The organism is Maritimibacter sp. UBA3975 (assembly GCF_002384975.1).
Lineage (GTDB): Bacteria > Pseudomonadota > Alphaproteobacteria > Rhodobacterales > Rhodobacteraceae > Maritimibacter.
The window spans coordinates 578-83840 of the sequence record NZ_DGCP01000018.1; the positions used below are offsets into that span (position 1 = coordinate 578).

Genomic DNA, 83263 nt, shown 5'->3' on the forward strand with positions numbered 1-83263 from the left:
TCTTCGGTCAGTTGGAAGTCCATTCGGCCGTCTCCTCCGCTCTGAATACAAAAACAGGTCTTTTCATATACACAAAAATCTGAGATGAATATATCCAATCGCTGAAAAAGCGCAAAAATTGACACTGACGGGTGCCACGGGAGGATACAATGCAGCAAAGTCCGGACCAGATTCGGCAGGCCTATCGGCAGATGCGGTTGATCCGCGAGTTCGAGGAACGCCTGCATGTGGAGAACCCGAAAGGCGAGATCGCGGGCTTTACGCACCTCTATTCGGGGCAGGAGGCCATCGCGGTCGGTGTCTGCGAAAACCTGCGCGACAGTGACTTCATCATCTCGACGCACCGGGGGCACGGGCATTGCCTTGCCCGTGGTTGCGACCCCAAGGGGATGATGCACGAGATTTACGGGCGCGCCGATGGTCTTGGCAAAGGGCGCGGCGGGTCAATGCACATTGCCGACCTCGACAAGGGGATGCTGGGCGCGAACGGGATCGTCGGCGGCGGGCAACCGATTGCCGTGGGCGCCGCCGTGGCGTGCAAGGCGCGGGGCGACGGGTCGGTCTCGGTGAGTTTCACCGGCGACGGCGCGTCGAACCAGGGCACGGTGTTCGAGGCGATGAACATGGCGGTGGTGCTGAAGCTGCCCAAGGTCTTCGTGCTGGAGAACAACGGATATTCCGAGCACACCGGCGCGAGCTATGGCATCGGCGGCGATCTGAAGACCCGGACCGAGGCCTTTGGCATGCCGGTCTGGGAGGCGGACGGGTTCGACTATTTCTCTGTATACGAAGCGGCGGGCAAAGCCATCGAACATGCCCGCGCGGGCAACGGGCCGAGCGCGATCCTTGCGACCGCGACGCGGTATTTCGGCCACTTCGAGGGCGATCCGCAGAACTACCGCGCCAAGGACGAGGTCAAGAATTTCCGTGAGACCAAGGACGCGCTGATGACGATCCGCGACAAGGTCACGGGCGCGGGCATCTTTACCGCCGAGGAGCTGGACGCCATCGACGACGAGGTGCTCAAGCTGATCGACGCGAGCGTCGATAGCGCCCGCAATGGCCCGACGCCGGGTCGGGACATCATGATGTCCGATGTCTACATCGATTACTGAGGGAGGCGCGAGATGGCCGTATTGACGATGCGCGACGCGCTGAACCAGGCGCTGCACGAGGAAATGGAACGCGATCCGAGCGTGATCGTGATGGGCGAGGACGTGGCCGGCGGGTCCGGCGGCACCTCGGGCAATATCGAGGCGGCCGGGGGGATCTTTGGCGTCACCAAGGGGCTCAAGACCAAGTACGGCGCGGACCGGGTGATCGACACGCCGATCTCGGAAAGCGCGATTGTCGGGCTTGCCAACGGTTCGGCACTCGCCGGGATGCGGCCCGTGGCGGAGCTTATGTTTGCGGATTTCGTGGGTGTCTCGCTCGACCAGATTTTCAACCAGATGGCCAAGTTCCGCTACATGTTCGGGGGCAAGGCGAAAACGCCCGTGGTCCTGCGCATGAGCATGGGGGCGGGGATGAACGCCGCCGCCCAGCACAGCCAGACGATCTATCCGATGCTCACGGCCGTGCCGGGGCTGAAGGTCGTGGTGCCGTCGAACCCGGCGGATGCCAAGGGGCTGATGAAGCAGGCGATCCGCGACGATGATCCGGTCGTGTTTTTCGAGCACAAGGCGCTTTACTCCAAGAAGGGCGAGGTGCCGGACGGCGAATACCTGATCCCGTTCGGCGAGGCCGATCTGGTGCGCGAAGGGTCCGACGTGACCGTCGTGGCGCTGGCCCGGATGGTGCCGTTCGCGATGAAGGCGGTCGACAAGCTGGCCGAAGAGGGGATCACCTGTGACCTCATCGACCTGCGCACGACGTCGCCTCTGGACGAAGAGACGGTGCTGGAAAGCCTGTCGATGACCGGGCGGCTGGTGGTCGTGGACGAGTCGAACCCGATGTGTTCCATCGCCTCGGAAATCGCCGGGATCGCCGCGTCTAAGGGGTTTGCGAGCCTGCGCGCGCCGGTCGAGAAAGTGACCGCGCCGCATACCCCGGTGCCCTTCGCGCGCGAGTTGGAACGCATGTATGTGCCGAGCCCCGGCGATATCGAAGCCGCGATCCGTCGCGTGATGGAAGGAGCGTGAGATGACCGAGATTACGCCAATCACACTCCCGAAATGGGGTCTGGAAATGTCCGAAGGCACGGTGACCGGGTGGCACCTTGCCGAAGGTGACGCGGCCGAAAAGGGCGCCGAGCTGGTCGATGTCGAGACCGACAAGATCGTCAATGTGGTCGAGCTGGATCAGGGCGGCACGTTGCGCCGGATTCTGGTGGCCGAGGGCGACACGGTGCCGGTCGGCACGCTGATCGCCGTCATGGCGGATGCGTCGGTGGACGATGCCGCGATCGACGCGTTCATAGCCGACTTCAAGCCGGTCGATGCCTCGTTCGATCCGTCGGAAGAGGGCGGGGAGGAGGCGCCCAAGCCCGCGCCAGCCGCGGAGTCTGCGAAAGACGTCAAGGCCACGCCGCTGGCGAAACGCGCGGCCCAGTCGGGCGGTGTCGATCTGGGCAGCGTCGAGGGCACGGGCCGGGGCGGCAAGGTGACGAAGGATGACGTGGCGCGGGCCTCGGGCGGCGCGCCCAAGCGCAGCGCAGAGGAAATCCGGGCCGAGAACGCGGGTGTTCTGGCGAGCCCCGTCGCGCGCAAGTTCGCCAACGAGGTTGGCATTGCGCTCAAGGGTCTGACCGGCACGGGCCGCAAGGGCCGGGTGTCGCTGGAGGACGCGCAGGAGGCCGCGCTGGCCGCTGGGCTGTGGACCCGTCCGGCGCCGGTGGCGCGCGGTGGTGCGGTCGCGGCGGCTTCGGGGCCGGCGAATGCGGGCGCGGAGCAGCCGTTCACGGGGATGCGCAAATCCATCGTCAAGGCGCTGACCACGTCGAAACAGACGGTGCCGCATTTCTATACGACCGTCGATATCGAGATCGACGCGCTCATGGACCTGCGCCGGGGGATGAACGGATCGGCTGACGAAGGCGATCCCAAGGTGTCGGTCAACGATCTGCTCATCAAGGCCTGTGGTCTGGCGCTGGCAAAGCACCCGGACGTGAACGTGCATGTGACCGAGACCGGGATCACGCCTTACGATCAGGCCGATATCGCGATGGCGGTGGCCATCGATGCCGGGCTGATTACCCCCGTGGTGCGCAATGTCGCGGGGCGGGGCCTGCGTGACATCGCGGCGGATGCGAAAGACCTCGCCACCCGCGCGCGCGACCGCAGCCTGACGGCCGAGGATCTGAGCGGCGGGACCTTTACCCTGTCCAACCTCGGCATGTTCGGGGTGCGCAATTTCGACGCGATCATCAATCCGCCGCAGGCCGCGATCCTCGCCGTGGGCGGGCCGCGCCGGGAAGCGCGCGAGATCGACGGGGGCGTCGGGTTCGTGACCGTCATGTCGGCCACGCTGTCGTCGGATCACCGGGCCGTGGACGGGGCGCTGTCCGCCAGGTTCCTGTCGACGCTCAAGGGATTGGTCGAAGCGCCCCTGAAACTCGTTTCCTGAGGCAGCCGCGATCAAGAAAAGCCGCCGGGTCTCCTCCCCCGGCGGCTTTTCCATGTTCGGGGGCCGTTCAGCCCGCGGATTTCAGCTTGCTGACTTCCCGGTCGCCGAGCGCGATGTATTCGGCCAGCACGTCGCCCTGCACGTTGGTGTGCTTGCGGAACAGGTCGGCGGCCTTTTCGTAATCGCCGGCACAGATCGCCTCCATGATATGTTCATGGTCGCGCAGGTTGTTTTCCGAGCGGCCCGGATAGGACAGCTGGAAGCGGCGGTAAGGGACGAGCTTGATGCCCAGACGGTTCGTCGTCTCGATCAGTTCGTGGTTGTGCGTGCCCTCGATCACCATCAGGTGAAACTTGCGGCTGAGGTGGTAATACTCGTCGTCCTTGTTGGCCTTGTAGGCGGCCTCGGACGCTTCGTGCAGCTTGCGCAGCGCGGTGCGTTCCTGCGGCGTCATGCGCCGGGCCGCGAATTTCGCGCAGATGCCTTCGAGTTCCGACATCACCTCGAACAGGCGGATCATGTCGGACAGGTCGATCTGGGCGACGATGGCGCCCTGACGCGGGCGCTTTTCGACGAGGCCGGACTGGATGAGCTGCAACATCGCCTCGCGCACGGGGGTGCGGGAGACCGAGAACCGTCGGGCCAGAGCCTCCTCATCGAGCGAGGCACCGGGGGCCAGACGCCCAGCGAAAATGTCGTCTTCCAGTGCAAGTCGAACCGTTTGCGCGTGAGTCATGCCCGAAGTTTTGGCCATTGGCGATCCGCCCTTTCCGCAGTCGTCTGCAATCTATTTCGTGTTTTTTACTATAACATTCCGAATACGCGTTGATCCAGAACAATGCTGTGCTTTCGACAGGTTTCGCGCGGGAACGCACCATTTTTCACACGTTGTGATCGAATGGGGGGTGGATACCCTTGATGGTTCCGGGTTTCGTGTATGCGAAAACTGCTGTATTGGTATACGAAAGAGAGGTGGGGCCATCATGAGCATCTTTGGCGAGATCCGGCAGATCGCATATGTGAGCGATGACCTCGACCGTGCGCTCGGGTTTCTCACCGACAGCCTGGGGGTCGGCCCGTGGTTCGTGAAGCGCGACTATGCGGTGCCCAACAGCCGGGTGGACGGGGTGGAGACGCCCGTCGTCGTGGATGCGGCGCTGACCCACGGGGCCGGACTTCAGCTTGAGGTAATCGTGCAGAAAAGTGCCGCGCCGACGCTTTATTCCCGGTTTCTGGACCGGTTCGGTGATGGTCTGGTGCCGCACAGCACATCGTCTTGGGTGACGGATGTCGATGCGGTGGCGCGGGCCGCGCGCGACCGGGGCTACCGGCAGGTGTTCGACGCCCATACCGGGCTGGGCCGGATCGCCTATTTCGAGCATCCGAAGCGCCCGCATTTCGCCTGGGAGGTGACGGAATACACCCCCGCCCGCCAATCCATTTTCCGCCAGGTCCGGGAGGCCGCGGCCGACTGGGACGGCGCTGCGCCGATCCGCGAGGACTGGCCGACCCCCGATGTCTGAGGAGGACACGATGACCGGAAGACTACAGGACAAACGCGCGATCATTCTGGGCGCGGCGGCCGAGGGCAACCTTGGCCAGGTCACCGCCCGCCAGTTCGCGGCCGAGGGCGCGAAGGTGCTGGTGGCCGGGCGGCACGAGGGGCCGCTCAAGGCATTGGCGGATGAGATCGGCGGGGCCTGGGCGCTGTGCGACATCACCGACGAGGCGCAGCTTGCGGCGATGGTCGGGGCTTGTGTCGATGCGTTCGGCGGCATCGATCTGGCGGTCAATTGCACCGGTTGGGGTCTGTTGACCCCGTTCCTCGACAACACCCGCGAGGAGCTGGAGAAGATGTGCGCCCTGCAATTCGTCGGGCCGTTTCAGTTCTTTCAGGCCGCGCTGCGCGAGATGGCGGATGGCGGGTCGATCGTTCAGGTCTCGTCCGCGACGGCCAAGATCATGATGGACGACCATTCGGCCTATATGGGCACCAAGGCGGGGATCGATCAGGTCATCCGCACCATCGCCAACGAGTTCGGGCATCGCGGCATCCGGGCCAACAGCGTGGCCCCCGGTTTCACCGCCTCGCCGATGACCGAGCGGGCGGCGCGAAACCCCGCCGTGGTCGGCGCGTTCGAGAAGGAATATCCGCTGGGTCGCGTCGGCACGCTGGAGGACACCGCCGAGGCGATCACCTGGCTTTGTACGGACGGCTGCTTCATCACCGGCGAGGTGATGCAGGTGAACGGCGGTGTCACCCTGCGCCGCAACCCGACCAACGCCGAGATCGTGGCGGCGGCCAAGGCAGCGAAGGCGGCGCGGGAGGCGGGTTGACGGGGTTGGGGCGGGCCTCATATACTACTGAGTAGCATCAGGAGCCGGCCATGAGCGTGAAAGCCTCGATCTCACTGACAGAAACGCAAGATGCCTTTGCGCGCGAGCTTGTCGCGCAAGGGCGGTTTCCCAGCATGAGCGCGGTGCTTCAGCATGGACTGGAGTTGATGCGCGATCAATCCACCACGACCGAGGCGTTGCGCGTTCTGCTGGATGAGCGGCGCCGGGGTGATTTCGTGTCGCTCGACGCGGGGCGGGCCGACACTGAGGCGATGCTGGCACGCAAGCGGGCGGACCTTGGCCTATAAGGTTGTTCGCGCCACGGCGGTGGCGCGTGACCTGAGCCTGATCTTCGACTTTCTCTATCAGGCGGCACAGGATTTCGGCGACGAACCGGACGTGGCGTTCGACCGCGCGGCCACCCGCATCCGCGAGATCGAAACGGCGATGGAGGGACTGGGTGCCGTGCCGTTTCAGGGCACGCTGCGGCCCGAGCTTGGACCGGGCCTGCGCAGCGTGACCAAGGGGCGGGCGGTGTTCTATTTCGACGCGGACGAAAAAACCGAAACCGTGCGCCTGCTCGCCGTGTTCTATGGCGGGCAGGATCACCGGGCGCGGATGCTTGTCCGGCTGTTGCGCTAGGACGCGCGGGCGCGGGATTTGGGGTCGATCTTTTCCTCGCGCGAAAAGTCGCGGGAGAGTTTGAACTTCTGGATCTTGGTGGTCGACATCGGCCAGGCGTCCACGATGCGGACGTAGCGCGGGATCTTGTAGCTGGCGATCTGGTCGATGCAGTGGTCCACCACCTCTTCGGGGGTGAGGGTGGAGCCGGGGATGAGCTCGACATAGGCCGCGGCGACTTCGAACAGGTGATCGTCCTCGACCCCTATCACCTGCGCGATCTGGATGTCGGGGTGGGAGCACAGGAACGTCTCGATCTCGAGCGCGGCGACGTTTTCGCCGCCGATCTTGAGCATGTCCTTCAGCCGCCCGTCGTAGGTGATGTGGCCGTCGGTCGAGACATAGCCCATGTCGCCGGTGCGTAGCCATTTGCCGTCGTCGACCAGCGTCTCGGCGGTCTTGTCGGTGTCCTTGTAATAGCCGTCGAACAGGCAGAACCCGCCGATCCAGATTTCGCCGCGTTCACCGGGGCCGACATCCTTGCCGGTGGTCGGATCGACCGCCTTGGCCAGCACGCCGTCGAACACGCGGCCCGACACCTGCGTGGCCTCGGCAGGCGGATCGCGGGGGTCGGTGAAGCAACACACGCCGGTCGCCTCGGTCAGGCCGTAGGCGTTGATGTATTGCGCGGCGGGGAAGGCGCGGGTGTATTTCTCCATCAGGTCGGCGGGGCCGACGGTGTGCAGGAACCGCAGGGACGACAGGTCGCGGGTTTTGAAGTCGGGGTGCTGGATCACCTGATTGACCAGCGTCGGGAAGGACAGGTAGCCAAAGCTGACCTTCTCTGCCTCCATCTGTTCCAGCGTGCGCCCCGGTTCGAAATGCGCGGTGCAGATCTGCGTGGCGCCCGAGGCGCGGCAGGCGGCCATCGGAAGCATCGTGGACATGTGGAAGAAGGGCAGGGGGTTCATCACGCTGTCGGCGGGCGAAAGCTCAAACCGTTCCGCGAAACTCTGGCCGATCATCGACAGGGTCCGGTGCGTGATCATGCAGGCCTTGGGATGCGCCGTGGTGCCGGAGGAATACATCATCAGCGCGTGGTCGTCGGGCGCGGTGCTGGCGATCAGCGCGTCGATGCGGGCGTCGGGCACGCTGTCGGCCCCGGCGAGAAAGGTCTCGCGCGTCGGCCATGTCGTCTCGCGCGGGTCGGCGAGGTTGTAGACGGCGCGCAGGCGCGGGGCCTCTTCGAGGTCGAGGGGGCCGCCGTTCCAGATGTCGAGATCCGGGTAGATGCGGGTGAGCATCGCGTGGAAATCCATGTGGGGGAGCGCGTGGCCGCCGATGAACAAGAGGTCCATGTCGGAATGGTGGACGGCATAGGCGAGGTCATCGTCCTTGAACCGCGCGTTGATGGTCAGGGTCACGGCCCCGATCATCCCGGTGGCATAGAACAGGCGGACGTAATCCATGCAGTTGGGCATGAGCACGCCGACATGGGCGCCCGGAGCCACCCCGGCACCGCGGAGCGCCCGCGCCCATTGCCGGGCCTCGGCGTAAAGCTCGGCCCATGTCAGGCGCGCGTCATCGACGATGATCGCGGTGGTGTCGGGCCAGTCCCGCGCGGCGCGGGCCAGCATCGTTGCGGCGGTTTCTTCCCCGGCGGCGGAGACGGTTTCGCTTGGCTCGGTCATTGCCTGCGTGCCCAGTCGGCCGCCGCGTCGCTCGTCACCCAGTCGATTGCGTTGCGCAAGAGCCTGCGGAAATTCTCGTCGCCATAGGTGGTGGCGTCGTTGCCGCACAGGATCGTCACGGTGGGGGCGTTGCCCGCCGCGCGGGCCCAGGCGATGAGGTTCGTGCCGGGGCCGTGGGACCAGCCGTCGCGGGTCCACATCCGGGCGTTGAGCGCGTTGGCGGCGGAATAGAAATTGTCCTGCTCAAAGTCGAAGTCGGCGCGCAGGAGCGGCACGATGTCATCCTCGAGCATGTCCATGAGGTAAAGCTCGTCGGTCAGCTTGAACGGTTCCAGCCCCTCGGTCACCGGATGGTCGCCCTCGGGCGTGAGGGTGAATTCGACCGGGAACAGGTATCCACTGTCGGGATAGTCGCGGCCTTTGTATTGGCCCGGCTGGTAGAAAAAGCGCGTCCCGATGGCTTCGGCATACTCGTCCCACAGCGGCCAGCCGGCGACGGCGTGGTGGAGGAAGATCATCGGTTTGCCCGCGTCGAGCAGATCCCGGAACCCCGTCTTGAACGCATCAGTTGGTTCGATCAGGTTCGGAGCTTTCGGCGTTTTGAACTGAAGCCCCGGTACGTCGTAGAACAAGAGCGCGTCGAAATCCGACGCGCTCTCAGGTGACATCAGCGCCGCCGTGGCGGGCTGTTCCGCATGGGTCCATGTCATGCCGCGCATGTCGTCGAACATGCCGAAGAAGGCCGGCTTGTCGAACGGATGCCCCTTGGTCGAAACCAGAAGGTTCAGGGGCGCATCATAGCGGATGACCATGAGGGATCAGAACTGCACGCGCTTGGTAAAGCCGCCGTCCACGATCAGGTTGGTGCCCGTGACCCAGCTCGCCGCGTCGGAGGCGAGGAAGGCGATGCACTTGGCCACTTCGTCGGCCTCGCCCATACGTCCGTCGGGCTGCTGTGCGAGGATCGAGTTGAAGAACGGCTCATCCGAATCCCGGATCTGCGCCCAGGAACCGCCCTCGATGAGGATCGGGCCGGGGGAGACGACGTTGAAGCGGATGCCGCGCTTGCCGTGGAACTGGCTCATCTGCTTGGCATAGGTGATGAGCGAGGCCTTGATCGAGTTGTAGGGCATCGGCGCGATGAAGGTTTCGACCGCCGCAGTGGTCGAGATGAACACGACCGAGGCATTGCCCGAGGCCTTCATGTAGGGAAACAGCGCGTCGAAGCCGCGCACGACGCCCATGAGGTCGATCTCGAAGGCTTTATACCAGCTCTTCTCGCCGTCCATGCCGCCGCCGGCGGAGACGCCGGGAACGAAGATATCGCAGCCGCCTAGCTCTTCGGCGGCATCCTTGAGCCACTGTTGGTAGCCCTCGACCTCTTTCACGTTGGCGACGCCGCCGATCACCTTGACGCCCTTGCCGTCAAGCTCGGCCGCCGTGGCTTTCACGTCATCTTCCGAGCGCGCGCAGAAGGCGATGTCGCAGCCTTCCTCGACCAGAATGTCGAGCAGGGCGCGACAGATGCCCTTGGTGCCGCCGGTGACGATTGCTTTCTTACCTTTCAGGCCAAGATCCATGCCTGTTCCTCCCGTTTGATTCCGGCCCGGTTCGGCCCTTTGACGTTCGTATACAGAAAAACCCGTTTCCTGTCCATTGGCAAGGAAAGATCGCGGGGCGGCTTGCGGTGCGTTTGCGCGGAGACTGGCATAAATAACTGAAAACCGAAGATTTGCGGGGGCCGCGCCGTGAATACGGGAAATGCTTTCTTTACACACAAGACGGAAATTCCGTATACGAAGGGGGGAGGACTTTGCCACATGACCGATCTTGTGAAGGTGACCAAAGCGGGCGCGGTGGCCGAACTGCGGTTCAACCGGCCCGAGGCGCTCAACGCGCTGGACCTGCCGCTGGCGCGGGCCTTTGCGGCGGCGGTGGCGGATGTGACGGGCGACCCCGCTATCCGCGCCATCGTGCTGTCGGGCGAGGGGCGCGCGTTCGTTGCGGGCGGTGACGTGTCGGCAATGGCCGCCGATCCCGCGCGCGGGCATGAGGTGGTCGATGCGCTGCTCGAGGTGCTGAACCCCGCGATCCTTGCGCTGCGCGAAAACGACGCGCCGGTCGTGGCCGCCGTGCGGGGCGTGGCGGCGGGGGCCGGGCTGTCGCTCGTGGCCAATGCCGACGTGGTGGTGGCCGATGAGGGCGCGAAATTCGTCATGGCCTATGACCAGGTGGCGGGCGTGCCCGATTGTGGCGGTTCGTGGTTCCTGACCCACCGGCTGGGCCGCGCCCGCGTCATGGACATGATGCTGACCGGTGCGCCGCTGTCGGCCACGGACGCGCAGGCGGCGGGGCTGGTGTCGCGGCTGTGCCCGGCGGATGAGGTGGACGAGGTCGCGCGGGCGCTTGCCGCCCAGATCGCCAAAGGGCCGACCGCCAGTTTCGGGCGCTTTCGCCGGTTGGTGGACGCGGCCCCGCGCACCACGCTGGCCGACCAGCTTGCCGCCGAGCGTGACCAGTTCGTTGCAGCAGCGCAAAGCGAGGATTTCCGCGAAGGCGTCGCGGCGTTCATCGCGCGGCGCAAACCAGAGTTCAAGGGACGATAACCATGGCAGACTACGACATCATCGTGATCGGCGGCGGCCCCGGCGGCTACACCGCGGCGATCCGGGCCGCGCAACTGGGGCTCAAGGCCGCGGTTGTCGAGCGCGAGCATCTGGGCGGCATCTGTTCCAACTGGGGCTGCATCCCGACCAAGGCGATGCTGCGGTCCGCCGAGATGCTGACGCATATGCAGCACGCGGACGCGTTCGGGATCGACCTGTCGGGCAAGGCCAAGCCGAATATCGCGGCCATCGTCAAACGCTCGCGCGGGATTGCCGAGCGGATGAATGGCGGGGTCGGGATGCTGTTGAAGAAGAACAAGGTGGACGTGATCTGGGGGCAGGCGAAACTGACCGCCCCGGGCACGGTCGAGGTCGGCGCGCCGGACAAGCCGGCCTGTGAGCCGCAGGCGCCCGCGCCCAAAGGGGTCAAATCGCACGGCACATATTCAGCCGATCACGTCATCATCGCCACCGGGGCGCGCCCGCGTGTCTTGCCGGGGCTGGAGCCGGTCGGCGACCGCATCTGGACCTATTTCGAAGCGCTCAAGCCCGAGGCCGCGCCCAAGAGCCTTGCCATTGTCGGGTCGGGGGCCATCGGCGTCGAATTCGCGAGCTTTTATGCCGCGATGGGGACCGAGGTGACGGTGGTCGAGATGGTCGACCGCATCCTGCCCGCTGAGGATGCCGAGGTGTCGGCCTTCATGCAAAAGGCGCTGGAAAAGCGCGGCATCGCGTTCCGGACGGGAACCAAGATCGAGGGCGCGGAACTGTCGAAGAAGGGTGTGACCCTGTCGCTGGCGCGGGGTGATACGCTCGACGTCGAGCGGGTCATTTCCGCCGCCGGGGTCGTGGCCAATACCGAGGGTCTGGGGCTGGAGGCGCTTGGTATCGCGCTGGAACAGGGTCTGATTCCGACGACGGGGGCCGGGGCCACCACCGTCAAAGGGGTCTATGCCATCGGGGACATCACCGGCGCGCCGATGCTGGCCCACAAGGCCGAGCATGAGGCCGCGCTGTGCGTCGAGGCCATCGCGGGCGAGGCGGTGCATCCGATGAACAAGGACCGCATCCCCGGCTGCACCTATTGCGATCCGCAGGTCGCTTCCATCGGTCTGACCGAAGCGCAGGCCAAGGAGGCCGGGCGGACGATCAAGGTCGGCAAGTTCCCGTTCCTCGCCAACGGCAAGGCCATCGCGCTTGGCGACGATCAGGGCATGGCCAAGGTGATTTTCGACGCGGAGACCGGAGAATTGATCGGCGCGCACCTGGCCGGGCCGGAGGTCACGGAGTTGATCCACGGGTTCGCGACGGCGATGGAGCTGGAGAGCACCGAAGCCGAGATAATCGACACGATCTATCCGCATCCCACCATTTCCGAGGTCATGAAGGAGGCCGTGATGGCCGCCTATGGCCGCGCCGTGAACATCTGAGGAGCGCGTCATGGACTATCGCAATCTGGGGCGTTCGGGGTTGAAGGTTTCGACCGTCGGGCTGGGCTGCAACAACTTCGGCTGGACCATCGACCTTGAGCAAAGCCGCGCGGTGATCGACGCGGCCATCGACGCCGGGATCACGTTTTTCGACACCGCCAATGTCTATGGCAATGGCGGCGGGTCGGAAGAAATCATGGGTCAGGTTCTGGGCGAGCGGCGCAAGGACATCGTGCTGGCGACCAAGGCCGGGCTGAAGATGCCGGACGGGTCGAAGGGCGGGAGCCGCGCCAATATCGTGCGCGCCTTTGATGAGAGCCTGATCCGGCTGAAAACCGACTACATCGACTTTTACCAGTTTCACTGGTCCGACCCCGAGACGCCCATCGACGAGACGCTGCGCGCGATGGACGATCTGATGCGGGCCGGCAAGGTGCGCTATATCGGCTGCTGCAATCTTGCGGCGTGGGAGATGGTCGAGGCGGAATATATCGCGCGCGAACTGGGGACCAATCGGTTCATCGGGACGCAGGCGGAGCTGAGCCTGCTGCGGCGCGACAACGAGACCGCGCTGATCCCGGCGCTGGAGGCCTATGGCATCGGGTTCCTGCCGTATTTCCCGCTGGCGAGCGGGCTGCTCACCGGGAAATACAAGCGCGACGCGATCCCCGAGGGGAGCCGGTTCGACAAGCTCGAAGGGATGGCCGGGCGCTATCTGACGGAAGAAAACTGGGACAAGACCGAAAAGCTCATGGCGTTTTGCGAGGCGCGCGGGCGCACGCTCGTGGAGCTTGCGTTCTCATGGCTGCTCACGCGGCCAATGGTGGCGAGCGTCATGGCGGGCGCGACCAAGCCCAGCCAGATCGAGGCCAACGTGGCGGCGACCGGATGGGCGCTGAGCGAGGATGAATTGGCAGAGATAGACACCATCACGGGCGTGGTGTGACCCCCTTTGACTATATCGTCGTCGGGGGCGGCTCTGGCGGCGCGGTGATGGCGACACGGCTGTCGGAAATTCCCGAAGCGCGTGTCCTGCTGCTCGAAGCCGGGCCGGAAGATAAAGCGTTCTGGATCACGCCGCCGATGGGCTATCCGATGCTGTTCACCAATCCAAAGGTGAACTGGATGTTCGAGACCGAGCCGGAGCCGGAGTTGAACGACCGGCGGATGTATCAGCCGCGCGGCAAGGTTCTGGGTGGCTCGTCCGCGATCAACGGCATGCTCTATATCCGCGGTCATCCCGAGGATTACGACGGCTGGCGGCAGATGGGGAACACCGGCTGGGGCTGGGACGATGTGCTGCCCTATTTCAAGAAGGCCGAGGACAATACGCGCGGGGGCGATGACCTGCACGGCACCGGCGGGCCGCTGCGGGTGTCGGATCAGGCGGGCGGGAACGAGGTGGCGGATGCCATCGTGGCCGCCGCCTGTGAGGCCGGACTGCCGCGCAACCGCGATTTCAACGGGGCGACCCAGGAGGGTGCGGGTCATTTCCAGACCACGACCAAGGACCGGCGGCGTCATTCGACGGCGCGCGCCTATCTCAACCCGGTGCGGGGGCGCGCGAACCTGACCGTCATCACCGGGGCGCAGACGACGCGGGTGCTGACCGAGGGGCGGCGCGCCATCGGCGTGGAGTACAAACGGCGAGAAGGGCTGGAGACCGCGATGCTGTCCGAGCGGGGCGAGGTGGTGCTGTCGGCGGGGTCGTTCGGCTCGCCACAGATCCTGCTGCAATCGGGGATCGGTCCGGCGGGCCACCTGAGCGACCGGGGCGTGCCGGTGGTGCATGATCTGGCGGGGGTGGGCGAGAACCTGCGCGACCATTTCTATTGCTCGCTGATGTTTCGCTGCAAAAAGCCGGTGACGATCAACGAGCTGGCCAACAGCCCGCTGCGCAAGGTGATCGCCGGGGCGCAATACGTTCTGGCCAGGCGCGGGCCGTTGGCGTCGAGCGGGATATTCGCGGGGGTCTTTGCCCGCTCGACCCCTGACAAGCACCGGCCGGACATCCAGATCAACACGAACATGTGGTCGGTGGCGGGGCGCACCAAGGCGGGGATGACGGCGCATCCGTTCCCCGGTTTCACGATGAGCCCCGTGCATCTCGACCCGCGCTCGACTGGGACGATCCGGCTGAATTCGACCGACCCGACCGCGCCGCCCGAGATCAGGATGAACTTCTTTCGCGACGCCGTGGACCGGGCGACGATGGTACGGGCGGTCAAGCTGGTGCGCCATATCGCGGCGCAACCGGCGCTCTCGGGTTACGTCGAGGGCGAGATTGCGCCGGGAACCGAGCATACCACCGATGACGAGATCGAGGATTGGCTGCGCGGCGCGGCGATTGCGAACCTGCACCCTGTCGGCACCTGCCAGATGGGGCCGGACCCGGCGCGCGGCGCAGTGGTCGACCCGCGCCTGCGGGTGCATGGGATCGCCGGCCTGCGGGTCGTGGACGGGGCGGTGATGCCGCGCCTGCCGCATGGAAACACCAACGCGCCGATCATCATGATCGCCGAGAAAGCAGCGGACATGATGAAGGCGGACCGGGAGGAGCGTGTGAATGTCTGACACCGATTACGACGTCATCATCGTGGGGGCCGGGGGCGCGGGGCTGGCCGCGGCCATCGAGGCCACCGATGCCGGTGCGCGCGTGCTGTTGATCGAGGCCGGGGCCAGGGCGGGCGGATCGACCGCGCTGTCGGGTGGGGTCTATTGGGCCGCCGGAACCTCGCTCCAGCGGCAGGCCGGGATCGAGGACGACGCGGAGAGCCAGTTTCACTACTACATGACCGTGAACCAATACAAAGTGGACCCCGCGCTGGTGCGCCGCTACTGCGACCTGTCCGCGCCGACCTTCGAATGGATGGTCGGGCTGGGCGTGAATTTCCCACTTGAGAACCTTTATGTCTCGGGCGTGGACAAGATCCGGCGCGGGCATCGGGCCGAGGGGCACGGGGCCGAGATTGCCGAGGTGCTGGAGGGCGCGCTGTCGGGCCGGTCCGTGGACCTTGCCACCCACACGCGGGCCGAAGGGCTGGTGGTTGAGGGGGGCCGGGTCACGGGCGTCTATGTTGACGGCGACCCGATCCGGGCGGGCGCGGTCATCATCGCCTCGGGCGGGTTCGGGGCCAACCGGCGGCTCTGGGCCGAGCTTTATCCGTCGGCGGCGAAACAGGGCGAACTCGCGTGGTATATCGGCGCGGATGAGTGCCGGGGCGACGGGCTGGAAATGGCGCGGCGTGCCGGGGCCGAGCTTGTGGGCCATGACCGGGGGCTGCTGTTGATGACGCCGGGGTTTGCCCATGACGTCGAAAGCTATCTGCCGCCCTGGGTCGTGCATGTGAACCACGAGGGGCGGCGGTTCATCGACGAATCCACCGAGTATTCCGTGCTGTCCGAAGTGCTGTCGACCCAGACGGCGGGCGAGTGTTTCGCAGTGTTCGATGAGGCCGCGCGGGCCGAGGCCAAGGCGCATCCCGCGCCGAACTGGGCCGCCGACCGGCTGGCCGAATTCGCCGAGAAAGGCCCGGTGGTCAGGGCCGACACGCTCACCGACCTGGCCGAGCGGATCGGGGTGCGCCCGGCCGCGCTGGTCACGACCGCCGAGCGGTACTCGGAAGATGCCCGCGCGGGCCATGACAGTGCCTATTTCAAGGACGAGGGCCATCTGCGCCCGATCGAAACGCCGCCGTTCTATGGCGTGCGCATCCGGCCCGCGATCGTGTGCTGGACCGGGACGGGGCTGCGCATCGACGCCGAAACGCGGGTGCGCGATCAGGCGGATCGTGCGATGCCGGGCCTGTTCGCGGCGGGCGAGACGACCGGCGGGTTCGCCGGCCCGTGCTATGCCGGTGGCGGGGCCTCGGTGGGCAATGCGGTGATCTTTGGCCGCGTGGCCGGGGCCAACGCGGCCAAGCTGGCGCTGAGCTAGCCCGCCCTGATCTGATCCGCGGCATGACGCGCGGCCCGGTAGGCGAAGGTCATGCCGGGGCCGAGCGTGCCCCCGCCGCCGGGATAGGCACCCCCGAACACATTGGCCATGTCGTTGCCCACGGCATAAAGGCCCGGGATCGGGCGGTCGGCGGTGTCGAGCACCTGTGCATGTTCGTCCGTCGCCAGCCCTTTGAAATTGCCGATCTCGCCCGCGAACGCCTTGACCGCGTAGAACGGGCCGCGCTCCAACGGTCGCAGGCTTGGGTTCGGCGTCTGGGTTTCGTCGCCGTGATAGCGGTCATAGGGCGCGCGTCCCCGGTGGAACGCGGGGTCCTCGCCGGTGCGGGCGTGGGTGTTGAATCGCTCGATCTCGTCCACCAGCGCGCCAGCGTCGATCCCGGCTTTCCGGGCAAGTGCATCGAGGCTGTCAGCCACCAGCAGATACCCCGATTGCACCAGCTTGCCCTTGGGCATCGGCCAGGGTTTCACATGCCCGATTCCCCATTGGCGCACCGCGGGACCATCACCGATGATCCAGGCGTGTTCGGCGCCGCGCGCCGCCATCGCCGCGATCATCTCACGCCCCAGATCATGATAGCTCGCGGATTCGTTGGCGAACCGGCGGCCGTCCGGCAGGACCATGACGAAGCCGGGTTTGTAGCGGTCGACCAGATGCGGCCAGACCCCCGTGAAATCATCGACGCCCGGCAGTTTCGACACCGGCATCCAGGCCGAGGCATTCGCGGCGTTCGACTGGAACCGCGCGCCGATGGCCTCGGCCATGTTCGCCGCGTCGCCGGTGTTGCCCGTGGGCAGGGGGGCGACCACCGGCTGATCGTTGACCGGTTTCGGGTGCTCGGCCGCGCGGCGGGCGGGGTCGCGGGCATAGCCGCCGGCGGCGAGGATCACCGCCTTCGCCTCGATCCTGAGCGGGCCGTCTGGGGTGCCCAGAACCGCGCCCGTCACCGCGTCGCCCTCGCGGATCAGGTCGGTCGCGGGGGAGGAGAGCAGGATGTCGATCCCCGCCTCGTCGGCGCTTTTCGCCAGCCTTGCGATCAGGGCGCGGCCCGTGGTCAGTTGTTGCGACTGACCGTAGCGCAGCATCTGGACGGCATGACCCGTCATCCGCTTCGCAACGTGTTTGAAGGCCGCCCACGACCGGGTCGCGGTGAAAAACATCTTCACCTCTGCACCCGAGCGCATGGTCATGCCCATGAACGAGGTCTGGGGCAGCTCGCGTTTGAGCTTGTCCGCGAGGGGGCCGAGATGTCGCAGGTCGTAGGGCTGGGTAAAGATCGAGCGGACGCAGGACGCGCCCTCCTGCTCCGAATGGTAATCGGGGAAGGGCATGGCCATGAAACGCACATGCGTCTTGTCCTCGAGAAAGTCGATCATGCGCGGGCCGTCATCGAGGAAGGCGTCGATCTTGACCGGGTCGAGGTGCTGACCGCTTTCGATCTCAAGATACCGGCGCGCCTTGTCCCGGTCGTCGGTTTCGCCCGCCTGTTCTTCGATGGACTTGGAATGGCGCGTGCCGGGCACCCAGAGGCCGCCGCCCGAGGTCGCGGTGGTGCCGCCGAAGTAAGGTGCCTTTTCCGCCATCACGACGTCGAGCCCCTGATCGCGGGCGGCGAGGGCCGCGGTGAAGGCGGCACCCCCGGTGCCGACGATCAGAACGTCGCAGGAACGGGTCGCGGCGCTCATGCGGCCGACTCCGCCTGTGCCGCCGGGGCGATGCCGGGCAGCGCGTGGCCTGCGCTCTCCGCGATGTGCTTGGCGGCGATCCAGCCGAAGACCATGCCCGGCCCGATGGTGCCACCCGCGCCGGGATAGCCGCCGCCGAACACGTTGGCCTGATCGTTGCCCACGGCATACAGCCCCGCGATGGGCTGATCGTCATGGCCGAGCACGCGGGCATGAACGTCGGTGGCGAGGCCTTTGTAGGACGTGATCTCGCCGGGATAGATGCGCACGGCGTAGAACGGTCCGGTTTCCAACGCGCCGAGGGCGGGGTTGGGGTGGTTCTCGTCGTCGCCGTGATGGCGGTCGTAATCCGACGCGCCGCGCCCGAAGTCCTCATCCACCCCCGCCTTGGCGAACCCGTTGAAGCGGTGGACGGTGGCGCGCAGCTCGGTCGCGTCGATGCCGCAGGTCGCGGCGAGGTCGTCAAGCGTCTGGCCGCGCTTGAGGTATCCGCTGCGCACATAATGCCCGTGCGGAATGGGGAAGGGGCGCACGAAGCCGATGCCCCAGCGCTTGATCGCGCGGTGATCGGCGATAAGCCATGCGGCGTCGGTGCCGCGGTCCTCGAACGCGGCGATCATGTGGATGCCGAGGTCGCGGTAGTTCTGCGATTCGTTCGCGAACCGGCGCCCGTCCGGCGTGACCATCAGGAACCCGGGCTTGGTCCGGTCCACGAGGTGTGGCCAGACCCCGGTTTCGTCGGTGGCGCCGGGCAGTTGCGAGGTCGGCATCCATGCGGCGGCGGAGGACAGGTGGCCGTTGAACCGCGCGCCAATCCCCTCGGCCATACGCGCGCCGTCGCCGGTATTGCCCATCGGGACGGGCAGGACCGGGTCCATCGTCGCGGTGACGCCGGGGTGGTGGTCACGGCGGCGGTCGCGGTCGCGGGGATAGCCGCCCCCGGCGAGCACGACGCCGTGCCGCGCGCGCACCTCGACCAGCCCGTCGGGGGTGGCGAGCCGTGCGCCGGTGATGCGCCCGTTTTCCTCGATCAGTTCGCGGGCGGGGCTTTCCAGCCAGAACGGCACGCCGTCGTCGGCGAGGGTGCGGGCGAGGCGGGCGATCAGGGCGCGGCCCCGCACGATGCTTTGGGTCGAGCCGTGCAGCGCGAGGTCGCGGAAGTGGCGCACCATGCGTTTCATCACGAAGCCCATCGCCTTGGCCGAGCGCCCGGCCTTCATGAAGGTCTTCATTTCGAGCGATGAGCCAAGCGCGAGACCGAGAAACAGCGTCTGAGGCAGCTCGCCCTTCAGCGTTTTCATCAGCGGCCCCATCTTGCGCGCGTCGTATTCGAGCGTGCCGAGCGAGCGGATCTTGGACGCGCCCGGTTCCTCGGGGTGGTAGTCGGGGAACTCCATCGCGTGAAAGCGCACCTCGGTCTGGTCCTCGATGAAATCGACCATGAGGGGGCCGTATTTCAGGTAAGCCTCGACGCGGGGTTCGTCGACATATTGCCCGGCCTCGATATGGACATAGGTGCGGGCGTCTTCGGGCGTGTCGTGAACCCCGATTTCTTTCCCCAGCGCCTTGGCGTGGCGGTTGTTCGGGATCCAGATGACACCGCCGGAGGTGGCGGTGGTGCCGCCGAAGACCGGCTCTTTCTCGGCGACGAGAACATCGAGCCCGGCCTTGCGCGCGGTCGCGGCGGCGGTGAGCCCCGCGCCGCCGGAGCCGATCACCAGCACGTCCACCGTACGATCCGTTTTCTTGTCCATGTGGTCCTCCCTTTGATACATTGTATCATGGGAGTCTGACGTGCGTATACAAAACAATCGCAGAAACGCGTGATTGCCGGTCCGAACGGGCCTACCAGCCGCTCAGAAGCGCGTCTTCTTCGGCTTTCGGCAGGACAAGCCGCCCCTCGCTGTCGAGATGGCCGAGGAGGCCGGTCCGGAAGAAACGGTCGGTGAACCCTGCGCCCGCCCGTCCGGCGTAGCCGAGGAAGACCCCCGTGCCGCGCAACCACACTTCGCCGGTCTGGTAGAGTATGACGTCCATCCCGGTGCGGGGATCGACGATCATGACCTCGACCCCGCCAAGGGGGCGGCCGTTGGTCGTGGCGATTGTCCCCGCCGGGTCGCGCGGGTCGCTGGACAGGACAGGGCCAATGGTCTCTGGCAGTGACAGGCCGTTCACGATCCGGGTGCCCGGCTGGGCTGCCGCGACCTCCGCCAAACGCTCCCGCCCGGCGCGCAGATGCAGGCGTTTCAGGTGCGGCTGCGGGGTGTAGGCCGTGACCGCGTCGGGATCGATAAGCCAGCCAGTCGTGGCCTGCGCCATGTCCCCCGACAGGTCGAGAGTGGCGCCCGAGGCCAAGGAAACAGCCAGAATCGACCAGAACCCGGGATTCGACACCGCTGCGGCCAGCGCGATCCGGTCGTCCGGCGTGACCTGTTCGCGCAGGGCGAGCGCGGTTCCGATATGCGCCGCGTCGGCCGACGAATGGCAGACCGCATCGACGGTGCCATCGGCGCGCGTGGCGGCAAACACCATGTCCGTGCGCGGTGGCACATCCGCCGGCACGTCGATGAAACGGACCACCTCGCCCCGGCCGAGATCGGCGAGTGCCGCGAGCGCCTGCGCCACCGGTCCATCGCCCGCGTTTGAGCCCGCGTCCAGCGCATCGCGGGCTTCGGCCCAGGTCAGCGAGGTCGTCGTGTCGATCAGGGCGGGCCGGTCCGCAAACCGTTCGGCCGCGCGGTCGAGCAGGGTTGAGAGCGTCCGGTGTTCGCCCACCGTTTGCATCCGGTTCGTTGCCGTTGCCATCGCGCTTCCCCCCGTCAGGAGTTTGTGTTTCAATGAGTAGTCTAATGTATACGGGAGGAAACGTCCAATGCCATTGGCACTGATCACGGGAGGGGCCACCGGACTGGGCGCCGCGATTGCGCGGGAGGCGCATGACAGGGGGTACGAGGTTGCCGTTCTGGACCTGGCCGAAGCCAGGGACGTGCCGTGGCGCAGCCTTGTCGGGGACGTGACCGACGAGGCGAGCCTGATTGCCGCGCTGGACGCGCTCGGGGCGGTGCCCGACCTTTTGGTAAACAACGCAGGCGTGGTGCAGTTCGCCCCGCTCCTGGACATGACGACCGAAGAGTTCGCCAGGATCACCGCGATCAACCTGACCGGCGCGTTCAGCATGGCGCGGCTGGTGGCCAGGGGCATGGTCGAGCGCGGGTCCGGTCACATCGTCAACGTCACCTCGATTGCGGGCATCGCGACCTCGCCCGGCGTGAATGCCTATGTCTCGTCCAAGCGGGGCCTTGCGGCCTTGACCGAGCTGATGGCGCAGGAATGGGGGCCGTCCGGGGTGCGGGCGAATGCCGTCGCGCCGGGGATGATCGACGGCGGCATGTCCACCGGCATCTATCAGAACGAAGCGGCCCGGGCCCGCCGGTCGGGCGCGGTGCCGTCGCGCAGGCTGGGCACCGAGGACGATATAGCGCAGGCGGTGATGTGGCTCGACAGCGAAGGCGCGAGTTACATCAACGGTCACGAACTGGTCGTGGACGGCGGGGTGACCAAGGCGGTCATGTCCCTGATCCCGCGCGATTGAGACGCGGCGGGCGCTGATCCCCGATCGGGTCAGCGCCGCGCCACCTCAGTATTTCTGGAATTGCTCGGGCACGCCGGCGGGCCAGACCGTGCCCCACATCCGCATCCCGCCGTCGATGGTCAGCACTTCGCCCGTGATGAAATCGCCGGACGGGCCGGAGAGATAGACGACGCCCTCGGCCACGTCCCAGCTGTCGCCCATGCGAAATAACGGGTTCACGTTGTTGAAGCGCTTCGTCGCCTCGGGCGGATAGTTGGACAGGCCCTCGGTCGCGATGGCGCCGGGGGCGACGCAGTTCACCCGGATGCCGAGCGGGCCCCATTCGGTCGCCACGGTGCGCGTCAGATAGATGACGCCCGCGCGCGCGGCACAGGTGTGGGCGGCCTGCGGCATCCCGCGTTCGACATGGGCGACGTTGGACACGACATGCCCCGGCTCGCCCCGGTCGCGCCAGCGTTGGGCCGCGCCCTGCATCATCCACCATGTGCCGTTGAGGTTCAGGTCGATGACCGATTTCCAGCCCTTGCGGGTGAAGTCGATGGCGTTCTGCGGATACTGGCCGCCCGCGTTGTTCACGAGCGTATCCAGACCGCCGAATTCCTCGAACGTCTCGTCGAGCAGCGCGTCCACCTGATCCTCGTCCCGGATCGACATGGGGCGATAATGGATGTCGGCGCCGATCAGGTCTTTCGCCTGTTGCTGCGTCTCTTGCAGCAATTCCTCGCGCCGCCCGCAGATCATCACCTTGGCGCCGAGGCGGGCGCAGAGAAAGGCCATCGCCTTGCCCATGCCCATCGACCCGCCGGTGATGAGGAACCGCTGACCTTCAAGCAGGTCGGGGGCGAAGATCGTCTTGTGCGTCGCCAGTTCCTCGGGCGTGAGGCCCCAGTTCGGTTTCTCGGCTGCCTGGTCGTTCATGTCGTTCTCCGAAAGTCGGCATCGCGTTTCTCGGCATAGGCCGCGATACCCTCGCGGCTGTCCTCGGATCGCATAAGCCGGTCTGCATTTGCGTGCCCCCGGTTGATCGCGGCGGGGAGCGGTTCGTTCTGGGCGTCGTTGAAAAGCGCCTTGCCAAAGCGGATGGCTTTCCACGAATTGGCGAGCATGGTGTCGGCGAAGGCGAGCGCCTCGTCCATCAGCCGCTCACGCGGGACGGTGCGGTTCACGACCCCAAGCGCCTCCAGCCGTTCGGCGGGGAGGAGCGTGCCGCAGGTGATGATCTCCATCCCGATCTGGCGGGGGAGTTGCTGGGCAAGCCGTTGAACGCCGCCGGTAAAGGCGACCATGCCGCGTTTGACTTCGGGCAGGCCGAACAGCGCGCCTTCGGCGGCGATGAGGCAGTCGCAGGCCAGCGCGATTTCAAAGCCGCCCGCGACGGCCGCGCCGTTGATCGCGCCGATCACCGGTTTCTCGATCACCCGTTCGGTCACGCCGCAGAACCCCGCGCCCGGCACCAGCCCGTGGCCCGCACCGCGCTCGGCGGCTTCTTTCAGGTCCATCCCTGCGCAGAACGCCTTGTCCCCGGCCGCCGTCAGGATGATCGCGCCGATTTCAGGGTCCGCCTCGGCCTCGCGCACATAGCGGTCGACGAGATATGACCCCTCGGCATCCATCGCGTTCGAGACGTGCGGCCGGTTCAGCGTGATGACGCAAACCGACCCGTGCCGCGCGGCGAGGACCGGCGGCTCGGGGGAGGTGGCGCTCATGTCGGGTCAGCTCTCGGCCGGTTCGGCGGCCTTGGTCGCCTCGGCCGGGTCGAAATCGGTGACCCACTCGCCCAGCTTGTCGGGAACGCGCAGTTCCTCGGGCACGTCCTCGGCCCCGATCCGTTTGTCGAGTTCGGCATGCCAGTGATAGATGCGCCGCTCCTGATAATTCAGGGGGAAGCCGCGCAGGCCCGCGCTTTCGACCGATTTCTGGATCTTATCGGCGAATTGCAGATCCTCATCCAGAATGTCGAGGAAGTTCTTGAGCCGCATGTCCCACCGCTCGGGCCGCTCGCCGTCACCCCACGAGGGGGCGAACCAGTGGACCTCGATCGTCATCGTGTCGATCGTGTCGGGCCAGAAGCACAGGACCGGGATACCGGCGGGCGCGATGGGCGAGACGAAGTTGGGATAGGCGAAGAGCGAGTAGTTGGTGCTCTCGAAATACGGGTCCACGCCCTCGACTTCCGGCAGGCCCTTGACGCCCGGGTCTTTCCAGCCCTCGCGCTTGTAGGGCGTGACCATGCGGCTGTGGCCCTTGTCCCAGAGCGTGATCGCGGTGCCGCGATGGTCGAGAAAGCGGTCGACGGTGTTCTGGTGGATCGACTTGAGGTGATAGGTCTCCATGAACGCGTCGAGCAGGATCTTGACGTTGCAGTTGACCTTGATCGCCGTCTTGTCGACGAGGATGAGCGTCTCGGGCTTCACCTCGTCCAGATCGCGCGCTGCCGGTCCAAGGAAGTCGCGCAGCGGCTCGGCCTCGGAGTCGAGGTTGACGAAATAGAGGTTGCCGATGTTCTCGCACCGGACCTCGATCAGGCCGCGGCAGGACATGTCGAGATCGACGAAATCGCGGCGGTCGCGCAGATTGATCAGCTCGCCGCGCGTGTTGTAGGTCCAGCCGTGGTATTTGCAGGTCACGCCGCGCGACTTGCCCGACTCTTCGGTGACGACGGGCGCGCCGCGGTGGCGGCAGGTGTTGTAGAAACAGCGGACCGTTTCGTCCTCGCCCCGGATGAAGAACAGCGGCTCGCCAAGGCGGGTCCACTGGACGTAGGAGCCGACCTCGGGCACCTCGTCGGCATGGATCGCATAGACCCAAGTCTTGTGCCACATCCGTTCGGTTTCGAGCTTGTTGAACTCGGGGTCGACATAGCGGCCACCGGGAATGTCGGGAAGCTGGGGGAAGCCCTCGGGCGGGCCGCCGCGCTTGGATTCGTAGGCTTGCTGGTCCTTGATGGACTGGACTTCGCTCGGATTCATGGGTCTTCCTCCTCGCCTCGCGGCAGTGGTGGCGCGCAAGATCTGAATTTCTTGTATTTTATCAGCCGCTCTCGTATATGCAAACCCTAAGTTCTGTATTTTTAAGGAGGCCGCGATGGGCAGACGTTTCGGCAGGATCATGCAGATGGGCTATGTCGTCGATGACCTCGACGCGGCGGTCGATCACTGGGTCGATGTCATGGGTGTGGGGCCGTTTTTCGTCACGGGAACAGTGCCTTATGCCTCGGTCACGTTCCGGGGCAAGCCCTGCGATGCCGAGACCCGCGTGGCGATTGCGAGCCATGACGGGATGCAGATCGAGATCATTCAGCAGACTGGGGGCGGGGAGTCGATCTTTACCGAGTTTCTTGCCGAGACGGGCGGCGGGCTGCACCACGTCTGCGCGCTTTCCGAAGACCTCGACGCTGACCTTGCCGCATGGGCCGAGCGGGGAATCGGGGTGCTTCAGGGGGGCATCACCAAGGCAAAGATACCTTTTGCTTACCTGGATACGGACCCGGACAACGCCGGGCGCATCCTCGAGCTTGTCCAGCCCAGCCCCGGACTGCTCAAGTTTTTCGACAAGATCGACGAGACCTGCGCGGCCTGGGACGGCACCTCACCACGCATCAACTTGTAGTTTGTATGCGTTGACCGCGTCATTTGGATACAATATTGTCATCCGAAACACGGAGGACCCCATGCCCAAGATCAACGCCGTCGACCGCGACGGGTCGGAAAAAGTCATCGACGCCGAGAACGGCCTGTCCTTGATGCTCAACCTGCGCGACAACGGCGGGCTCGACATCGCGTCGATCTGCGGCGGGATGTGTTCCTGCGCCACCTGTCATGTCTATGTCGACAAGGACTGGCTGGGCAAGACCGGAGAGCAATCGCCGGACGAGTTCGAGCTGGTGGAATTTTCCGAACACTACCAGGAGAACTCGCGCCTGTCGTGCCAGATCGAGATGTCGGATGACCTCGACGGGATCAAGGTGACGCTGGCGCCCGAGGATTAAATCGGGCGCAACGTGTACCGGCTGATCTTGCCGTCCTCGATTTCGAACCACACGAAGAAGGGCTTGGTTTCCCCGCCCGGCCCCTCGACCAACCCGAGAAACGCGCCTTTGCCGTCCTCGTAGACGAGGGTGTCGATCCGGTGCCGGATTTTGGCCTCGGCCAGTTGATCGACACGGGCCGACAGGAAATCTTCGACCTCGGCCCGGCTCGTGAACCCCGACGGTTCCGCGCGGGCAAAGCCGTGATGCGCCCAGACCTGGGCATGGGACCAGTCCACATCCTCGGCCAGGGCGGACGCGGCGCGCGCCATGTCGCCCGCGTCGATGCCGTTGTAATAGGTTTCCTGGATCAGGCGGATCGCCTCTTCGCGCGTGGCACTCATTGCTCCAGCATCTCCTTCAGTTTGAACTTCTGGATCTTGGACGACGACATCGGCCATTCGGTGATGAACCGGACCTCGCGCGGGATCTTGAAGCTGGAAATCTTGCCTTTGCAGAAGGCGATGATCTCGTCCGGCTCGACTTTGCTGCCGGGGATGAGTTCGACAAAGGCGACGGGCACTTCTTGCAGGCGGGGGTCGGGCTTGCCGACGACCTGACAGAGTTTGACGGCCTCGTGGCCCGTCACCATCGCCTCGATCTCCTGCGCCGCGACGTTTTCGCCGCCGACCTTGAGCATGTCTTTCAGCCGCCCGTGGAACATGAGCGTGCCGCCCGCATCGAAAGCGCCAAGGTCGCCGGTGTGGAACCAGCCGTCACGCTTGGCTTCGGCGGTCTTTTCCGGGTCCTTGTAGTATTCGGTGAAGATCGAGAAGCCGCGCACGCAGATCTCGCCGATCTCGTCGGTGCCGCAGGGGCCGGTTTCGGGATGCACGATCTTGACCTCCAGCCCGTCGAAGGGCTTGCCGAGGCGGCGGGTGCGTTCCTCGTAGCTGTCGGTCGGAAAGCTGGTGGTCACGGTGCCCGAGGTTTCGGTCATCCCGAAGGTGCCGACCTGGATCGCGTTCGGGATCTTTTCCTGAATGGCCTTGGCGAAACTCGCCGGCTGCATCGCCATGTTGGAGTTCATGATGCGGATCGACGACAGGTCGCGCTTCTCGAAATCGTCGTGATAGATCATGTCGCCGATGAAGGTGCCGAAGCTCGGATAGGTGACGGTGGCCTTTTCCGTCTGGATCATTTCCAGCGCGACGCCTGCGTCGAAATACTGCATCGAAAGATAGGTGGAGCCGACCGAATAGGCGGCGCAGAGCGGGAACATCGCCCCGATGTGATACATCGGCAGCGGCGACCAGAACACGTCGGCCTCGGTCATGTCATAGCGTTTCGCCATCGCCTGCCCGGTGCGGATCAGGCTTTCATGCGCGATCATGCAGCCCTTGGGGTGCGAGGTGGTGCCGGAGGTATAAAGCATAAGCGCGGTGTCGCTGACGCGGACCCGGTTGCGGATGACGTGGATGTCTTCGTCGGTGACGTCGCCCACGGCCGCGCGGAAGGCCGCGTCGGAGGTGAAGCCGGGGGCCGTATCATTGCCGGTGAGGATCACGCGCTTGAGCAGCGGGGCCTCGGCAAGGTCGAGGGCCGCGTCGGCGGGCTGGCCGGCCAATGAGGGGAACGCCTCGTTCAGCCGCGCGATGAAGTCGAGCCCTTCGGCCACCTTGCCCTGCGTGACGATGGCGGTCAGGTCGGCGTTCTCGACGACGAAGCCAAGCTCGGCGCTGCGGTAGCGGGCGTTGATCGGGACCGACACCGCGCCGATCAGCGCGATGGCGAAGAAGGTCTCGACCGCTTCGATGCAGGAGGGCAGGAGCATCCCCACATGGTCGCCCGGCTCCACACCCAGCGCGCGCAGGCCGCGGGCGCGGTCCATCGCGTTGCGCTCAAGCTCGGCAAAGGTCAATCTGCGGTCAGGGAAAACGATCCCGTCCTTGTCCGGATAGACAGAGGCGGTGCGCAGCAGCAGATCCCCGATCGTCGTGATGGCCGTGAATGCCTTGAAATCGAGCATGCGTGTTCCTCCCGTCGTCGCCATTTTGGCCTCCCTCAGAGTATTGAGTATGGAAAACACTCGCTCCGTATACAAGGGGAAATTGCGCAGAACCCCTTTGAAACAGCGTCGTGTCGGCTTGTTTTCCCTCTGATCCTCTTGGTTTGTCCTGTCTGCACGGCCCCGATTGCCCGGCTTAGGATCAGAATTTCATTGATTGTCTTGTATATTTATGAACAAGTCCACCATACAAATTACGCAACGGGGTGAGGCCACAGACCCGATCCGGACAGAAAACGGATGCAAAGCCCGGCCACTCAATGGGAGGAAACTATGAAAACGCAATCACTTATGCTCACGGCAACCAGTGCTGCCGCCATGATGCTCGCAGGCGCTTCTGCGCATGCAGAAGACTACAAGGCCGTGATTCTTCAGTCGCTCACGGGCGGCGCGGCCTTTATCGGCAAGAACGTGGCCGACGGGGCCGTTCTGGCCGCCGAAGAGCTGAACGAACAGGGGTTCTTCGGCGAGGGCAACAAGCTGGTCTTCTCCGTCGAGGATGACGCGACCGACCGCACCCAGACGCTGTCGCTGATCACGCGCCTCGCCGCCGATCCGGCGACGCTGATGGTGATGGGCCCGACCTCGGGTTCGGTCGCGCTTGCGGGGGCTAACGTGGCGAACGAGCGGGAATTCCCGGTCATGACCACGACGAACTCGATGGAAGTGCTGGAAAACGGCCCGTGGTCGTTCATCATGACCCAGCCCGCCAGCATCACGATGCCCTTCATCGCGGATTACACCGCCGAAACGCTGGGCGTCGAAACCTGCGCCGTCATCGGCGTGAAGGACAACGAAGCCTATGTCGCGCTTCAACGGATGTATGAAGACCTCATCACCGAAGCGGGTGTCGAGATCGTGTCGAACGACGGTGTGGCGCTGGCCGACAGCGACTTCTCGGCGCTGGCCACCAAGGTCGCCTCGTCGGATCAGGACTGCGTCTTCGTCGGCACGCCGGCCGCGCAGGGGGCCAACATCATCCTCCAACTCAAACAGGCCGGGCTCGACCCCGATACCGCCATCCTCGGTCACAACGCGTTCGCGTCGCCGACCTTCATCGAGAAGGGCGGAGCGGCTGTCGAAGGCGTCTACCTGATCGGTGCCTGGGTGCCGGGTGGCGACAACGAATTCTCGTCGGCCTTCGCGGAAAACTTCGAAGAGAAGATGGGCTTCCCGGCCGATGAATGGAACGCGATGGGCTATTCCGGGATGCAGGTCGTGGCACATGCGATCCGTGACGCCGCCGAAGCCGGCAATGCCACCCGCGAAGGTGTGCGTGATGCGCTTGGCGAGCAGAAGGACGTTCCGGTCGTCGTCGGAACGCATACCTACACCCTGGACGAAGAGCGCGTGCCCTTCTTCGGCATGAAGGTTCTTCAGGTCAAAGACGGTGAATTCACCGTCGCGCCTGAGTAAACCCTGTCCCAAAGGGGTGGCGGTCCGCCGCCGCCCCTTATTCGTCTATCGGGGACAGGCTCCCCACAACAGGTGGATGGCATGCTAACACAGCAAATCCTGAACGGGCTGGTCTCCGGGTCGGTCTACGCGCTCTTCTCACTGGGTTTCACCCTGATCTTCGGGGTTCAGAAACTCCTCAACTTCGCGCATGGCGCGACGTTCATGGCGGGCGCGTTCATCGCGTACTACTGCACGATCAGCGGGCTGCCCTTCGTCATGGCCATCGGCTTTTCGATGCTGGCCACGGGCCTGATCGCGATCCTGATCGACCTCATCGCCTTCCGTACCCTGCGCAAGCGCGGCAATGCCGAGTTTCCGGCGCTCGTGTCGTCCATCGGCGTCGACCTGATCCTCGTGTCCATCGCGCAGCAGGTGTCGAACACGCAGGTTCTCAACTTTCCGTTCGGGACGTTCCCGATCCAGTTCTACGACATCTTCGGCCTGCGCATCTCGCTGTTGCAGATCGTGATCCTCGCGACCGTCGCGGTGCTGGTGGCGGCCCTGATCTTCTACCTGAAAAAGACCACTTTCGGGCGGCAGGTGCGCGCCGTCGCAACGAACGAGCGCGCGGCGGCCCTGTTGGGTGTGAACGCGCAGAGCGTTTACCTTCAGACCTTCTTCATCGCCGGGGCGCTGGCCGGGCTGGCGGGCGTTCTCATCGGGCTTTTGTTCAACTCGATCCAGTTCCTGATGGGCGAGCCATATATGCTGCGCGCCTTCGTGGTCGTCGTGATCGGCGGTCTGGGCAGCGTGCAAGGCGCGATCATCGCGTCGCTCATGCTGGGCGTGGCGCAATCGCTAACCGTCGCCTATCTGCCCTCGGGTCTGACGGACGCCATCATCTTCGGATTGCTGTTCCTCGTGCTTCTGGTGCGACCGAACGGGTTGTTCGGTGACATCAATGCCGTCGCAGGGGGTACCCGCCAATGATGCAGTTCTACCTTGCCTACCAGCCCATCATCGACTTCTTCCTGTTGTCGGTCGGGTTCGGCTACAGCCAGCAGATCGCGCTGCGGGCCGGGGTCTTCTCGATCGCGACGGCAGGCTTTGCGGCCCTCGGGTCTTACTGTGTGGCGATCCTTGCCACCAAGACCGGCATCCCGATCTTCCTGACCGTGATCCTGGGCACCGCGCTGGCCGCTGCCGTCGGGGGCGTTCTGGCCCTGCCGCTGGCCCGTCTGCGCGGCGCGTTCCAGGCAATCGCGACACTGGCCTTCGTGCAGATCATCCTGTCGCTTCTGCTTTATGGCGAGGGGTTCACCGGCGGTGCGCTTGGCATCGTGGGCATCCCGCGAGAGGTGAATACATGGATCCTTCTCGCCGTCGTGGCGGTCACCATGTACGTCCTGTGGAACATCGGCCGTTCCGGCATGGGGCGCGTGTTCAACGCGCTCCGGCAAGAGGAAAGCGTGGCCTCGTCGCTGGGTGTGAACATCGGCAAGTACCACATCATCGCGTTCATCCTGTCGGGTGCGCTCGGTGGTCTGTTCGGCGGGCTTCAGAGCCTCTACACCTTCCAGATCGAGCCGCATAACTATGGCTTCGCCTTTATCGTCAACATCCTGACGGTCGTGATCCTTGGCGGGCGCACCACGCTGCTTGGCCCGATCATGGGGGCGCTCATCATGGCGCTGCTGCCCGAGATCGCCCGGCCTCTGGCCGAGAACCGGCAGGCCGTGAACGGGGTCATCCTGATCCTCGTCATCACCTTCCTGCCCAACGGCGTGGGCGACGAGATCGTGTTCTGGTTCCGCCGCCGCAAACAGGCGCGGCAACAGCAGAAGCGCGCCAGCGAAAAGGAGGCCCGCGATGCCGTCTCTACATCTTGATAACGTGGCCAAGCACTTCGGCGGTCTGAAGGCGGTCGACGAGGTGACGATGGAGGTGCGTCCGGGTGAGATCACGGGGCTGATCGGACCCAACGGCGCGGGCAAGTCGACGGTGGTCAACATGATCTCCGGCGTGCTGGCCCTGACCGAGGGCGACATCACGGTGGATGGCGTGAGCCTTGCCACCGACCGGGCCGACGTGGTGGCGCGCAAGGGCGTGGCGCGCACGTTCCAGAACATCCGGCTTCTGCCCGAGGCCACGGTTCTGGAAAACGTGCTGATCGGGTTTCACCGGCGCGAAGAAGCGTCGATCCTGAGCCAGCTTCTGGGCCTTCCCTCCGCACGCCGCGACACCCAGCGGTTCGAGGAGAAGGCGTGGGATCTGCTGCGGCGTTTCCGCATGGAGGATTACGCGGAATACGAGGCGGGCAACCTTGCCTATGGCCACCAGCGCCGGGTCGAGATGATGCGCGCCATCGCCGCCGAGCCGGACATCGTCCTGCTTGACGAGCCGGTGGCGGGCATGAACGATGTCGAGAGCGACGAGCTTGCAACCATCTTCCGCGAGCTTGCCGAAAGTGGCATGGCTCTGTTGCTGATCGAACATAACGTCGGCTTCGTCACCCGCCTGTGCAAACAGGTCTATGTGCTCGACAGCGGTCGCATGATCGCCTCGGGCAGCCCGGAGACCGTCACCAGCGACCCACAGGTCATTGCGGCCTATATCGGAACATCGGGGCACTGACATGACCACACTCACGATCAACGATCTGCATGTTTCCTATGGCGGCGTAAAGGCGCTGCGCGGTGTGTCGCTGCGTGTCGAAGAGGGCGAGATGGTCGCGCTCATCGGTTCCAACGGCGCGGGGAAATCGACGCTGCTCAATGCGCTGTCCAACGTGGTCAAGCGCAAGTCGGGCGAGGTCATTTTCGAGGGCACCGACACCAGGGGCATGTCGCCCTACGCGGTGTCGCGGTCGGGGCTGTTGCATGTGCCCGAGGGGCGGCAGGTTCTGTCGGACATGAGCGTTTACGAGAACCTCCAGGTCGGCCTCATCGCGCGCGGCAAACGCAAGACGATCTATTCGCTCGACCATGTGTATGAGCTGTTTCCGGTGCTCGAAGAGCGCCGCGACCAGATCTCGGGCACCCTGTCGGGCGGTCAGCAGCAGATGCTCGCCATCGGGCGCGCGCTGATGGGCGGGCCGCACCTGTTGTTGCTCGACGAGCCGTCGCTGGGCCTGTCGCCGCTCATCACCGATCAGGTGTTCGACGCGCTGAAAAAGCTGAACGCCGAGGGGCTGACCGTGCTTCTCGTCGAACAGAACGCGCACCGGGCGCTTGAGGCGACGAGCCGGGCCTATGTGCTCGACCGGGGTCAGATTTCGTTCGAGGGCGCGAGTTCCGAGCTGGCCGGCAACAAGGCCGTCATCGACAGCTACCTGGGCGCATGATGACCCGTCTCGCCCTGCATCAACTGAGCCTGCGCGACGTGAAGCCGGTCGATCTTCCGGCCGTGGCGCGGGCGGTCGGCGTGGATACCGTGTCAGTGTTCGTCACCCCGCCGTCGCCCGATCTCGACATCTTTCCGCGTGTGACCCGCGAAGACGTCGCCGCGTTCCGCACCGCGTGCAGCGACTCGGGCGTTGGTGTCCACAATGTCGAGGTGTTTTCGATCGGGCCGGAGACGAAGGTTGTGGATTTCTCAGCAGCGCTCGACCTCGGGGCCGAGATCGGGGCGACGCGCCTCACCGCCCTGGTGCAGGACAGTGACCGGGGCCGGGCCTCGGATGGTCTTGGCGCGCTGGCCGATGCCGCCGCCGCGCGGGGCATCGCCGTAAGCATCGAGTTCATGAAGTTCTCCGAATGTCGTTCCATCGGGGCGGGCGAGGGGCTGTTGCTGGACATCGGCCATGACAACCTGAGCCTGCTGGTCGATCCGCTCCACCTGTTTCGCACCGGGGGCACGGTCGCCGACCTTGTCGCCACCGACCCCGGCCTGATCGGGGCCGCGCAGATTTGCGACGGGCCGATGGAGGCCCCTAAAAGCCCGTTCGGCGAGGCGGTCGAGGATCGCGGGATACCGGGCGAGGGGGCGTTTCCGCTTGCCGATTTCCTTGCGGCCCTTCCGCCGAACACGCCCATCGACATGGAAGTGCCGATGAAGCGGCTGGCGAAAGCGGGCGTGGGGCCGGTCGAGCGCGCGCAACGGCTTGTCGATGCGAGCCGCGCGCTTGTCGAACCCGGCTGAGCGACCGCGCCGCTACACCAGTTTCTCGACCTCTTCGCGCAGGATCTTGCCGCTGACGGACCGCGGCAGGTCGTCCATCCCCACGAACAGCACGCCCTTGGGCCGTTTGTATCCGGCAAGCTGGGCGCGGCAGAGCGTGGTCACGTCCTCCTCGCTCATGTCGGAGGCGCGCACGATCACGGCCACCGGCACCTCACCCCATTTGTCGTCTGCCTTGCGCACGACGATGGCGTCGGCCACGCGCGGGTCCGAGAGCAGGACGCGCTCGATCTCGGCGGGGTAAATGTTCTCACCCCCCGACTTGATCAGATACTTGGAGCGGCCGACGAAGATGTAGCCCTCGGGATCGCGCCGGAACATGTCGCCCATGTGGAACCAGCCGTCGGCGAAATCCTTGGCGTTCACCTCGGCGTTGTTCCAGTAGCCAGAGAACACCGTCGGCCCGCGCACCCAGGCTTCGCCGGGTTCACCGTCGGGCACGTCGCGGCCCGTGGCGTCGCACAGGCGCAGTTCGGTCAGCATGGTCAGACGCTTGGGGAATGTCGTGGGTCGCGTGCCAGCGGGGATCAGGTTGCCCGACAGTGGCCCCATCCCCGTCTCGGTCGCCCCGAAGGAATCGAGGTAGGGGGCATCCACCAGCGCCGTGATCTCGGCAATCTCGTCGGACGGGACGAGGTCGGCCATGCAGCCCACGGCGCGCACGCCCTTGATCGCAGGCTTGCGGGTCTTGAGCCGGTCGATCAGCGGCTCGATCGTGGCGGGCACCAGCATGAGCCAGCCGACCGGGAACCGCTCCAGCGCGTCGATGATCCGGTCCGCGTCGAACCCGTCCACGACATAGCCCGGCGCACCGGACAACAGCGCGGTCACAAGGTGCTCGGTCCCCCCGATGTGATACATCGGCGCCCATGAGATATAGCCGTCACCGGGCAGGATGCCGAGGTCTAGGCGCATCGCGCTCATCCGGGCAAGCTGGGCGCGGTGGCTGATGACGGCGGCCTTGGGCCGGCCCGTGGTGCCGGAGGTGTAGATGATGAACAGCCCGTCCTCGGGCTGGGCGGCGCAGGTCGTCTCGCCCTCCGCCGACAGGGTGTCGAACCCGGTGACAGGCACGCCCCCGGCAATCTCGCGCGCCGTGTCGATATAGCGGGGCGAGGCGACGATGAGCGAAGGCTCCACCAGCCCGGCGCAATAGGCCAGTTCCGGGGTCGCGAGCCGGGTGTTCTGGCAGGCGGTCATCAGGCCCAGTTTCGCGCCCGCGAGTTCGAGCAGCGTGTATTCGATCCGGTTTTCCGAGATCACGACGACCCGGTCACCGCGTGTCAGACCCTGCGCGGCCAGCGCGGCGGCGCAACGGTCCACCCGGTCGAGCATTTCGCGAAACGTCAGGTCGGTGGTGCCATCGGTAAGCGCCAGCGCATCGGGCGTGGTGCGCGCGCGCATGGAGATCAGGGGATAGACGGTGGTGGCCGCAGCCTGTGCGATGGGGTCACTCATGTGTCGTCTCCGAAGCGGAAGGTGGCGGTGAGGACCGGCGTAGCCTCGCCCGCGCGGGTGAGCGTGGCGGTGTCGCCGTCGCTCCGGGCCGTGAGGTCGTCGTCCTCCAGCACGTTACCCAGAAACCGCGCTTCGATCCGGGTGACGTTGGCCTCCGGGTCCGCCTCCATCGCGGCACTCAGCAGATAGGCGAGGTTGGCGGGGCCGGGGTTCACGCGGTTGGGGCCGAAGCCTGCGGCCTCCGCGGCCTCACGCGACAGGTGGATCTGGTTGTCGTCGGACAGAAGCGCGCACCACGCGGCCATGTCGTCGCCGGAGATGGGGCCGAAGGGCGTGTCGGGAAACTTGGTCATGGGGCCTCCGCTGCCGGAAAGATGATGTGAAGCCGTATCTCGGTGAACGGCGCACCATCGCCAAGCGCGATGGCGAGGTGCAGGTGATCGGCGTGACCGAAGCGGCGGCTCGGCTTGCGCGTGATCCCCTCGACGCGGCCCGCCACCGTGTAGCGCCGCCCGACCTCGAGCGGGCGGGTCAGGTCGATGACGCAACCCGCCAGCACCGGCCCCTGATCGAAGGCAAGGCCGAGGGACTCGCTCAGCGCCTTGATCGGCATGGGCAGGCCGCCGAGCGCTCCGACGAAAGCGAAGATCGGATGCGCTCGGGCGCCCAGGCGGGCGGGTGCGCCGGACATCTGGCGTACGCGGTCGTCACGTTCGGGCGTCAGGTGGAACTCGCCGGGGGGCAAAGGCTCGGTCGTCATGGGGTCAGGCTGAGGTCGATGGGCAGGCGCTTCGCCTCGGCATGGACGAGGTGGGCGACCGCGCTGACGCCAAGGCCCTGAAGCTGGTCGAGGTCGGCGGTGAGCTGATCCGCGATGTCCCCGGCGACGGGCAGTTCGACGAACAGGAACCAGCCGGGCGGGTCGGTGAGCGCATCTGGCGACTCCCCGATGCACTCCTCGACGTGGCAGGGCAGGTGCGTGTCGATCCGCGCGGCCAGTTCGGCGACCTGATGGCCGACCGCCTCGGCCCTGTCGGGGTCCGGTCGCCCGATCTGCACCACGATCCGCCGTTGCGCGGGCATGACGGCCGTGCCGCGCGCGCGGGTCCAGCAGCCGTAGCGGGTGGACAGGAACCGGCCCTCGTCCTCGCGCAGCTCCCCGACCCGCTCCCACTTGTCGATCCGGTCGAAAATGTCACGCGGGTCGCGAAAGGCGATCTCGGCGATACCCAGATGGGTCGGCACATGGCCCGCGGGCCAGAGCACGGATTGAACGTGGTTCTGGATGTACCAGACGAGGCCGGGCAGGTCGCGCGCGATCTCGGCATGGGGGCCGGACCAGTGTGCGTGGAACGCCTTGTCCGACATGTCGCTGCGCTTTTCGATCAGGGTGACGCGCTTGTTGGGTTTCGCCTCGCTCATGTCGTCGCCCCCTGCGCGCTGTCGTCAAAGGCGCGGGCCATGAGGGCGCGGGCGCCGGTGAGGGCGCGCTGGCACAGCTCTTCGTCCGAGGCACCGGGATGGGCCAGCGTCGGCGCCTCGATGTCGATGATCACGTCGCGGGGCAGGGCGCGCAGGAAGGTGACGAGGTCGAAGTCGCCTTCACCGGGCAGGCGGCGATCCGTCACCGCCTCCTCCAGCCATTCGTCGCGCGGCCGGGTGAGCGGCCCGTCGCAGATCTGGGCGTGACCGATGGGGCCGGTGTCGCCGGAGAGGAGCGAATCCAGCCCAACCTCGTTGCGGTAGAAATGCAGCGCGTCGGCGCTGATCGTCGCGTCCGTCGGGGCCAGGGCGAGGAAATCGCGCACATCCGCCAGCGTATTCAGCGTGCCGAAGGCGTGAAATTCGACATGCACGGCAAGGTCACGCTCGCCCGCCATGCCGCAGAACGTGTCGAGAGCGGCGCGGGCGCGGGCAAGGTCCGGGTCGCCCACCGTCACCGTCACCCGTTCGCCGCCAAGCGCCGCGCCCCGGTCAAGCGCATGGGCAAAGCTGTCGGGCAGGCCGTCGGGGCCGATGGAGAAAACGTCGAGGCTGCAAATGCGGATGCCAAGCGCCTCGGCCTGCCGTTTGAGGTCACGCGCCTCGGCCAGCGTTTCGACATGGGGGCAGGCGCTGCGCCCGGCATGGACGAAGAACGACACGGTCGGGCAGGCGAGCCGCCCGGCGATGTCCAGGAACTCGGACGTGGTCGAGCGGAGCGCGGTCAGCGGGTGGAGGGACAGGCGATCCATGCGGGATGGTCCTTTTTCGGGGCGGGTTCACGGGTATACTCGCCAGGGGTTTCTCGCATACGGTCGCCCGCGACATGCGCACAGGAAAGGTCACGACATGGACGACACGACAGCCAAGCTCGCCATTCTCGAACGCATCGCGGCCTATGGCGACGCGGTGAACCGGCGCGACGGGGCGGCGTGGATCGACTGCTGGACGCAGGATGCGCTCTGGTCGATCCGGGACCGCGAGATTGCAGGCGCGCCCGCGATCCTGTCGGCATGGGAAACGGCGATGGCGGGCTATGCCGCCGTGCATTTCTTTTCCCACCTCGGGCGGGTCGAGGTGTCGGGCGATGCGGCGACGGCGCGGGTCTATACCGTCGAGTATCTGACGACGACCGGGGGCGAGGCGCGCACCCAGTTCGGGGAATATGACGACCTGTTTCGCTACGAGGGCGGCACATGGCGCTTTGCGCACCGCGCGTTCCGGGTGCGCGAGGCCCGATGAGCGCAAGGCCGGACAGGGCACCCGCGCCGCGCATCAGGCGGTTTCGGGCAAGACCTGCCGCGCGGCCCAGTCCTCGAGCGAAGTGAGTTCGACCGGAAGCTCGGCCAGCACCGGACCCATGTCGACATAAAAGGGCCGATCCTCGGGGTCGTTATACCATGTGTATTTCAGCGTCATCTCGCGCGCCAATGTGGCGCTGTCGAGCGAGGCGGTGCTCTTGAACACTGAGGCCATCACCTCACCACAGGTCGCCACCGGCATCGTCTGAAACCGCAGGGGCCGGTTCCACACCGCGCCCAGCCTGCGGGCAAGGTCGGGGCCGCGGATCGCCTCGGGCCCGCCGACGGCGAAGACCCGGCCCGCAAGGTGCGGGCGCTCGGCGGCGGCGACCATCAGCTTGGCGAGGTCGGCGTGACAGATCCAGCAGACGTCGAGCGTTTCCTCATGCGGGTAGTGGATCAGGTTTTCGCGGTCGATCTCGGGCCAGGCCCAGGCCTTGAGCAGGTTGTCGATATAGACGACCGGCTGAATGACCACGACCGGCGCGCCGGAGGCCAGCAGAATCTCCCGCATCTCAAGCCGCGCGTCCTGTGCCGCGATGCCCATGCGTTCGTCGGGCACCGGCATACTGGTGTTGAACACCAGTGTCCTGAGCGTGGGCGAGGCGGCGGCAGCTTTCGCGATCACCCGCACCGCCTCGATCTGCGGCTCGGCCGCCTGGAACGAGGTGGAAGGCAGGTTCAGAAGCACGGCCTCGGCCCCGTCCATCGCCGCGCGCAGACTGTCGTGATCGCCGTAATCGGCGGCCAGCGGCGTCACCCCGTCACGCAGGTCCGCGCGCGTCGGATTGCGCGAGATTGCCGTGACGTCGTGCCCCTGCGCCGCCGCTTCGCGCACCTGCGCGATGCCCTGATCCCCGGTCGCTGAAAACACGGCGATTTTCATGTCGGTCTCCTTTCGCGCCCGCAGGCGCGGCTCAGTTCAAGAGGTTCGGAAGGAAGAGGACGATCCCCGGCACCAGCACCAGCAGGAAGAGAACGACCATGTCCGCCCCGATGAACCGGGCCGTGCCCCGGAAGATCTCGCCTAATGACACCTTCCCCACGACCCCGTTCAACACGAACACGTTCAACCCGATCGGTGGTGTGATCATGCCCACCTCCAGGAGCTTGGCGAGGAAAATGCCGAACCAGAGTTCATCGACCCCGAGCGTCGCCGCAACCGGAAGAACGATGGGCAGGGTGATGATCATCGCGCCCGTGGGCTCAAGGAACATCCCCAGGATCAGATAGATGACCACGACACCCGCAAGGAACAGGTAGGTCGAGGTGCTGACCGACGCGATCACGTCCGAGATGTAGCCGTCCACACCGGACAGCGCCACGAACCGCGCCAACAGGTTGGCCCCGATCACGATGAACAGGAGCGCCGAGGTGGTGGCGAAGCTTTCGGCCACCGACACCCGGAAATTGCGCCAGGTCAGCTTGCGCTGCGCGGCCGCGATCAGCACGCAAAGCGCGGCACCGACGGCCCCCGCCTCGGTCGGGGTAAAGAGCCCCGCGAACAACCCGCCAAAGACGAGAAAGGCAAGCAGCAGCGCGGGCGTCACCTTGCGCAACTCGGTGAATTTCTCGCGCATCGTATGTTGTTCATAGGACCGCGGCGCGACCTCGGGCTTCAACGTCGCCCAGCCGATGACGAGAACGACATAGGCGAAGGCCGAGAACAGGCCGACCCCGGCCCCGCCCAGGAACAGCTTGTTGATCGGCACCTCAGCGATGATGCCATAAAGGATGAGCAGGATACTTGGTGGTATGAGCGCCCCGATGGTGCCCGCCGCCGCAACCGTGCCGGTGGCCAGACGCGGATCGTATCCGTGCTTGAGCATTTCGGGCACCGCGATCCGGCCCATCGCCGCCGCCGTGGCGACCGACGACCCGGTGACCGCCGCGAACCCGGACGCGCCAAAGATACTGGCGACCGCAAGCCCGCCCGGCAATCGGGCAAGCCACACCCGCGCCGCATCGAACAAGCCCGCGGTAATGCCCGAGTGATAGGCGAGATACCCCATGAGCAGGAACATCGGGATCGAGCTCAACTCCCAGCTCGCCGCAAAGTCATAGGGGATGACCTTCAGCGCACCAAAGGCCGGGCGCCAGCCATACAGGGCATAGATGCCCACGAACGGCACCGAAAACAGCGCGATCGCGATCGGCACGCGCATGGCGATCAGGGCCAGAAGGATCGCGATCCCGGCCAGACCAATTTCAACGTCGCTCATGTGTCTTTGCTCCCCGTATCGGCGAAGCCCGGAAACGGATGCCGCTTGTCGTCGAACGCGGTGCTACGCGTGATGTAGGCGACGAACTTGAGAACGAGCAGCATTGTGATGAGCGCATAGCCCGCCGGGGCCGCAAAGCGCACCGGCCAGATCGGAATCTTCATGTTGCGCTCCATCGCGAAGGAACCGGTCTGGAACTTGTCGACCGCTTCGAACCAGGTCGCATATGTCAGCATCGCACAGACCGCCGCACTGAACAGGAATATCCAACCCGCCATGTGCCGCTGTCCCCCAAGGGGCAGGAACTGGGTCACCACGTCCGCAGCGACATGCTGGTTCAGCCGCTCAACATAGACGAGCGGCAGGAACGTCACCATCGGCATGTAATATTTCGCGACCAGCGTCAGGGTCGCGGGGAGCGGTTTGTTGAAGAGCAACCCCATCACCACATCGAGCGTGACCTGGACCATCATGATGACGACCGCACAGGCGGCCAGAACACTCAGGACCATCGTGATGGCGTCGACGACTTTCAGCACGGGTTTCATCTTGCCGGCTCGCCTCCGCCCCGTGCCGTCATGCGGTCGGGGCATGTTCTGGGTTTGCTGTTGAAAGGGCCGCACATGGCGACCCTTTCGGCGTTACGCGGGCGGGCCCCGATCCGGCGCCCGCCCTGTCAGATCAATCCATGCCGTAGGTAGAGACATCGACCTTCGACATGATTTCGTCGAGGTAGAGCTGGATGAACGGCTCCTGCTCCATCACGTCGATCTCGTTGGTCAGACCCTTCCACTTCTCGATCAGGGCCGTGATCGTCTCGATCTTGCCGTCGACGTCCTCAAGCCCGTACTTCTCGTTGTACTCGGCCCGCACCACGTCGAGATCCTGCGCGATGAATTCGGCGATCTTTGCCTGATCCTCGGCCGAGATGTCGTAGACGTTCTTGCCGGCGGCACGGAACTCTTCGACGGCCGAGATGTTGCGCTCCTTGTTCAGGATCCAGCTGACGATCGGCTGAACAGCGGCGGCGGTCAGGATGCCACGGCGGTTCTCTTCCGACATATCCTGCCAGGTGTCGCGGTTCATGGTGGTGGCGAGACCGGCGAACATGCTGCCCATGATCGCAGGATTGAAGTGGTCGGCGATCTCGATGTAGCGCAGGCCGACAAGGTTCTCACCCTGGTTGAACGAACAATCCACGTTGCCCGTGCTGAGCGCGTCGTAGATTTCGTTGCCCGACAGCGCGACGCGCACGGCACCGAAGTAATCGGCGAACCGGCCCTGGTCGGCGGCGCCGGTGCGCACCTTCAGACCTTCAAGATCAGCGATCGATGTCACCGGCTTGTTGCAGACCATACCGTATTCCACGGCCGCGGCACCGTTCAGGTAGACCGCGTTCAGGCCCTTCAACTGCTCCTGGCAGTCGGTGCAGTTCAGCATGATGTATTCCATCGACGCGCCGATGACCGCCGGGCCGGGCCACTTGGTATCCGGGTCCGAAATCGCCAGAAGCGACAGGTCGGCCGGCAGGTTCATCTCGGAATATTCCGCCGGGAAATACGGGAACAGGGTAAAGCCGGTATCGGCCAGACCGTCACGCACACCGCCCGAAATCTCGTTCAGGCTGAGCAGCGAAAGGGCGAACACCTTCATCTCAAGATCGGTGTTCTCCTCGATCGCTTCGCCGAACGCGACAGCGGCATCGTAGTTATAGCTGGTTTCCGGCAGGCCCACGGCATGGCGCAGGGTCTGAGCCACGGCCGGTGCGGCTGCGACCGAGCCCAGCATGACGGTGGCGAGCGCAAGCCGCGACAGGCCTGAGAGCGCCGGAGTTTCTACGTTCATCTTCATTCTTTCCTCCCTGAAAATCTGATCTGCGCCAAAAACGTGCCGAAACACAGCTCGCCTTGTATGCGCGTCCGAAGTTGTCGCCCGACTGTGGCCCCGGTTTTTCGCTCCCCCCGGTCCGATCGGCGCGCGGTGCGGGCCTGCCGGACGTGGTCCCCTTATTGGTTCCTGTCGGACACCGGGATGGCCCGGGTCTGCAAATCGTACTGGTCCTGATCCTTGTGTAAGGTGAAGGCCAAGTCAATATGCAATATAACTTTAAAAGTATGCAATGGCACTTGCGCAAGGACATTGACGGATCGAAGAGTGTCATTATTCGACACTATGTAGTCAAAAACATTGCCCCCGCGCGGCGAACCTGCCACCACGGGCCTGTCGAACGACGCGCACCGCGAGGGGAGACCCCGATGGGGACGATCACCAAGGCACTGGGCCTGCTCAATCACTTTTCGTCCGAAGACGCCGAAATCGGGCTGGCGAAGTTCGTGCGCCTGTCCCAGGCCGACAAGGCGACCGTGCGCCGCCACCTTGTCGAGCTGGAGGAAAACGGCTTCCTCGAACAGAACCCCGCGACCCGCAAATACCGGCTCGGCCCCGCGATCCTCCGGCTCGCCGCCGTGCGCGAACGCAGCTTTCCGATGCGCAGCGTGCTGGGCCCGGTGGTCGACGACATGGCCACGCGCCTCGGCGAACTGGTCCACGCCGCGCTTCTCCAGGGCGACATGATGTCCACCGTCTGCCACGCCGACCCCAAGGTTCACGGCACGCGGGTCATCTTCGACGACTCCGAAATGCTGCCGCTGCACGCAACCGCCTCGGGCCTCGCCATCCTCGCCTTCGGGCCGGAGGACGCGACAGACTACGCCATCGCGCAGGACCGTCTGTCCTATGCGCCCAACACGGTCATCGCCAAGTCCGACCTGCTGCATCTGGTGCGCAGGACGCGCGAACAGGGCTACAGTTTCGCCGACCAGACGTTCACCAGCGACATCCAGTCCTACGGGATGCCCTTCTTCGGTCCGGACGCGGTCGCCATCGGCACCATCGCCGTGCCGGTGCCCAAGGCCCGGATGACCGACGACCTGCGCGACGACATTATCCGGGAGTTGCGGCGCGGCTGCGCGGCGGTGACCCGATCGCTCGGCGGCGACCTGCCCCCCAACTTTCCGACAGGCTGACGCGGACCCACGCCACACCAGGAGACTGACCCGATGACACGCACAAAGGCCGACCTGATCGCCGACCGCAAACGGCTCCTCGGTCCGAACGTCTCGACCTTCTACGACGACCCCGTCCATTTCGTGAAAGGCGAGGGGGTCTGGCTGTGGGACGCGGACGGGCGGCGGTATCTGGACTGCTACAACAACGTGCCCGTGGTCGGTCACTGCAACCCGCGCGTGGTCGAGGCCATCGCGACGCAGGCCGCGACGCTCAACACGCACACCCGGTATCTTCACGACGGCATCCTCGACTATGCCGAGGCGCTGACCGCGACGCTGGACGACAGCCTCGACACCCTCCTGATGACCTGCACCGGGTCCGAGGCGAACGATGTCGCCCTGCGCATGGCCGAAGCCGTGACGGGAAAGCGCGGGGTCATCGCGACCGACGCGACCTATCACGGCAACACGGCGCTGGTGAGCCAGTTGAGCAAATCCAACGTGCCCACCGTGGGCTTCGGCCTCGACCAGTATTTCCGCTTCGTCGACGCGCCCGACAGCTACCGCACCCCGGACCCGGACGGCACCGGTTTCGCCACCGCCGTGGCCGCGCAGATCGCGGCGCTCGAAGCGGACGGCACCGGCTTCGCCGCGCTCGTCATCTGCCCCTACTTCCTGAACGAAGGCTTCCCGCACCACCCCGACGGCTGGCTGAAACCCACCGCCGACGTGGTGCACAAGGCGGGAGGGTTTCTGATCTGTGACGAGGTGCAGTCGGGGTTCGGACGCACCGGCACGCACCTGTGGGCGCATGAGAAGATGGGCGTCGTGCCCGACATCATGACCATCGGCAAACCGATGGCGAACGGCCACCCTGTCGGCGGCGTGGTGACGACCGGCGACACGATGGCCGCCTTCCGCTCCGGCTACCGCTATTTCAACACCTTCGGCGGCAATCCCGTCAGCGCCGCCGCCGCCCTCGCCGTGCTGCGTGAAATCCAGGAGCGGGCGCTGGTCGAGAACGCGCGCGTCGTGGGCGACCATGCCCAGACCCGGCTGCGCGACCTGATGGACCGGTACGAGGTGATCGGGGACGTGCGCGGATCGGGCCTGATCTTCGGGGCCGAGATGGTGACGGACCGCGCCACCAAGTCGCCCGCCAGCGCCTATACCGACCGGCTCATCAACGCGATGCGCCACGAGGGGTTCATCCTGTCCAAGCTGGGCCGCCACAAGAACGCGCTCAAGATCAGGCCGCCGATGGTGTTTTCCATCGACAATGCCGACATGCTTTTCGACGCGCTCGACACCGTGCTCAGGGACACGCCGCTGTCATGAGCGGGACGGTCGAAGCCGCGCTGACGCTCTGGGGCATGGCGGGGGCCGAACACCGGCTGTTCGCCGCGCGAGAGAACGCGGTGCATCAGGTCCGCCACGCGGGCGCGACCTATGCCCTCCGCCTCCACCGCGCGGGCTATCGCTCCGACGACGAGCTGATCTCGGAACTCGAAATGATGGAGGCCGCGCGACAGGCGGGCCTGCATGTGCCCGCCCCGATCCCCTCGGCCTCCGGCGATGTCGTCCATGTCGTCGACGGGGTGCAGATCGACATGCTCGGCTGGCTCTCCGGTGCCCCGCTGGGCAAAAGCGATACTCCGCTCGACCCCACGCACACGGTTGCGCTGTTCAACCTCATCGGGCGCGATATGGCCCGGCTCCATGCCGCGCTGGACGACTGGACCCCGCCCGCCCATTTCACGCGCTGCGCCTGGGACCACGCGGGGCTGGTGGGCGATTTGCCGGTCTGGGGCCGGTTCTGGGACAACCCCACGCTCGACGCGGAGGACCGCGCCCTGTTCACCCGGCTGCGCGACGTGGCGGGCGCGGACCTCGCCCGGCGTGCGCCCGGCCTCGATTACGGCCTGATCCATGCCGACATCGTGCGCGAGAACATCATGGTGGACGGCGACAGGATCCAGCTTATCGACTTCGACGACGCGGGCTTCGGGTTTCGCCTGTTCGACGTGGCGACCACGCTGCTCAAGAACATGGACGCGCCGGAGTATGACGCGCTGAAAACCGCGCTTCTCGACGGCTACCGTGCCCTGCGCCCCCTCGACACAGATGCGCTCGACCTGTTCCTCGTCCTACGCGCCGCCACCTATGTCGGCTGGATCGCGACGCGGCTGGAGGAAGACGGCGCGACCGCCCGCAACGCGCGGTTCATCGCCACCACGCGGCGCTTGGCGCATGAGTACCTCACCCGGACAGGCGCGGCCGACTGACCCGCTTCGCAGGCAAGCCCGCCATCATCACCGGGGCCGTGGCGGGCGACGCCTCCGGCACCGCGCGTCAGCCCTTGTCCGGGCCGGGCTTGCCGGCACATTCCTTGAACACCCGCAGGGTGCAGGTCGCGCAGATGTCGTCTTCGGCGCGGTGGACCGCCTCGGCGATGGCCTCGGTCTTGTGCGGGTGGATGTTGTCCTCGCCCAGGAACCGGGTCACGCCCAGACGCTCCAGCGCGCGCAGGGTGGGGGCGGCGACAGCGACGAGGTGAAGATCGCGCCCCTGCCGCCGCGCCTTCTTGCCCCGGTCGATCAGGAAATCCGCGCCCGCGAGGTCGATCTTGTTGACGCCCTTGAGGTTCAGGATACGCGACTGGCGCGTCTCGGCCCGCGCCTCGATCCGGTCGAACTCCCGCTCGATATGCTCGACCGAGGCGAAGAAGATCGGCCCCTCCACCCGCATCATCCGGATCTGCGGACATTCGGGCAGGTCCAGCGCCTCGGCATTGCGGAACACCCGGCGCCCGTTGGCCACCATCGGCGCACCGACCGCGACGAGGGGCTGCGAGCTGTCCTTGAGGAACACGACGAGCGAGACGAGCACGCCCACCATGATCGCGAAATCCAGCTCCGAGAAGATGCCGGTCAGGAAGGTCGACAGCAGGATGACCGTCTCGCTCCGGCTGCTCTCAAGGATGTGGCGGATCTCGGCCACGTTCACCAGCCGCCACGCGACATAAAGGATCACGGCGGCCATCGCGGGCACCGGGACAAAGCGCACCAGCGGCCCGACGACCAGCAGCGCGGCCAGCAGAATGACCGAGGCGAACACGGCGGCAAGTGGCGTCTGCGCCCCGCTTTCCATATTGACCCCCGACCGGGTGAACGAACCGGAGCCTGCGTAACACTGCGTGAAACTGCCGACGGTGTTGGACAGGCCCTGACCGATCAGTTCCTGATTGCTGTCGTATTTCTCGCCCCGCCGCCCGGCAAAGGTCTTGCCGATAGAAATCGCCTCCAGAAGCCCGACAAAGGCGATCGCGGCCGCCCCCGGCAGAAGCTGCCCCCAGAGGTCGAGGTCGAAGCTCGGAACCGTCAGCGCGGGCACGACCGAAGTGAGCGGGTCGAAGAACGCGATCTGCCCGTCGGGCCAGACCGGGAGGAGCGCCACGAGGCTTCCCAGCACCAGCGCGAGGATGAAGGCCGGGATGCGCTTGTCGATCCGCTGCATCACGATGACACCCGCAAGCGTCACGGCACCGACCACAAGCGCGCTCCAGTGAATACCGCCAAGCTCGGGGATCAGGCGCGAAATGCGCTCCACCACCTCGCCCCCGCGCTCGACCTCGACCCCGATGATGGCCGGAAGCTGCGACACGGCGATCAGCACCGCCGCCGCCGCCGTGAAGCCCACGATCACGGAATGTGACACGAAGGCGATCAGCGCACCCAGACCGGCCAGACCGGCGATCAACTGGATGATCCCGACCATGAGCGTGAGGGTGATCGCCAGCGCGATGAAGGCGGGCGTCCCGGCGGTGGCGAAACCGGACAGCGTCACGAAGACCAGCGCGGAAATCGCGGTGGTCGGCCCCGACACCATGACGCGTGATGAGCCCCAGAGCGCCGCGATCACCCCGACGACGATGGCCGAGAACAGCCCGTATTCCGGCGGCAGTCCCGCGATCAGCGCAAACGCCACGCCCTGCGGCAGGACGATGGCCGCACCGGTCAGCCCGGCCACCGCGTCCTTGCGCAGCGTTTCGCGCGTGACATCGCCGTGCCAGCGACGGCGCGGCGACAGGCGCGTGACAGCGGTGCGGGCCCAGCTTGCCATTCCCGGCTCAGTCGACAGCGTAGAGGTCGATGATGACGCCGTCCGCGCTCCGGCTGCCGGAACTGACGAAGACCGTCCGGTTCACCCACCCATACCGGGCGTCGCCGGTTTCGAGCCGCGCCGAGGTGCGCATGGTGTAGTCTGTCGGATCGACGGCCTCGCCCTTGGCCAGACGCGCCAGCACCTCGGGCGGGCCGTGGCGAAAGCCGAGGTTCACGACCTCGATCAGCGCGCCGTCGTCGGTCTCGAACGCATAGCGTGTGTCGAGAAACGCGGTCCCGTCGGAATAGACAAGCTGCCAGTCCGCCCCGAGGTTCAGAAGGTGCCCGGTGATCGCGCCCGTGACGGTGCCGCCGGTGATCGGTATGATCCGGCGCCGGCCACCACGCCCCTCGCCCATCTCGCGGATCGGGCCAAGCTCGATGGTCAGTGTGCAGACCGGGCGCAGGGTCGGAACGGGGGGTTTCATGGTGACACTCCTGAACAGCCGGGAGGGCCCGGGCTACGGTTGCGGTGCGGTAACTGCCGCCCTTGCCGGGCGCAACCCTCCCGGTGGTCGGGATCGCGTGAAATTCGCCCCGCTCAGTCGGCATCCAGCGCGCGGATCGCGGCGTCGAGGTCATTGAGCAGCGAGTCGATGCGCGCCCGCCCGATGCGCGCCTCGATCCGCTCATAGGCCTTGCTGCTCTCCGGCGACACGGTGCGGATGAACCCGTCGCCCTCGGCGGTCAGCCGGATGCGCGCGCGGCGGCCGTCGCCCGGATTGCGGTCCATGCTGATCTGCCCCTTCGCGTCCAGCGTCTTGAGGATGCGCGACAGGGACGGGGGGAGGATACAGGCCCGCTCGGCCAGTTCGGTCGCGTCGATCTCGCCCGCCTCCATCAGCACGCGCAGCACCCGCCATTGCTGTTCGGTCGTGCCATGCGCCGTCAGGATCGGGCGAAACTCGCTCATCAGCCGTTCGCGCAGCCTCAGCAGGGCAATCGGTAGGGTGCGCCGGGTTTCCGACAGCTCGAAGCCATCGCGCAGTTTGGGGTTCGACATGGGGCCATCCTCGCATCGTCTGGCGACAATGAAACCATCATCGTTGACATGATGCAAGTTATTTAACATGTTCAGTAACGAGGAGGCGAATCAATGGCGCATTTGTCGATGGAATATTCCGGCGGGCTGGACGCCCGCTGTGACATGGCCGCTCTGGCCCGTGCCGCGCATGGCGCGATGGTCGATGCCGGGATCTTTCCGGTGGCGGGCATACGCGTGCGTCTGCACCGGGCCGACGTTGCCATCGTGGCGGACGGGCTGGATGAAAACGACTTTCTCGCCATGACCCTGTCGGTCGGGGCCGGGCGCACGACCGAGGCGCTCAAGGCCGCAGGCGACGCGATCTTCGCCGCCGTGCAGGGCGCGCTGCGCGGCCCGCTCTCGACCCCCCATTTCGCCCTTTCGCTCGAAATCCGCGTCATCGACCCGGAGCTGAGCTGGAAGGACACCCCCATTCACGCCCGGCTGTCCGGGCAGAAGAAGGACTGAGACATGAGTGTTCTGGACGACAATATCCAAAAGGCCCAAGGCTACATGGCGGCGTTTCGCGACAGCGGCGTCCTGAACCACATCGACGGCGAAACCGTCGCCGCGATCTCGGGCGAGACGATGGAGACGATCAGCCCGGTGGACGGCAGCACGCTCGCCCCGGTGGCGAAGTCGGACGCCGGGGACATCGACCGCGCCGTCGCCGCCGCCAAAGCCGCCTTTCCGCTCTGGTCGAAAACGCCGGGGGCCGAGCGGCGCAAGATCCTCATCAAGGTCGCCGAGGCGATCGAGGCGCGGGCCGAGGAAATCGCCTTTACCGAGTGCATGGACACCGGGCAGGCGCTGCGCTTCATGTCCAAGGCCGCGCTGCGCGGCGCTGCCAACTTCCGCTTCTTCGCGGATCAGGCCCCGTCCGCCGAAGACGGCGACGTGACCCGCACGCCCACGCAGATGAACACCACCTCGCGCCGCCCCATCGGCCCGGTCGGGGTCATCACCCCGTGGAACACGCCCTTCATGCTCTCGACGTGGAAGATCGCCCCGGCGCTCGCCGCCGGGTGCACCGTGGTTCACAAGCCCGCCGAGTTCTCGCCCATGACCGCCAAGCTGCTGGTCGAGATCGCCGAGGGCGCGGGGCTCCCCAAAGGTGTGCTCAACGTGGTCAACGGGCTGGGCGAAACTGCCGGCAAGCGCCTGACCGAGCATCCGGACATCAAGGCCATCGCCTTTGTCGGGGAAAGCCGCACCGGGTCGATGATCATGAAACAGGGCGCCGACACCCTCAAGCGCGTGCATTTCGAGCTGGGCGGCAAGAACCCCGTCATCGTGTTCGAAGACGCCGACATGGAGCGCGCCGTGGATGCGGCCACATTCATGATCTACTCGCTGAACGGCGAACGCTGCACCTCGTCCTCGCGCCTGTTGGTGCATGAAAGCATCTATGACGACTTCACGGCCAAGGTCGCGGCGGTGGCGAAGACGATCAAGGTGGGCCACCCGCTCGACCCCGAAACCGTGGTCGGCCCGCTGATCCATCCGGTGCATGAGGGCAAGGTGCTCTCCTACTTCGACAAGGCCCGTGCGGCGGGCGCGACCATCGCCGCCGGCGGCGAGAAGGTGGGCGAGGCCGGGTGTTTCGTGACCCCCACGCTGTTCACCGGCGCGACCAACGACATGGACATCGCGCAGGAGGAAATCTTCGGCCCCGTCCTGACCGCGATCCCGTTCAAGGACGACGAAGACGCGCTCGCCATCGCCAACGACACGCAATACGGGCTGGCCGCCTATGTCTGGACCCAGGACCTCGACCGGGCGATGTGGATGACCGACAATCTCGACGCGGGCATGATGTGGGTGAACTCGGAAAACATCCGTCACCTCCCGGCCCCGTTCGGCGGTGTCAAAGCCTCGGGCATCGGCCGCGACGGCGGCGACTGGTCGTTCGATTTCTACATGGAAACCGTCAACGTCAGCTTCCCCCGCGCCCATCACAAGATCCCGAAACTGGGCGGCTGAGCCCCCGTTTCCCTGCCATACTTCCGAGGAGGACACCCATGCCCATTCCCGCCCCGAACCTGAACCCGCCGTTCAACATCATCCGCCTGAGCCATGTGGAATTCGGCGTCACCGACCTTGCCGCCAGCCGGACATTCTACACCGATATCCTTGGCCTTCAGGTCACCGACGAGGATGACGAGACGATCTATCTGCGCGCGATGGAGGAGCGGGGGCATCACTGCCTCGTGCTCAAGAAAAAGCCCGAAGCGGGCATCGACTACCTGTCCTACAAGGTCTGGTCCGAGGACGAGCTCGACAAGGCCGAGACCTATTTCAAAGGGATCGGTCACGCGACGGAATGGGTCGAGCGCCCCTATCAGGGCCGCACCCTGCGCACCCGCGACTGTTTCGGCGCACCGATGGAGTTCTATTTCAAGATGGACCGGCTGGAACCGATCCACCAGAAATACGCGCTCTACCGGGGCGTCAAACCGCTGCGCATCGACCATTTCAACTGCTTCGCGCCCAACGTGGACACCGCTGTCGAATTCTACGGCAAGCTGGGCTTCCGCGTGACCGAATACACCGAGGACGAGGAAACCGGCGCGCTCTGGGCCGCCTGGACCCACCGCAAGGGCGGCGTGCATGACATCGCCTTCACCAACGGCCACGGCCCGCGCCTGCACCACACCGCGTTCTGGGTGCCAACGCCGCTCAACATCATCGACCTGCTCGACCTGATGTCGACCACCGGCTACGTCGGCAACATCGAACGCGGACCGGGGCGGCACGGCATTTCCAACGCCTTCTTCCTCTACATCCTCGACCCCGACGGGCACCGGATCGAAATCTACTGCTCCGATTACCAGACGGTCGACCCGGACCTCGAACCGATCAAGTGGGATCTCAAGGACCCGCAGCGCCAGACGCTCTGGGGTGCGCCCGCGCCGCGCTCGTGGTTCGAGGAGGGGTCGGCCTTCACCGGCGTCGACACCCGCGACGCCGATCTCAAAGCCTCGCCGATCATCGCGCCATGACGCTGAACGATCCGAGCCTTCTGAAAGAAGCCGCTCTGGTGGGGGCCGACTGGGTTCCCGCCGGCGACGACGCCATCGCCGTCACGAACCCGGCGACCGGCAAGGTCATCGGGCGCGTTCCCCGCCTGGGCGCGGGTGAGACGCGCGCGGCCATCGAGGCGGCACAAATCGCGCAAAAGGACTGGGCGAAGAAGACCGCCAAGCACCGCGCACAGATCCTGCGCCGCTGGTACGACCTGATGATGGAGAACCAGGACGACCTCGGCGCGATCCTGACGCTGGAACAGGGCAAGCCGCTGGCCGAGGCCAAGGGCGAAATCGCCTATGGCGCGTCCTTCATCGAATGGTTTTCCGAGGAGGCCCGGCGCGTGAACGGCGACGTGATCCCCGGCCATGCCGAGGACAAGCGCATCGTCGTCATCAAGCAGCCCATCGGGGTGGTCGCGGCGATCACGCCGTGGAATTTTCCCAACGCCATGATCACCCGCAAGGCCGGCCCCGCGCTTGCCGCCGGCTGCGCGATGGTGCTCAAACCCGCCGGGCAAACCCCGTTCTCCGCCATCGCGCTCGCCGAGCTGGCCGAACGCGCCGGGCTGCCCGCAGGGCTGTTCTCCGTCATCACCGGCTCGGCGCGCGAGATCGGGGGGGAGATGACAGCCAGCCCCATCGTGCGCAAGCTGACCTTCACCGGCTCGACCGAGGTGGGGATCGAGCTGTATCGCCAGTCCGCCGACACGGTGAAGAAGCTGGGGCTCGAGCTGGGCGGCAACGCGCCGTTCATCGTGTTCGACGACGCCGACCTCGACGCCGCGGTCGAAGGCGCGATCATCTCCAAGTTCCGCAACAACGGGCAAACCTGCGTCTGCGCCAATCGCATCTATGTGCAGTCGGGCGTCTATGATGCCTTCGCCGAGAAGCTGGCCGAACGTCTGTCGACCCTCAAGGTCGGCGACGGGATGGAGGCCGATGTCGTCTTCGGCCCGCTGATCGACGATGCCGCCGTGGCCAAGGTGCGCGAACACATCGCCGACGCGACCGGCAAGGGGGCGCAGGTCACATTTGGCGGCAATCCCCACGCGCTTGGCGGCTCCTTCTTCGAGCCGACGGTCATCACCGGCGTCACGCCGGACATGGCGGTCGCCCGCGAAGAGACCTTCGGCCCGGTGGCCCCGCTGTTCAAGTTCGAGACCGAGGACGAGGCGGTCGCCTATGCCAACGACACCGAATTCGGGTTGGCGAGCTACCTCTACTCGCGCGACTATGCGCGGGTCTGGCGGGTCGGCGAGGCGCTCGAATACGGGATGGTGGGGATCAACACCGGCCTCATCTCGACCGCCGAAGCCCCGTTCGGGGGCATCAAGGCCTCGGGCCTCGGCCGCGAAGGATCGCACTACGGAATCGAGGATTTCGTGGAAATCAAATACCTCTGCTTCGGCGGAGTAGCGTGAGGATATGGATATGAACATACCCGCAAGACTGGCCACCTTCCGTGCCGCGGGCCGCGACCGCTACGGCCTCGTCACCGACGCGGGCCTCGTCGATCTGACGCCCGACTTCGGCGCGCGGTTTCCCACCCTGCGCGAGGTGATCGAGGCGGGCGCGCTGGACGAGCTGGTGCGCGCCGGACAGGGACGCGCCGCGTCCTGGGCCGAGAAGGACGTGACCTTCCTCATCCCCGTGCCGCGCCCGGACCGGATTATCTGCGTCGGCGTGAACTTTCCCGACCGCAACGCCGAGTACAAGGACGGCAGCGCGCAGCCCAAGCACATGTCGCTGTTTCCGCGCTTCCCGTCCTCCTTCACCGGCCATGACACGCCGCTGATCCGCCCGCCGGAGAACCACACGCTCGACTACGAGGGCGAAGTGGCCGTCGTGATCGGCAAAGGCGGTCGGCGCATCGCGCAGGAGGATGCCTATGACCACATCGCGGCGCTCACCCTGTGCAACGAAGGCACGATCCGCGACTGGGTGCGCCACGCGAAGTTCAACGTGACGCAGGGCAAGAACTGGGACGCGACCGGGGCCATCGGCCCCTGGCTCGTCCCCTTCACCGATGCCGCGCAGCTGGACGAGGCGACGATCGAAACCCGCGTGAACGGTGAGGTGCGTCAGCAGGACGAACTCAGGAACATGATGTTCCCGATCCGCGAAGAGATCGCCTATATCTCGACCTTCACCACGCTGTCGCCCGGCGACATCATCATCACCGGCACGCCCTCGGGCGCGGGGGCGCGGTTCGACCCGCCCAAATACCTCGTCCCCGGCGACGTGATCGAGGTCGAGGCCCCCGGCATCGGCATCCTGCGCAACGGGGTGGCGGACGAATGACCCTGACCGACGCACAGGTGGACAGGGCTGCGGCCGACCTTCTGGCCGCCGAGGATGCGCGCGAACAGATCGGCCTCCTGTCCCTGCGCCACGACGGCATGACGCTGGACGACGCCTATCGCATCCAGTCCGCGCAGATGGCGCAGAAGCTCGCGGCGGGGCGTGACATCGTGGGCTGGAAGATCGGCCTGACCTCCAAGGTGATGCAGGATGCGCTTGGCATCGACACGCCCGACAGCGGTGTTCTGTATGACGACATGGTGTTTCCCACCGGCGGCACCGTGCCCAAGGGCCGGTTCATCCAGCCCCGCATCGAGGCCGAGATCGCCTTCGTGATGAAAGCCCCGCTGGACGGTGACGTGACGCGCGACGACGTGCTCGCGGCGACCGATTACGTTGTCCCGTCGCTGGAAATCCTCGACACCCGCATCCAGCGCAAGGACCCGGCCACCGGCCAGCCGCGCATCATCGTGGATACGGTGAGCGACAATGCCGCCAACGCGGGCATCGTTCTGGGCGCGCAGCACCACGCCCCCGACGCCCATGACCTGCGCTGGACCGGCGCGATCCTGCGCGCGAATGGCGCGGTCGTGGCCACCGGCCTTGGCGCCGCCGTTCTGGACGACCCCGTGATGGGGCTTGTCTGGCTCGCCCGCCGGATGCACCAGTATGGACAGAAGATCGAGGCGGGGCAGGTGATCCTCTCCGGCTCGTTCATCGCGCCCATTGAATGCCCACCCGGCACGCGGATCGAGGCCGATTTCGGCCCCTTCGGTGACGTGTCCATCAGCTTCGAGTAACCGCCATGCCCGCACCCGCCAACACGTTCAAGAAACGCCTTCTCGCCAAGGACACCCAGATCGGCCTGTGGGTCGGGCTGGGCGACCCGAGCGTTGCCGAACTCGCCGCCCATACCGGGTTCGACTGGATGGTGATCGACGGGGAACACGGCCCCAACGGCTTGCGCGACGTGCTGGCCCAGCTTCGCGCCGTGGGGCAGGGCGGCGCGCATCCCGTGGTCCGGGTGCGCGACGACAACCGCGCCGAGATCAAGCAGATGCTCGACATCGGGGCGCAGACCATCCTCGTCCCCATGATCGAAACCGCCGATCAGGCGCGTGAGGCGGTGCGCTCCATGCTCTATCCGCCACTCGGGATGCGCGGCGTGGGCGCGGCGCTTGCGCGTGCATCCGGGTTCGGGGCCGAGGCCGACTACCTGCACACCGCGAATGACGAGGTCTGCCTGCTGTTGCAGGTCGAAAACCGCGCGGGGCTGTCGGCCCTCGACGACATCCTCGCGGTCGAGGGCGTCCACGGCGTGTTCATCGGCCCCGCCGACCTCGCCGCCGACCTGGGCCACCGGGGCGATCCCGGCCACCCGGACGTGCAGGCGGCGATCGACGACGCGCTCGCCCGCATCCGGGGTGCCGGCGTCGCGGCGGGCATCCTCACCAGCGACCGGGCGCTTGCCAAGGGCTACGCCGCGAAGGGTGTCGAGTTCCTCGCCGTCGGGTCGGACGTGGGCACGCTGCGCGGCGGATTGCTGGCCCTGCGCCGCGAATTCTGAACCCGACTTGACCTCGATCAACGCCGGGCGCTCCCATACGCATATAATGAACATGTTAACGGCTTCAGGAGGAGACTATGGGAGAACTGGTTCTCGCGGCGAAATGCACCCACGTCCCGACGATGATCATGTCCGAGCAGGAGGGCCCGCTGAAGGGCAAACGCCAGCCCGCCATCGACGGCCACCGTCGGATCGGTGAGCTGGCCCGCGCCGCCGGGGCCGACACCTTCGTCGTGCTCGACACCCACTGGCTGGTGAATGCGGCCTATCACATCAACGCCAACCACCGGTTCAAGGGGCTGTTCACCTCGAACGAGTTTCCGCAGTTCATCAAGGATCTGCCCTATGAATACGAAGGCAACGCGGCGCTTGGCGACCTGATCGCGCAGACCGCGACCGACGACGGCGTCTATACCCTCAGCCACCAGATCGACAGCCTGGAGCTTGAATACGGCACGCTCGTCCCGATGCGTTACATGAACGACGACGCGGCGCTCAAGGTCGTGTCGGTCGCCGCCATGTGTACCGTTCACAGCCTCGACAGTTCCCGCCGCCTGGGCGCGGCGATCCGCAAGGCCATCGAGGCATCCGACAGCAAGGTCGCGCTGATCGCCTCAGGCTCGCTCAGCCACCGGATCTGGCCCAACGACATCTATGCCGAGAACAACGGCACCTTCACCATATCTTCGAAATTCAACGAGGTCGTGGACCGCCGGGTGCTGGAGCTGTGGCAGAACGGGGAAACCGAGCTGTTCCTCCAGATGCTCCCCGACTACGCGAAGTATTGCGACGGCGAAGGCGACATGCACGACTCCGTCATGCTGTTCGGCGCGCTCGGATGGGACAGCTACAGGGGCCGGGGCGAAGTGATGACCGAGTATTTCCCCTCCTCCGGCACCGGCCAGACCAACGTGCTGTTCTCGCTCGACTGAGCGGACGGGCGACGGTCAGCCAAGCAACCCCTGCGCCCGCCAGCCGTCGAACACTTCCAGCGCGGCCTCCACGAAGGCCGGGTCGTTGATGTGGCAATCGAGTTCGACCAGCTCCACGTTGTCCGGCACGCTCTTGCGGATCTCGTCGATGAAGGCGGCCAGCCCCTCGGGATCGGACAGAACGCCCCCCGGACGGTCCCATTCGTTGCCGCCATGCAGCGGCAGCAGGAACGTCACCGGCCCCGTGGCCCCGGCCAGCCGCGCGCACATCGCGCGCGCCATCTCGCGGCGTTGGTCCGGCGTCATCATCACCGAGGACAACAGGCGGTTGTGGGCGTGAATCTCCTGGCTCGCGATCTTCTCGGGCACCGGCTGCCAGCCCACGATGTCGATCAGGTCGTAACAGCCGATCGACACCATCTGCGGCGTGCCGGTGCGGCCCGCGTTGGTCATCCGGTCCTCGCCCGCCGTGACGGTCGAGCCCATGATGTGATTGCCGACCTCCTGCGGGGCGAAATCCATGACGCCCGCGAAGGCCCCTTGGCCCGCAAGGCTCTCGAACGCGCGCCCGCCCATGCCGGTGGCGTGGAACACGGCGACCTCGTATCCCCGCGATTCCAGCGCCGGCTTCAGATCGACCATGTAGCGCAGCACCGTCTTGCCGAACGACATCATCCCGATCAGCGGCCGGTCGCGCGCAGGCTTCTCCACCGCCCGCGCGGCCCCCAGCACGGCCCCCGCCGCCTGCGACAGCGACGCCTTGCAGACCGAGTTCAGCCCGTAAAGCCCCCCGGCCCAAAGGATCATCTGCACATCGGCGGGCAGGCGTTCGGGCGGGATCAGGGGCGAGAAACTGACCGTCGAGACGATGTATTTCGGCACCCCCAGCGGCAGCGCGGAACAGACGTCGAGCGACAGGTCGGTGCCCATCGTGCCGCCCAGCACGATCACCCCGTCGAACCGCCCCTCCTGATACAGCCGGGCGGCCATTGCCGCCGCACCCCGCGCCATGTCCTGCATGGCGAGGTTTTCGTCCTCATGCGCGATGGCCCGCGCGATGGAGCTTCCGCCCGCCTCGGCCACGTCATGCTTGGAAATATCGGTCGGCTCAGACGGGTCGCCCAGAACGCTCACGTCCATCGTCAAGACGCGTCCGCCCTGATCGCGGATCACGCCGGTCATATAGGACAGTTCGTCGTCCTTGGTGTCATAGGTGCCGACGACAAGGATGGTGGGCTCACTCATAGCTTGATCCATGCTGTTTTGAGGTCGAGGTATTTGTCCAGCGCGTGCAACGACTTGTCGTGCCCGTTGCCGGACTGTTTGACGCCGCCCAGCGGCACGGTGTTGTCCGCGCCCCCGTAGGTGTTCACATGGACGACGCCCGCGTGCAGCCCCCGGATCATCCGGTGCGCGCGCGACAGGTTCGCGGTCCACACCGCCGAGGCGAGGCCGTAGTCGGTGCCGTTCGCGATGGCGAGCGCTTCGTCCTCCGTGTCGAAGGGGATCACGGCCAGCACCGGGCCGAACACCTCGGCCTGCGCGATGCGGTCGGCGGGGCTGACGCCGGTCACGAGCGTCGGCTCCATGTAATAGCCCCCGGTCTCCTCGAGGATGCGCGACCCGCCGATGACGCTGCGCCCGGCCTCGCGCGCCTCACCCACGAACGACAGGTTCTGCGCAAGCTGGCGCTCGGAATTCACCGCGCCCGCCTGCGTGTCGGGGTCCAGCGGATCACCCACCTTCAGACCGCCCATGACCTCGGTCAGCTTGGCGACGAAGTCATCGTGGATCGACCGCTCCACCAACAGCCGCGACCCGGCCACGCAGACCTGCCCGGAGTTGCGGAAAATCCCCATCGCCGACACCTTGACCGCCTCGTCCAGATCGGGCGCGTCGGCGAAAACGATGTTGGGGGACTTGCCGCCAAGCTCCAGGTAGACCCGCTTCATGTTCGACCGGGCGGAATATTCCAACAGCCTGCGCCCCACGCCACCCGAGCCGGTGAAGACCAGCACATCCACATCCATCGACAGCCCGATCGCCTCGCCCACCACCGCGCCCTCGCCGGTCACGACGTTGAGCACACCGGGCGGGAGGCCCGCCTCGACCCCAAGCTCGGCCAGCCGGATCAGCGACAGCGAGGCGGTTTCGGCAGGCTTCAGAACCACGCTGTTGCCCGCGGCCAGCGCCGGGGCCAGTTTCCAGGCCCCGATCATCAGCGGGAAGTTCCACGGCACGATGGCCCCCACGACGCCCACCGGCTCACGGTGGACCAGCGCCAGAACCGAGGGGTCGGTGGGCGCGATCTCGCCGTTGATCTTGTCGATGGCCTCGGCGTAATAGCGGATCGTGCCCGCCGCCGACATCGGCTCGGCCTTGAACGCCATGCCGATCTCGGTCCCGTTGTCGCGCACCCCCAGAACGGCGAGGTCGAGTGCGTTTTCCTCGATCAGCGCGGCCCATTTCAGCATCACCGCCTTGCGCTTCGCGGGCGCGGCATTGGCCCAGACGCCCGCGTCGAAACTGCGCCGCGCGGCCCGGGTCGCCGCCGCGACATCCTCGGCCGTGCCCCGCGCCACGGTGGTCAGAACCTGACCGTCGAGCGGCGAGAGGACGTCGAGCCGCCCGCCATCAGAGGCAGGCACCCAGTCGCCGTCGATCAGGTGATTGGCGGGGGGCACCTCTGCGCTGCGCAGGGTCTCGATACGAGCTTTGTCGAGCATGGGTCAGCCTTGCTGTGAATCGTGAATGTCGTGGTCGTGGCTGTCCTCGGGCGAGGTGGCCCGCCGCTCGCGGATCACGCCCCAGATATGGACGAGGATCAGGAGAACGATGGCACCGGCGATGATCGCCGCGATGGGCCGGTCGACGAAATCGAGCGGTGTCTTCACCCGCGCCATCGAGGCGCGCAGCTTGACCTCCATGATCCCGCCCAGAACCATCCCGAGGATGATCGGCACCGTCGGCAGGTTCTGCCGTTTCAGGACCAGCCCGAGGATACCAAAGACCGTCGCGACGGCGCAGTCGGTGATCGAGTTGCGCAGGGAATAGACCCCGACGAAACCGAGCGTGAGGATCGTCATCCCAAGGAACCGCGTCGGGATCTGGATCACCCGCAACAGCAGGTTCGACGACAGCCCCACGAAGATGACCACGAGCACGTTGAGAAGCAGCATCGCCATATACAGCGCGTAAACGAAGTCGAGCTGGTTCTGGAACAGCCCCGGCCCCGGCACGACGTTGTGGACGTAAAACACCGACAGCATCATCGCCGTCAGCGCCTCGCCCGGAATACCGAGCGCGAGCAGCGGAATCATCGCCGCCGCCGGCACCGCGTTGTTGGCACTTTCCGACGCGATCAGGCCCTCGGGGCTGCCGTTGCCGAATTCCTCCGGCGTCTTCGATGTCTTCTGCGCATAGGTATAGGTCAGGAACTGCGCCGTGAACTCGCCCACGCCGGGGATGATGCCCATCAGCACGCCGAAGCCCGAGCCCGCCGCCGCGATCCGCTTGTGCCGGAACACGCCGGTCATCGCCTTGAACAGGTTGCCCACGACCCGCGCGCCCTGCGGCGCCTCGTCGGGCCGTGTCGCCAGCAGGAAGCCCTGCGACAGCGCGAACAGCCCCAGCACGACGACGATGAGGTCGACGCCCGAGGACAGGAAATCGAACCCGAAAGTGTAGCGCTGGGTATAGCGCACCGGCTCCAGCCCGATGGTGGCCAGCAGGATGCCGAAGGCGGCCAGCGACCCGGCGGCGAAGGTCTGCCCCCGGTGTGCGATGACCACCAGCACGATCCCCAGCAACGCGGCGAGAAAGATCTCGCGCGAGCCGAACATGGGCGCGACCTTGGCCAGCACAGGCGACAGCAGGATCAGCGCGAGGATCGACAGGATGCCGCCCACGAAACTGGCCCCATAAGCCAGGCCGAGCGCGCGCAGCGCCTCGCCCCTCTTGGTCATCGGATGCCCGTCATAGGTGGTCAGCGCGTTGACCGCCGTGCCGGGCGTGTTGATGAGGATGGCCGGAAGCGACCCGCCGTACATCGACGAGCCGTAGATGCCCAGAAGCATCGTCAACCCGACAAGCGGCTCCATCGAAAAGGTCGCGGGCAGCAGGATGGCGATGGCCACCGGGGCCCCGACGCCGGGAATGGCGCCGATGATGACCCCGCCGATGGACCCGACGAGCAGCGCGAACAGCACCGCGGGCGTGGCGAGCATCTGAATGCCGGAGAGGAGTTCAACCATCAGAGATACGTCATGACAAAGGTGCGGAACGGACCGGACGGCAGGTAGTCATACACCTCCCCCGCCGGGATTCGCACTTGAAGGAAGCCCTTGAAGACCAGAACGACGAATGTGCCGAAGACCGCCGCGCCAAGGATCCAGCGCCAGCCGCGATACCCCAGCCTGAGCGTGAGAAGAACGGTGAAAACCAGCGTCGACGGCAGGTAGCCAAGCAGCGGGACGAGCCAGACATAGGCCATGAACCACGCCGCGAATTCAAGCGCCTTGATCCACTCCACCACCTCGGCCATCCGCCCCGGAATACGCTCCGAAACGATGGCGCCGAACAGGTGCAGCGCACTGAACACGACCATCCCGATCACGGCGACACCGGGCCAGAAGGCGGGCTGCGCGAAGGTTTTGACATTCTCCAGCCACGGGGCCTGCGTCGGCAGGTTGATCAGCAGGAACAGCGCGAACAGAAGCGACAGCAGGGCGATGAAGAAATCGCCCGGCCGCCTGTAGCGCCGAAACAGGTCCTGAAAGGTCTTCATGGAACCTCTCCATTACGGAGACGGGCCCGGCGGATCTGCCGGGCCCGGCTGTTCAGTTACCGATGAGCCCGGACACGGTCCCGAGGGTCTCCATGTCCTTCTCGATCTGCGCCGCAGCCTCGTCCGCCGGGGTCCAGTAGACCAGCGCGCCGGTCTCTTCGGCAAGCGTCTTGGCCGCGTCGGAGTTGATCACCGTCATGGCGACCGCCTCGATCTTGTCGCGCACGTCCTGCGGGGTGCCCTTGGGCACGAACAGACCGTTCCACAGCGCAAGATCGAGCGTCGGGGCAAGCTCGCCCACCGTCGGCGCGTCGGGCGTCTGCGGCAGCCGCTCGCCCCCGATCGACGCCAGCACCTTCACGTCGTCCAGACAGGGCAGGATCAGTTGCAGCGTCGTGTTGATGACATCCGCATCGCCCGAGGCCAGCGTGTTGCAGTCGAGCGCGTCGAACGCGGCATCGGAGCCGAACGAAAAGCCCTTCTCGGCGGCCAGCGCGAACGTCACCTGCGTCGGGATCAGGAAATTGCCGAAATGGCCAAGCGCCACGTCGTTATCCGCCGCATGGGCCGCAAGCTCGTCGATCGAGGAATAGGGCGCATCCCCCGCCGTCGCGATGACGAACGGATAGGTCAGGAAAATCCCGATGGGGTCGAACGGGTTCTCGGCAAGCGCCGGGATGCCGGTCTCGGGGCCGACAACGGGCACGTCCACGACGAACGAGCCGATGGTGTACCCGTCGGGGTCCGCACCCGCGACTTCGGCCGCGCCGGGGAAGGGGCCGCCGCCGCCGCCGGGCTTGTTCACGACCGCCGCCGGAACGCCGTATTGCGACTGGAACTCGTCCGCGATCATCCGCGTGAGAACGTCCTCAAGGTCGCCCGGCGGGAACGGGACGACGAATTCGACGGGCTGTTCAGGGTATTCCGCAGCAGCGGTCAGGGGCATCGCGATGGCGCATGTGGCCGCGAGCAATATCTTCTTCATGTCTTACCTCCAGTGGATCCCCGCCAGCCCGGTTGATCGGTTTATTATTTGAACCGGCGGTATTAAAATAACTTGCCTTGCCGAGGGGCTTCTGTCAACAACTGTCACTGAGCCATGTCGCCAGAATGCGCGCGAAAACATGGGGAGACACATGGGAACGATCACCAAAGCACTTGAATTGCTCGACTTTTTCTCGAAGTCCCGCGCCGAAATCGGTCTGGGCGACTTCGTGAAGCTGACCGGGCGGGACAAGGCGACGGTGCATCGCCACCTTGTCGAACTCATGCAGAACGGCTGGCTGGAGCAGGACCCGACCACGCGGGCCTATCGCCTCGGCCCCGCGATTCTGCGCCTCTCGGCGGTGCGCGAGGCGACCTATCCGACCCGTGCGCTGATCCGGCCCGTGGTCCACCGCCTGTCCGAAGACGTGGGCGAGCTCGTCCATGCCTCGCTTCTTCAGGGCGACCAGCTTTCCCCGATCTACTTCGCCGATCCCCGCCGTCACGGGGTGCAGGTCCACTTCAACCTGTCCGAGCTTCTGCCGCTGCACGCGACCTCCTCCGGCCTCGCCGTGCTGGCCTTCAGCTCCGACGACCTGCGCACGCGCATCCTCAACGGCGCGATGACCGCCTATACCGATCAGACGGTGACCGACCCGGACACGCTGCGCGCCCTCATCGACGAAACCCGCCGCACGGGGCTTGCAAGCAGTGCCAACGCCTTCGATCCCGAGGTCGCCTCGCAGGGCACCGCGATCTTCGGCTCCGGCGACAGGCCGGTGGGCGCGCTCTCGGTCTCGGTGCCCTCCGTGCGCGCCACCCCGGACCACCTCGCGACCATCCGCGGCCCGCTGATCCAGGCCGCGCGCGACATCACCCGATCCCTGGGCGGCACCTACCCCCCCGAACACCCCCTGTCCCGACCGTGAGCCGGGGCCAAGCGACGAGGCACACATGAAAGACAGCAACTTCCTGAAAGAACACAACGCCCGCCACATCTGGCACCCGATGGCGCACCCGGCGGACAGTCAGGCCAATCCCCCCGACATCATCGTGGGCGGCGAGGGCGTGCATATCACCGATGTCGACGGCAATCGCCTGGTCGATGCCGTGGGCGGGCTGTGGAACGTGAACCTCGGCTATTCCTGCCAGCCCGTGAAAGACGCGATCACCGCGCAGCTCGACCGCCTGCCGTATTACTCGATCTTTCGCGGCACCTCGAACGACAACGTCATCGAGCTTGGGGAAATCCTGCGGGATTTCTTTGCCGAGGACGGCCTCACGCGGGCGTTCTACACGTCCGGCGGGTCCGACAGCGTGGAAATCGCGCTGCGCCTCGCGCGCCAGTACCACAAGGTGCGCGGCGAGGGCGGGCGGGTGAAATACCTGTCGCTGAAAAAGGGCTACCACGGCACCCACACGCTGGGCGCCTCCGTGAACGGCAACGCCAATTTCCGCACGCAGTATGAGCCGCTGATGCCCGGCTGCTACCACATCCCCGCGCCCTACACCTACCGCAACCCGTTCAACGAGACCGACCCCGAAAAGCTGGCCCAGCTCTGCCTCGCCGCGCTCGAGGACGAGATCGCCTTTCAGGGGGCCGAAACCATCGCGGCCTTCATCATGGAGCCGATCCTCGGGGCAGGCGGCGTGATCCCCCCGCATGAAAGCTTCATGCCCGGCGTGCGCGAGATCTGCGACCGCCACGGCATCCTGTTGATCGCGGACGAGGTCATCACCGCCTTCGGCCGGTCCGGCGACTGGTCGGGCAGCCGCCACTGGGGCGTGAAGCCGGACATGATGACCACCGCCAAGGCCATCACCAACGGCTATTTCCCCTTCGGCGCGGTGATGATCTCCGAAGCCATCGCCGAGGTGTTCGAGGGCGACAAGACCGGCAAGGCCTTCATCGGCTCCGGCTACACCTATTCCGGCCACCCGGTCGGCGCGGCGGCCGCCATCGCCTGTGTGCAGGAAACCCAGCGCCTGAACGTCAAGGACAACGCGGCGGCGCGTGGCACGCAGCTTTTCGACGGGCTGAACCGGCTCAAGGACAAGTATGACATCGTGGGCGACGTGCGCGGCGGTCACGGCATGATGACGGCGATGGAACTGGTCTCGGACCCCGAGGCGAAGACGCCGATCGACAAGAAGACCATCGGTGCCATCCACCGCGCCGTGTTCGACTCCGGCGTGATGGTGCGCGTGTCGGGCCCGAACATCATCCTGTCGCCGCCGCTGATCCTATCGGAAAGCGAGGCCGACACGATCATCGACGCCCTCGACACGGGACTTGGCGCGGTCTCCTGACCCGACCCGGCGGGGTGGCAGAAATACGGCCTGGAGCGCGAGCACCGGGCCGTTTTTCATGCGACACTGGCCCAAAGGCACGCGTGTCACCGCATCAGCGGGCAGATATTACATAATCTCCATTATGCGGCGTCAATTTTTTCGCCAAACGCCGTCTCCCCAATATATCGCGCAGCCCGGGTCGGCTGGTGATATCGACGGCCCGAAGACCGCCCCTGCCCCACAATTCAAGCGTTGGTATCGTGAAAGAATGTCATGGGCCCCTACCCCGGTTCAGACCCCGTCGATCAGGATATCCAGCGCACGCTTGAGGGCATCGCGCTCCGCCTCCAGCGACCCCACGCGCTCACGCAACTCCGCGCCGGGCACGGCGGCAAGCTCCTGCACCCGCACGATCCATGCCGCCCCCTCGACCTCAACCACCGGCGTCAGTCCCGGCAGCGCCGCATAGCGCCCCGCGTCCCGCAACGGCGCGACGATCCGCGAGGCGTCGATGCCGATCAGGTCGGTCTGAAGATCCACGACAAGCTGACCGCTCGCCAGCCGGTATAGGTCGAATTGCGCCATGCCCCTGCCCTAGAAGCTGCGGAACCTGGAAAGCGCCAGACCCTCCTCCGCGACCTCATCGCCATAGCGCCCGATGGCCTCCGCGTTCTCCTCGCGCCAGCGACGGTTGCGTTCAACCTTCGCCGCATCCGCGATGGCGGCCTCGGCCAGCCGTGACATGTTCAGCCCCAGCGACCGTGCGGTCTCGGCGACCTCGGCGTCGAGTGTCAGATTGACCTTGATGCGTCCCATTTCACCCTCCGAGCGTATGCGTATCATTCAGGAGTATAATTTACCCTCTGACATCGCACAAGGCACCCCCCTGCCCTGCCCCGCCATGCCACCGGCTCCGGCTGGCAACGCCCAAGTGCCCGCCTCGGACACCACGCGCCGGATGAAGGGCACGCCCCCCTGCCCCGCTGCCTGGGCGACCTTCGTGACCGTGCGACCCTGCTGATCGGTTACCCGGGCGAACGGCGTCGACGCGAAATCTTGAACCTCGATGTTCACACGGACGCCACGCCCGACAGCGGCTCGGCGCAGGTTTTCGACGCGCCGCTATCCCCGTGCGCCTGACCCGGGCCGCCGGCCTCCGGAACGAGAAAGGGGCCGCGAAACGCGACCCCCCTACCCCGGTGGTTTCGCGGCGAAACCCCCTCACTCGCGCGACAGGAGCGCCTCGACCTCATCCGCGATGGTGCGCATCAGCCCGGCCGTCACCCGCTCGCCAGACAGCCGGAGAACCCAATCGGCCCCGTCCTGCTCCACATCGACGCGGAAGCCAGCATCCGTCGTCCGACTGCGGGTCGCCGCCCGCTTGGGTCGCCCTCCCCTGCCCGCGTCCACCGGCGCCGGAGTCATGGCCTCGATGGCGGCCAGCAGGGCGGCAAGCTCCTCCTCCGGGGTCTGCGGCGCGGCCTCGGCGAGCGCGTCGCGGATCGACGATTCCCCCCCGGCCCGCAGCGCGGTGGCGAGCTTGAGCCCGTCCTTCTCGCGCAGGCTCTCGGGATAGACGAGCATGTCGCCCAGCTCCTCGAAGATCAGCGCGAAGGACCGGATCTTGGACCGCTTGGCTTTCGACCCGGTGGCGAACAGCGCATCCACCGCCGCCTCGGTGTTGAGGAAGGCCCCCTCCTGAGCCGCGAGCACCGAGATGCGCCCGCGTTCGAAATGGCTCAGGTCGGCGCGCACCTCGTTCTCTTCGACCATCGCGACGAAGGTGCCGCCCATCGCGCCCGGGTCGCGGACCACGGCGCGGATCGTCTCATACCGGTCGCCGTCCCAGAGGTCATGGAGCCCCTGCACCGCCATGAACCGGCGATAGCCCGAGAGAAGGCCGTAGCGTTTGCCATCGACCGGGTCTTGCCGTTCGAACACCTCGATGGGCAGGCGCAGGCCGTGGGCTGCGATGGAGCGTTTGAGTTCCTCGAGCTCCTCGCCGTCCATCGACATGCGGTCGCGGATCAGCGCGCCCTCGTCGATGTCGGTGAGCGGGATTTCCGCGATGAGGCGCCCTGCCCCCTCGGCCTCGCGCAACCGTTCGGCGTCGCTCCGGTTGCGCGCGATCTCGGCCTTTTCTTCGGCCGACCGCAGATCGGCGGCCTGGGCCGTGTCGGCGGCGACCTGTGCGATGGGGGCAGACAGCGGCCCCTTGGGGGAGGTTTCGCGGCGAAACTCCGCCTCCAGCGCGGTGAGGTCAGCGGCGCTCGGCGCCTCAAGCTTGCGTCTCTTGGCCATCTATCACGCCTCCTCGTTTGCAGCGTTTGCCATCTGTTGATCGCGCCACCACGACCCCAGGATAAGCGATTTCACCTCGGCCCATGTGCCGTCGAACGTCTCGCGCCCGCGCACATAGGTCTCGCGGTTGAAGTCGCGGTAGTCGGTTTCATAGATCCCCGACACCTGCTCCCCCGCCTGCCCGACCATCGCGGTCAATTCCTGCCGGTAGGCGGTCATGAAGTCGCCGAAATAGGCCTGGATCACGTTGGCCAGGTCCGCCTGCTGGGCCGCGTCGAAGCGGGTGATGATGGCGCGCACGGCGTCCCATTCGAAGCGCATTTCCGGAAGGCCGTCCCGGCGCCTGACCCGATTCTCGCCCTCTTCGATCGAGGCGAAGGTGGAATAGATCATGTCGAAGAACCGGCCCGTCGAATCGAATTCGAGGAACGACGCGCCGAGCGGGACGAGCAGGATATCGGCGGCGGCGAGCGCGTTGATCGTGAGATAGCCGAGGGCCGGGGGCGTATCGAGCAGGACGATGTCATAGTCGTCCAGCGTCCCGCTATCCTCCAGCGCGTTCTGGAGCGCGTCCCAGAGGGGCCAGGAGCGAAGCTGCATCCGCCAGACCGGCACCTGGAACTCGGCCCAGTAGAGGTTGAGCTGCGCCCCGATGAGGTCGATGTTCGGCCAGTGCGTTTCCTGGATGAGGTTTCGCGGCGAAACCTCGAGCGCCTCGGTCAGGGTTTCGTCGAAGGGGTAGGGGGCCTGACCCGCGTTCTCGCGCACCACGTTCTCGGCCTGAAGGGCCTTGGCATAGTCGCGGGCGATCAGGGGGAAGGCGGTCATCCATTCATCCTCGACCTTGCCGCCGAGAATCGACGTCATGGAGCCCTGACTGTCGAGGTCGATCACCAAGACTTTGTAACCGTCCAGCGCGGCGCTCATGGCGAGATGCGCGGCGGTCGAGGTCTTGCCGACCCCGCCCTTGAAATTCGCGACGGCCACGACCTTGGCCGGGAGCCCCTCGGGGCGCCACGATTTGTAGGCCTTGCCGGCCGCGCCCTCGGTGGCGAAGTGGTCGCGGATCACCATGACCTCTTCCAGCGTGAACCACTTGGCGCCCGCTTCGCCCTCGCCCTGGGGCAGGTCGGGATTGGCCTTGAGGACGCGGCGCAGATGGGCGGCGGCGACCGGGATCAGGTAGCGCGTGATCTCCCAGATCGAGAACTTGCGCAGCCGCTTGTTGCCGTCGGGCGCGTAGCCGCGTTTGGCGAGGTCGTCGCGCCCGCGCATAGCGAAAGCGGCGGCTTTCGCGAATCGGGCGGTCTCGATAGGCTCGGCAAGACGTTTCGCGGCGAAACCCGGGTCGATGTTGAAATAGGGGGGTAGGTCCTGCTTGCTCGGGGGTTTGGTTGCCATGAGTGCCTCTCCATGTTCGCTATTCTCTGCGATATCGTGGAAACTATCGCACATGCCGGGGCTCAAGTGAATCGATTTGGGGCAAGACCCCTTCAAACCCCAATATATAGAAAGCAGCCCAGCCCGACGCTTTAGTTTTATTTCAGGACTTTAAAGTCTTTGCTGAGAAAAAAAGTTTTTTTCGCCAATGGGTTACGGGCAGGTGCGGACCCGGTTGCGGGATGGGCGGCACCCGCGGGCAGGGCGAAAGGGACCTGTTTGCAGGACGAGGGCAACCGATTCGCGGGGGACGAGTCGTGATTCGTTCGGAAACAAGGGGTTTTTGGCGAATTAGACCCTAATGGACCGCACGCACCCTGGCTTGTCCACAGCGCCGTCCCGCAAACGGGTCCCTTAACGCTCGAGCGGGCAGGGGAGGGGACCCGGATACGGGATGGGCTGAAAGGTGCCAACAGCGGGCTTGATCGCGGGTGCCTTATCGCGGACACTGAGAAAAAAGAACGAGCAGGTGACAGTATGGATGAGATTGCGCGGGACCGGCTGACCGGATCGCTCAGGCGAGGCGCCGTCAAGAAGCATGTGGCGGCGATCCACGTTTCGGGGAAATTGACCCTATTACAGCGGAAGTTGAGCAATGTGCTGTTGCTCAACGCCTATGACACGCTCACCACAAGCCGCCGCCACCAGATCGACGCGCGCACGCTGTGCATGATGATCGGCTACAACTCCAACGATTTCGAGACGCTCAAGGACAGCCTGCGGGGGCTGGCCGAGACGGTGGCCGAGTGGGACATGCTGGACGCCGAGGGGCGGCAGGAGTGGGGCGTGTCGAGCCTTTTGTCCTATGCCAAGCTCAAGGGCGGGGTCTGCGAATACGCCTATTCCGATGCGCTGGCCGAGAAGCTGCACGACCCCAAGGTGTTCGCGCTCATCAACCTCAACATCCAGCGGCGGTTCACATCGGGTCACGCGCTGGCGCTGTATGAGAACTGCTATCGCTTCGTGCGAACGGGGAGCACGGGGTGGTGGTCGCTCGACCTGTTCCGGCGGCTGATGGGTGTGTCGGACAGTGCGTATTACGAAAGCTACAAGCATCTGAACGCCAAGATCATCAAGCCAGCGGTGGCCGAGGTGAACAAGACGTCCAACATCCTCGTCACCCCCGAGGTGAAGAAGATGGGGCGGCAGGTCACCGACATCCGGTTCCTGATCGAAGAAAATCCGCAGCTCGCGATCCTCGACCTCGACGATGGGGAGGGGATTCGCAACGGGCCGGTCTATCGCCGTCTGCGCGAACTGGGGGTGAGCGACCGGCTTGCCCGCCAGTGGATCGCGGAGCATGGCGAGGCCTATGTCACGCGCAAGGTCGACTATGTGGCCGGGCAGGACGGGGTGCGCGACCCGGTGCGCTACCTGAGCGCGGCGATCAAGGCCGATTACGGGGCGGAGGTGCAGGCCGCGGCCGCCCCCGCGCCGTCGAGCGAGCGGGCGCGGCGGCTGGCCCGGATCAAGGCTCTGGTCGATGCGCGCAGCCCGACGCAGCGGGATGCGGACAAGCGGATGTTCCTGTCACGGCTGGAAGGCGCGGCGCGCGACGACTTCGAGCGGCACGGCTGGATGAGCGCACTCAACGCCGAGCGGATCGCGGCGTTCTGGGAGGAACTGGTCCCGGGTGCCTTCGAGGAGGCGGAGGGGGAGGGGGCCTGAACCCAGGCCCCCGGCCCAGATCAGGCGCCTTCGTAGTGGCGCGCCCAGTTGTTGTAGCACTCGAACGTCTCGGGGTAGTCCGACACGCGCTGGTCGCCATAGGCGCGCATCCGTTTCTTTGACCCGAGCGCCTCGCCGTATTCCTCGACCGGGACGTAGTAGAGGAACTTGAGCGTGCGTTTCGAGAACTGCCAGACGCCATTGGTGCGGCGGTATTCGTCGTCGTAGCGCAGGGAGCCCACGAGGGTCTGGCCGTTGCGGTGCGATTCGGCGTGGCAGAAGCACTCGCCGGTGGCGCGGTCCGGGTCATTTTCGTCGAAGGTGATGATGTTGTCGTGGGTCCAGTGGACCGAGATGGCGAGCACTTCGAAGCGCTTGCGATACATTTCCATGATCCCGTCGCGGCCGATCCCCTCCATCATCCCGTCTTGCGAGACGACGACGGCATCCTCGGTGAAGATCGACCGCAGGAGCGGCACGTCGCGGTCGTCGCAGGATTTGCAGTACTTGGCGATCAGTTCGAGGATCTCGTTACGGCTTTCCAGCCGGTCGATCCGTTTGAGTAGTGCGTCGTCCATTGGGTCCTCCCTGTTCAGACGGTGGCGGGCGTGCCGAAGACCAGGGTCGCCTGGCTGGACAGCACGCCGCCGTTGCCGTGGCTTACGGCGATTTCGGGTGAGGCGAGCTGGCGGGTGCCGGCCTCGCCCCGGAGTTGGCGGACGGCCTCGACCATCGTGAAGAGGCCATACATGCCGGGGTGGCAGCAGGAGAGCCCGCCGCCGTTGGTGTTGGTGGGCAGCGCGCCGCCGGGGGCGATGGCGCCGGACGAGACGAAGCGGCCGCCTTCGCCCTTGGGGCAGAAGCCGAGGTCTTCGAGAAACAGGATCGTGTTGATGGTGAAGGCGTCGTAGAGCTGCACGCAGTCCACGTCGGCGGGGGTGATGCCCGCCTGTGCCATCGCCTGCGGCCCGGTGATCGCGGCGCCGGTGACGGTGAGGTCGGGCATCGACGCGATTTCCTTGTGCGTCACGGTCTGCGCCCCGCCGAGAAGCGGGATGGGCGCCCGTGTGTCGCGGGCGCGGTCGGCACGGGTCATCACCACGGCGGCTGCACCATCAGTGACGAGGCAGCAGTCGCGGGCGGTCAGCGGGGACGAGATCATGCGCGCGCCGAGCACGTCGTCGAGCGTCATGTCGCCCTGCCGGAAGGCCTCGGGATTGAAATTCGCCCAGGCGCGGGCCGAGAGGGCCACCTGCGCCAGATCTTCGCGCGTCGTGCCGTAGTCGTGCATGTGGCGGCTCGCGGCGAGCGCGTAGCCGCCCACGGGTATCATCGGGCTGTGCGGGGTCTCGTAGACCGAGGATTTCAGCGCCGACACAAGCCCGCCCGACGCCGTGCGCTGGTTCGAGCCATAGGTGATCAGCGCCACGTCGATCAGCCCCGCGTCGAGGGCGAGGGCCGCGTGAATCGCGTGGCACAGGAAGGACGAGCCGCCGGTGCGGTTGTTGTCGGTGATCTTGGGCTGGATGCCGAGGTATTCGGCCACGGCCAGCCCGCCGAGGTAGTCGTCGGGGAGGGCGACGAAAAGGCCGTCGACCTCCTCCAGCCCGATCCCGGCATCGTCGAGGGCGCGGTATCCGGCCTGCGCCGTCATTTCGAGGGCGTTGTATCCGGGACATTCGCCAAGGCCGAAGGTCGCGGCGCCAACGACCGAGGTGCGCGCGCGGGGGAAGCCGGTCATGCGCCGTCCCCGGCGGGTTCGAACAGGACATGGGGCAGGTCGGCGTCGGCCACAACGCGGGCCTGCACGGCCATGCCGATGGTGACGGCCTCGGCCTGTGTGCCCGTGACCTGCGACAGCATCCGGCCGCCTTCTTCGAGATCGACGAGGACGATGGCGCGGGCGGCCGCGTCGCGTTTTTGCTGGACAGTTACGGCATGGACCGTGCCGCGCCCGGACATTTCGGCCCAGTCGTCAAGCGCGGGGCCGCCTCCGGGCCGGCGCAGGCGCGGGGGGAAGATCGCCTCACCCGAGATCGGATCGCGTTGCAGCATGAACCGACCATCCGACAGATAGGCCAGATAACGGGCTTCGGCGCCGGTGTCGCTCACGATATCCCCCTCAGATGATCTTGCGTGCCCGGAGATCTTCGATCTGCGCATCGGTGAGCGTCAAGCGCTCGCGCAACAGCTCGTCGGTATGTTCGCCCGCAAGCGGGGGCGGGCAGTTGTAGACCACGGGCGTGTTCGAGAATTTCAGCGGACTGCCCACCACGCGCACGTCGCCGATCTGGTCGTGGGTCAGGGTGACGAACATGTTGCGGTCGACGAGTTGTTCGTCGGTCTCGATGTCGGGCATGTCGTTGATCGGCCCGCAGGAGACCTTGGCGCCGTTGATGACCTTCATCCAGTGCTGCTTGCCGTGATGGGACAGCGCCTCGGTCATGTCGCGCGACAGGTCCACGCGGTTGGCGAGCCGGTCGCGGGAGCGGGCGTATTTGTCGTCCGTGGCCCATTCGGGGTGGCCCAGAACCTCGGCCAGGCGGGCAAACTCGCGGTCGTTGAAGGTCGCGATGAGGACATGGCCGTCTGCGACCTCGAACACGCCGTTGGGCACGGCGGTCGGGTGGTCGTTGCCGGTGCGGGGCAGGGGGGCGCGGGCGTTCAGCCAGGCCGACAGCGAGTTGAGCAGGAGCGCGACCTGTGAATCGAACAGGGCGATGTCGATCTGCTGGCCCTTGCCGGTCTTTTCGCGGTCGATGATCGCGGCAAGGATGCCGATGACCGCGTTGTTTCCCGCCGTGATGTCAGCAATTGGCACGCCGACCCGCATGGGCCCGGCACCCGTCATGCCATCGGGCAGGCCGGTGACGGCCATCTGCCCGCCCATCGCCTGCACGAGGTAATCATAGCCCGAGCGGTCGGAATAGGGGCCGGTCTGGCCAAAGCCGGTGATCGAGCAATAGATCAGGCGCGGATTGATCTTGGCGAGGTCTTCATACCCCAGCCCGTAGCGCGCGAGCGTGCCGGTGCGGAAGTTTTCGATGAAGATGTCGGCCTCGGCCACCAGACCGCGCAGGATCTCGGCCCCGTCCGGGTCCGCGAAATCGAGGGTGAGGGAGCGTTTGCCGCGGTTCACCGTCTGGAAGTAGGTGCTTTGTTCAAGCGACTCGTCCGGGGAGGTCACCCACGGCGGGCCGAGCGTGCGCAGGTCGTCGCCGCCGCCCACGCGTTCGATCTTGACGACATCCGCCCCGAGGTCCGCGAGCGTCTGGCCCGCAAGAGGCCCCGCGACGACGCGGCTGAGGTCGAGAACCTTCATCCCCGCGAGTATGCCGCCGGACGCCGATTTCGGGTTCGACGCGGTGTCGCCCACGGGTGCCGGTTTTACCGAACTGTCGTTCATCCATTTCCTCCCATTGTCTTCGCGGCAGGCTGCGTCAACGGAACGCATTATGCGAAGGATGGCTTATGGGTATACAATAGGTCGGTGGTGATATACATGTAAAGGGCAATCGTTGGGGTTGCCTGTTGCGTCGGTCTGCCTGACGACCCAGCATACGAAAAGACGGAGGAAAACGGGCATGGACCTTGGCCTTAAGGGGATGAAAGCAGCCGTGACGGGCGGCAGCCGGGGCATCGGAAAGTCAATCGCGACACTGCTTGCGGAGGAAGGCTGCGACGTCTCGATCTGCGCGCGGGGCGAGGAGGCGATCGCGGCGACGCGGGCCGAAATCGAAGGCCACGGGGTGCGCAGTTTCGGGGCCGCGCTTCAGGGCCGCGACGGGGACTCGGTGCGGCAATGGACGCGCGACACCTGTGAATCGTTCGGCGGACTCGACCTTCTTGTATGCAGCCTTTCGGCCGGGGGCGGCACGAACGAGGAACGCTATTGGTATCGGTCGTTCGAGATCGACCTGATGAGCGCCACGCGCGCTGTCGAAGAGGCCTATCCGCATCTGAAGAAAAGCGACAATGCCTCGATCCTGATTATCTCGTCGATGGCGGCGGCCGAGACATTCGTGTCTCCGATGGCCTATAATTCGATGAAGGCGGCGCTTGTGACGTGGTCCAAGCAGCTGGCCGAGCAATACGCGCCCAAGGGTATCCGGGTGAACTGCCTGCAACCCGGCCCGACGATGTTTCCCGGCTCGAACTGGGAAATGATCAAGGTGGCGCGGTCGCGCACCTATTCGGGCGTGCTGCGCCAACAGCCGACGCGGCGCATGGCCGAGGCCGAAGAGATCGCGCGCTCGGCCGTGTTCCTGGCCAGCCCCGCAGCCCAGTGGGTGACCGGCGCGACGCTGCGCGTCGACGGCGGCTACACCAAGGGCGTGCAATTCTGATCCCGCGTGAGGAGAGAGTGATGACCATTCAACGCGTCAAACCGGGCGACTTCACCAAGACGCCGATCGAGAAAACCGACGATCCCGATTTCGGAACCGATATGATTCCGAAGGAGCGGTATACGAGCCATGACTTCATGCAGAAGGAATGGGACCGGCTCTGGACAAAGATCTGGAACTGGGGCTGTGCCTCGCAGGATATCGAGGAGCCGGGGGATTACATCGTCACGTCGCTGGGCAAGGAAGAGATCCTTCTGACGCGCCAGCCCGACGGGACCGCGCGCGGCTTTTACAATGTGTGCCAGCATCGCGGGAACCGGCTGATGATGGGGCAGGGGAACGCCACCACGTTCCGCTGCAACTATCACCACTGGGAATACAAGCTGTCGGGCGAGTTCGAGAACATCCCCGACATCGACAGTTTTCCGCAGGGCAAGCCGCCCTGTGGCGGGCTGACCGAGGTGCGGGTGGAGGAATGGAACGGCTTTGTCTTTTTCAGCCTCGATCCCGACGGCGAGTCATTCGACGATTTCATCCATCCGCTGAAGGAGCATCTTGGCCCCTATCATTTCGAGCGGATGGTGAAGGTCACGGACTGGACCGTGGAGTGGGAGTGCAACTGGAAGACCAGCGTGGACGCCTTCAACGAAAGCTACCATGTGCAGGGCATCCATCCCGAGCTGCTTTACTTCATCGAGGACAAGCACCTTCAGATCGACACCTATGAGAAGCACAACCGCTATCTCATCCCCTTCGCGACGATCAGTCACCGGGTGAACGAGACGACCGAAATTCCGCACCTCATCAAGCACGCGATGAAAGAGGCGGGGATGGACCCGGCGGATTTCGACGGGCGGGTGAGCGAGATCCGGGGGGCGCTGCAAAAGCACAAGCGCGAGAACGGGGCCGAGATGGGGATCGACTACTCGGACCTGAACGACGAGCAGCTGACGGACGATTACCACTACATGATCTTCCCCAACATCACGATGAACACCCATGCCGAGGACCTGATGCTGTTTCGGCAGCGTCCGCATGAGACGGACCCGGACAAGATGTATTTCGACGTCCAGATGTTCAAACTGTTCAAGAAAGACGAGGAGCCGCCCAAGCGCAAGCCGCGCAACGAACGCTTCAAGCATGGCGAGCGGTCGATGGGGCTGGTCATCGATCAGGATGCGGCGAACCTGCCGGGCGTGCAGCGCGGGATGCATTCGGCGGCCTTCGACGGGCTGTGGCTGGGCGATCAGGAGCTGCGCATCCGGCATTTCCACAAGGTGCTGATGGATTATGTCGGTGAAGACTGACCCGCATCCCGCGCGCAAGTGGGAGGATCTGGAGATCGGGGAGGAGACGACATCCTCACCGCTGACCGTCACCGCCGAGGATATCATCGCCTTTGCCGGGCAGTATGACCCGCAGTATTTCCACAACGACGCCGAGGCGGCGAAAGAGTCGCTGTTCGGGGAGCTTGTGGCGAGCGGCATCCACACCGCGGCGCTGTGGCGGATCATGGATCATGAGGTGAACGGCAACATCGACTGGGTCTGTGGTGTCCAGTGGGACAACGTGCGCTGGCGCCGCGCGGTCAGGGCGGGCGATACGCTCACCGCGTCGTCGCGGGTTCTGTCGAAACGCCCCTCGGCCAGCCGCCCCGGCGTGGGGCTGGCGGTGCTGGAGCATTGGGTGACCAATCAGGACGGCGAGGTGGCGTTCAGCTTTTCCTCGACCGATCTGGTCTATCGGCGCGCGCAGGAATGACCCATCCGCCGCGCTGCGAGGCTCTGCTGATTACCGGCGGGCCGTATCACGATATGGACCACGCGCGGCACGCCTTGCTCGGTTTCATGGCCGAACGGGAGCGGATGCGCGTGACGGTGCGCGACCAGTATGACCCGGCCGCCATCGACGCGGCCGAGGTCATCGTGACCTATACCTGCGACAGGGTGCCGGACGAGGCGGGGCTGGACGCGCTTGAGGCGTTCGTGGCGCGCGGCGGGCGCTGGTTCGCGCTGCATGGCACGAACAGCCGGATGGTGCTGAACGGTGACGATCCGGTCGTTTGCCCGCCCTTGCCGGAGCGGTTCCTTGCGCTGCTGGGGAGCCAGTTCGCGGCGCACCCGGCGCCGGGCCGGTTCAAGGTGAAGCCCGCCATGCCGGATGCGCTGACGGACGGGGTGGGGGCGTTTTTCGTCGAGGATGAGCAATACCTGCAACATCACCTGCCGGGAAACGAGGTGCTGTTGACCACGACGTTCGAGGGCGAGACGCTGCTGTTCGATACACGCGACTGGCCCCGGGCGGAGCATCAGGTGATGTACCGGCGGCCCCACGGGGCGGGGGCGGTGCTCTACCTTACGCTGGGACACACGCGGGGGCGCTATGACATGCGGCCCGTGACCGAGTTCTATCCCTTTGTCGAACGTGGGTCGTGGGACCATCCGGTATATCACAGGCTGATCCGACGCGGATTGGCATGGACGATGAGAGAGACGACATGAACATGGACTTCAGCGAGCCGGGCGCGACCCGTGTGACCTATGAGATGGACGACGGCGTCCGGCTGGTGGGCGAGACGTTCGGGCCTGACGACGCGCCGGCGGTGGTGCTGGCGCATGGCGGCGGGCAGACCCGCTATGCCTGGAGCCGGGTGGCCAAGCGGCTGGGTGCCGCTGGCTGGCACGCGGTGGCGCTCGACCTGCGCGGGCATGGCGAGAGCGACTGGGACGCGGCGGGGGATTACACCATCCCGCGCTTCGGGCGCGATCTGGAGCAGGTGGCGCGGCAGTTCGCGCAGCCGCCGGTGATCGTCGGCGCGTCGCTGGGTGGCAATGCCGGGCTGCTGGTCGCGGGGCAGGGGGCGGATGCGCCGTGCCGGGGTCTCGTGCTGGTCGATATCACGCCCAAGATCGACGAAAAGGGCGTGGACAAGATCATCGGGTTCATGGGCAAGCACCTGGAGGACGGGTTCGCCAGCTATGACGAGGCGGCCGAGGCCATCGCGGGCTATACCGACCGGGGCGAACGGCGGTCGAACCGCGACAGCCTGCGCCGGTATCTGCGCGAGCGGCCCGACGGGCGGCTCAGGTGGCACTGGGACCCGCAGTTCATCGTGGGGCGCAAGTCGTCGCGCATGGCACCCGAAAGTCTGGGTCAGCTCGAGGGCGCGCTGGCGGCGGCGACCGTGCCGATCCTGCTGGTGCGAGGGTCGAACAGCGATCTGGTGAATGACGACAGCGTGGCCGAATTCCTGAAAATCGCGCCAAAGGCCCAGTTTCGCGACGTCACCGGGGCGGGCCACATGATCGTGGGCGACCGCAACGATGTGTTCGCCGAAACGCTGGACGACTTCCTGAACGGGCTTTAGCGGTTCGGCTTCACGAGCACGCGGCGCCCTTCGATCTTCACATCGAACTTCGGCAGGTTCGGGCAGGCGGATTTCGCCTTGCCCGTGCGGATGTCGAAGCGCGCGCCGTGGTGGGGGCAGGTGATCTCACCCCCCTCCACGTCGCCGCCTTCGAGTTTGCCGAAGGAATGGGTGCAGAAGCCGGAGAAGGCCACGATCTCGCCCTGCGGATCGCGCGCGAGCATGACCTCCTGGCTGCCGATGGTGGTGAAAAAGACGCCCGTTTTCGGCACCTGCATGGTCGAGCAGGCATCCTGAAAGTCTTTCTGTCCGCCCGGTAGCATGGCGCCCCCTTATCCGACCCGCTGGTTGAACCGCCGCCCGACCATGGCCGACGCGATGTTCACTTTCTGGATGTCGATGGCGCCGCCCGCAATGCCCCAGCCCCAGCTGTCACGCAGGCGCCGTTCCATCGGGTATTCTTTCGAATAGCCGTAGCCGCCCATGAGTTGCACGGCGGTGCCGGTCACTTCGCGGCTGATCTCGTTGGCATAGCACTTGGCGATGGAGCTTTCGATGATCGAGGGCATCCCGTCCTGGGCGTTGCAGGCCGCGCGGTGGATCAGAAGGCGCGCGCCTTCGACGCGGATCTTCATCTCGGCCAGCTTGATCTGCACGCCCTGGAATTCGACGATCGGACGGCCGAATTGCTTGCGCTCCTGCACATAGCCCTGAACGTCGTCCAGCGCGCCCGAGGCCTGACCGAGCGACATGGTCGCATTGCCGCAGCGTTCGAGGTCGAACGCCTCCATCAGTTTCTTGAAACCGCCGGCGGGGACGATCACCGCGTCGAGCGGGAGTTCCACGTCGTCGAAGTTGAGGTCCGAGGACGGGACGCCGCGAAAGCCCATAAGCTCTTCCTGCGGGCCGAAGGACAGGCCGGGGGTGCCCTTTTCGACATAGACCGCCCCGATGCCCTTGGCGCCGGGCTCGTCGGACATGCGGCAGTAGACGACATAGCCGTCGGCATGGCCGCCGCCCGAACACCAGCGCTTCTGGCCGTTAAGGACGATCTTGCCGCCCTTGATTTCGCCCCGGGTCTTCAGGTCGGTCAGGGCCGAGCCGGCCTCGGGCTCTGACATGGCCACGGCGACGACCATTTCGCCGGCGCAGACCTTGGGCACGATCTGCTTGGCGAGATCGGCATTCGCGAAGTGTTCGACCGCGCGCACGGGGCCGACGGAGCTTTCGAAGATGGGAAAGGCGACCGCCGGCGAAACCTTGGCGAACTCTTCCAGCACGATCAGGGCTTCAAGGTTACCCAGCCCCAGACCGCCCAGGTCTTCAGACACGTTGACGCCGAGAAAGCCCATCTCCGCGTAGCGCTTGATATCGGCGGCGGACAGCGCCTTGTCTTCCTGTTCCAGCCCGCGGGCGATGTCGCGCATTTCGCCTTGGGCGAATGCCCGGGCGGCTTCCTGCAGCTGGCGCTGATCGTCGGTCAGTCGAAAGTCCACGGTGTGTCTCCTTTGCCGGTGTTAGCCTTGGGTCCGGGTCGCATAGCCTGGGACCGAGAAGGCACGGCAAAGTGCACAGCGCCGAGATGGAAGTAAATGAAACTTCATTTCATCTGGTGAAACATCTGAGATGGCCATCGCCGAACCCGAAATGCCGGGATGAATGCGGGCGGGGGCGCCGAAAACGAAAGAGCCCCCCCGGGGTTACCGGGGGAGCTCAGCCGTGCCTTCAGAACGTCTCCAAGGGTTGAGACAAGACTGCCCCGAGGGGCAGTGATTTGCCACCCCCCCCAAACAATGGGGGAGCAAGAGTGTCAGGCAACATCGTTGACGACATTGCCCCTGGCGCCGCCGGCATTACTGCCGCCGTCGGTAGGCGTGTTCGCGGGGTCTTGTCCGCGGTCTTCACCAGAGGAGTTGCTGTCCTGAGACGGCTGAGTGGCCGCCGAAGGAGAGGTCGATTCTTCGAGTGATTGCCGTTCCTCAGAACGGAAACCACTCTCGACAGCTTCCTCGACCTCTTGTCGAGTTTGTTGAAGCAGATTCTCGGTACTCTGAGAAACCTGTTTCGCAAGCGTCAAAGGAAATGACGCAAGATTTGAAGCTTGATCAATCATAGCGTTTCTCCGCTCTGAATTGCGACGTTCTGTCAGCGCCTAAAATATGGCACAGAAAAGAGCAAAAATAAATACGATAGAGTTTTCGGCCACGGATTAGCCGTTAACCCTTGAAAAGGCAGGTATTCTGGGCCTTCACGGCACCAAATACCGACGACAGACGGCCTGCCTCCCGGGCCATCTGTCGCGGAATCAGGTAATCAAGGTGGCTTCTGGCCAGCCTCAGGCCGAGGCCGGGACCTGGTATCCCAGCACCCGTTCCGCAAAGTCCGGGTAGGTCCCGGCGACCTCACGGCCGATCTTGGTGCGCAGGATTTCCAATTGGGCCGGGTCCGGTTCCGGCGTGGTCGGCACGCTGTCCGGCACGTCAAAATCAAACCCCGTGTTGTCGCGCACTTCCTCGACGCTGTGGCCCGGATGGACGCTGTCCAGGCGGAACCGCGCCCGCTCCCGATCGAACCCCATGACGCAAAGTTCCGTGACCAGGGCGTGCGGGCCGCCGGGGCGATCGACGTCAGGCGGGCTGACGCCGGGGGCACTGATGAAATCGACCTTGTCGACGAACACCCGGCGCGAATGTTCCGGGCGGAACAGGATCACCCGGGGCACGGTGAAATACATATAGGCCGATCCGAACGACCCCGGGAACCGGCGGTCGAGCGCCGGGTATTCGCCCGTACCGACCAAATTCAGGTTGGCTTGGCCGTCGATCTGCACACCGCCCAGGAAGAACACGTCGATGCGTCCCTGCCCGGCCGCATCGAACAGTTCGCGCCCGCCGTCCGTGAACGGATTGTTGGTGATGCCGTGGATCAGCGACACGCGAAAGGCGCCACCGGTCAATTCGCGCTGCAACAAGGCCGCCGCACCGGGAATAGGCGACGCCGCGCCGATCGCGCCGTTGCCACGCTCCGGCAGCAGGCCGGTGATGACGGAGATCAGGAATTCTTCAGATGAATAGGCGTCGCTCACGATGCGGCCTCCGCCTGACGGCCCAGCACTTCGCGCTTCAGATAGGCGTCGAATCCTTCCTGGCTGCGCGCTTCCTTGGCATAGGCACGGATGTGGTCCATGTCGATGGGATAGCATCCCGCGAGACCCAGGGGCTTGGCCCCTTCCTTGGCCTGAGCCATGGCGCCGATGTACATGGCGGGGATGGTGCCGGCCGCCAGGACAGGATCGGCGGTCAGGTCGCCATCGTGGATGTCCTCATAGGTCGCAAGCGTCGTCTTCGCCGCATGGGCGATGGTGAACAACTCGTGGCGCTTGCCGATCCAGACGTTGCCGAATTTGTCAGCGAGCGGCGCATGGACCAACGCCACATCCGGCTTGATCGCCGGCACCAGAAGGATCCGGCCGTTGCCCGCCCCCAAGGGGTCGTCGACCACTTTCCAGTCGTCACGGAACTTGACGATATCGGAGCCGATGATCCCGCCCAGCGGCATGAACGGCACGCCCTTTTCCGACGCCTGCAATGCCGTGTGGATGGCGGGACAGGTGCTGTCGCGCATCTTCAGGCTGCCGTCCTGCGCGGCGCGGGTGAAGCACGGCGCCAGACCGGCCTCGCCCAGGCTCACCGCCGCCGCTTCCATCAGCCGCACGCAGCCCGCACCGATCAGCAGATCCGCCGCCATGCCCGAAATCGGCACCGCGAGCACATGCAGATCCTTGATCCCGCGACGGATCAACGCACGGATCAACGCCATGGGAACGAAGCTGTAATCGGGCGGCAACGCCAACAGCGCCCCATCGGGCACCTGTTCGGCAAGAACCGCAACGTCGGAATGGGAGGTCATGGTGGTTTGTCCGTCAATGGCTGAAGGACGCACAGGGTGTCACAGGGGCTTGGGCAGGGTCAATTGTCCGCGATGCCAAACGCCCGGCGCATCAGTCGGTCACCACCGGCTGTCCGGCCTTCTTCCAGGCCTTGAGTCCACCGTGCAGGACAGCAACCTTGGCGAGGCCGTTCTTGCGCAGAATTCGTGCAGCGCGGGCCGAAATCTGATCGCTCTTGCACACCACCAGCACCGGCGTTTGCGCGTATTCGGCAAGGTCGGCCTTGATCTGCTTGATGCGGCCCATCAGGTCGATCAGCGGCAGATTAAGCGCATCCTTGATGTGCCCGTCCTTGCCCTTGAACTGGCTGGGCGAGCGCACGTCGATCACCAGGGTGTCCGGATCCTGGTCAAGCTGCGCCTTGGCCACGTCCGGCTTCACATATGGCACCCCCGACATCCATCGCGGAAGCTGGCGGCCGACATAGAAAGCGACGGCGATGAGCAGAAAGCTCATGACCGTGCGTTGATCGAACTGAATGTTTGAAAAGTCCATGGGGATGGGTTCTACGGCCTTGGCGTGAGGGGATCAATCGATAACGTCGTCGTCACGGGCCATATCCGAAGGCAGGCCCACGGCCCCCCGCTTGTCGGCGCCGGACAGATTGGCGCCGCGCAGGTCGGCTTCGGTCAGGTCCGCATCCAGCAGGCTGGCGCCGCGCAGGTCGGCATCCCGTAGATCGGCGCCGCGCAAGTCGGCGGCTTCCAGGTCCGCGTTGCGTAGGTCGGCGCCGTTCAACTGCGCGTCACGCAGCATGGCGTGATCAAGATTGGCCCGCACCTTGCCGCCCTGCGCCTTGGTGGATATGACGATCTCGCCCAGCAAGGCGCCGACCATATTGGCTTCGGCCAGGTTGGCGCGGCTCAGCTTGGCGCCCCGCAGGTCCGAGCGCGCCAGATTGGCCTTGCGCAGATCGGCGAAGGACAGATCGGCCATCAGCAGTTCGGAGCGCGAGAAATCGGTCCGCTGCAAGATCGCGAAGGAAAAATCGGATGCCGCCAAGTTGACGCCGGACAAGTCCTTGTCCGTCAGATCGGTCTTGGAAAACACCGCGCGCTGACCTTCGGAGCCGTTTGAATCAACCCAACGCGCATGCATCAGGATCGCTTCCTGCAGGCTGATGTCCATGTCCTCGATGCGCTTGGCCAGGTAGGCGACATCGAGATTGACCTTGGTCAGGTCCATGTTGTCGAAGATCGCCCCGACCAGATCGGCGCCCGACAGGTCGGCGTTCGACAGATTGGTGTTGTTGAACACCGCGCCATGGAAAATCGCACCGGACAGGTTGGCATCGGTGAAATCGGCGCCCTCCAGATCGCAGCCGGTCAGGTTCGACAACGACAGGTTGGTGCGGATGAACTTGGCGTGGCGCAGGATACAGTCCGTCATGTCGGTCTGCACGATCATGGAATCGGAAACCTTGGCGCCGGTCATATTGGCGCCCCGCAGGTTCGCCTTTTCCAGGCCCCCGGTGGCGTCCTCGTGGACGACCTGGATCAGATCGCCGCCGCCCTTTTGCGGCTTCAACAGAATGCCGTCACGCATGTCGGCATCGATCAGCGACGCGCCTTCCAGGTCCGACCCCGCCAGGCAGGCGCCCCGGATATCGGCCTTGTCCAGAACCGTGCGTTTCAGCTTGGTGAACCGCATGTCGGCGGCAAACAGGACGGCGCCCTCCAGATTGCTGTCCGACAGGTCGCAGTGACAGAACAACGTACCGGCGCATTCGATGCGCGCCAAATTGCGCCCCGACAGGTCCAGATAGCTAAGGTCGTGCATGGACAGCGTCGCCCGTTCGCCACCGGTCCGGCCGTTGGCGAACAGCATGTGCTTGTCGAGAATCACGTCAAGTTCCTGCTGCGACAGCTTCTTCCACGCGTGGTCGCCGAAATACCGCGACTTCTGCAACGACATAGGCACTCCTACTCCCTTGGTCCGGCCTCCCTTGGTCCAGCACGTCGGTCCGCGCCCCACCGGACCGGGAACTATAGAAAGCCCATGATAAACGAAGGGTAAACGTCCGTCACGGCAGGGTAACATTGGCACATCGCCATGATTGCTCCTACCGCCTTTTACGTCTATCTAGAGGCCATGACGACATCCCCCACAAACGGCGCCCCGGTCCATGTGATCGGCGGCGGATTGGCCGGCTCGGAAGCCGCTTGGCAGCTTGCGCGCGCCGGCGTCTCCGTGGTCCTGCACGAAATGCGTCCGGAACGCGCGACGGACGCCCACAAAACCCAGGACCTGGCCGAACTGGTCTGCTCCAACTCGTTCCGGTCCGACGATCATGAGACCAACGCCGTCGGCCTGCTGCATGAGGAAATGCGCCGGCTCGGCTCGCTCATCATCCAGATGGCGGACCGCCACCGCGTCCCGGCGGGGTCCGCGCTCGCGGTCGACCGCGACGGCTTTGCCGCCGCCGTGACCGAGGCGCTGGAAGCCGAACCGCTTGTCACCATCGAGCGCGGCGAAATCGACGGCCTGCCGCCGGAGGACTGGTCGAGCGTCATCATCGCCACCGGCCCCCTCACCTCGCCGGGCCTG

At 65.7% G+C, this 83263-nt stretch carries 86 protein-coding genes; 42 read left to right on the top strand and 44 right to left on the bottom strand.

The genetic code is table 11. The features are described 5' to 3' along the window. Nucleotides 1-149: 149 nt before the first annotated feature. Genes B2585_RS19760 through B2585_RS19770 form a run of 3 tightly spaced genes read left to right on the top strand, consistent with a single transcriptional unit; the run spans nucleotide 150 to nucleotide 3564 of the window. Nucleotides 150-1115 carry a thiamine pyrophosphate-dependent dehydrogenase E1 component subunit alpha gene (locus B2585_RS19760; protein ID WP_292025672.1) on the top strand — a complete coding sequence of 322 codons (966 nt, stop codon included), beginning with the start codon at nucleotides 150-152 and terminating at the stop codon, nucleotides 1113-1115. A 12-nt stretch (nucleotides 1116-1127) separates the two neighbouring features. Next, nucleotides 1128-2141, top strand: coding sequence for an alpha-ketoacid dehydrogenase subunit beta (locus B2585_RS19765; RefSeq protein ID WP_292025673.1), 1014 nt, complete (start codon nucleotides 1128-1130; stop codon nucleotides 2139-2141). A 1-nt stretch (nucleotide 2142) separates the two neighbouring features. Next, nucleotides 2143-3564 carry a dihydrolipoamide acetyltransferase family protein gene (locus tag B2585_RS19770; RefSeq protein WP_292025674.1) on the top strand — a complete coding sequence of 474 codons (1422 nt, stop codon included), beginning with the start codon at nucleotides 2143-2145 and terminating at the stop codon, nucleotides 3562-3564. Nucleotides 3565-3631: 67 nt separating this feature from the next. Here B2585_RS19770 and B2585_RS19775 read toward each other — a convergent pair whose 3' ends face one another. Further along, a complete protein-coding gene (locus B2585_RS19775) occupies nucleotides 3632-4300 on the bottom strand; it encodes a GntR family transcriptional regulator (protein WP_292025676.1) in 669 nt (222 codons plus the stop codon). A gap of 247 nt (nucleotides 4301-4547) precedes the next feature. On the opposite strand from B2585_RS19775, the gene B2585_RS19780 reads away from it, so the two are divergent. From B2585_RS19780 to B2585_RS19795, 4 genes are read left to right on the top strand one after another with little or no spacing between them, the layout of a single operon-like run. Further along, nucleotides 4548-5087: a VOC family protein gene (locus tag B2585_RS19780; protein ID WP_292025677.1), complete on the top strand. Its 540-nt coding sequence runs from the start codon at nucleotides 4548-4550 to the stop codon at nucleotides 5085-5087. Between the two features lie 10 nt (nucleotides 5088-5097). Further along, nucleotides 5098-5901 carry an SDR family NAD(P)-dependent oxidoreductase gene (locus B2585_RS19785; RefSeq protein WP_292025679.1) on the top strand — a complete coding sequence of 268 codons (804 nt, stop codon included), beginning with the start codon at nucleotides 5098-5100 and terminating at the stop codon, nucleotides 5899-5901. 50 nt (nucleotides 5902-5951) lie between these two features. Continuing rightward, a complete protein-coding gene (locus tag B2585_RS19790) occupies nucleotides 5952-6209 on the top strand; it encodes a ribbon-helix-helix domain-containing protein (protein WP_292025681.1) in 258 nt (85 codons plus the stop codon). Further along, entirely contained in the window at nucleotides 6199-6543 is a 345-nt protein-coding gene (locus B2585_RS19795; protein ID WP_292025683.1) for a type II toxin-antitoxin system RelE/ParE family toxin, read from the top strand. Before B2585_RS19790 ends, B2585_RS19795 begins: the two co-directional genes overlap by 11 nt. Here the strand turns inward: B2585_RS19795 and B2585_RS19800 are convergent. From B2585_RS19800 to B2585_RS19810, 3 genes are read right to left on the bottom strand one after another with little or no spacing between them, the layout of a single operon-like run. Next, a complete protein-coding gene (locus tag B2585_RS19800) occupies nucleotides 6540-8213 on the bottom strand; it encodes a class I adenylate-forming enzyme family protein (RefSeq protein WP_292025685.1) in 1674 nt (557 codons plus the stop codon). The two genes, B2585_RS19795 and B2585_RS19800, sit on opposite strands and share 4 nt — an antisense overlap. Continuing rightward, entirely contained in the window at nucleotides 8210-9025 is an 816-nt protein-coding gene (locus B2585_RS19805) for a ThuA domain-containing protein (RefSeq protein ID WP_292025686.1), read from the bottom strand. Before B2585_RS19805 ends, B2585_RS19800 begins: the two co-directional genes overlap by 4 nt. Nucleotides 9026-9031: 6 nt before the next feature. Continuing rightward, nucleotides 9032-9793 (bottom strand): SDR family NAD(P)-dependent oxidoreductase, encoded by a 762-nt coding sequence (locus B2585_RS19810; RefSeq protein WP_292025688.1) that lies wholly within the window; start codon nucleotides 9791-9793, stop codon nucleotides 9032-9034. Nucleotides 9794-10033: 240 nt separating this feature from the next. On the opposite strand from B2585_RS19810, the gene B2585_RS19815 reads away from it, so the two are divergent. The 5 genes from B2585_RS19815 to B2585_RS19835 are packed head-to-tail and all read left to right on the top strand — an operon-like array spanning nucleotide 10034 to nucleotide 16186. Then, a complete protein-coding gene (locus tag B2585_RS19815) occupies nucleotides 10034-10819 on the top strand; it encodes an enoyl-CoA hydratase-related protein (protein ID WP_292025689.1) in 786 nt (261 codons plus the stop codon). Next, entirely contained in the window at nucleotides 10816-12249 is a 1434-nt protein-coding gene (gene lpdA, locus B2585_RS19820) for a dihydrolipoyl dehydrogenase (RefSeq protein WP_414674078.1), read from the top strand. Before B2585_RS19815 ends, lpdA begins: the two co-directional genes overlap by 4 nt. A 10-nt stretch (nucleotides 12250-12259) precedes the next feature. Then, nucleotides 12260-13195, top strand: coding sequence for an aldo/keto reductase (locus B2585_RS19825; RefSeq protein ID WP_292025693.1), 936 nt, complete (start codon nucleotides 12260-12262; stop codon nucleotides 13193-13195). Beyond that, nucleotides 13192-14823: a GMC family oxidoreductase gene (locus B2585_RS19830; RefSeq protein ID WP_292025695.1), complete on the top strand. Its 1632-nt coding sequence runs from the start codon at nucleotides 13192-13194 to the stop codon at nucleotides 14821-14823. The genes B2585_RS19825 and B2585_RS19830 overlap by 4 nt, the downstream gene beginning before the upstream one ends. After that, entirely contained in the window at nucleotides 14816-16186 is a 1371-nt protein-coding gene (locus B2585_RS19835; protein WP_292025697.1) for an FAD-dependent oxidoreductase, read from the top strand. The genes B2585_RS19830 and B2585_RS19835 overlap by 8 nt, the downstream gene beginning before the upstream one ends. Here B2585_RS19835 and B2585_RS19840 read toward each other — a convergent pair. From B2585_RS19840 to B2585_RS19850, 3 genes are all read right to left on the bottom strand, one after another. Then, the gene (locus B2585_RS19840) at nucleotides 16183-17892 is read right to left on the bottom strand and encodes an FAD-dependent oxidoreductase (protein WP_292025699.1); all 1710 of its coding nucleotides are present in this window, start codon (nucleotides 17890-17892) and stop codon (nucleotides 16183-16185) included. The genes B2585_RS19835 and B2585_RS19840 overlap by 4 nt on opposite strands. Beyond that, nucleotides 17889-19646 carry an FAD-dependent oxidoreductase gene (locus B2585_RS19845; protein WP_292025701.1) on the bottom strand — a complete coding sequence of 586 codons (1758 nt, stop codon included), beginning with the start codon at nucleotides 19644-19646 and terminating at the stop codon, nucleotides 17889-17891. The genes B2585_RS19840 and B2585_RS19845 overlap by 4 nt, the downstream gene beginning before the upstream one ends. Nucleotides 19647-19737: 91 nt before the next feature. Further along, on the bottom strand, nucleotides 19738-20697 hold the full coding sequence (locus tag B2585_RS19850; RefSeq protein ID WP_292025703.1) for an AMP-binding protein: 960 nt from the start codon (nucleotides 20695-20697) through the stop codon (nucleotides 19738-19740). Between the two features lie 67 nt (nucleotides 20698-20764). On the opposite strand from B2585_RS19850, the gene B2585_RS19855 reads away from it, so the two are divergent. Beyond that, a complete protein-coding gene (locus B2585_RS19855) occupies nucleotides 20765-21484 on the top strand; it encodes an SDR family NAD(P)-dependent oxidoreductase (RefSeq protein WP_292025705.1) in 720 nt (239 codons plus the stop codon). A gap of 45 nt (nucleotides 21485-21529) precedes the next feature. On the opposite strand, the gene B2585_RS19860 is transcribed toward B2585_RS19855, so the two are convergent. The 3 genes from B2585_RS19860 to B2585_RS19870 are packed head-to-tail and all read right to left on the bottom strand — an operon-like array spanning nucleotide 21530 to nucleotide 24453. Further along, complete coding sequence (locus B2585_RS19860; protein WP_292025707.1) at nucleotides 21530-22402, bottom strand: SDR family oxidoreductase; 873 nt, start codon at nucleotides 22400-22402, stop codon at nucleotides 21530-21532. Next, entirely contained in the window at nucleotides 22399-23190 is a 792-nt protein-coding gene (locus B2585_RS19865; RefSeq protein ID WP_292025709.1) for an enoyl-CoA hydratase-related protein, read from the bottom strand. The genes B2585_RS19860 and B2585_RS19865 overlap by 4 nt, the downstream gene beginning before the upstream one ends. 6 nt (nucleotides 23191-23196) lie before the next feature. Then, nucleotides 23197-24453, bottom strand: coding sequence for an aromatic ring-hydroxylating oxygenase subunit alpha (locus tag B2585_RS19870; protein WP_292025711.1), 1257 nt, complete (start codon nucleotides 24451-24453; stop codon nucleotides 23197-23199). A 115-nt stretch (nucleotides 24454-24568) separates the two neighbouring features. Between B2585_RS19870 and B2585_RS19875 the strand changes: the two genes are divergently transcribed. Together B2585_RS19875 and B2585_RS19880 are read left to right on the top strand one after the other, a co-directional pair. Continuing rightward, nucleotides 24569-25093: a VOC family protein gene (locus tag B2585_RS19875; RefSeq protein WP_292025713.1), complete on the top strand. Its 525-nt coding sequence runs from the start codon at nucleotides 24569-24571 to the stop codon at nucleotides 25091-25093. Between the two features lie 61 nt (nucleotides 25094-25154). Further along, on the top strand, nucleotides 25155-25472 hold the full coding sequence (locus tag B2585_RS19880) for a 2Fe-2S iron-sulfur cluster-binding protein (RefSeq protein WP_292025714.1): 318 nt from the start codon (nucleotides 25155-25157) through the stop codon (nucleotides 25470-25472). Here the strand turns inward: B2585_RS19880 and B2585_RS19885 are convergent. Next, a complete protein-coding gene (locus B2585_RS19885) occupies nucleotides 25469-25855 on the bottom strand; it encodes a nuclear transport factor 2 family protein (protein ID WP_292025716.1) in 387 nt (128 codons plus the stop codon). The two genes, B2585_RS19880 and B2585_RS19885, sit on opposite strands and share 4 nt — an antisense overlap. Then, nucleotides 25852-27480, bottom strand: coding sequence for a class I adenylate-forming enzyme family protein (locus B2585_RS19890; RefSeq protein WP_292025718.1), 1629 nt, complete (start codon nucleotides 27478-27480; stop codon nucleotides 25852-25854). The genes B2585_RS19885 and B2585_RS19890 overlap by 4 nt, the downstream gene beginning before the upstream one ends. 312 nt (nucleotides 27481-27792) lie before the next feature. Between B2585_RS19890 and B2585_RS19895 the strand changes: the two genes are divergently transcribed. From B2585_RS19895 to B2585_RS19920, 6 genes are all read left to right on the top strand, one after another. After that, a complete protein-coding gene (locus B2585_RS19895; RefSeq protein WP_292025720.1) occupies nucleotides 27793-28935 on the top strand; it encodes an ABC transporter substrate-binding protein in 1143 nt (380 codons plus the stop codon). Nucleotides 28936-29016: 81 nt separating this feature from the next. Next, entirely contained in the window at nucleotides 29017-29907 is an 891-nt protein-coding gene (locus B2585_RS19900) for a branched-chain amino acid ABC transporter permease (RefSeq protein WP_292025722.1), read from the top strand. Continuing rightward, a complete protein-coding gene (locus tag B2585_RS19905) occupies nucleotides 29904-30806 on the top strand; it encodes a branched-chain amino acid ABC transporter permease (RefSeq protein ID WP_292025723.1) in 903 nt (300 codons plus the stop codon). Before B2585_RS19900 ends, B2585_RS19905 begins: the two co-directional genes overlap by 4 nt. After that, a complete protein-coding gene (locus tag B2585_RS19910) occupies nucleotides 30787-31551 on the top strand; it encodes an ABC transporter ATP-binding protein (RefSeq protein ID WP_292025725.1) in 765 nt (254 codons plus the stop codon). The genes B2585_RS19905 and B2585_RS19910 overlap by 20 nt, the downstream gene beginning before the upstream one ends. Before the next feature lies 1 nt (nucleotide 31552). Next, a complete protein-coding gene (locus tag B2585_RS19915) occupies nucleotides 31553-32260 on the top strand; it encodes an ABC transporter ATP-binding protein (RefSeq protein WP_292025727.1) in 708 nt (235 codons plus the stop codon). Continuing rightward, entirely contained in the window at nucleotides 32257-33057 is an 801-nt protein-coding gene (locus B2585_RS19920) for a sugar phosphate isomerase/epimerase family protein (protein ID WP_292025729.1), read from the top strand. Before B2585_RS19915 ends, B2585_RS19920 begins: the two co-directional genes overlap by 4 nt. A 12-nt stretch (nucleotides 33058-33069) precedes the next feature. Here the strand turns inward: B2585_RS19920 and B2585_RS19925 are convergent, their stop codons facing one another. From B2585_RS19925 to B2585_RS19945, 5 genes are read right to left on the bottom strand one after another with little or no spacing between them, the layout of a single operon-like run. Next, nucleotides 33070-34554 (bottom strand): class I adenylate-forming enzyme family protein, encoded by a 1485-nt coding sequence (locus tag B2585_RS19925; protein WP_292025732.1) that lies wholly within the window; start codon nucleotides 34552-34554, stop codon nucleotides 33070-33072. After that, a complete protein-coding gene (locus B2585_RS19930; protein ID WP_292025734.1) occupies nucleotides 34551-34907 on the bottom strand; it encodes a MaoC/PaaZ C-terminal domain-containing protein in 357 nt (118 codons plus the stop codon). Before B2585_RS19930 ends, B2585_RS19925 begins: the two co-directional genes overlap by 4 nt. Beyond that, nucleotides 34904-35314: a hypothetical protein gene (locus tag B2585_RS19935; protein ID WP_292025735.1), complete on the bottom strand. Its 411-nt coding sequence runs from the start codon at nucleotides 35312-35314 to the stop codon at nucleotides 34904-34906. The genes B2585_RS19930 and B2585_RS19935 overlap by 4 nt, the downstream gene beginning before the upstream one ends. Then, a complete protein-coding gene (locus tag B2585_RS19940) occupies nucleotides 35311-35976 on the bottom strand; it encodes an EthD domain-containing protein (RefSeq protein WP_292025737.1) in 666 nt (221 codons plus the stop codon). Before B2585_RS19940 ends, B2585_RS19935 begins: the two co-directional genes overlap by 4 nt. Then, nucleotides 35973-36788: a sugar phosphate isomerase/epimerase family protein gene (locus B2585_RS19945; protein ID WP_292025739.1), complete on the bottom strand. Its 816-nt coding sequence runs from the start codon at nucleotides 36786-36788 to the stop codon at nucleotides 35973-35975. The genes B2585_RS19940 and B2585_RS19945 overlap by 4 nt, the downstream gene beginning before the upstream one ends. Nucleotides 36789-36885: 97 nt before the next feature. Between B2585_RS19945 and B2585_RS19950 the strand changes: the two genes are divergently transcribed. Beyond that, nucleotides 36886-37278, top strand: coding sequence for a nuclear transport factor 2 family protein (locus B2585_RS19950; RefSeq protein ID WP_292025741.1), 393 nt, complete (start codon nucleotides 36886-36888; stop codon nucleotides 37276-37278). A 33-nt stretch (nucleotides 37279-37311) separates the two neighbouring features. On the opposite strand, the gene B2585_RS19955 is transcribed toward B2585_RS19950, so the two are convergent. The 4 genes from B2585_RS19955 to B2585_RS19970 all read right to left on the bottom strand — a co-directional run bounded on the left by B2585_RS19955 (nucleotide 37312) and on the right by B2585_RS19970 (nucleotide 41410). After that, nucleotides 37312-38223, bottom strand: coding sequence for an SDR family oxidoreductase (locus B2585_RS19955; protein WP_292025743.1), 912 nt, complete (start codon nucleotides 38221-38223; stop codon nucleotides 37312-37314). A 31-nt stretch (nucleotides 38224-38254) separates the two neighbouring features. Further along, nucleotides 38255-39559: a TRAP transporter large permease gene (locus tag B2585_RS19960; RefSeq protein ID WP_292025744.1), complete on the bottom strand. Its 1305-nt coding sequence runs from the start codon at nucleotides 39557-39559 to the stop codon at nucleotides 38255-38257. Beyond that, nucleotides 39556-40107: a TRAP transporter small permease gene (locus B2585_RS19965; protein WP_292025745.1), complete on the bottom strand. Its 552-nt coding sequence runs from the start codon at nucleotides 40105-40107 to the stop codon at nucleotides 39556-39558. The genes B2585_RS19960 and B2585_RS19965 overlap by 4 nt, the downstream gene beginning before the upstream one ends. A 133-nt stretch (nucleotides 40108-40240) precedes the next feature. Continuing rightward, on the bottom strand, nucleotides 40241-41410 hold the full coding sequence (locus tag B2585_RS19970; protein ID WP_292025747.1) for a C4-dicarboxylate TRAP transporter substrate-binding protein: 1170 nt from the start codon (nucleotides 41408-41410) through the stop codon (nucleotides 40241-40243). A gap of 404 nt (nucleotides 41411-41814) precedes the next feature. Between B2585_RS19970 and B2585_RS19975 the strand changes: the two genes are divergently transcribed. Genes B2585_RS19975 through B2585_RS19985 form a run of 3 tightly spaced genes read left to right on the top strand, consistent with a single transcriptional unit; the run spans nucleotide 41815 to nucleotide 44852 of the window. Beyond that, complete coding sequence (locus B2585_RS19975; RefSeq protein WP_292025749.1) at nucleotides 41815-42585, top strand: IclR family transcriptional regulator; 771 nt, start codon at nucleotides 41815-41817, stop codon at nucleotides 42583-42585. Between the two features lie 33 nt (nucleotides 42586-42618). After that, complete coding sequence (locus tag B2585_RS19980) at nucleotides 42619-43905, top strand: aspartate aminotransferase family protein (RefSeq protein WP_292025751.1); 1287 nt, start codon at nucleotides 42619-42621, stop codon at nucleotides 43903-43905. Then, nucleotides 43902-44852: a phosphotransferase enzyme family protein gene (locus B2585_RS19985; protein WP_292025753.1), complete on the top strand. Its 951-nt coding sequence runs from the start codon at nucleotides 43902-43904 to the stop codon at nucleotides 44850-44852. The genes B2585_RS19980 and B2585_RS19985 overlap by 4 nt, the downstream gene beginning before the upstream one ends. Before the next feature lie 67 nt (nucleotides 44853-44919). Here the strand turns inward: B2585_RS19985 and B2585_RS19990 are convergent, their stop codons facing one another. The 3 genes from B2585_RS19990 to hpaR form a co-directional block, all read right to left on the bottom strand. Then, nucleotides 44920-46689 carry a SulP family inorganic anion transporter gene (locus tag B2585_RS19990; RefSeq protein WP_292025755.1) on the bottom strand — a complete coding sequence of 590 codons (1770 nt, stop codon included), beginning with the start codon at nucleotides 46687-46689 and terminating at the stop codon, nucleotides 44920-44922. Nucleotides 46690-46696: 7 nt separating this feature from the next. Then, nucleotides 46697-47158, bottom strand: coding sequence for a DUF3237 domain-containing protein (locus B2585_RS19995; protein WP_292025757.1), 462 nt, complete (start codon nucleotides 47156-47158; stop codon nucleotides 46697-46699). A gap of 113 nt (nucleotides 47159-47271) precedes the next feature. Next, a complete protein-coding gene (hpaR, locus tag B2585_RS20000; protein ID WP_292025758.1) occupies nucleotides 47272-47733 on the bottom strand; it encodes a homoprotocatechuate degradation operon regulator HpaR in 462 nt (153 codons plus the stop codon). Nucleotides 47734-47826: 93 nt separating this feature from the next. On the opposite strand from hpaR, the gene B2585_RS20005 reads away from it, so the two are divergent. The 8 genes from B2585_RS20005 to hpaD (B2585_RS20040) all read left to right on the top strand — a co-directional run bounded on the left by B2585_RS20005 (nucleotide 47827) and on the right by hpaD (B2585_RS20040) (nucleotide 55583). Further along, nucleotides 47827-48222 (top strand): 5-carboxymethyl-2-hydroxymuconate isomerase, encoded by a 396-nt coding sequence (locus B2585_RS20005; protein ID WP_292025760.1) that lies wholly within the window; start codon nucleotides 47827-47829, stop codon nucleotides 48220-48222. Nucleotides 48223-48225: 3 nt separating this feature from the next. Continuing rightward, nucleotides 48226-49737, top strand: a complete 1512-nt coding sequence (gene hpaE, locus B2585_RS20010) for a 5-carboxymethyl-2-hydroxymuconate semialdehyde dehydrogenase (protein ID WP_292025762.1) — start codon at nucleotides 48226-48228, stop codon at nucleotides 49735-49737. A 38-nt stretch (nucleotides 49738-49775) separates the two neighbouring features. Continuing rightward, on the top strand, nucleotides 49776-50756 hold the full coding sequence (gene hpaD, locus B2585_RS20015; protein WP_292025764.1) for a 3,4-dihydroxyphenylacetate 2,3-dioxygenase: 981 nt from the start codon (nucleotides 49776-49778) through the stop codon (nucleotides 50754-50756). Continuing rightward, on the top strand, nucleotides 50753-52204 hold the full coding sequence (locus tag B2585_RS20020; protein WP_292025766.1) for an NAD-dependent succinate-semialdehyde dehydrogenase: 1452 nt from the start codon (nucleotides 50753-50755) through the stop codon (nucleotides 52202-52204). The genes hpaD (B2585_RS20015) and B2585_RS20020 overlap by 4 nt, the downstream gene beginning before the upstream one ends. Nucleotides 52205-52214: 10 nt before the next feature. After that, complete coding sequence (locus B2585_RS20025; RefSeq protein WP_292025768.1) at nucleotides 52215-53084, top strand: fumarylacetoacetate hydrolase family protein; 870 nt, start codon at nucleotides 52215-52217, stop codon at nucleotides 53082-53084. Next, a complete protein-coding gene (gene hpaH, locus B2585_RS20030; RefSeq protein ID WP_292025769.1) occupies nucleotides 53081-53884 on the top strand; it encodes a 2-oxo-hept-4-ene-1,7-dioate hydratase in 804 nt (267 codons plus the stop codon). The genes B2585_RS20025 and hpaH overlap by 4 nt, the downstream gene beginning before the upstream one ends. A 5-nt stretch (nucleotides 53885-53889) precedes the next feature. Then, nucleotides 53890-54651, top strand: coding sequence for an HpcH/HpaI aldolase family protein (locus B2585_RS20035; protein WP_292025771.1), 762 nt, complete (start codon nucleotides 53890-53892; stop codon nucleotides 54649-54651). Between the two features lie 77 nt (nucleotides 54652-54728). Continuing rightward, complete coding sequence (gene hpaD / locus B2585_RS20040; RefSeq protein ID WP_292025773.1) at nucleotides 54729-55583, top strand: 3,4-dihydroxyphenylacetate 2,3-dioxygenase; 855 nt, start codon at nucleotides 54729-54731, stop codon at nucleotides 55581-55583. Nucleotides 55584-55598: 15 nt separating this feature from the next. Here hpaD (B2585_RS20040) and B2585_RS20045 read toward each other — a convergent pair whose 3' ends face one another. The 5 genes from B2585_RS20045 to B2585_RS20065 are packed head-to-tail and all read right to left on the bottom strand — an operon-like array spanning nucleotide 55599 to nucleotide 61354. Beyond that, entirely contained in the window at nucleotides 55599-56828 is a 1230-nt protein-coding gene (locus B2585_RS20045) for a Tm-1-like ATP-binding domain-containing protein (protein ID WP_292025774.1), read from the bottom strand. Continuing rightward, entirely contained in the window at nucleotides 56825-58309 is a 1485-nt protein-coding gene (locus B2585_RS20050) for an aldehyde dehydrogenase (protein WP_292025775.1), read from the bottom strand. The genes B2585_RS20045 and B2585_RS20050 overlap by 4 nt, the downstream gene beginning before the upstream one ends. Nucleotides 58310-58312: 3 nt before the next feature. Further along, a complete protein-coding gene (locus B2585_RS20055; protein ID WP_292025776.1) occupies nucleotides 58313-59836 on the bottom strand; it encodes a tripartite tricarboxylate transporter permease in 1524 nt (507 codons plus the stop codon). Next, nucleotides 59836-60369, bottom strand: coding sequence for a tripartite tricarboxylate transporter TctB family protein (locus tag B2585_RS20060; RefSeq protein ID WP_292025777.1), 534 nt, complete (start codon nucleotides 60367-60369; stop codon nucleotides 59836-59838). The genes B2585_RS20055 and B2585_RS20060 overlap by 1 nt, the downstream gene beginning before the upstream one ends. Before the next feature lie 52 nt (nucleotides 60370-60421). Beyond that, nucleotides 60422-61354 (bottom strand): tripartite tricarboxylate transporter substrate-binding protein, encoded by a 933-nt coding sequence (locus tag B2585_RS20065; protein ID WP_292025778.1) that lies wholly within the window; start codon nucleotides 61352-61354, stop codon nucleotides 60422-60424. Nucleotides 61355-61505: 151 nt separating this feature from the next. Between B2585_RS20065 and B2585_RS20070 the strand changes: the two genes are divergently transcribed. Further along, nucleotides 61506-62282, top strand: coding sequence for an IclR family transcriptional regulator (locus B2585_RS20070; RefSeq protein WP_292025779.1), 777 nt, complete (start codon nucleotides 61506-61508; stop codon nucleotides 62280-62282). Nucleotides 62283-62307: 25 nt separating this feature from the next. After that, nucleotides 62308-63663: an aspartate aminotransferase family protein gene (locus B2585_RS20075; protein WP_292025780.1), complete on the top strand. Its 1356-nt coding sequence runs from the start codon at nucleotides 62308-62310 to the stop codon at nucleotides 63661-63663. 273 nt (nucleotides 63664-63936) lie between these two features. Here the strand turns inward: B2585_RS20075 and B2585_RS20080 are convergent, their stop codons facing one another. From B2585_RS20080 to B2585_RS20100, 4 genes are all read right to left on the bottom strand, one after another. Further along, on the bottom strand, nucleotides 63937-64230 hold the full coding sequence (locus B2585_RS20080; protein WP_292025781.1) for a CcdB family protein: 294 nt from the start codon (nucleotides 64228-64230) through the stop codon (nucleotides 63937-63939). A gap of 9 nt (nucleotides 64231-64239) precedes the next feature. Next, on the bottom strand, nucleotides 64240-64461 hold the full coding sequence (locus tag B2585_RS20085) for a type II toxin-antitoxin system CcdA family antitoxin (protein WP_292025782.1): 222 nt from the start codon (nucleotides 64459-64461) through the stop codon (nucleotides 64240-64242). 405 nt (nucleotides 64462-64866) lie between these two features. Further along, nucleotides 64867-65946: a ParB/RepB/Spo0J family partition protein gene (locus tag B2585_RS20095; RefSeq protein WP_292025783.1), complete on the bottom strand. Its 1080-nt coding sequence runs from the start codon at nucleotides 65944-65946 to the stop codon at nucleotides 64867-64869. Between the two features lie 3 nt (nucleotides 65947-65949). Further along, the gene (locus B2585_RS20100) at nucleotides 65950-67347 is read right to left on the bottom strand and encodes an AAA family ATPase (protein WP_292025784.1); all 1398 of its coding nucleotides are present in this window, start codon (nucleotides 67345-67347) and stop codon (nucleotides 65950-65952) included. Nucleotides 67348-67863: 516 nt separating this feature from the next. Between B2585_RS20100 and B2585_RS20105 the strand changes: the two genes are divergently transcribed. Further along, on the top strand, nucleotides 67864-69054 hold the full coding sequence (locus B2585_RS20105) for a replication initiation protein (RefSeq protein WP_292025785.1): 1191 nt from the start codon (nucleotides 67864-67866) through the stop codon (nucleotides 69052-69054). Nucleotides 69055-69074: 20 nt separating this feature from the next. Here the strand turns inward: B2585_RS20105 and B2585_RS20110 are convergent, their stop codons facing one another. From B2585_RS20110 to B2585_RS20125, 4 genes are read right to left on the bottom strand one after another with little or no spacing between them, the layout of a single operon-like run. Continuing rightward, nucleotides 69075-69632: a nuclear transport factor 2 family protein gene (locus B2585_RS20110; protein WP_292025786.1), complete on the bottom strand. Its 558-nt coding sequence runs from the start codon at nucleotides 69630-69632 to the stop codon at nucleotides 69075-69077. Between the two features lie 14 nt (nucleotides 69633-69646). Beyond that, complete coding sequence (locus B2585_RS20115) at nucleotides 69647-70795, bottom strand: thiolase (RefSeq protein ID WP_292025787.1); 1149 nt, start codon at nucleotides 70793-70795, stop codon at nucleotides 69647-69649. Further along, nucleotides 70792-71166, bottom strand: coding sequence for a Zn-ribbon domain-containing OB-fold protein (locus tag B2585_RS20120; protein WP_292025788.1), 375 nt, complete (start codon nucleotides 71164-71166; stop codon nucleotides 70792-70794). Before B2585_RS20120 ends, B2585_RS20115 begins: the two co-directional genes overlap by 4 nt. A gap of 10 nt (nucleotides 71167-71176) precedes the next feature. Further along, complete coding sequence (locus B2585_RS20125) at nucleotides 71177-72460, bottom strand: CaiB/BaiF CoA transferase family protein (RefSeq protein ID WP_292025789.1); 1284 nt, start codon at nucleotides 72458-72460, stop codon at nucleotides 71177-71179. Nucleotides 72461-72638: 178 nt separating this feature from the next. On the opposite strand from B2585_RS20125, the gene B2585_RS20130 reads away from it, so the two are divergent. From B2585_RS20130 to B2585_RS20150, 5 genes are read left to right on the top strand one after another with little or no spacing between them, the layout of a single operon-like run. Beyond that, the gene (locus B2585_RS20130) at nucleotides 72639-73400 is read left to right on the top strand and encodes an SDR family NAD(P)-dependent oxidoreductase (protein ID WP_292025790.1); all 762 of its coding nucleotides are present in this window, start codon (nucleotides 72639-72641) and stop codon (nucleotides 73398-73400) included. A gap of 20 nt (nucleotides 73401-73420) precedes the next feature. Further along, entirely contained in the window at nucleotides 73421-74707 is a 1287-nt protein-coding gene (locus tag B2585_RS20135) for an aromatic ring-hydroxylating oxygenase subunit alpha (RefSeq protein WP_292025791.1), read from the top strand. Next, complete coding sequence (locus tag B2585_RS20140; RefSeq protein WP_292025792.1) at nucleotides 74691-75161, top strand: MaoC family dehydratase; 471 nt, start codon at nucleotides 74691-74693, stop codon at nucleotides 75159-75161. Before B2585_RS20135 ends, B2585_RS20140 begins: the two co-directional genes overlap by 17 nt. After that, nucleotides 75158-75901, top strand: coding sequence for a ThuA domain-containing protein (locus B2585_RS20145; RefSeq protein ID WP_292025793.1), 744 nt, complete (start codon nucleotides 75158-75160; stop codon nucleotides 75899-75901). The genes B2585_RS20140 and B2585_RS20145 overlap by 4 nt, the downstream gene beginning before the upstream one ends. Next, nucleotides 75877-76767: an alpha/beta fold hydrolase gene (locus tag B2585_RS20150; protein WP_292025794.1), complete on the top strand. Its 891-nt coding sequence runs from the start codon at nucleotides 75877-75879 to the stop codon at nucleotides 76765-76767. The genes B2585_RS20145 and B2585_RS20150 overlap by 25 nt, the downstream gene beginning before the upstream one ends. On the opposite strand, the gene B2585_RS20155 is transcribed toward B2585_RS20150, so the two are convergent. The 7 genes from B2585_RS20155 to B2585_RS20185 form a co-directional block, all read right to left on the bottom strand. Then, the gene (locus B2585_RS20155) at nucleotides 76764-77090 is read right to left on the bottom strand and encodes a Rieske (2Fe-2S) protein (RefSeq protein WP_292025796.1); all 327 of its coding nucleotides are present in this window, start codon (nucleotides 77088-77090) and stop codon (nucleotides 76764-76766) included. The genes B2585_RS20150 and B2585_RS20155 overlap by 4 nt on opposite strands. A gap of 9 nt (nucleotides 77091-77099) precedes the next feature. Continuing rightward, nucleotides 77100-78263: an acyl-CoA dehydrogenase family protein gene (locus B2585_RS20160; protein ID WP_292025798.1), complete on the bottom strand. Its 1164-nt coding sequence runs from the start codon at nucleotides 78261-78263 to the stop codon at nucleotides 77100-77102. A gap of 314 nt (nucleotides 78264-78577) precedes the next feature. Then, nucleotides 78578-78880: a hypothetical protein gene (locus B2585_RS20165; protein WP_292025800.1), complete on the bottom strand. Its 303-nt coding sequence runs from the start codon at nucleotides 78878-78880 to the stop codon at nucleotides 78578-78580. A 222-nt stretch (nucleotides 78881-79102) separates the two neighbouring features. Continuing rightward, nucleotides 79103-79852 carry a CoA-transferase gene (locus tag B2585_RS20170; protein ID WP_292025802.1) on the bottom strand — a complete coding sequence of 250 codons (750 nt, stop codon included), beginning with the start codon at nucleotides 79850-79852 and terminating at the stop codon, nucleotides 79103-79105. Then, nucleotides 79849-80676, bottom strand: a complete 828-nt coding sequence (locus B2585_RS20175) for a CoA transferase subunit A (protein WP_292025804.1) — start codon at nucleotides 80674-80676, stop codon at nucleotides 79849-79851. Before B2585_RS20175 ends, B2585_RS20170 begins: the two co-directional genes overlap by 4 nt. 91 nt (nucleotides 80677-80767) lie before the next feature. After that, entirely contained in the window at nucleotides 80768-81211 is a 444-nt protein-coding gene (locus tag B2585_RS20180) for a rhodanese-like domain-containing protein (protein ID WP_292025805.1), read from the bottom strand. 33 nt (nucleotides 81212-81244) lie between these two features. Next, nucleotides 81245-82630, bottom strand: a complete 1386-nt coding sequence (locus B2585_RS20185) for a pentapeptide repeat-containing protein (protein ID WP_292025807.1) — start codon at nucleotides 82628-82630, stop codon at nucleotides 81245-81247. Between the two features lie 177 nt (nucleotides 82631-82807). On the opposite strand from B2585_RS20185, the gene B2585_RS20190 reads away from it, so the two are divergent. Then, a partial coding sequence (locus B2585_RS20190; RefSeq protein WP_292025809.1) for an FAD-dependent oxidoreductase occupies nucleotides 82808-83263 on the top strand: 456 nt, incomplete at its 3' end.

Excerpts from the sequence above, each read along its gene's own strand:
- B2585_RS19945 (WP_292025739.1), bottom strand. The coding sequence starts at position 36,788 with ATGGATCGCCTGTCCCTCCACCCGCTGACCGCGCTCCGCTCGACCACG.
- B2585_RS20070 (WP_292025779.1), top strand. The coding sequence starts at position 61,506 with ATGGGAACGATCACCAAAGCACTTGAATTGCTCGACTTTTTCTCGAAG.
- hpaR (WP_292025758.1), bottom strand. The coding sequence starts at position 47,733 with ATGTCGAACCCCAAACTGCGCGATGGCTTCGAGCTGTCGGAAACCCGG.
- B2585_RS20125 (WP_292025789.1), bottom strand. The coding sequence starts at position 72,460 with ATGAACGACAGTTCGGTAAAACCGGCACCCGTGGGCGACACCGCGTCG.
- B2585_RS19995 (WP_292025757.1), bottom strand. The coding sequence starts at position 47,158 with ATGAAACCCCCCGTTCCGACCCTGCGCCCGGTCTGCACACTGACCATC.
- B2585_RS20045 (WP_292025774.1), bottom strand. The coding sequence starts at position 56,828 with ATGAGTGAGCCCACCATCCTTGTCGTCGGCACCTATGACACCAAGGAC.
- B2585_RS19885 (WP_292025716.1), bottom strand. The coding sequence starts at position 25,855 with ATGAGTGCCACGCGCGAAGAGGCGATCCGCCTGATCCAGGAAACCTAT.
- B2585_RS20185 (WP_292025807.1), bottom strand. The coding sequence starts at position 82,630 with ATGTCGTTGCAGAAGTCGCGGTATTTCGGCGACCACGCGTGGAAGAAG.
- B2585_RS20095 (WP_292025783.1), bottom strand. The coding sequence starts at position 65,946 with ATGGCCAAGAGACGCAAGCTTGAGGCGCCGAGCGCCGCTGACCTCACC.
- B2585_RS19765 (WP_292025673.1), top strand. The coding sequence starts at position 1,128 with ATGGCCGTATTGACGATGCGCGACGCGCTGAACCAGGCGCTGCACGAG.
- B2585_RS20085 (WP_292025782.1), bottom strand. The coding sequence starts at position 64,461 with ATGGGACGCATCAAGGTCAATCTGACACTCGACGCCGAGGTCGCCGAG.
- B2585_RS20115 (WP_292025787.1), bottom strand. The coding sequence starts at position 70,795 with ATGACCGGCTTCCCCCGCGCGCGCACCTCGGTCGTTGGCGCCGCGACC.
- B2585_RS19815 (WP_292025689.1), top strand. The coding sequence starts at position 10,034 with ATGACCGATCTTGTGAAGGTGACCAAAGCGGGCGCGGTGGCCGAACTG.
- B2585_RS20145 (WP_292025793.1), top strand. The coding sequence starts at position 75,158 with ATGACCCATCCGCCGCGCTGCGAGGCTCTGCTGATTACCGGCGGGCCG.
- B2585_RS20180 (WP_292025805.1), bottom strand. The coding sequence starts at position 81,211 with ATGGACTTTTCAAACATTCAGTTCGATCAACGCACGGTCATGAGCTTT.
- B2585_RS19980 (WP_292025751.1), top strand. The coding sequence starts at position 42,619 with ATGACACGCACAAAGGCCGACCTGATCGCCGACCGCAAACGGCTCCTC.
- B2585_RS19805 (WP_292025686.1), bottom strand. The coding sequence starts at position 9,025 with ATGGTCATCCGCTATGATGCGCCCCTGAACCTTCTGGTTTCGACCAAG.
- B2585_RS20055 (WP_292025776.1), bottom strand. The coding sequence starts at position 59,836 with ATGGTTGAACTCCTCTCCGGCATTCAGATGCTCGCCACGCCCGCGGTG.
- B2585_RS19770 (WP_292025674.1), top strand. The coding sequence starts at position 2,143 with ATGACCGAGATTACGCCAATCACACTCCCGAAATGGGGTCTGGAAATG.
- hpaH (WP_292025769.1), top strand. The coding sequence starts at position 53,081 with ATGACCCTGACCGACGCACAGGTGGACAGGGCTGCGGCCGACCTTCTG.
- B2585_RS20105 (WP_292025785.1), top strand. The coding sequence starts at position 67,864 with ATGGATGAGATTGCGCGGGACCGGCTGACCGGATCGCTCAGGCGAGGC.
- B2585_RS20075 (WP_292025780.1), top strand. The coding sequence starts at position 62,308 with ATGAAAGACAGCAACTTCCTGAAAGAACACAACGCCCGCCACATCTGG.
- B2585_RS19960 (WP_292025744.1), bottom strand. The coding sequence starts at position 39,559 with ATGAGCGACGTTGAAATTGGTCTGGCCGGGATCGCGATCCTTCTGGCC.
- B2585_RS19955 (WP_292025743.1), bottom strand. The coding sequence starts at position 38,223 with ATGAAAATCGCCGTGTTTTCAGCGACCGGGGATCAGGGCATCGCGCAG.
- B2585_RS19990 (WP_292025755.1), bottom strand. The coding sequence starts at position 46,689 with ATGGCAAGCTGGGCCCGCACCGCTGTCACGCGCCTGTCGCCGCGCCGT.
- B2585_RS20020 (WP_292025766.1), top strand. The coding sequence starts at position 50,753 with ATGACGCTGAACGATCCGAGCCTTCTGAAAGAAGCCGCTCTGGTGGGG.
- B2585_RS19910 (WP_292025725.1), top strand. The coding sequence starts at position 30,787 with ATGCCGTCTCTACATCTTGATAACGTGGCCAAGCACTTCGGCGGTCTG.
- B2585_RS19975 (WP_292025749.1), top strand. The coding sequence starts at position 41,815 with ATGGGGACGATCACCAAGGCACTGGGCCTGCTCAATCACTTTTCGTCC.
- B2585_RS19800 (WP_292025685.1), bottom strand. The coding sequence starts at position 8,213 with ATGACCGAGCCAAGCGAAACCGTCTCCGCCGCCGGGGAAGAAACCGCC.
- B2585_RS19965 (WP_292025745.1), bottom strand. The coding sequence starts at position 40,107 with ATGAAACCCGTGCTGAAAGTCGTCGACGCCATCACGATGGTCCTGAGT.
- B2585_RS19845 (WP_292025701.1), bottom strand. The coding sequence starts at position 19,646 with ATGGACAAGAAAACGGATCGTACGGTGGACGTGCTGGTGATCGGCTCC.
- B2585_RS19775 (WP_292025676.1), bottom strand. The coding sequence starts at position 4,300 with ATGACTCACGCGCAAACGGTTCGACTTGCACTGGAAGACGACATTTTC.
- B2585_RS19780 (WP_292025677.1), top strand. The coding sequence starts at position 4,548 with ATGAGCATCTTTGGCGAGATCCGGCAGATCGCATATGTGAGCGATGAC.
- B2585_RS19920 (WP_292025729.1), top strand. The coding sequence starts at position 32,257 with ATGATGACCCGTCTCGCCCTGCATCAACTGAGCCTGCGCGACGTGAAG.
- B2585_RS19810 (WP_292025688.1), bottom strand. The coding sequence starts at position 9,793 with ATGGATCTTGGCCTGAAAGGTAAGAAAGCAATCGTCACCGGCGGCACC.
- B2585_RS19900 (WP_292025722.1), top strand. The coding sequence starts at position 29,017 with ATGCTAACACAGCAAATCCTGAACGGGCTGGTCTCCGGGTCGGTCTAC.
- B2585_RS20050 (WP_292025775.1), bottom strand. The coding sequence starts at position 58,309 with ATGCTCGACAAAGCTCGTATCGAGACCCTGCGCAGCGCAGAGGTGCCC.
- B2585_RS19865 (WP_292025709.1), bottom strand. The coding sequence starts at position 23,190 with ATGAGCGCCACCTCCCCCGAGCCGCCGGTCCTCGCCGCGCGGCACGGG.
- B2585_RS20035 (WP_292025771.1), top strand. The coding sequence starts at position 53,890 with ATGCCCGCACCCGCCAACACGTTCAAGAAACGCCTTCTCGCCAAGGAC.
- B2585_RS19855 (WP_292025705.1), top strand. The coding sequence starts at position 20,765 with ATGCCATTGGCACTGATCACGGGAGGGGCCACCGGACTGGGCGCCGCG.
- B2585_RS19985 (WP_292025753.1), top strand. The coding sequence starts at position 43,902 with ATGAGCGGGACGGTCGAAGCCGCGCTGACGCTCTGGGGCATGGCGGGG.
- B2585_RS19925 (WP_292025732.1), bottom strand. The coding sequence starts at position 34,554 with ATGAGTGACCCCATCGCACAGGCTGCGGCCACCACCGTCTATCCCCTG.
- B2585_RS19935 (WP_292025735.1), bottom strand. The coding sequence starts at position 35,314 with ATGACGACCGAGCCTTTGCCCCCCGGCGAGTTCCACCTGACGCCCGAA.
- B2585_RS19970 (WP_292025747.1), bottom strand. The coding sequence starts at position 41,410 with ATGAAGATGAACGTAGAAACTCCGGCGCTCTCAGGCCTGTCGCGGCTT.
- B2585_RS19790 (WP_292025681.1), top strand. The coding sequence starts at position 5,952 with ATGAGCGTGAAAGCCTCGATCTCACTGACAGAAACGCAAGATGCCTTT.
- B2585_RS19875 (WP_292025713.1), top strand. The coding sequence starts at position 24,569 with ATGGGCAGACGTTTCGGCAGGATCATGCAGATGGGCTATGTCGTCGAT.
- B2585_RS19930 (WP_292025734.1), bottom strand. The coding sequence starts at position 34,907 with ATGACCAAGTTTCCCGACACGCCCTTCGGCCCCATCTCCGGCGACGAC.
- B2585_RS19890 (WP_292025718.1), bottom strand. The coding sequence starts at position 27,480 with ATGCTCGATTTCAAGGCATTCACGGCCATCACGACGATCGGGGATCTG.
- B2585_RS19860 (WP_292025707.1), bottom strand. The coding sequence starts at position 22,402 with ATGAACGACCAGGCAGCCGAGAAACCGAACTGGGGCCTCACGCCCGAG.
- B2585_RS19940 (WP_292025737.1), bottom strand. The coding sequence starts at position 35,976 with ATGAGCGAGGCGAAACCCAACAAGCGCGTCACCCTGATCGAAAAGCGC.
- hpaD (WP_292025773.1), top strand. The coding sequence starts at position 54,729 with ATGGGAGAACTGGTTCTCGCGGCGAAATGCACCCACGTCCCGACGATG.
- B2585_RS19785 (WP_292025679.1), top strand. The coding sequence starts at position 5,098 with ATGACCGGAAGACTACAGGACAAACGCGCGATCATTCTGGGCGCGGCG.
- B2585_RS20150 (WP_292025794.1), top strand. The coding sequence starts at position 75,877 with ATGGACGATGAGAGAGACGACATGAACATGGACTTCAGCGAGCCGGGC.
- B2585_RS20165 (WP_292025800.1), bottom strand. The coding sequence starts at position 78,880 with ATGATTGATCAAGCTTCAAATCTTGCGTCATTTCCTTTGACGCTTGCG.
- B2585_RS19895 (WP_292025720.1), top strand. The coding sequence starts at position 27,793 with ATGAAAACGCAATCACTTATGCTCACGGCAACCAGTGCTGCCGCCATG.
- B2585_RS20135 (WP_292025791.1), top strand. The coding sequence starts at position 73,421 with ATGACCATTCAACGCGTCAAACCGGGCGACTTCACCAAGACGCCGATC.
- B2585_RS19840 (WP_292025699.1), bottom strand. The coding sequence starts at position 17,892 with ATGAGCGCCGCGACCCGTTCCTGCGACGTTCTGATCGTCGGCACCGGG.
- B2585_RS20025 (WP_292025768.1), top strand. The coding sequence starts at position 52,215 with ATGAACATACCCGCAAGACTGGCCACCTTCCGTGCCGCGGGCCGCGAC.
- B2585_RS19915 (WP_292025727.1), top strand. The coding sequence starts at position 31,553 with ATGACCACACTCACGATCAACGATCTGCATGTTTCCTATGGCGGCGTA.
- B2585_RS20130 (WP_292025790.1), top strand. The coding sequence starts at position 72,639 with ATGGACCTTGGCCTTAAGGGGATGAAAGCAGCCGTGACGGGCGGCAGC.
- B2585_RS20060 (WP_292025777.1), bottom strand. The coding sequence starts at position 60,369 with ATGAAGACCTTTCAGGACCTGTTTCGGCGCTACAGGCGGCCGGGCGAT.
- B2585_RS20080 (WP_292025781.1), bottom strand. The coding sequence starts at position 64,230 with ATGGCGCAATTCGACCTATACCGGCTGGCGAGCGGTCAGCTTGTCGTG.
- hpaD (WP_292025764.1), top strand. The coding sequence starts at position 49,776 with ATGCCCATTCCCGCCCCGAACCTGAACCCGCCGTTCAACATCATCCGC.
- B2585_RS20005 (WP_292025760.1), top strand. The coding sequence starts at position 47,827 with ATGGCGCATTTGTCGATGGAATATTCCGGCGGGCTGGACGCCCGCTGT.
- B2585_RS20175 (WP_292025804.1), bottom strand. The coding sequence starts at position 80,676 with ATGACCTCCCATTCCGACGTTGCGGTTCTTGCCGAACAGGTGCCCGAT.
- B2585_RS19905 (WP_292025723.1), top strand. The coding sequence starts at position 29,904 with ATGATGCAGTTCTACCTTGCCTACCAGCCCATCATCGACTTCTTCCTG.
- B2585_RS19835 (WP_292025697.1), top strand. The coding sequence starts at position 14,816 with ATGTCTGACACCGATTACGACGTCATCATCGTGGGGGCCGGGGGCGCG.
- B2585_RS19825 (WP_292025693.1), top strand. The coding sequence starts at position 12,260 with ATGGACTATCGCAATCTGGGGCGTTCGGGGTTGAAGGTTTCGACCGTC.
- B2585_RS20100 (WP_292025784.1), bottom strand. The coding sequence starts at position 67,347 with ATGGCAACCAAACCCCCGAGCAAGCAGGACCTACCCCCCTATTTCAAC.
- hpaE (WP_292025762.1), top strand. The coding sequence starts at position 48,226 with ATGAGTGTTCTGGACGACAATATCCAAAAGGCCCAAGGCTACATGGCG.
- B2585_RS19760 (WP_292025672.1), top strand. The coding sequence starts at position 150 with ATGCAGCAAAGTCCGGACCAGATTCGGCAGGCCTATCGGCAGATGCGG.
- B2585_RS20110 (WP_292025786.1), bottom strand. The coding sequence starts at position 69,632 with ATGGACGACGCACTACTCAAACGGATCGACCGGCTGGAAAGCCGTAAC.
- B2585_RS19850 (WP_292025703.1), bottom strand. The coding sequence starts at position 20,697 with ATGGCAACGGCAACGAACCGGATGCAAACGGTGGGCGAACACCGGACG.
- B2585_RS20140 (WP_292025792.1), top strand. The coding sequence starts at position 74,691 with ATGTCGGTGAAGACTGACCCGCATCCCGCGCGCAAGTGGGAGGATCTG.
- B2585_RS19950 (WP_292025741.1), top strand. The coding sequence starts at position 36,886 with ATGGACGACACGACAGCCAAGCTCGCCATTCTCGAACGCATCGCGGCC.
- B2585_RS19870 (WP_292025711.1), bottom strand. The coding sequence starts at position 24,453 with ATGAATCCGAGCGAAGTCCAGTCCATCAAGGACCAGCAAGCCTACGAA.
- B2585_RS20155 (WP_292025796.1), bottom strand. The coding sequence starts at position 77,090 with ATGCTACCGGGCGGACAGAAAGACTTTCAGGATGCCTGCTCGACCATG.
- B2585_RS20065 (WP_292025778.1), bottom strand. The coding sequence starts at position 61,354 with ATGAAGAAGATATTGCTCGCGGCCACATGCGCCATCGCGATGCCCCTG.
- B2585_RS19880 (WP_292025714.1), top strand. The coding sequence starts at position 25,155 with ATGCCCAAGATCAACGCCGTCGACCGCGACGGGTCGGAAAAAGTCATC.